Raw genomic sequence first — 114,040 nt, forward strand, 5'->3', positions numbered from 1 at the left:
CTTGACGAATCGAGCCAATTTTGAGGTGTCAACCATGTCTCCGAACACCTGTCAGCCATGTCCCCGGGCTGAACACTCTGCTCGCAATGACGGGGACAGGTCTGAGCGAAATCATCGCCATATCAGGATGAGCGATGTTGCTCCCTCAGGTCACCGGAGCCGGATTGAACAGCGTCAGATCGTTGTGGATGCCCCAGCGGTCCGACCATGGCTTGGTGCGGCCGGAGGCGACGTCGAGGATCAGCTTGAACAGCTCCCAGCCGGTCTCCTCGATGGTCATCTCGCCGGTGGCGATGCGGCCGGCGTCGAAGTCGATCAGATCCTTCCAGCGCCGCGCCAGCTCGCTGCGGGTCGCGACCTTGATGACGGGGGCGGCGGCGAGGCCATAGGGCGTGCCGCGGCCGGTGGTGAAGACCTGCAAGGTCATGCCGGAGGCAAGTTGCAGGGTGCCGCAGATGAAGTCGGAGGCCGGCGTCGCGGCGAACAGCATGCCCTTCTGCTTGGCCTTCTCGCCCGGCGCCAGCACGCCATGGATCGGACCGGAGCCCGACTTCACGATCGAGCCCAGCGACTTCTCGACGATGTTGGCGAGGCCGCCCTTCTTGTTGCCGGGCGTGGTGTTGGCGCTGCGATCGGCGCCACCGCGGGCGAGATAGGAGTCGTACCAATCCATCTCGCGGATGAGCGCGCGGCCGACCTCCTCGTTGATCGCGCGTCGGGTGAGCAGCTGGATGGCGTCGCGGACTTCCGTGACTTCGGAGAACATCACGGTGGCGCCGGCGCGCACCAGCAGGTCCGCTGCAAAGCCGACGGCGGGATTGGCGGTCACGCCGGAGAACGCGTCGCTGCCGCCGCATTGCAGGCCGATGACCAGATCCGACGCCGGGCAGGTCTCGCGCGTGCGCTTGTTGAGCTCGGCGAGCCGCCGGTCGGCCTGGGTCATGATGGCGTCGACGATGGCGCCGAAGCCGTCGAACGCCTCGTCCTGCATGCGGACGATCGAGTCTTCCGTGCCCTCCGGCAGCAGCCGCTCCGGCGCGAGCTTCTCACAGCCGAGGCCGACGACCAGGATCTCGCCGCCAAAATTCGGGTTCAGTGCGAGGTTCTGCAGGGTTCGGATCGGCACCACGGCATCTGGCGCCGTGATCGCGACGCCGCAGCCATAGGCGTGGGTGAGCGCGACGATGTCATCGACATTTGGGTACTTCGGCAGCAGCTCGCTCTTGATGCGCTTGATCGCGAATTCGAGCGTACCCTTGACGCATTGGACCGAGGTCGAGATGCCGAGCACGTTGCGGGTGCCGACCGAGCCGTCGGCGTTGCGATAGCCTTCGAAGGTGTAGCCGTCGAGCGGCGGCAGCGGCGCCGGGACGGCGGTCGAAATCTCCAGCTTGTCGAGGGCAGGAGCCTCCGGCATATCGATGCGGGCCTCGTCGACCCATTCGCCGGCTCCGATCGGCGACTTCGCAGTGCCGATGATCTCGCCGTAGCGGACGATCGGCCCACCCTCGGCGATGTCGATCAGTGCGGTCTTGTGGCCCTGCGGGACGAAGCTCCTCAGCGTCAGGCCGTCGGGAAATCTGGTGCCGGCAGGCAGGCCGAAATCGTTCACCACGATCGCGACATTGTCGCGCGCGTTGAGCTTGATGATGCGGGGCTCCTGGTTCACGACCTGCTGGTTCATGCTGGCTCCGTTGTGCTCCGTAAGGTGGGCAAAGCGAAGCGTGCCCACCGTCTTTCGTCTTGGTCGACTGTCGGTGGGCACGGCGCTGTCGCGCCTTTGCCTACCCTACAGCTCTCTCTTCACCTCTCCCGCAGGGAGAGGTCGGATTGCATCGGAGAAGCAATCCGGGTGAGGGGGGCTCGCCGCGGAGACTGTCCGTGCGGCTGCCCCTCACCCCAGCCCTCTCCCCGTAAGAACGGGGAGAGGGAGCAGACCGCCTCTGCCGCGATCTCATTCGCTCGCAATGATGAGGGCTCACACCGGGAAGGTGTAGGCCGTCTTCACCGTGGTGTAGAACTCGCGGGCGTAGGAGCCCTGCTCGCGGGCGCCGTAGCTCGAGCCCTTCCGGCCGCCGAACGGGACGTGGTAGTCGACGCCGGCGGTCGGCAGGTTGACCATCACCATGCCGGCCTCGCTGTTGCGCTTGAAGTGCGAGGCGTATTTCAGGCTGGTGGTGCAGACGCCGGCGGCGAGGCCGAACTCGGTGTCGTTGGAGATCGCCAGCGCCTCGTCGTAGTTCTTGGCGCGGATGACACAGGCGACCGGTCCGAAGATTTCCTCGCGGGCGATGCGCATGGTGTTGTTGGCTTCCGTGAACAGCGCCGGCTGCATGTAGAAGCCGGGGCTCTCGCGGTTGAGCAGCTCGCCGCCCCAGGCGAGCTTGGCGCCTTCATCCTGGCCGATCTTGAGATAGCGCTGGTCCTGCTCGAGCTGGTTGCCATCGACCACCGGGCCGATATGCGTGCCCTGCTTGACGGCGTCATCGACGACAAGGCCCTTCAGACGTTCGGTGAGCGCCTCGACGAACTTGTCGTGAATGCCTTCGGTGACGATCAGGCGCGAGGACGCCGTGCAGCGCTGGCCGGTCGAGAAATAGGCGCCGTTGGCGGCGGCTTCGACCGCGACCTTGACGTCGGCATCGTCGAGCACGACCAGCGGATTCTTGCCGCCCATTTCGAGCTGGAACTTCTTCATCGGGTTCGACAGTACGCAGGCCTGCGCGATCTTGCGCCCCGTGCCGACCGAGCCGGTGAAGGAGATGGCGGCGACGTCCGGGTGTTCGAGCAAGGTCTGGCCGACCACCGAGCCGGAGCCGACGACGAGATTGAACACGCCGGCGGGAAGGCCGGAGCGGGCGATGATCTCGGACAGCGCATGCGCGGAGCCGGGCACCAGCTCGGCCGGCTTGAAGACGACCGTGTTGCCGTAGCAGAGCGCGGGCGCGATCTTCCAGGCGGGGATCGCGATCGGGAAATTCCAGGGCGTGATCATGCCGACGACGCCGACGGCCTCGCGCGTGATCTCGACGTCGAGGCCCGGACGCACCGAGGCGCCCTTTTCGCCGCTCAGGCGCAGCGCCTCTCCGGCAAAGAACGCGAAGATCTGGCCGGCACGGGCGACCTCGCCGATGCCCTCCGGCAGGGTCTTGCCTTCCTCGCGCGCCAGCAGGCGGCCGAGCTCTTCCTTGCGCGACAGGATCTCCGCCGAGATCTTGTTCAGCGCGTCGTAGCGTTCCTGCGGCGTCGAGCGCGACCAGGCGGGGAAGGCGGCCTTGGCGGCGGCGACCGCCTTTTCGGTCTGCGCCTTGTCGGCCTTGGCGTATTCGCCGACGACGTCGTTGGTGTTCGAGGGGTTGATGTTGCGGGTCACCCCGCTGCCGTCGACCCATTCGCCGGCGATGAAATTCTTGAGGATCGCGTTCATGTTGTTCTCCAGACTTTGCGCGATTGCTCGGACAATCTAACCGATCGCCCCCGTCATCGCACGAGACAGGGACGCTTGTCGTCGAAGGTCCAGCCGGGGATCAGATACTGCATTGCGACGGCGTCGTCGCGTGCGCCGAGCCCGTGGCTCTTGTACAGCGCATGGGCCTTTTCGATGGCGCTACGGTCAACCGCGACCCCAAGCCCGGGTTGCTCGGGCACCGCGATCCGCCCGCCCTTGATCTGCAGCGGCGCCTTGGTCAGCGCCTGGCCGTCCTGCCAGATCCAGTGTGTGTCGATCGCGGTGACCTTGCCCGGTGCGGCGGCCGCGACATGGGTGAACATCGCCAGCGAAATGTCGAAATGGTTGTTGGAGTGTGAACCCCAGGTCAGGCCATTGTCGCGGCAGGTCTGGGCGACGCGCACCGAGCCCTGCATGGTCCAGAAATGGGGATCGGCCAGGGGAATGTCGACCGCGCCGAGCCGCAGCGCATGACTGAGCTGCCGCCAGTCCGTGGCGATCATGTTGGTGGCGGTCGGCAGGCCGGTGGCGCGGCGGAATTCGGCCATGATCTCGCGGCCGGAGAAGCCGGCCTCGGCGCCGCAGGGATCCTCGGCATAGGCCAGGATGCCGTGCATGTGTTTGCACAGCCGGATCGCCTCATCCAGCGACCAGGCGCCGTTCGGGTCGAGCGTCACCCGCGCCTGCGGGAAGCGATTGGCGATCGCGGTCACCGCCTCGATCTCGGCCTCGCCCTTGAGCACGCCGCCCTTCAGTTTGAAATCGACGAAGCCGTAGGCCTCGTGCGTCGCCTCGGCGAGCCGCACCACCGCTTCGGGCGTCATCGCCTCCTGATGTCGCAGCGTATACCAGCCGTCCTTCTCGCCCTCGCCGGTGGCATAGGGCAGGTCGGTCTTCCTGCGGTCGCCGATGAAGAACAGATAGCCGAGCGCCTCGACGGAAGCGCGCTGCTGGCCCTCGCCGAGCAGCGCCGCGACCGGGAGGCCGAGATGCTGGCCGAGCAGGTCGAGCAGTGCGGACTCGACTGCCGTGACCGCGTGGATCATCACGCGCAAATCAAACGTCTGCTTGCCGCGGCCGCCGGCGTCGCGGTCCGCGAAAGTCGTGCGCATCGCGGCGAGGATCGTGTTGCAGGCGCCGATGCTCTGGCCCACGATCAGGCTCTTCGCATCCTCCAGCGTCCGCCGGATCTTCTCGCCGCCGGGCACCTCGCCGACGCCGGTGTGGCCGGCATTGTCGGTCAGGATGACGAGGTTGCGGGTGAAGAACGGCCCATGCGCGCCGCTGAGGTTGAGCAGCATGCTGTCACGGCCAGCGACCGGAATGACCTCCATGCCGGTGACGACCGGCGCCCCGGAGATGTCCGCGCGGGTGGCGTCGTGACTCATGTGCTCCTCCTTTGTCGTCTCTCGTTCTTGGCGCCGCTTCCCCTCATGGTGAGGAGGCGCAGAGCGCCGTCTCCAACCATGAGGCCCCAGCCGTGGCCTCATCCTTCGAGACGCCTGCTGCGCAGGCTCCTCAAGATGAGGAGAAGCGTCGCAGCTTCGTCTTTACTCCGCCGCCTGGCTCACCGCCGTCGTCGGCAGCGCCTTCACCAGCGCGGTCAGCTCGGCCATCTCGGCTTCGGTCAGGTCGGTCAGCGGCAGGCGGACCGGGCCGGAATCGCGACCGATGATCTTCATGCCGGCCTTGATGATCGAGACCGCGTAGCCCTTCTTGCGGTTGCGTATCGCGATCAGCGGCAAAATGAAATCCTTCAATCCGGCAAGGATGGTGGCGTGGTCGCGCTTGCGCACTGCGGCATAGAAGTTCGTGGCGAATTCCGGCACGAAGTTGAACACCGCCGAGGAGTAGGTGGTCACGCCCATGTCGAGATAGGGCAGGGCGAAGGTCTCGGCCGTCGGCAGGCCGCCGATATAGGTCAGGCGGTCGCCCATCTTGCTGTACACCCGGGTCATCAGCTCGATGTCGCCGATGCCGTCCTTGTAGCCGACCAGGTTCGGGCAGCGCGCGCACAGCCGCGCCACCGTATCCGGCTGCAGGATGGCGTTGTCGCGGTTGTAGACGATGACGCCGATCTTGACCGACTTGCAGATCGCCTCGACATGGGCGGCGAGGCCGTCCTGCTCGGCATGCATCAGATAGGGCGGCAGCAGCAGGAGGCCGTCGGCGCCGGCCTTCTCGGCACCGATGGCGATCTCGCGGGCGATCGCGGTGCCATAGCCGGTGCCGGCGAGCACGGGCACGCGGCCCTTGGTCTCCTCGACCGCGACCCGCACGACTTCAGGCACCTCGGCCGCCGTCAGCGAGAAGAACTCGCCGGTGCCGCCGGCGGCGAACAGGCCGGCGACGTCGTAGCCGCACAGCCAGTCCATGTTGGCGCGATAGGTGGCCTCGTCGAACGAATAGTCGGCCTTGAACGGCGTCACGGGGAAGGAGAGCAGGCCGCTGCCGATCTTCGCAGCCATTTCCGTCGGGGTCATCTTGCTCATCGCGCGGGTCCTTCACGAATGTCCTTGGGAACGGGCGCGGCAGGCGCCGGCGCGCATTCCCCCGGGCGATGTCGTAGGACCAAGTTCGATGCCGGTCCAAGCCAATGACGGTATTGATTGATGTGGATCGGGTATCAATCCTCGACCGGCTTGACGGCGAGATTGCCGGCCAGATCGACCAGTGCCGGCAGCAGCGGATTGTCGTGATCGCGCCGCCAGACCAGGAACAGCTCGGCCGGCGTCGGATTGCGCAGCTTCAGCGGCCGCAGCCGGACATCGGCGATCTTCAGGCTGGAGGCCGCTTCGGGCACGATCGCAAGCCCGAGGCCGGCGCGCACCATCGCCAGGATGGAATGGATCTGGCTCAGATGCTGCACGTAGCGCGGCAGCACCTCGGCGCGCATGAACTGCGACACCAGGAGATCGTGGAAATAGCGCGCCTCGGTCTGCGAATACATGATGAAGTTCTGGCCGTCGAAATCACGGATCGACACGCTCTCGGCGGAGGCGAGACGATGGCGGCGCGGCAGCGCGGCGCAGAGCGGCTCGGCGACGACGCGGCGGGTGGCGAATTCGGGGCGCGCGATCGGCGGCCGCAGCAGGCCGGCGTCGATCTGGCCGGAGGCGAGCGCCTCGATCTGGTCGCCGGAGACCATCTCCTTCAGCGACAGATCGGCTTCTGGAAGCTCGCTGCGGCAGGCGGCGACCAGATCGGGCAGGAAGCTGTAGGCCGCGGCCGCGGTGAAGCCGATCTTGAGCGAGCCGCTCTTGCCGCTGGCAATGCGCTGCGCCACCTGGGCGGCGCTCTCGGCCATCTTCAGGATGCGCCGTGCCTCCGGCAGGAAGCTGCGGCCCGCCGGCGTCAGCTTCACCGAGCGGCTGGTGCGCTCGAGCAGCACCGCATCGATGATGTGCTCCAGCACCTGGATCTGCCGCGACAGCGGCGGCTGCGTCATGTTGAGCCGGATCGCGGCGCGGCCGAAATGCAGCTCCTCGGCCACGGTGACGAAGCAGCGCAGCTGGTTGAGGTCGAACATCGATGCATCCTCGGCATGGATCGGGCAGGCGATCTGGGCTTGGTAGCATCGATTTGGGGCAGTGGGAATGTCGGCGGCCGCGGCGACCGCCTCACTGATACCGAGATCGGCCTGACCGCGGTGGCCGACCGCATCAGGACCTCGCTCCATCGCGGAAAGCATCAGGGAGCCCCGCTGTCCCAGACGTCTGGAACGAGATCACCCTAACCCTTGCACCCGCCACCGAGCCGCACCTTGGGGGCGCGGCGTGTCCGTGGCGAGCGCCAGGGGCCCGCTCACTTGGCGGATGCAGCCGCGCGGGCATCCGCAATGGCCTGCTTGAAAGCCTGGGCATTGGGGACGCCGGGGATGCGGAAATGGCCGATGATGAAGGCCGGCGTGCCGCGGAAGCCGAGGCCCGTGGCCTGCTCGTGATTGCGCGCGAGCACGGCGTCGATGTCGGCGTGCTTGGCCGCGAGGTCGGCCTTGGCGCGGGCCAGATCGATTCCGGCGCCGCTGAGCGCCGCATCGACCTTGGCTTCCGACAGCTTCTCGTGCAGCGAGATCAGCGCCTCGTGCGCCTCGGCGAACTTGTCCTGATATCTCGCCGCCAGGGTGAGGCGGGCCGCGTAGATCGAGGCGCCGCCGAAGATCGGCCAATCCTTGAAGACGAGCCGGACGTGACCGTCGTCGCGAACCACCTTGGCGAGCTCCGGGCTGATCTTGCGGCAATACGGGCACTGATAGTCGAAATACTCGACGATCGTGATGTCGCCCTCGGCGTTTCCGACAGCGGGGATGGCGGGATCGTGCAGGATGCGCGCTTCGCTCAGAATGTCGGTGTCGTCGTCCTCGGCGCGGGCCTGGATCGGCAGGATCGCCGTGGCGAGCAGCAGCAGCGTCGCGATCGATGCGGCGAAGGTCTTCGTGGTCATGTCTTGTCGTTCTCCTGATGAGGGGTGGTTGAGGCGGTGTCGATCGCGTCGAGCACGATCTGTGGAGTCAGTAGTTCGGGCAGCACGATGCCGGCGGGAGCGCCCGGGCCGAACACGGCGTTGAACGGCAGGCCGTAGCGGCCGAAGGATCGCAGATAGGTCGCGATCGCATCGCTGGGGGAGGTCCAGTCGCCCCTGACGGCAACGACACCCGACGCAAGGCGACCGCGCACGGCCGTGCTGTCGAGCACGAGCTTCTCGTTCACCTTGCAGGTGACGCACCAGCTGGCGCCGACATCGACGAAGACCGTGCGACCGGCGCGCACCTGTGCCGCGATCTCGGCGGGCACCAGCGGCTGCCAGGCGATTCCGGCCGGTCGGCTTCCGCCATCCGGCTGCTTGATGGAGGTGGCGGCAATTAGCGTTAGTCCGATCATGCCGGCGAGGCCGGCTCCAGCGATCGTTCGCCGCAACGGGAAACGGAGCGCCGCCATGATCAGCGTGGGGACCAGCAGCGCAGCGGCGAGGACGGCCGCAGTCGCCGGGCCACTGATGTCGGCGAGCACCGTCAGCAGCCATAGCGCGGTCGCCGCCATCGCGGCCGCTGCGACGGCGCGCAGCTTCAGCATCCAGCGGCCGGGCCGCGGGAAGAGAGCGGCGAGGCCGGGCGCTGCGGCCAGACACAGATAGGGCGCTGCCATGCCGAGCCCGAGCGTGGTGAACACCAGCAGGATCTGCGGCGCGGCCTGCGACAGCGCAAAGGCGACGGCGGTGCCGACGAACGGCGCCGAGCACGGCGTGGCCAGCAGCGTCATGACGAAGCCGTTGATGGCATGACCTGCCATCGTCCTGCGGCTCGCGGCGTTGCCAAGGCGGCCGGCGATCCACCACGGCAGGCCGATCTCGAACAGGCCGAGCAGGTTGGCACCGAATGCGGCGAGCACGATGATCATCGCGATGAGGAAAGCTGGCTGCTGAAACTGCAGGCCCCAGCCGACTTCGGCGCCCGCGGCCTTGAGCGCGGAGAGGACGGTGGCAAGGGTCACGAATGAGGCGACGATGCCGGCCGCCGTCGCCAGGAATGCCCGGCGCGGCGAGGGCGCGCGTGCGGGATCGTGATCGACCAGCGAAACGAGCTTCAACGATAACACCGGAAACACGCATGGCATGAAGTTGAGGATGAAGCCGCCGAGCAGGGCCACGCCGAGCATGGCCCAGATCGATGCCGCCGAAGGACGCGGTGCCGCTGTGGCTGCTTTGGCCGCAGAAGCGCGAGCAGCTTGATCGGCATCCACCGGAAGCATGGCTTCGATCGATCGATCGCCATCGACCAGGGTGACCCGCAGACGTTGCACCGGACCGGCCTGATCGAGGCCTTGCACCGGTACGGTGATCCGGACGCCGCCGTCCGACATCGGGCTCACCTGGGGACGGCCGCCGGACACGGCGTCGTTCCCATCAAGGAAGACGTCGGGCGCGTGCAGTGGCGGCGTCGCATGCGCCTCGAGCTGCAGGTGCGGCTTTGGTTGCCGATCGATGCGCAACGCCGTGATGGAAAGCCCGGGCGCGCTCGCGCGCGGGACGCTCTGCCGCCATTCGTCGATCAGCGCCTGATCGTTCGGCCGGCGCGACACGGCGGGGATGTCGGCCTCGAGATGGGCCTCCTGCTGGGTGCAGATGACCGAGCAGACGAACAGCACGGTTTTCAGCGTGAGATGCGCGGGCGCCGCGCCATCCTCGAGCCGCACGCGCAACGGAAACAGCACGTGCTCGGCATAGCCGAACGTGTCGATATCCTGCTCGCTGAAGCGGCTCGGTGCCGGCCATTCGACGGTGACATCGGCGACGTTGCGCGAGCCGGTCCAGTCGAATTCGGGCGGCGCGCCGGCGTCGCCGGGCGAGCGCCAATAAGTGTGCCAGCCTGCATCCAGCCTGACATCCAGTCCGGCCCATGCCGCGGCCGGGCCGCCGTCTGCTCGCGTGACGTCGCCGACCAGCAGGCGCGTGTCGACGTTCGCCTGCGGTCGCAATTCGCCCGCGACAGCGGTCGTCGCCGCAAGATGGAGCAGGCCGAGCAGCCATGCGAGCCGGCCAAGATGACGGATGGACATGATGATCTCCCGCGCGCTGATCGTGCGTTGCGGTGGCAGTTGCGCTGCGCGACCCGGCGCAAGGCGCGCCTGGCAATGGGCACCTTAAGCCGACCTGCACGACGCACGATCGATGGTGGATATTCGTCCGCTCAAGTCACGACGTTACGCGGCCCGCGAGCCGATGACGACGGAAGGATCAGGCGTGGCGACAGGGGGGGCGGTAGGGCGAGGACGCGTCGCATTGCGTCGTCAGCGCCTCGTCATAGGGGCGCCAGGACAGCGTCCGGGACGCGGCAACCGGTTGTGCCGCCCCACTGTCGCTCGCGGGGACGGCAGTCAGACCCGCCGCGGCAAACGGACACGTGTTGATCATGCCCGGGATGACGGCCTTCCTGCATGGCTTGGGCGCGCTGGTGGTCGTTCGGGACCATTGGTGCACACCGGCGCCGGCGTCGGCCGTTGCTACCTCGAAGGTTCCGAGCAGAGGCGCCAGACTCAAGACGAGCGCGATCAGCGCCGCCATCAGGCGGCGTGTCATCGCGGGCATCTCAAGTTCAGCACGCCTCATCGTGGACCATCGTCTCCAGTCTGGACTGGTCGCGCAGACCGGCCGCTCTTGGCAACTGACATCTTCGTGACGCCGCGAACCTGCGGCCAAACCGGCATCGCGTGAGCAAAGCGAGTGGTTCTCAAAGTACGTTGATCGGCACTTTCAGGAAAGTCTTTCCCGTCGTATCCGCCGGCGGCAGATGTCCGGCGCGGATATTGACCTGCAGCGATGGAATGATCAGGCGCGGCATGCCAAGCGTCTTGTCGCGGGCCTCGCGGAGCGCGACGAACTCGCTCTCGGTCATCCCGTCTCTGGCGTGGATGTTGTGGAGCCGCTCCTCGCCGACGGTCGTTTCCCAGCGCACCGCACGGTCGTCGGGGGCATAGTCGTGACACATGAACAGCCGGGTCTCGCGCGGCAGCGTCTCAAGGATCTTCCGGATCGAGCGGTACAGCGTGCGCGCATTGCCGCCTGGAAAGTCGGCCCGCGCCGTTCCCCCGTCCGGCATGAACAAGGTGTCGCCGACGAAAGCGGCATCGCCCATCACATGTGTGGCACAGGCCGGCGTATGGCCGGGCGTGTGCATCACGAAGGCCGTCATCTGCCCCACCTGATAGGTGTCGCCATCCTTGAACAGCCGGTCGAACTGGCTGCCGTCGCGACGAAACTCCGTGCCCTCGTTGAAGACCTTGCCGAAGGTCTCCTGCACGGTCAGGATATGCTCGCCGATGCCGATCTTGCCGCCGAGCTTGTCCTGGATGTAGGGCGCAGCAGAGAGATGGTCGGCATGCGCATGCGTTTCGATCAGCCACTCCGGCCTGAGGCCGTTGATCTTCACGTAGTCGATCAGCATGTCGGCGGAGCGGGTGCTGATGCGGCCGGCCGCGTAGTCGATGTCGAGGACGGGATCGACGATCGCGCAGGACGGCGATGACGGATCCTTCACCACGTAGCTGATCGTGCTGGTGTCAGGATCGAAAAATCCGGCCACCTTCGGCTGCATGCGGAGATCGATTGGATAGGAATCGATTCGATAGGACATGGCTGCTGCTCCACGATTTGGCTCCGGGGCGGCATCGCCGCCCACGGCGCGTTTGTCGTCCTGCGCGGTCTAAGACATCGAATTGGATTTCGTTCCGCATGTATTGATGCCGAGCATCGCGTAGGGCGGGCACCAGCCGATCAGTGCGGTGCCGAGCGGGATCAGGCCCAGAAGGCCCCACAGGGTGTGCGGTCCTACGACCGTCAGACTGAGGATCGCCAGTCCGACGATGATCCTGAGCAGCCGGTCGATCTTGCCAATGTTCTGTGTCATGTCGCGCTCCCCTTTGGCTTGCGATGATGCAGACGATAGAGCGGGACACAGCGCGGGTATGTAACTAAGTCACCAAGAGACGCCGGTTCCTAGCCATGCTGGGCCAGGTGGACAAGCGCCGGTCTGTCGGTGATCTCGACGATTCCGCGAGCCATTCGCAACCAGCCGCGCCGCGCGAATTCATTGAGCTGCCGGCTGATGACCTCGCGTGCGCTGCCGAGCTCGTTGGCGAGCTCCTGATGCGTTGCAGCGATCTGCTGCCTTGTCCCCGCGAGATCCAGAAGCTTCTGCGCGAGCCGCACATCGATCCGCTCGAACGCGACTTCCTCGATGATGCGGAAGAGATTGGTGACGCGGCGGCTGAACGCGGTGAAGACGAACTGTCGGAATTCGCGCGAGTTGGCGATCAGCCGGTCGAACAGCGCGCGCGGGATCGCCACGGCACGGATCCGGGTCTCCGCGATCCCCTCGGCCTGGTATTCCTCGTAACCCATCAGGCAGGCCGTGGTCAGCGCGCAGCTTTCGCCTGCCTGGACGCGGTAGAGCACGATCTCGCGGCCGGACTCGGACGTCTGCTGCACGCGGATGGTCCCGTCCAGCAGCAGCAGAAAGGAATCCGGCGCCTGACCGGGGCCGAAAATCCGGCTGCCTTCCGGAAGCTCGACGATGAGGCTGGCCTCGCGCAACTGCGCGAAGATCTCCTCCGGCAGTTGTCGCAACGGCGGGAAAGCGAGCGTCCAGTCCTGCTTCGACGACATTACCACATCCGGCTGCGCCCCATCGGCATCGCCCAAATTTGCCACAGGACCGCGAGCGGGTCGAGCGATGGGACACGCCGGATCGGCGCTAGCGCGTCCAGCGGCCGTCACAGCGCTCAGATGGCGCCTGCAACGCGCATCAGCATGCCCGCGATGCACGAGGCGGCGAGGACGACGAGCATTCCCATGTTGAAGCGGAAGATGGCGGTCGCCGCCGCGATCGACAGGACGACGGCCGGCAGATCGATGCTCGCCGGCAGCGGCGCGTCGAATGACAGGCCGAATCCATGGATCGGAAAGGTTTCGCGAAACAGGGTGTGCAGCGCGAACCAGATCGAGAGATTGAGGATCACGCCGACGACGGCGGCCGTGATCGCCGAGAGCGCGCCGGCGAGCGCCTTGTTTCCCCGCAGCGCCTCGATGTAGGGGGCGCCGACGAAGATCCAGAGAAAGCAGGGCGCGAACGTCACCCACGTCGCCAGCAGTCCGCCCAGTGTGCCGGCGAGCATGGGAGACAGCCCGCTCGCCCCGCGGAACGCGGCCATGAAGCCCACGAACTGGACGACCATGATCAGGGGACCGGGAGTCGTCTCCGCCATGCCGAGGCCGTCGAGCATCTCGCGCGGAGCAACCCAGTGATAGTACTCCGCGGCCTGTTGCGCGACGTAGGCGAGCACGGCGTAGGCGCCGCCGAACGTCACCATCGCCATCTTGCTGAAGAAGATCGCGATCTGACCGAAGACGTCGTTCGGCCCGAGCAGGGTCAGCAGGGCGAAGACGGGGACGAGCCAGATCGCGAGCCAGACGGCCGCCACCCGCAGCGCGCGCGACGCGTTCGGACGGACGTGATCCGGCACGGCTTCGCCGAGCATGCTGTCGATCGCGCCGGCGTTCTTGCCGCCGTGCTCGAGGGCTGCGAATTCCGGCCGGCCGAGGCGGGCTGCGACGAAGCCGATGACTCCGGCGGCAACGATGATGGTCGGAAACGGCGCCCCGAAGAAGAAGATCGCCACGAAGGCTGCGGCCGCCAGTCCGATCATGATCCGATTGCGTAGCGCGCGCTTGCCGACGCGGACGACGGCCTGGATCACGATCGCCAGCACCGCCGCCTTGAGGCCGAAGAACAAGGCGTCGACAAAGCCGACATGGCCATAGGCCGCGTAGATGTAGCTGAGGCCCATGATGGCGAAAATACCCGGCAGGATGAAGAGCGTGCCCGCGACGATGCCGCCGGTGGTCCGGTGCAGCAGCCAGCCGATATACGTCGCAAGCTGCTGCGCCTCGGGTCCCGGCAGCAGCATGCAGTAGTTCAGGGCGTGCAGGAAGCGGCTCTCCGAGATCCAGTTCTTCTCTTCGACGAGGATGCGATGCATGACCGCGATCTGCCCGGCCGGGCCGCCGAAGCTCAGACAGGCCACCCGGAGCCACACGAGAAGCGCGTCATTGAACGAGATGCCATGGGCGTGTTCGGCCGCAATCGGTTTTCGCGGTGCTGCGATGTCCGTCATGACTTCACCTTGCTGTTCGGCCAGTTGTGCGCCTCCTTCGTGGCGTCGCGGCACCAGCGGTAGAAGGCGTCATAGAGCAGAAGGCCTGCGCTCAACTGCTCCAGATCGTCGTCGTACATTCGGGACAGGCCGAGCGAAGCGGCAAGCAGTCCGGCAGCTTCGGGCGACAGATCGAGCCGCGCCGTATCCGCGGCGCGCACGATCGTGGCGAGTCGCTCCAAGGCCGGCGTCCGCAGGCCAAACTCATCGACCATGATGTCGAAGGTGCAAAGTTCGCCGCGATGGCTCCAGAAGACGTTCTCGACGTCGAAGGCCGTGGCCTGGAAGCGGTCGGCGACCGCTTCCACCTCGGCCGGGGTCACGAACAGGAAGACCGCGGCGGGGTCGACGAAGCGGCGGATCAGCCATGGGCAGGCGATGCGGTCGATCTTGGGACGTGATCGCGTGACCCAGACCGTGCGACCGCGGCCGTCCCTCGCGGGAATCCTGTTCGCGGGCACAGTCGGAAGCTGCGCCTCGCTCCAGCTGACGTACCCGCCGTCGAGGACCTCGGCCGCGATGTCGCTGCACCGGAGCCAGGCTGCGGTGCCTTCGCTCAGCTTCTTGCCTTTCTGGCAGACCACGACGACGGATTGGCCGGTGAAGCTCGGCGCCCACTGCTGGACGTCGAGATGCGAACGCCTGACGGCGCCGGGGATGAGGCGCGGGTCGGCGGCGAAATCCTCGTCGATACGCACGTCGACGAGCGCCGGCGCGGCCGCCGTGCCGATCAGTCGAGACAATTTTTCGGGTGAGATCGAAGTGTATGATGATGACATGCTGCGCCCTTGGTGACCAGGACGCGATTCTTGGGCATGTCGCCTCGCGGGGAGATCGCACATCCCCGTGCGGCAGAATAAAGCGCTCGGTTGTTCGGCTGTCAACCCGTCCCGTTGCTGGAACGATCGGGGACCGTCGCGATCGCTATCGGGGCCGACCCGCCTCAGATCAGCAAGGGAAGCTGGGCTTCCACGCCGGTGTCGTGCTGCTGCAAGGATGACAGCGAAACGCCGAGGAGGCGCACCGGCTTGGCCAGGGGCATCTCGCTCTGCAGGAGAGCAATGGACAAGCGTGCCAGGTCCTCCCGGCTCGCGACCAGGTTGGCGACGGACCTGCTGCGCGTCATGATTTCGAAGTCCGCGAACTTGACCTTCAAGGTGACCGTCCGGCCTCGGTTGCCGCTGGCTTCGCAATGCTGCCAGACCTTGTCGATCAGCGGCTGCAGCTCCGCCAGCATCGGTTCGAAGTCGGTCAGGTCGGTCGAGAAGGTGTTTTCGGCGCCGACTGATTTGCGGATGCGATTGGCGCGGACCGGGCGATTGTCGATGCCGCGCGAGATCCAATAGTAGTGGTGGCCGGCCTTGCCGAAGTGCTGCTGGAGGAAGGGCAGGGTCTGATTGCGGATGTCGAGCCCGGTATGAATTCCGAGCGCGTTGAATTTCGCGGCGGTCGCCGGGCCGATGCCGTGAAACCTGCCGACCGGCAGCCCCTCCACGAAGGCTGGACCCATCTCCGGCGAAATGACGTATTGGCCATTGGGCTTGCGATGGTCCGAGGCCAGCTTGGCGAGGAACTTGTTGTAGGAGATTCCCGCGGAGGCATTGAGTCCGGTCTCGGCCTTGATCTTGGCCCGGATCTGCAAGGCGATGTCGCGTGCCAGCGGAATGCCTTGCAGATTTCCGGTGACGTCCAGATAGGCCTCGTCCAACGACAAAGGCTCGATGACCGGCGTGTACAGGGCGAAGATGGCGCGGATCTGCTGGCTGATCGCCTTGTAGATCTCGAAGCGCGGCTTGACGAAGATCAGGTCCGGACACTGGCGTTTTGCCGTCACCGACGGCATCGCCGAGCGCACGCCGTACGCCCGAGCCTCGTAGCTTGCGGCTGCCACGACACCGCGTTCGCGCGAGCCTCCGACGGCCACGGGCTTGCCGCGCAGCTCGGGATTGTCCCGCTGCTCGACCGACGCGTAGAATGCATCCATGTCGATGTGGATGATCTTGCGAATGGCCGGCGGTGCGGCATCCTGTTCCGGACCGGAGCTTGGCATGGCCAAGCTCTATCAGAGCGCGGCGATGAAGTCTGCACAGCCGAGTGCGGGCTGCCGACGACGTCCCTTACAACGACGTTGCGATGTCTGTCGCCCTCAGCCTTCCATCGGCCACGACGGAAACGCGCTCGTGAGAAGAAGGATCGCCGACCGTGATCGAGACGAAGCAGCGCCGGGACGTGTCGTCAAAGCCGCTCACGTGTTGCGACCATGGGCCTAAAGCGACTGTGATGTTCGAGCTCACTTTCCTGGGGACCTCGGCGAGCGTTCCGTCGGCGGACCGCAATCATCCAGCCCTTCTCGTTCGAGCAGGCCGGCATCGCATTCTCGTCGATTGCGGCGAGGGGACCCAACGTCAGCTGCTCCGCAGCGGGGCAGGCTTTCGCCGGCTCGATCGGATCCTGCTCACCCACGGCCATTTCGACCATGTCCTCGGCATTCCCGGACTGTTTTCTACCCTGCGGCTGCGCAGGAGCGCTGACATCATGCGCGTCCACGGCAGCCCCGACACGCTCGATGTCGTGGTCCGAATGCTCGCGGGGCTGTGGGGAGAGGACCGCGCGCCGATCCCGCTCGAGCTCGTTCCGCTCGGGCGCGGGACGGTTCTCGATGCCGGCGAGTTTACGATCAACTGCTTTCCCGTCCGGCACCGCGACACCGACAGCTTCGGCTTCGAATTCGCAGGTCAAGTTCGCCGCCATCTGCTGCCAGACCGTCTGGCGGCGCTCGCGGTCCCTGATGGGCCCGTGCGGAAGGCATTGGCGGAGGGCCGGCCGGTCACGCTGGAGGACGGACGAACCATCGATCCGGAGGATGTTCTGGGGCCTCCGCAGGGACCGAAAAAGCTCGTCATCGTCGGCGATGCTGGAACGACCGAGGGTCTGCACGAGCATGTTCGCGACGCGGACATGCTCGTGATCGAGGCCACTTTTCTCCGGCGGGATTCGGCCATGGCTCGTGACTACGGCCACCTGACGGCCGCGGAGGCTGCCGGGCTCGCGGCGTCGAGCAACGTCGGGCAGCTTGTCCTGAACCACATCTCCGGCCGCTATCCCGACGAGGAGATCCTCGGCGAGGCGCGGGAGATTTTTACCAACAGCCATGTTGCGGTCGATTTCGATCGGCTGATGGTCTAGCTGCTCGCTCGGGCGCGTCTGCTATGTCGAGCCTGAGCCGCTCTGCAAACGGCTCTGGGCGAACGCGATGTACCAGTCGAGACAACCGGGATTGGCCATGGCGTCGCGGTTGATGACCTTGTCGAGCGGCTGCCCGAGCAGGAGCTTCTTGATCGGCAGCTCCTGCTTCTTGCCGGACAAGGTGCGCGGGATCTCGGCAACCGCAAAGATCTCGTCAGGCACGAAACGCCGCGACAGGCCGGCTTCGACCGCCGTGTTGATCTTCCGCTTCATCGCCGCATCAAGCGCGACCCCGTCGCGCAGCACCACGAACAGCGGCATGTAGCTGTCGCGGCCGAGATATTCGAGATCGACGACCAGCGAATCCAGGATCTCCGGCAGCGCCTCGATGGCCGAGTACAATTCGCTCGTTCCCATGCGCAGCCCGTGGCGATTGATGGTCGCGTCGCTGCGGCCATAGATGATGCAGGAGCCATCCGGATTGACCTTGAGCCAGTCGCCATGTCGCCAGACCGGCCCGCCCGCGCGCGCCTCGAAGGCGTCGAAGTAGCTCGCGAGATAGCGCGCATTCCCCGAATCGTTCCAGAACCGCAGCGGCATCGACGGCATCGGCGCGGTGCAGACGAGCTCTCCGACTTCGCCGATGACAGGCTCGCCCTGGTCATTGAAGGCCTCGACGGCCGCGCCGAGTGCGCGGCATTGCATGGTTCCGGGCATCTGCGGCAATTCGCGGTTGCCGCAGATGAAGGCGCCGGCGAAGTCGGTGCCGCCGGAGATGTTCGACCACCACATTTGCGCCTGCGCCCGGCTGCCATTGACCCGCGACAGCTCCGCGAACCGCTGATCGAACCAGGCCTGCGTGTCGGCACTGAGCGGCGAGCCGGTGGACCCGAGACAACGCAGTCGGGACAGATCGCCCGCGTCGGCCAGGTTGATATCAGCCTTGACGCAGCTCGCGAAGAACGCCGCGCCGGCGCCGAAGAAGGTCGACTTCGAGTTCGCCACGAACCGCCACAGTGTGGTCCAGTCCGGATGATCCTTGGGCCCGGCCGGGCTGCCGTTGAAGATGCAGCACGTGGTGCCGTTGAGAAGCGCGCCGACCTGGTTGTTCCACATGATCCAGCCGGTCGAGCTGTACCAGTGATAGCGCTCGCCGAACGAATTCGGCTGAGAGGAGCAGCCGATGTCGTTGTGCAGCCCAAGCAGCGCGAGCGTGACGATGATGATGCCGCCGTGACCATGCACGATCGGTTTCGGCAATCCGGTGGTGCCGCTCGAATACACGATCCAGAGCGGATGATCGAAGGGAAGCCACTCCGGTTCGAAGGCATCGACGCCAGGGCCTGTTCGTGACAGGACATCCGAGAGATGGACGCCCCCGGCGACCGGCGCGCCGGCATCGTCGCTGTGCAGGATGACGTGACCGACCGTTGGCAACGACCGCCGCAGCTCCTCGACGACATCGCGGCGATCGTGCCGGCGGCCGGCATAGGTGACCGCATCGCAGGCGATCAGCACCTTGGGCTCGATCTGCTTGAACCGGTCGATCACGGCGGGCGCGGCCATGTCGGGCGCGCAAACGCTCCAGATCGCGCCGATGCTCGCGGCAGCGAGAAACGCGATCATGGCTTCGGGGATATTGGGCAGATAGGCGGCGACCCGGTCGCCGGGCGCCACGCCTTGCTCGCGCAGATGCAGCGCCAGGGCGGCTGCTTTCTTCCGAAGCTCCGGCCAGGTCGTCTCCGTGAGCCGGCCGTCCTCGTGACTGCTGATGATCGCAGGAAGGCCCGCCGCATCGGCGGCTTCGACGTGCCGAAACACCTGCCGGGCGTAGTTGACCGAAGCGCCGGGAAACCAGACCGCTCCGGGCATCGTGCGCTTGGCCAGGACGGTCGAAAACGTGGTCGGCGACTGCAGGTCATAATAGTCCCAGATGCTGCGCCAGAATCCGTCGAGGTCGCGGACGGACCATTGCCGCATCTCCTCGAAGCTTTCGAAGTGGAGGCCGCGATGATCCTTCAGCCATTGCCGATAGAGGGACATTTGCGGGACGTAGGGAGCTGTCATCATAGGTTCCGGCTGGTTGTTTGTGTCGCGTCGACCGATGGGAGGCGCCGAGGCGCTCATTTCGACTTCTGCTTCCGCCGCTTGTAGAGCGCGTTGAAGCCTCCGGCCATGAAGGTCACGAACCGCTCGCGGACGGCCACGAAATCGTCGGACTTGCACAGACCGCCGGACAGGCGGTCGATGCGGCCGGTCCGTGACAGGATCAGCGAATAGGCGCCGGAGGTGAACTGGAAGCTCCAGAACAGATCCTCGGGCGTGGCATCGGGCAATGCCTTCTGCAGCAGCCCGATGAGACGCAGCACCATCGGATCGAGGTACGTGTCCATCATCTCCACGCCGTAGCCCGGCGCGTTGGCGACCTGCGCGAAGATGCGGCCGAAGTGCCGCCAGTTGTCCTCTTCGTTGACGTAGACGTCGAACGCGCCGTCATAATAGGCACGCAGCGCGCCTTCAACGGTCGGGCGATCTCCGACCTTGGCCTCATAGGCATCCAGCCCGGCCGTGCGCACCGTGACAGCGTATTCCATGCGGCGTTCGAACACGGCGTCGAACAGCGCTTTCTTGCCCTCGAAGTAGTAATGGATCAGCGCAGGATGGATGCCCATCCTGTCGGCCACATCCTTGATCGTCACGCCGAAATAGCCGAGCTGCGCGAACAGCTCCTCGCTGGTGTCGAGGATGAGCTTCACCGTCGTCGCGCGCTGTTCCGCGCGCGTGCGGCGCCCCTCGGGCTTCGGCTCTGCTGGCATGCTCTCCGTGGTCCCTGATCGGCGCGCGCAGGAACGGCGCCGTTGTCATTTTGACGATGAGGGGGTGGGCGCGCCCGGTCAAGCGGGACTTCGGGCTTCCAACATTTTCATTTAGTGCTAAATGAATGAACTTGACCGGCGGCCGGCCGGACGGTAGGTCTCGGAGACCTGATGGATAGCGGTCGACGGTCGGGCGGCGGGCAGCGCGCTGCCAGTCTGGTCGCGCGCTGACATCATCAAGGACAATCGGCTGGCCATGGATCAGCCGCTCACGGGAGGACACATGATACGGATCGAGTCGACGGCGGCTGCCGTGCTGATGCTCGGCGTGGCCCTTTCAGCCCCGGCGTTCGCGCAGAAGACATACGACGTCGGCGCCACCGACACCGAGATCAAGATCGGCCAGACCAACCCGCTCAGCGGGCCGGCTTCTGCTTTCGGGTCCATCGGCAAGGCGGAAGCGGCCTATATCCGCATGATCAACGAGCAGGGCGGCGTCAACGGGCGCAAGATTACCCTCATCCAGTATGACGATGCCTACAGCCCGCCGAAGACCGTTGAGCAGGTGCGCAAGCTGGTCGAAAGCGACGAGGTGCTGACCACGTTCCAGATCATCGGCACGCCCCCGAACGCCGCCGTCCAGAAATATCTGAACAGCAAGGGCGTTCCGCAGCTTCTGGCGGGAAGTGGAGCGTCCCGCTTCACCGACCCGAAGAACTTTCCGTGGACGATCTCCGCCAATCCGAACTACCAGTCGGAAGCGCATATCTATGCGAAATACATCCTTGAGAACCATCCGAACGCGAAGATCGGCATCCTGTATCAGAACGACGACCTCGGCAAAGATTACGTCAAGGGGCTGAAGGACGGGCTCGGCGCCAAGGCCGGCATGATCGTGAAGGAGCTGTCCTACGAGCTGTCCGATCCGACGATCGATTCCCAGCTGGTGACGCTCAAGGCGTCGGGTGCCGATCTGTTCTACAACATGTCGACGCCGAAATTCGCGGCGCAGTCGATCAGGAAGGCCGCCGAGCTCGGCTGGAAGCCCGTCCACATCCTCGAGGTCAACGCGACGGCGGTCGGTCAGGTGCTCGTGCCCGCGGGGCTCGAGAATGCCAAGGACATCATCTCGGTCGCCTACGGCAAGGACCCGCTCGATCCGCAATGGGCCGATGACGAGGGCATGAAGCGGTACAAGGCGTTCATGGCGAAGTACGCGCCCGGCGAGGACGCCAACAGCGGCTTTGCGACCTATGGCTACTCGACCGCCGCCCTGCTCGTCCACATTCTCAGGCAATGCGGCGACGAGCTGACGCGCGCCAACATCATGAAGCAGGCGACCAACATCAAGGGCTTCGTTCCCGACCTCGGGCTGCCGGGAATGTCGGTGACGACAACGCCTGATGACTACCGCATCAGCAAGCAATTCCAGATGATGAAATTCGACGGTCAGCGCTGGATCATCTCGGGACCGATCCTGACCGACGACTTCAAGGCGGACTGATGCTCTCGTCGGCCATGGCCTGTCGGGCGTCACTTGCGCGCCAGGATGCCCTGCTGTCTCTCAATCACCCGCGCCGGCCGGCGCCGAAAGCTGAACTCTGTCCGTCGGAGCGCCGCTCGTGACCAGTGAAGCCGTCCGTCGCCGCCGGGGCTTCGATCCTGCGGCGCTTGCAGCGATCGGCCCGGCGCTCGCCGAATTCGTCGATCGCGGCGAGCTCGCGGGCGTCGTGTCGCTCACCTCGCGCGGCGGCGAGATCGTTCATGCCGAGACGATCGGCTGGCGCGATGTCGAAAGCAGGAGTCCGATGCGCGCGGATACGTTGTTCCGGATCGCGTCGATGACCAAGCCGATCACCTCGGTAGCGGCGCTCATGCTGGTCGAGGAAGGCAGGATCGCCTTGGCGGACCCCATCTCCCGGTGGATTCCGGAGCTGGCCGATTTACCGGTCCTGCGTGACGCCGCCGGCCCGCTCGACGACACCGTGCCCGCCCGGCGTGCGATCACCATCGAGGACCTGCTGACGCACCGCTCGGGCATCGCCTACGCGTTCTTCTCGGAAGGCCCGTTGAAGGTCGCCTATGAGACGGCGCTCGGCGATCCCGCGATGAACCGTTCGACGCCGGACGAATGGCTCGCGGCCCTCGGTACGCTGCCGCTGGCCTATCAGCCCGGTGACCGCTTCCACTACGGACACTCGACCGACGTGCTCGGCTTCCTGATCGGCCGGGTCGAAGGCAAGCCGTTCCGGCAGGTACTGCAGGAGCGCATCTTCGCGCCGCTCGGCATGGACGACAGCGATTTCTGGTTGCCGCTCGCCAAGCGAAATCGCCTGGCGAGCCTGTACGGATATGACGAGACGACGGGGCGGCTCGCGAAGGTCGAGCCGGTCATGTATGACGAGCCGCCGGCCTATACGCCGGGTGGCGGCGGGCTGATCTCGTCCGCGCCGGACTACCATCGGTTCGCGCGCATGCTGCTCGGAGGAGGCGAGCTGGGCGGCGTCAGGTTGCTGCGGCCCGCAACCGTGGAGCTGATGCGAACCAATCGGCTGACCGATGGGCAGCGCCAGATTCCCTTCGCCGGCATGCCGCTGTGGCAGACTTCCGGATTTGGGCTCGGACTGGCGATCGCCGAGGAGGCCGTCGGCAATCCCTATGCCTGTGGCGCACCGGGCTCGATGACCTGGCCCGGCATCTTCGGCACCTGGTGGCAGGCCGATCCGGTCAATGACCTGATCATGATCTATCTGATTCAGCATCACGTGCCGGTCTCGGCGGGGACGGGGGCCACGATTGCCACTGGGCGGGGCGCTGCCGGCCGCCGTGCTCTTCCCGTCTATCAGCGTGGAACCTACGCCGCGCTGTCCCACATTGTGGAACAAGCGACATGACCGGCAAGTGCCGTCATCCCCGCGAGTCGGGAGCATATGTCCACGATGTGGACGCCACATTCCGCTCGATGAAACGTCCGATCGGCGGTGAGCTGCTTGCCGGCCCATTGCCGGAGCGGCAAACACGGCTTCATCTCATGCCGAGCTTGTCATCCGGCCGTTATTCTGCTCAGTGCTTCTTCAAATTGCGCGATCATGCGCATCGATCGATCGACTGAAGTCGACAGCCAGCGAGGAAACAAAACTATGCGCAAGTTAACTTTAGCCATTGCCCTGATCGTCCCGATGCTCGGTCATGCCGCGCAGGCCGAAGACACCGTCAAGATCGGCTATATCGATCCGCTGTCCGGCGGCGGTGCCAGCGTCGGCGAGGGCGGCCTGAAGACGTTCCAGTACCTGGCCGACGAGCTCAACGCCAAGGGCGGCATTCTCGGCCATAAGGTCGAGATCGTGCCGTTCGACAATAAGACCAATCCGCAAGAGAGCCTGGTCCAGGCCCAGAAGGCGATCGACGCCGGCGTCCGCTACATCACGCAAGGCAACGGATCGTCCGTCGGGCTCGCGCTGGAGGATTTCGTCAACAAGCACAACACGCGCAACCCCGGCAAGGAAGTGCTGTACTTCAACTATGCCGCCGTCGATCCGAGCATGACCAATGAGAAATGCAGCTACTGGCATTTCCGCTGGGACGCCAGCTCGGACATCAAGATGGAGGCGCTCACCAACTACATGAAGGACATCCCGTCCATCAAGAAGGTGTATCTGATCAATCAGGACTATTCGTTCGGCCAGTCGGTCCGCAGCGACGCGCGCAAGATGCTGGCGGCGAAGCGACCCGATGTCCAGATCGTCGGCGACGAGCTGCATCCGCTGCTGAAGATCACGGACTTCTCGCCCTACATTGCCAAGATCAAGGCGTCCGGCGCCGACAGCGTCATCACCGGCAACTGGGGCCAGGACATCGCGCTGCTGCTCAAGGCCGCCGCGGATGCCGGCCTGAAGGTCAACTGGTACACTTATTACGCGGGCGGCGCCGGCGGCCCGACCGCCATCAAGCAGACGGGCCTGGATCATCAGGTCTTTCAGCTGACCGAAGGCTTCGCCAATTCGGGCCATCAGGCTGCGATGGATTACGAGAAGGCGTTCCGCGCCAAGGTCAACATGTCGCTGTGGTATCCGCGGGCGGTCAACGAGATGCGCATGTTCAAGGCGGCGGCCGAGAAGGCCAACTCCATCGACCCGGTGAAGGTCGCGGCCGCGCTCGAGGACCTCAAGCTCGAGGTGCTGGATGGCGGCACCGGCTTCATGCGCAAGGATGATCACCAGTTCTTCCAGCCGATCTACGTCTCGTCCTTCGGCAAGCTCGCGGCGAACGAGCCGTTCGACGAGGAGAACACCGGCTGGGGATGGCACCTGGTCTCCAGGGTCGATACGCCCCAGGCCATGGTGTCGACGACGTGCAAGATGGCGCGGCCGTAATCGATCGGCGCTGGCTTCCCGCACGGCCTCACCGTGCGGGAAGCGGCGTCGGCCCTGCGTCGATCTGTTAGGGAATGAGCGGCGGGGCATCGAGGCCCCGGACATTCGCGGGTGCACCGTGCTTGAACTCATCGTCATCTCCACCCTCAACGGCGTGCTGTTCGGCATGCTGCTGTTCCTGCTGTCGAGCGGGCTGACCGTCATCTTCAGCATGATGGGGGTGCTCAATTTTGCTCACGCCAGCTTCTACATGCTCGGCGCCTTCTTCGGCTTCCAGCTCACGAAATGGGTCGGCTTCTGGCCGGCCCTCCTGCTCGCGCCGCTCCTCGTCGGGGCCATCGGCATGGCGGTCGAGCGTTACGGTCTGCGCAACACGCACAAGCATGGTCACGTCGCCGAGCTGCTGCTGACCTTCGGCCTCGCATTCGCGATCGAGGAAATCGTCTCGATGATCTGGGGCAAGACGCCGCTCGACTACCGCGTCCCGGCGCTGCTGGACTTTCCCGCATTCACGATCTTCTCGACCAACTATCCGGCCTACAAGCTGTTCATGCTGGCGGTGTCGGTGACGATCTTCGTGGCGCTGCTGATCGTGCTCAAGCGCACCCGGGTCGGCCTGATCGTTCAGGCGGCATTGACCCATCCCCATATGGTCGGCCATCTCGGCCACAATGTCGGACGCGTGTTCATGGTGGTGTTCGGGGTCGGCAGCGCGCTGGCCGGTCTCGCCGGCGTCATCGCCGGTCCCGCCCTGGTGACGCAATCCGACATGGCCGCGGCGCTCGGGCCGATCCTGTTCGTGGTGATCGTGTTCGGCGGCCTGGGCTCGCTGCCGGGCGCCTTCATCGCTTCGCTGGTGATCGGCCTGGTGCAGACCTTCGCCGTGGCGCTGAACGGCTCGCTGGCAAGCGCCTTCGGCCCGCTCGATCCATCCGCCGGGCCATCGGTGCTCACCGACATCTGGAACGTGACGATCGCGCAGGTCGCGCCGATCGTTCCCTACCTGCTGCTGGTGCTCGTCCTGATCGTGCGCCCCGTGGGCCTGATGGGGACTCGCGAATCATGACCGCAGCAGTGACCTCCGCGTCTCATCTCGCGGCAGAGCCCGCCGGATCCCGTCTCCGCTTCTATGCCGTCTGGGTGATCGGCGTGGCCGTGCTGATCGTGCTGCCGCTGCTCTTCAATTCGGGCGGATCGCTGACCTCGTTCAGCCTCATCGGGATCGCGATCGTCTTCGCGCTCTCCTACAACATCCTCCTCGGTCAGACCGGATTGCTGTCGTTCGGTCACGCGGTTCACTACGGCCTGGGCGGCTTCGCGGCCTGTCACATGATGAATGCGGTGGTGGCGCATGGCTGGCCGATTCCGCTGCCCTTCATTCCGCTGTTCGGCGGGCTGGGCGGCCTCGCCTTCGCGATCATCCTCGGCTGGGTCATGACCAAGCGCGCCGGCACGGTGTTTGCGATGATCTCGCTCGGCATCGGCGAGCTCGTGGCGTCGTCGTCGCTGATCCTGCGCTCGGTGTTCGGCGGCGAAGCCGGCATCACCACGGACCGCACCGCTCTGCCGCGCATGTTCGGCTGGACCTTCGGGCCACAGCTGCAGGTCTATTACCTGATCGCGTTCTGGCTGGTGCTATCGGCAATCGCGATGTATGCGCTGACCCGGACGCCCCTGGGGCGGATCAGCAATGCGGTGCGCGACAATCCCGAACGGGTCCAGTTCATCGGCTATGATCCGCACGTCGTCCGCTATCTCGCCTATTGTTTCGCCGGATTCTTCGCCGGCGTCGCGGGCGGCCTCGCGGCGATCAGCTTCGAGATCGCGAACTCCGCCTATCTCGGTGCAATCCAGTCGGGCCTCGTGCTGTTCGCGACCTTCATCGGTGGGACGGCCTACTTCTTCGGTCCGATCCTCGGCGCGATCCTGGTGACCTATCTCCAGCTTGGGCTGACGAGCCTCACCAGCGTCTGGCAGCTCTATTTCGGCATCATCTTCATCGGCATCGTCATGTTCTCACCCGGCGGCATCGCCGGTCTGCTGATGATGCACCGGCCGCTGGTCCGTGCCGGAACGCTCGGAATGGTGATCCCGTCCTATCTCGTTGCCATCGTGCCGACCGCGGCGTTCGCTTGCGGCGTCATCCTGACCATCGAGACGGTCGCGCGTTATTCGGGTGGCGACGCCATCAACCTGTTCGGCGTGGCCTTCAATCCGCAATCCCCCGTGACATGGGGCGTCGCCGCGATTCTGGTGGTCGCCGGCTTCTTCGTCGCGCGGTCGACGTGGCAGCGGATTGCCGGAGCCTGGGACGGGGCCGCCACCGTGGCGCGTGATCGGGGGTATCTGGCATGACCGCGGCCATCGAAGTCCGTGCCGTCGAAAAGCGCTTCGGCAATGTCGGCGTCATCCGCGACCTCAATCTGAGCGTCGCCCAGGGCGAGCGTCACGCGATCATCGGCCCGAACGGCGCTGGCAAATCGACCACGTTCAACCTGATCAGCGGGCATATCAGGCCGACCTCGGGCGAGGTGCGATTGAACGGCGCGGTCATCTCGGGCCTGCGGCCGTTCGAGATCAACCGGCGCGGCCTGTCGCGCTCGTTCCAGGTGACCAACGTGTTCGCCCGCATGACGGTGTGGGAGAACGTCCGCTGCGCCGTGCTGTGGGCGACCGGGCATCGCTACGCGTTCTGGAAGAACGTCGACAGCCTGCCGGAGGTGCGCGAGCGGACCGCCCAGATCCTCGATGACATCCACCTCACGCATCGGCGTGACATCCCCGCGGGGTTATTGACCTATGCCGAGCAGCGCGAGCTGGAGATCGGGGTCACCATTGCGAGCGGTGCGACGGTCGTCATGCTCGACGAGCCGACGGCCGGGATGAGCCATGCGGAGACCGAGCGCGCCGTCTCGTTGATCCGGCGGCTCACCGAGGGGCGGACGCTGGTGATCGTCGAGCACGACATGAGCGTGGTATTCGGTCTCGCCGATCGCATCTCGGTGCTGGTCTACGGCCACATCATCGCGTCGGGCACGCCGGAGGAGATCCGTCGGGACCCGAAGGTGAGGGAAGCCTATCTCGGCGAGGAGGCCCACTGATGCTCGAAGTCAGGAACCTCCACGCCTATTACGGCAAGAGTCACATCCTCCAGGGCGTCGACCTCGCCGTCGCTGCTGGCGAAGTGGTGAGCCTGCTCGGCCGCAACGGCGTCGGCCGCTCGACCACCGTGAAGGCGATCATGGGCGAGGTCAGTCCGCAGGGGACGATCCGCTTCAAGGGCCGGGACATTGCCGGCTTGCCGAGCTACAAGATCGCGCGCCTTGGGCTTGGCTATGTGCCCGAGCATCGCGACATCTTTCCGAGCCTCACCGTGCGGCAAAATCTCGTGCTCGGCATCAAGGACACCCGGCGGCCGGGGAAGTGGCGCCTCCAGGACATGCTCGACATGTTTCCCAATCTCGCCGCGCGCGCCGATACGCCGGCGGGCGTGCTGTCGGGCGGCGAGAAGCAGATGCTGACCACCTGCCGGACCTTGATGGGTGACCCCGACCTGATCATGATCGACGAACCCACCGAAGGTCTGGCGCCGCTGATCGTACAGCAGGTCGGCGACCTGATCGCCCGGATTGCGGCGGCTGGCGTCGCGATCCTGCTCGTCGAGCAGAAGCTCTCGATCGCGATGCGGATATCGAAGCGCGTCTATGTCATGGGCCACGGCCGCGTCGTGTTCGAAGGAACGCCGGATCAGCTCAAGGCCAACACCGCGGTCCGGCAGGAGTGGCTCGAAGTGTGAGGTGCAGCGGCATCCGTCGCAGATCACCGGCCGGCTTGCGGGACCAGTCGCTGTTCGATCACAGCTTCTGGCGGCCGTAGATCAGGAGCATCAGGATGATCACCGCGCCGTAGATCAGCTGGCGGCCGGCCTCGCTGATCTGCATCACCGACAGAATGGACTGCAGCAGGGTGATCAGCACGACGCCGGCGACGGTGCCGAGATAGCTGCCGCGGCCGCCGAGAATGTGCGTGCCGCCGAGCACGACGGCGGCGATCGAGGGCAGCAGATAGGCGTCGCCCATCGACTGCGCCGCCTTCGAGGCATAGCCCGCGAGCAGCACGCCGCCGAAGGCGGACAGCGCGCCGGACAGCGCGAACGCCAGCATGGTGATGCGGCGTGTATCGATCCCTGAGAGATAGGCCGCGCGCTCGCGATTGCCGATGGCATAGATGGCGCGGCCGAACGTGGTCCGTGACAACAGCCAGATCGCTGCGCCGCCGATGATCGCCCAGACCAGCACCGCATTGGGAAGGCCGGGCACGATCGTGCCGGTGGCGAGATAGCGCATCGCCTTGGAGGCGGAATCCTGCGGCGCGAAGCCGCCGGTGTAGGCCACCATCAGGCCTTGCGCGACCGCATTGGTCGCCAGCGTGATGATCATCGAGGGAATGCGCAGATAGGCGACGCCGATGCCGTTCAGGAGACCGATGGCGGCGCCGCAGAGAATGCCGCAGGGAATCGCGATGATCGCGCCCGTCGTGCCATGCGCGGCCGCCGCGCAGGCCATCATCGCGCCCGTTGTCACGACCCACGGCACCGAGAGATCGATTTGCCCGAGCAGGATCACCAGCATCATGCCGGTGGCGATCACGCCCAGGAAGCTCGCGACCTTCAACTGCTGCAGCAGATAATCCGGCGACAGGAAGCTGCGCGAATACAGGCTGCCGACCAGCAGCAGCAGCACGATGCAGCCGAACGAGGCCGCCACCGCCGGATCGATCCGACGCAGCATGGCGATCCCGCGCTGGGCCGGTTGTGGTGCCGTTGCGTCGCTCATCCGAACCACTCCAGCCGATTACGCACACGCACCAGGCCGAACGCGCCGATCGAGACCGCGAGCATCAGCACGAGGCCCTGGAACAGCGGCTGCCACAGCGGATCGAAATCGAACACGAACAGCAGATCGCCGATGGTGCGGAACGCGAGTGCGCCGAAGATCGCCCCGATCGCGCTGCCGCGCCCGCCCATCAGCGACACGCCGCCGAGCACCACGGCCGCGATCGAGAACAGGGTGTAGGCATTGCCGCTCGCATAGGCGGCCTCGCCCGTGTAGGAGAAGAACGTCAGGAACAGGCCGCCGATCGCCGACAGCAGGCCAGCCAAGGCGTATGCGACGAACTTGGCCGCGCGGATCGGCGCGCCGGACATGTAGGCTGCGACCTCGGAGGAGCCGGTCGCGAACGCGGCGCGGCCGACGACCGAGCGGCTATAGGGCACCCAGATCAGCAGTGCCGCCGCAGCCAGTGCCACGAGGCTCGTGGGCAGCACGCCGAATAATCTTCCCGTCAAGGCATCCGCCAGCGTCTCGTTGACGGATCCGCCGGGATTGGGCCGCAGGAACAGCGCGATGCCGTAGTACATCGCCCCGGTGGCGATCGTGGTCACGATCGGCTGCAGGCGCCCGAATATCACGATCGCGCCGTTGATCATGCCGCAGACGATGCCGGTGCCGAGCACGCCGGCGACGCCGAGCGCGGTCTCGGTGGCGGTGCCGACCACGATCCAGGACGCGAGGCAGTTGGTCAATGTCAGGATCATGCCGACGGACAGATCGATGCCGGCGGTGATCACCACGATCGCCTGCGCCATGGCGACGAAGGCCAGCAGCGTCGCCTTGTTGGCCGCGGTCTGCACCATGTTGGCGCTGAAGCCGGCCGGATGATTGGTCGCATAGAGCACGAACATCGCGACGAAGATGCCGATCGCGAGCAGGGTGCCGCGCTGTTCGGCGAGCCAGTACCGCCACTCGGTCATGCCAGACTCGCTTCCGCTCGCTCGCCCTCGTCGACATTGAGCGCACTGCTGACCAGCGCGCGCTCGGTGATCTCGGCGCCCGCAAGCTCGCGCCTGATCGCGCCATCATACATCACCAGCACGCGGTCGCAGCAGCCGATCAGCTCGTCATAGTCGGTCGAATAGAGCAGGATCGCGGCGCCCTCGTCGGCAAGCCGGCGCAGCAGCCGGTAGATCTCCTGCTTGGTGCCGACGTCGATGCCGCGCGTCGGATCGTTGAGCAGGATGATGCGCGGCTTGTTCATCAGCCATTTCGCGATCACGACCTTCTGCTGATTGCCGCCGGAGAGCGCGCTGACGGCGAGATCGGGGGAGGCGGTCTTGATCTCGATCAGGCGGATCATCTCCTCGATCAGGGCCGATTGCCGCTGCCGGTCGATGATGCCGAATGTCGCGAACCGGTCGAAGGCGGCGGCCGAGAGATTGTCGCGCACCGACATCGGCAGCATCAGTCCTTCGGTCTTGCGGTCCTCCGGAATCAGCGCGAGGCCGATGCGCTCCGACTTGGCAGTGACGGGGCTGTCGATCGTCACCTTGTTGCCGTCGATCAGAATGTCGCCGCGGCAGTCGCGCAGCACGCCGAACAGCGCCAGCAGCAGCTCGCGCTGGCCCTGGCCGTCGAGCCCGCCGAGTCCGATGATCTCTCCGGCCTGCAGCGAGAACGAGATGTCCTTCAGCCGGTCGCCCCAACTGATGCTCGTGCATTGCAGCGCGGGCGGCCGCCCATCGGTCTTGCGCTGCGGCTTGTCCGGGAAAGCGTGCTTGTACTCGCGGCCGATCATCAGCTCGATCACTTCGGCATCCGTCCTGGTGCCGGCCGGGAAGGTCGAGATGCGGCGCCCGTTGCGGAACACGCTGCATTCATCGGCGAGCTCGGCGATCTCGTGCATGCGGTGGGAGATGTAGAGCAGCGCCAGCCCCTCGCTGCGCAGGCGCTTCAGTACCGTAAATACCTTGGTCACGTCGGAGGCGGTCAGCGCCGAGGTCGCCTCGTCGAGGATCAGGATCTTCGGCCGCCGCGACAGCGCTTTCGCGATCTCGACCATCTGCCGGCGCGACAGCGGCAGGTCCTTCACCAGCGCGCGCGGATGAATGTCGCCGGCGCCGGCGCAGTGTAGCGCCTCCTCGGCAAGCCGGCGCTGGGCGCGCCGGTCGATCATGCCGAACCGCGTCGGCGGATGCGAGATCATGATGTTGTCCGCGACCGATAGGTCGGGAATCAGCGACAGCTCCTGGAAGATGCAGACGACGCCGGCATCATTCGCGGCGGAGGGACCGCTGAAGGCGACCTCGCGCCCTTCGAGCGTCATCCGGCCTTCGTCCGGTGCGACCACGCCGACCATCAGCTTGATCAGCGTCGACTTGCCGGCGCCGTTCTCGCCGAGAATGGCGTGGATGCGGCCGGGGTGGACCTCCAGGTCCGCACCGTCGAGAGCGATCACGCCGCCGTAGCGTTTGGACAGTCCTACGGCGCGAAACAGCGGCTCAGCCGCGATCATGCTTGCTTCCCCAGTCGTTTGGGCAATAGGGACGGGCTGGCCGCGAGAGAAACTCGCGGACCAGCGATCACACCGGCCTATTGGTTTTCCTTCGACTGGCCCATGATCTCCTGCGCCGTGAAGTTGATGCCGCAGGTCGGGAAGGAGTTGCCGACGAAGAAGTTGTCGGACTGGGCCGGGAAGTAGTCCTGATCCTTCTTGAAGTTCGGATCTTCCACGACCGCGAGCGGCAGCTTGACCGATTGCGGCACGACCTTGCCTTCGAGGGCGGCGAGCGCGACCTTGATCGCGACCGCGACCTGCGCAGGTCCGGTGCCGGCGGACGAGCATTTCAGGCCTTCCGAGGCCTTGGCGGCGCAGAACTTGCGGAAGCCGTTCTCGGTCTCGCCGCCGAACGGCACCATCTTGTGCTTGGCGTCGAGCATGGCCTGCACGATGCCGGTGTCGCCACCCTGGCCGGAGATCGCATCGAACGGGCCGTTGGTCGCGATCGCATCGGCCGTGGCCTTCTGGGCGACGCCGTCGTCCCATTTGCCGACGACCTCGGTGACCTGCCACTTCTTGCCGGAGCCGTCGAGAACGGAGTGGAAGCCGTTGTGACGGTCGGTGTCGACCGAGGTTCCGGCGACGCCGCGCACCTCGAGCACCTTGCCGCCGCCGGGCACGTTCTTGACCAGCCACTTCGCCCAGAGCTCGCCGAGGCCCTTCTGGTCGACGTTGACGTTGATCGCGTCTTCCGTCGCGAGAATGTTATCGAAGGCGACGAGGATCACGCCGGCCTGCTTGGCGCGCTTGATCACCGGCCCGAAGGCGGTCGGGTTCTGCGCGTTGACCACGATGGCGTCATAGCCGGAGTCGATGAAGTTGTTGATCGCCGAGATCTGCGCCGGCACGTCCTCGCCGGTCGAGACGACCTTGAACTCCTTGAGCTTGGCCTTCACCTCGGGCTGCGCCGCATAGGCCTTCGCGGTCTGAATCATCTGGATGCGCCAGGTGTTGGCGATGTAGCCGTTCGCCAGTGCGATGCGGTAGGGGCCCTTCTTGGCCGGAAACTTGAAGAACTTGGTGTCCTTGGTCCACGGCACCATGCATTCAGGCTCGCTCGCCGGTCCCTTGACCATCTCCGGCTCCGCCAGCGCCTTGCTGGCAAACGCGGTGACCAGCACCAGCGATGCACACGTGGCAAGGCATCGCGCCCTCATCGACTTGGACGACATTCGTGACCTCCCCTGTTGTTGTGGCGCCAGATCAATGACGCATGTGCGAGACGCCTCTTTGTTTCCGGAGGTTGTGCGAGCAATGCTCGTCGTCTCGACCCGCCCAGCGTTACTGATCAATGACAGCGCTGTCAATTACCGTCGCGCCGCTTTTGCCAAGCGGCCGGTCGCATGTCATGAATGTGGTTCGGACAAATCCGCGTGAATCATTGCTGCAAGGATCATGTCTCAGAAGCGTCGCACCACGCTGGAGGACGTCGCGCGCATCGCCAATGTCAGCGCTGTCACCGTGTCGCGGGCGCTGCGACGGCCCGATATGGTGTCACCGGCGTTGCGCAAGCGGATCGATGCCGCGGTCGACAGGCTGGCCTATGTGCCGAACTTCGCGGCGAGCCGGCTCGCCTCGACCCGCACGCATTCGATCGGCATCGTGGTGTCGTCGCTCTCCAACGGCATCTTCGCGGACTACCTGCAGGCGATCTACGACACCCTGCTGCCGCTCGGCTTTCGCCCCGTCGTCGTCAGCAGCCGCTACTCGGCGGAGGAGGAAGAGGGCGCGATCAGGACCTTGCTGGGCCAGAACATCGAGGCGCTGATCCTGGTCGGGGTGAACCAGACGCGGGCGGCACGGCGCATTCTCGAACGCTCGCGGATTCCGGTGGTGCAGACGTTCGAGCTGACCGACGATCCGATCGATCTGAATGTCGGACTTTCGCAGCGCCAGGGCGGCCATGCCGCGACCCGCTTCCTGATCGAGCTGGGACATCGGCGGATCGCCTATCTCTCGGGACAGCGCGACGACCGGGCCCGCGCCCGGCTCGAGGGGTATCACGCAGCGCTGGCGGAAGCCGGGCTGGACGGCGCGTCGCTGGTGGCCTGGCTCCCGGCCCAGGCGACGATCTCGCTGGGGCGGAAGCTGACCGAGGAGATGCTCGCGAGCGAAGCCCCCGACGCGATCTTCTGCTGCGACGACAACATCGCGCTCGGGGCGTTGTTCGCCTGCCAGCAGGCGGGGCTGGAGGTCCCGCGCCGGATTTCGCTGATCGGCTTCAATGACCTGGAATTCGCGGCGGCCTCCAATCCGCCGCTGTCGACCGTGCTGACGCCGCGCGCCGACATGGGGCGCGTGGCGTCCGAACTGGTGCTTCAGGTGATCGCCACCGGCAGGCGGCCGAGAGCGCGGCAGATCGACCTCGGTTTCGAGATCGTCGCGCGCGGCAGCACCGGGCCGCATCTGGTTGCATCGTGAGAGCGGCGCGGTCTCAGGCCCAGCCGCCGTCGACGATGTAGTTCTGGTTGGTGCAGGCGCCGCTGTCGTCGGCGGCGAAGAACAGCACTACGCGGGCGATGTCGTCCGGCACGAGCTTGCGCTTGAGGCATTGGCGCCGCATCAGCTCGGCCTCGCCCTCGGGCGTCAGCCACATTCGCTGCTGGCGCTCGGTCATGATCCAGCCCGGAAGGATGGAATTGACCCGGATGTTGCTGGGGCCGAGATCGCGGGCGAGAGCGCGCGTCAGTCCCTGGATCGCCGACTTCGCCGTGGTGTAGCAGGGCATGTTGCCCTGGCCGAGCACCCAGCTCACCGAGCCGAGATTGACGATCGCGCCGCCTCCCGCCTGGATCATGTCCGGCGCAACCGCCTGGGCCGCGAAGAACTGATGCTTGAGGTTCACGGCGATGCGCTCGTCCCAATAGTCCGGCGTGACGTCCTCGATCGCGTGGCGGTCGTCGCGCGCCGCATTGTTCACGAGGATGGTGATCGGCCCGAGCGCCTCGCGGGCGCCGGCGACCGCAGCCCTCAGCGCGGCGATGTCGCGCAGATCAGCATGCGCGAAGTGCACCTTGGCCTCCGCAGGCAGGCTTGCCAGCACTTGCTGCGAGGCCTCCAGATCGATGTCGATGAATCCGACACGCGCACCTTGGCCGACGAAATTGCGGACGATCGCTTCCCCGATGCCGGAGCCGCCGCCGGTCACGAGAACGGCCCGATCCTTGAGGCTTGGGTAGATGGTGCCCTGCATTGGTTCCTCTCAGTTGCGCCTGGAGAGCGGCTGCGCGCGATGGCACCGGCCGCATTGCGGACGTCGTCCGTGCTGTGCACGGCCGGTGCGTCCGGCTGGACCCCTCGATGTGCGCCTGCGAGCACCCTCACGCCCGATGTCGATGCTGACGGATCCGGGCGTTCCCCCTGCGACGTCCTTGTTTGCTATCCGGCATTCTGCGCCAGGACCGGCCGGGACGCCAGCACCTGTTGCGCCGCTCGGGTGCGACCATCGGGCGCCTTCTTCGGAGCTGGACCGGCCGCCGTCGGTCGAGCGCAAAACCCTTCAGAGGATTTCGGAGATCGACTGGCCCTGCAACTCGATGCTCAGTCCCTGCATGCCGAGATCGGTGATCTCGCCGCCCATCGCCTTCAGGCTCTCCTCGCGGATCAACGACATCAGCCCGCGCCGCAGCGCCAGGAATTCCGACGACATCATCATCGCTTGCTGGCGTGGGCGCTCGAGCGGGATCTGGATTTCGGCCTTGATCGAGCCGGGGCGCGCGGTCATGCAGTAGACGCGGTCGGACAGGAAGATCGCCTCGTCGATGTCGTGGGTGACGAACAGCACCGAGATCTTCAGCCGCTGCCACATGTTGGTGAGGATCTGCTGCATGATGATGCGGGTCTGCGCGTCCAGCGCGCCGAACGGCTCGTCGAGCAGCAGCACCTTGGGGCCGGTGGCGAGCGCGCGCACGATGCCGACGCGCTGCTTCATGCCGCCGGAGAGACGCTCGGGATAATGGTTCTCGAACGCCTCGAGACCGGCGAGGCCGAGCAGAGTCCGCGCCGCGCGTGCGCGCTCGAACTTCGCCATGCCGCGCATCTTCAGCCCGAACTCGACGTTCTCGCGCACCGTCTTCCAGGGAAACAGCGAATATTGCTGAAACACCATGCCGCGTTCGGCGCTGGGTCCGGTCACGGCCTGGCCGTCGACCGTGACGATGCCGCTGGTCGGTTTGAGGAAGCCCGCGACAGCGTTGAGCAGTGTCGACTTGCCGCAACCCGACGGTCCGACGATCGAGACGAACTCGCCGGGCTCGACATGGATCTGGGTGTCGGTGACGGCCTCGACGGCGCCGTCGATGGTCTCGTAGCTCAGGGCGAAGTTGCGGACCTCGATATGGCCCTGTCTCGTATCCGCTGCGGCTTGGCTCATCGCGACCTCCAGGGCATCACCAATTGTCCGGCTGCGCGGATCACGAGGCTCGAGCCGAGCCCGAGCACGCCGATCGTGATCATCCCGAGCGCGATGTCGGCATACTGGACCAGTGAATAGGCTTCCCAGGTGAAGTAGCCGATGCCGAACTGTCCCGAGATCATCTCGGCCGCGATCAGCGACACCCATGCGACGCCCATGCCGACGGTGAGGCCAGTGAAGATGTGCGGCAGCGACGCCGGGAAATAGACCTCGCGGAAGATCGACGCCTCCCGGGCGCCAAGGCATTTGGCGGCGCGCACCAGCACGGGATCGACCAGCGTCATGCCGTGCAGGGTGTTGACCAGGATCGGAAAGAACGAGCCGAGAAAGGTGATGAAGACAATGCTCTGCTCGTTGGTCGGCCACAGCATGATCGCCATCGGGACCCAGGCGATGGCCGGAATCGGACGCAGCACCTCGGCGACCGGAAACACGATCTCGTGCACCAGCTTGAAGCGGCCCATGATCAGGCCGAGCGGCACGCCGACCAGCGCGGCCAGCGAGAACCCGATGAAGATCCGGCGGCAACTGAGCAGGATGTGCATCAGGAATTTCGGATCGTGGATCGCCTTGGTGAAGCTCGCATAGACCGCCAGCGGCGCCGGCACGTTGGTGAACTTCACGAAGAAGACGACGCGGTAGGTCGTCAGCAGGTGCCAGGCGATCAGGAACAGGATCAGCGACGCGGTGCCGATCAGCAGCGACTGCAGCCGGTCCTGGTTCAGCCGGAACCAGCGTGCCGCGCGGGCGGAGACGTGCGGCCGGCTCGGCGGGGGCGCGGTGCCAGGCGCGGCGGCCGCCGCAGCCTGGTCGGGCGACGTCATCAGGGCGGGGCTGCTCAAGTCTTGCCTCCCGCCACCGCCAGCTTCACGGCGTCATCAAGTCCCATCACCTTGCCGCCGATCTTGGCGGCATAGGCCTCGGCATCCTTCTTCAGCAGGAACGGCGCGATCTCGCCATTGGCGGCGGCGAAGAACGCCTGGTCGGCGAACAGCTTGATGCCGCGCGCGGTGTCGAAGACGTAGGCGACGTTGATCTTCTTGCCCTTGGCCTTGTAGTCGGCATAGGCGCCGAGCGTGCAGGTCGCGCTGCTGAAGGCTGTGATGCCCTCGCCGTCGATCCAGACCTCGCCGGCCTTGCGCGGCTCGGTGATCGGCCTGTTGCAGAACTTGTCCTCGCCGGAGATTTCGTAGTTCGCGGTGCTGGCGAGATCCTTGTCATAGTCCAGCTTCAGCTCGGCATAGGCCTTGCGGATGTAGCTGTCGTCCACCCACTTCTTCGGATCGAACTCCTTCATGCGGCCGAGGCTCTGCAGCACCTTGACGTCAGTCGCGGCGGCATCCACCAGCGCCGGCTTGATCGTCGGATCCGTGGTCATGTTGCCGCCGGGACCGAGGAAGATGTAGACGACCTCCTTGTTGATCCCGGTCCATTCCTGGATCTTTTCGGCCGCCGCTTTCGGATCCTGGCGCAGCCACTGGTTGGCGGCGATGACTGCCTTGACATAGGCGATGACGACCTCGGGATACTTCTCCGCAAAGTCGGTGCGGACGACGACGCCGTGGAAGGTCGGCAGGTTGGTCTGGACGCCGTCGAAGATCTTGCGCGCATAGCCGCGGAACGGCAGCAACTCGGCGAACGGAACGAAATCGGCGTGCGCGTCGATCTTCTTTTCCTGCAGGTTCGTCGAGCCGACCTCCGGCGTCTGGCTCACGAGCTGGAAGAAGTCCGCCGGATAGCCGGCGTCCTGAAGCGCCTTCAGCACCATGCCATGTGCGGCCGAGCCGAACGGAACGCTGACCAGCTTGCCCTTGAGGTCGGAGAGTTCATAGTAGGGCGAGTCCTTGTGAACGACGATGCCGTTGCCGGAGCCGGCGAGGCTGTAGGCGGCGACCGCGATCAGCCGGCTCTTGCTCTCGGGATTGTTCTCGAAGGTGAAGCCGTTCACGATCAGCGGGTAGTCGCCCATCATGCCGAACTGCAGCTTGTTCGCCATCATCCCGTTGGTGACGGGCGGGCCGGACGTGAAGTTCTGCCACTCGATTTCGAACTTGATGTTGGCGTATTTGCCGTCCTTGGGCAGATACTTCTCCAGCAGGTGAAGCTGCCGCACGATGGTGCCGGCAGTCACCGTGTTGGTCGTGGTGTCCTGGGTGCCTATGCCGATCGTGACCGTCTCTGCTGCGACGGGCTGCGCCGCAATCAGGGACAGACAGGTGACGGATAGTAAGAGCGCGTGACGGCAGCGGACCATTCTCATCCCCGTTCGGTTGGATGGCTGATGGCGCCATGATGAAGGCCGCGTCCACGAGCGCAAATCCGGAGTTCGGCAGCGGGTGGATTAGTTGCCGTCAAAATCCGGTTGCGTACTCCTTGGGCAATTTCGCTCATGACAGCCGCTTGCATGAGCAGGCCGGCTAATCCGCGGCCTGGCCGCGCATCTCGTCCAGGACGTCGGGCCGGCAGACCACGATCTGCGACCGCCTGGTACGGACGATATTCTTTTCCTGCATCCGCTTGAGGCTGATCGTCACCCACTGCCGCGTCGCGCCGACCATGTGGGCGATGTCGGCATGGGTGAAGGCCGCGGCAATGACCTTGCCGTCGGGATCGTCGACGCCATAGAGGTCGACGAGATGCAGCAGCAGATGGGCGAGCCGCTCGGTGATCGAACGGGTCCCCAGCATCTGGGCCAGGGCGGAGTAGCATTTTCCCTTGAAGCTCAACCCTTCGATCAGTCCGATCGCCAGATTGGGGATCTCCGCCACCAGCGTTCGCAGCTCCTTGCCCGGAAGCTGGATCACGCTGGCATTGCTGGCCGCGATGCCGGACCATTGATGCACGCCGGTGTCGAACACTTCGGGACCGCCGACGAAATTGCCGACATGCCAATAGGCCAGCGTGATCTCGCGCCCCTGCGGGGACGTGTAGAACACGCGGATGCGGCCGCTCTCGACCAGGAAAATGCCGTCGTGCCGGGCGCCCTGACTGAACAGCGTCTGGCCGCGGTTCAGGACCTTGCGGCGGCCCTGCTTCAGCACCAGCTCACGCTCGCGCAGGCTGAGCCTTTCGATCAGCGACGGCGGGCCGCCGATGGATTGCTGACTTTCGGTGAGCAGGAGCGACGAACTGGTCACCGCGCGTGCTGAGGTCATGGGAGAGGGCACGGCTTCCGCAGCTGATTTGGCCGCCTGCAGCAACATGTCTTGCCTCCGCATTGATCATACTGATCAGAAGCGGAGCAATGTTCGTGCCATCCGTCGCCGCGTGAGGGCCTCAAACGGCAGCGAGTTCCCAGAGGTATGATTTCGGATAGATGCCACGATTATGGCCGTCGGAAAACGCGATGTTCAGGCCGTAGCCGAGGTCACCGACCCCCACGATGCCGATCCCGGGAAATTGCGACGGGAAGCGGCCGTCGAAGCGGGCCCGCCTGCAATGCGCGCACATGCAGGACAGGCGCAGCCGTTCGGCGGACAGCACCGCGGGTGCGCCGCTCGCGTTCCGTAGCCGCAATGATGCCAGGTCGGGACTGACCTCGCCGTCAGCGATGTCGGCTGCAATCATGGCTCCTCCTGGTTGTGCCGAGGCCGGTGTCATCACGCTAGGGGAGACGGTTCGGAGCACCCAGCAACTAATTGCCTCGTTCGACGGATTGTCGAGCGCTGCTGCTTCGTTGGGCGCGCTCGGCTTTTCCTGGAACAATCTTCGCAACTAATCGACCGTCGCAGCACGTTCGAAATTGCCGGACGGCGCCGTTTCCGCGAGATCGTGCTCAGCAACCGCCACACGGCGCGTCCCGCGCCTTTAGGAGACGACGATGAGCGCTTTTCAGACCGAGACGGTGTTGTCGGTCCGGCACTGGACCGATTCGCTGTTCAGCTTCACCGCCACGCGTGATCCGGGCTTCCGCTTCCAGAACGGGCAGTTCGCGATGATCGGACTGGAGGTCGACGGCCGGCCGCTGCTGCGCGCCTACAGCATGGCGAGCGCCAATCACGAGGAGGAGCTGGAGTTCTTCAGCATCAAGGTCGCGGACGGGCCGCTGACCTCACGGCTGCAGAAGATCAAGGAGGGTGATCGCATCCTCGTCGGGCGCAAGGCGACGGGAACGCTGATCGCGGGCAACCTCATTCCCGGCAGGCGTCTGCTGCTGCTGTCGACCGGCACCGGGCTGGCGCCGTTCGCCAGCCTGGTCAAGGATCCCGACATCTACGAGACCTATGAGACCATCATTCTGGCCCATGGCTGCCGCCAGGTCTCGGAGCTCGCCTATGGCGAGCAGCTCGTCGACAGCCTGCGCGGCCATGAATTCTTCGGCCCCCTGGTCCGAGACCGGCTGCTTCATTACCCCACGGTGACCCGCGAGCCGTTCCGTAACCGTGGACGCATCACCGATCTGATCGCATCGGGGCAGATGTTCGCCGACATCGGCGGCCCCGACCTCGATGTCGAGACCGACCGCGTCATGCTCTGCGGCAGCCCGGCGATGCTGGCCGAGCTCCAGGCCATGCTGGAGGACCGCGGCTTCGTCGAGGGCAACCACAGCACGCCCGGCCATTTCGTGGTCGAGAAGGCGTTCGTCGAGCGCTGAGCGCCGGCGGAAGAATTGCGTCCCGGCGACAACTAATTGCTATCGCCGGGCGCGCCGCTGAACAACTCTGACACGGACCGGTGGTTTCCCGGCCAAGCAGGAGCTTAGAATGGCAATGGATGAGATCGTCGACGGCCTCTCGGAGGTGTCCTGCGACGTGCTGGTGATCGGCGGCGGCACCGCCGGCCCGATGGCCGCCCTGAAGGCCAAGATGAAGAATCCGAAGGCCAACGTCGTTCTGCTGGAGAAGGCGAACGTCAAGCGCTCCGGCGCGATCTCGATGGGCATGGACGGGCTGAACAACGCGGTCATCCCCGGCTACGCGACGCCGGAGCAGTACACCAAGGAAATCACGATCGCCAATGACGGCATCGTGGACCAGAAGGCGGTGTATAAATACGCCCAGAGCTGCTACGGGATCATCGAGGAGCTCGACAGCTTCGGCATCCGCTTTCTCAAAAACGAGAACGGCGACTACGCCGTCAAGAAGGTTCACCACATCGGTACCTATGTGCTGCCGATGCCGAACGGCGAGACCGTCAAGAAGGCGTTGTACCGTCAGTTGCGCCGCGCGCGCATCCTGATCTCCAACCGCTACATGGCGACGCGGCTCTTGAAGTCGAGCGATGGCCGCATCGCCGGCGCCGTCAGCGTCAACACCCGCACGGCCGAGATGCTGGTGATCAAGGCCAAGGCGGTGATCCTGTGCATGGGCGCTGCCGGCCGGCTCGGCCTGCCGACGTCGGGCTACATGTTTGGTACCTATGAGAACGCCGCCAATTCCGGCGACGGCTATGCGATGGCCTATCACGCGGGTGCCGCGCTCGCCAATCTCGAATGCTTCCAGATCAATCCGCTGATCAAGGATTATAACGGCCCGGCCTGCGCCTATGTCGCCGGGCCCTTCGGCGCCTACACCGCCAACAACGAGGACCGCCGCTTCATCGAGTGCGACTATTGGTCGGGCCAGATGATGCTGGAGTTCTACAACGAGCTGCTGTCGGGCAAGGGGCCCGTGTTCCTGCAGCTCAAGCACCTGCACGACAAGACCATCGAGGAGATCGAGCACACCCTGCACAAGGTCGAGCGACCCACGCGCGGGCTGTTCCAGGAGGGCCGCGGCGTCGACTACCGCAAGGAATCGATCGAGATGCACATCTCCGAGATCGGCTTCTGCTCAGGCCACAGCGCGTCGGGCGTGTTCGTCGACGACAATGCCCGCACGACCGTGCCCGGGCTCTATGCGGCCGGTGACATGGCCAGCGTTCCGCACAACTACATGCTGGGCGCATTCACCAACGGGTCGTTCGCCGGGCTCGACGCGATGGAGTTCGCCGACAACCATGATTTCGGCGAAATCGATGCCGCCGAGGTCGCGCTGGAGCGCGAGCGCGTGCTGGCGCCGACCAAGCGCGAGGACGGCATTCCGCCGAACCAGATCGAGTACAAGACGCGGAGGCTCGTCAACGACTATCTGCAGCCGCCGAAGGTGACGCGGAAGTACGAGCTCGGCATGCGCCGGCTCGCCGAGGTCCGCGAGGACATGCAGGAGCGCATGATCGCGCGCAACGCGCATGAACTGCTGCGCGCGCTGGAGGTGCAGTCGATCATGGATTGCGCTGATATGGCGGCCCATGCCTCGCTGTTCCGCGAGGAGAGCCGCTGGGGGCTCTATCACTGGCGCACCGATTTTCCGGACAAGGACAACGAGAACTGGTTCTGCCACACGCTGCTGAGCAAGCAGGACGGCCGCATGACCAGCGAGAAGCGGGCGGTGCAACCCTATGTCGTGCCGATCGCGGACGACGAGAAGGACCTCTACGACAAGCAGCGCATCCGCGCCAGCGCCTGACGATCAGACGGAGAACGAGACATGCCTCTTGCCACCTATCAGACGTCGGTTCCGGTCGTCGTCGACGACGCCAAATGCATCGCCGACAAGGGCTGCACGGTCTGCGTCGACGTCTGCCCGCTCGACGTGCTCAGGATCAGCGACATGACCGGCAAGGCCTTCATGGCCTATGACGAATGCTGGTACTGCATGCCCTGCGAAGCGGATTGCCCGACCGGCGCCGTCACCGTCAACATTCCCTATCTGTTGAGGTGATCATGTCGAGCCCGTTCGAAGCCTATGACGATCTCGACGACGCCGACGAGCGGCTCGGCGCCGCCGATCCGGCGGAGCGGCGGGTCGCGATCATCGCATTGGGACATTCCGGCGATCCCGCCGCGGTCGCGCATCTGGCGAAGATGGTCGCCGATCCCGACGCCGGCGTGCGCCAGCAGGTCGCCATGGCGCTCGGTGAGTTCGACGGGCCGGAGGCGGCGGAGGCGCTGGTCCAGCTGCTCGTCGATCCCGAGCGGATCGTCGCCTCGGCGGCCGCCGACAGTCTCGCCGAGTTCAAGGATCCCGCTTCGGCCGACGCCATCCTGCCGCTGGTGAAGCATGCGCATGCCTTCGTCCGCATGGGCGCGCTGCGCGCGCTGAAGGAGCTGCGGCGCAAGGACACGCTCAAGCCGGCGCTGGAGGCACTGCAGGATCCGGATGCCGCCGTCCGCGTGCAGGCGATCGGCGTCATCGGCTTCCTCAAGCTCGAGGAGTCGATTCCGGCGCTGACGGCGCTGATCGGAGATCCCGATGCGCATGTCCGCCGCGCGGCGGTCAGTGCGCTCGCCTTCTCGCACATGAAGATCGCCGCGGAGACCATCACCCGCGCGCTCAGGGATTCCGACTGGATGGTGCGGGAGATGGCGGCCGAGACGCTCGGGCTCAACGTCAATGGTGCCGTCGCCGCCGATCCGTTGATCGCCTGCCTGGCGGATGAGTTCTGGCAGGTGCGCCTGAAGGCGATCCGCAGCCTCGGACGCATGAAGGTGCTGCATGCAGTGCGGCCGATCGGCCAATGCATCACCCACGAGCAGGCCAATCTGCGCAAGGAGGCGGCGGCTGCGCTGGGCGAGATCGCGGCGCCCGACGGCGAGCCGTACCTCGCGCTGGTCGCCGACGATCTCGATCCCGACGTTCGCAAGAACGCGAGATGGGCGCTGCACCAGATCGCGGCGAGCAAGGCGAGAACCGGCGCGTAATCGCGCGCCGGCCGCGAGCGTTCCCGACCGCCTGCCGGACCAGGCGGCAAGCCAGATGACGAGTCTTGCGACGATGATGTCGCGGCCGATCGCGCGCGAGCCCCGCAGGGCCGCGCGCCGCACGTTCGCGTGCACCCCACGTCCGGTTCTGGACGGCTCCCGGATTGTCTGACAGAAACGTCGGACGCATCCATCGGGCATCATCACCGCTGCAGCGCAAACGAGGAGCGGCCGGCCAATCCGGCCATGGTCACACGCCTTCTTTGCCTCGGCTGTCGCGCAGCTCGAGGGGATGCGCCGTGCAAAGGTCTGAGATGACCCGCGGACGAGCTGCAAAGGAAGTCGGAGAGCTGCCATGAACGCCAATGTCAAACTGCCTGCCGCCAAGGGCGTCTTCATCGACAACAAGTGGCAGCCCGCGCAGTCGGGCCGCACCATCGCGATGCTGGCGCCGGCGACCGGCCAGGTGATCGCCTCGATTGCCGCCGGTGACGCAGCGGACATCGATCTTGCCGTAGCGGCGGCGCGCCGTGCGCTCGAAGGGCCGTGGGGCCGGCTCGCCGCAGTGGAGCGCGGGCGCCTGCTGTCGAAGCTTGGCCGCCTCGTCGAGGATCATGCCGAGGAGCTCGCGAAGCTCGAAGCGGCCGATACCGGCAAGCCGATGAAGCAGGCCAGGGCTGACGTCGTCGCCGTCGCGCGCTATTTCGAATATTACGGCGGCGCCGCCGACAAGGTGCATGGCGACACCATTCCTTTCCTGGACGGCTTCTTCGTCACGACCGTCTACGAGCCGCTCGGCGTCACCGGCCATATCATTCCATGGAATTATCCGGGGCAGATGTTAGGCCGCACCGTCGCGCCGGCATTGGCGATGGGCAACGCGACCGTGATCAAACCGGCCGAGGAGGCCTGCCTGGTGCCGCTGCGTCTTGCCGAGCTCGCGGCGGACGCCGGCTTCCCGGCCGGTGCGATCAATGTCGTGCCGGGTCTCGGTGAGGAGGCGGGTGCGGCGCTGTCGGCGCATGACGGCATCGACTTCATCTCCTTCACCGGCAGCCCCGAGGTCGGCACGCTGGTGCAGACCGCGGCTGCGAGGAATCACATCGGCTGCACGCTTGAGCTCGGCGGCAAGTCGCCGCAGATCGTGTTCGCCGACGCCGATCTCGATGCGGCATTGACTTCGGTGGCCGCGGCGATCGTGCAGAACGCCGGCCAGACCTGCTCGGCCGGCTCGCGCGTGCTGGTGGAGCGCTCGATCTGGGACCGCTTCCTCGCCGACCTCACCTTGCGCTTCGAGAAGATCACGGCCGGTACGCCGGAGATGGACCTCGATCTCGGCCCGGTCATCAGCGCGGTCCAGAAGACGCGGATCGAAAACATGCTGGCGCGCGCCGAAAGCGGCGGGGCCAGGCGCGTGGCGACAGGCAGGATCGCCGAAGGCGTGCCCGGCGAGGGCTTCTACGTCGCACCGGCACTGTATCAGCACGTCGCGCGCGACTCCGAGCTGGCGCGCGAGGAGGTGTTCGGTCCGGTGCTGGCGGCGATGCCGTTCGACGACGAGGCCGACGCCGTCAGGCTCGCCAACGCCACCGATTTCGGCCTGGTCGCCGGCGTCTGGTCGCGCGACGGCTCGCGCGCGATGCGCGTCGCGCGCAAGGTCAAGGTCGGCCAGATGTTCGTCAACGGCTACGGCGCCGGCGGCGGCATCGAGCTGCCGTTCGGCGGCATGAAGAAGTCGGGCCACGGCCGCGAGAAGGGCTTCGAGGCGCTGTACGAGCTCGCCGCGATGAAGACCCTGATCGTCAAGCACGGCTAGATCAGTGGAGCCGGGGCTCCGGTCAATTCCGCCGCACGGACGCGACGACGCATGCCGTGCGGCGTTGTTGTCAGTCCGCGCGGCGAAGCGCTAATGACGTCAGGTGTTAAAAGGGAGACGAGCGGATGAGCGACGAAAAGGAATTGTTCGAGAAGGGCCTGAAGGTGCGCCGCGAGGTGCTCGGCGCGGCCTATGTCGATGGCAGCCTCGCCAAGGCCGACGACTTCATGATGGCGTTCCAGCACATCACCACCGAAATGTGCTGGGGCTATGCCTGGACCCGGCCCGGGCTCGATCGCCGCACCCGCAGCATCATCAATCTCGCAATGCTGACCGCGCTCAGCAAGCCGAGCGAATTGAAGCTGCACGTCAAGGGCGCGCTCACCAACGGCGTCACGGTCGACGAGATCAAGGAGATCCTGCTGCACGCAACCGTGTATTGCGGCATTCCCGCGGGCCTCGAGGCGTTCAAGGCGGCCCATGAGGTGCTGGTCGCGGAGGGCGCCATCGCCAAGAAGGACGGCGCATGAGCGCCCCGCAAAGGGTCCTGTTCGTCGGTATCGGCAACATGGGCTGGCCGATGGCCGCGCGCCTGCTCGGCGCCGGCTTTGCGGTTGCCGTCAATGATGCCGTGCCCGGGCGCGCCGAAGATTTCGTGCGCCAGGTCGGCGGCACCTTGGCCGCGGATCTCGCTGTGGCCGCGGGGCAGGCGGATGTCGTCATCACGATGCTGCCGACCAGCAAACATGTCGCGGACGCGGTCGCGGCTTTGCGCGCCGGCCTGAAGCAGGATCACATCCTGATCGACATGAGCTCCGGCGCGCCGGCGGCCACGCAGGCGATTGCGGCCGATCTCGCCCCGCTCGGCGTGACCATGCTGGATGCGCCCGTCAGCGGCGGCGTGCCGCGCGCGGTGACCGGCGAGCTCGCGATCATGGCTGGCGGCGATGCCGCCGCGCTCGATCGCGTCGAGCCGCTGCTGCGCGCCATGGGCACGACGATCCACCGTATCGGCGGCCTCGGCTCGGGCCAGGCGATGAAGGCGCTGAATAATCTCGTCTCCGCTGGCGGCTTCCTGATCGGCATCGAGGCGCTGCTGATCGGCCAGCAGTTCGGCATCGATCCCGGCCTGATGACCGACGTGCTCAACGCCTCGACCGGCATGAACAACTCGACGCAGAAGAAGTTCAGGCAGTTCGTGCTGTCGCGACAGTTCAACAGCGGCTTCGGCCTCGACCTGATGGTGAAGGACCTGTCGATCGCGCTCGAGGTCGCGCGCACCAGCGGCGTCGCCGCGCCGTTCTCCAATCTCTGCCGCGAGCTCAGCGCCAGCGCGCAAGGCCTGCTCGGTCCGGGCCAGGACCACACGGCGCTGGCGAAGCTGAGCGAGGCATTGGCCGGGGTCGAGCTGAAGGGCTGACTACCCCTGGCGCCGCAGGAATCCGGTGATCGTCACCGTTTCCCAGATGCCGGCCGCGGCGAACGGGTCGGCGCGATTGAAGGCTTCGACCTCGGCGCGGCCGGCAGCCTCGACCAGGAACAGGCTTCCGATCATTTTCGATCCGTCGTCGGAAACCAGCGGACCGGACATCACGATGGTGACCGGAAGGCGGGCACTGTCGCCGAGATAGGCCTTGTGCGCGTCGTAGTTGGCAAGCCGAACCGGCAGCGCGTCGCGCTTGTCGAGGGCATGAATCGCAAACAGCATGAATTCTCTCCGCAAGTCGAAGCAGGACGGCGGCGTGCCGTCCCGCTTCCGGACTGATGGCTGATCCTATTTCGCGCCGAGCTTGCCGGCATCCTCGAAGCTCGGGCAGGTCCGCTGTTCCAGCGCCACGTCGAACGGCTGGTAATTGTCCTTGGTGATGACCGTCGGCTTCAGCACGATCTCGTTGATCACCGGCTGGCCGCGCAATGCGCGGACGGCCATCATGGTGCCGAGGCAGCCCTGGGCGAAGCCGTTGTAGTCGCCGCTGGCGAGCAGCTTGCCGGACTTGATCGCGTCGATCGCCTCCTTGGTGCCATTGATGCCGATCACCTGCGCCTTGCGGTTGGCGCCGTCCAGCGCCTCGATCGCGCCGACCGCCATCGCGTCGTTGGCGGCGAGCACGCCGTCGATCTGCGGGTTGGACTGCATCAGGTTCTCCATCACCTGCAGCGCCTGCAAGCGCTGATAGTTGCCGGGCTGCGACGCCAGCAGCTTGGCGCCGGGGTTCTCCTTGAGCGCGTCGTTGAAGCCGCGCACGCGGTCGACATTGGTCAGCGAGCCCTTGACGCCTTCGATGATGACGATGTTGCCCTTGCCGCCGAGCGTCTTGAGCAGGAAACGTCCGGTCTCAAGGCCCAGGCTGTAGTCGTCGGCGCCGACGAAGGCTATGAACTTGCCGCCGGCCGAGCGGTCGGTGATGTTGACGACGGGGATCTTGGCGTCGTTGATCTTCTCGACGCCGGGCACCATCGCCTTGTAGTCGACCGGCGTGAACACGATCGCGCTCGGCTTCTTCACCACGACGTCCTCGATCTGGCTGAGCTGCTCGGGGATCGAGTCCGGCTTGGTCGGGATGTAGTGCAGGACCTTGGCGTTGAGCACCTTCGCCATGTTGTCGGCGCCGACCCGTACCGTCTGGAAGAACGGATTGGTCTGGTTCTTGCTGAAGACGGCGATGGTCTCGCCGTCGGCGCGGGCCTGCGTCGCGCCCGCGGCGATCAGCAGTGACAGAGCGAGACAGCGCGTGATCCGATGTTGCATGTCGTTTCCTTCCCTCGTTTTTTGGTTGTATTGCAGGTTCATTGCGTCGGGCGCCTTGTCTTCATGTCGAGCCAGACGGCTATGATCACGATGATGCCGGTGACGAGCGGCTGCCAGTTGGCGCTGATCGCGAGCAGGTTCATGCCGTTCAGCACCAGCGTCAGGATCAGGGCGCCGATGAAGGTGCCGAACACGGTGCCGACGCCGCCGAACAGCGACGTGCCGCCGATCAGCACCGCGGCGATCGCCGGCAAGGTCAGGCTCTCGCCGATGTCGGCCTCGGCCGAGTTGAGCCGCGACAGGAAGATGATGGAGGCGAGCCCGGCCATGGTGCCGGACACCGTGTAGACCAGCAGCAGCCGGCGCGCGACCGGAATGCCGGACAGCCGCGCCGCGACCGGATTGGCGCCGATCGCGTAGATCTCCTGGCCCCAGATCGTGCGCTGCGCGAAGAACGATCCGATCGCGAGGAACACCAGCAGCAGATAGACCGGGATTGGCAGCCCGAGCAGATAGCCGCTGCCGATCTGGCGGAAGCCGGCCGGAAAGCCGTGGATGGTCTCGCCCGCCATGTACCAATAGGTGACGCCGTTCAGCACCCAGAGCATGCCGTAGGTGGCGATGAAGGAGGGGATGCGCAGCGCCGTGACCATGAAGCCGTTGAGGAAGCCGACGCTGCCGCCGGCGAGCAGCCCGGTCAGGATCCCGAGCAAGGGCGAGCCGGTCTGATGGATCACGGTGCCGGCGAGACACGCCGACAGCGCGACGTTGGCGCCGACCGACAGATCGAGGCCGGCGGTCAGCACCACCAGGGTGAGGCCGGAGGCGATGAAGAAGGTCAGGCTCGCCTGCCTCAGCACGTTGAGGATGTTGCCGAGGCTGAGGAAGGAGTCGCTCAGCACGGTCAGCGCGGCGCAGATCAACAGCGCGGCGAGCATGCGATAGAACACCTGCGCTGCGTTCTGCGACAGGAGCGAGCGCGGCGGCGGCAGCGTGTCCTTGGCGATGTCGGTCATGATCGGCTCCGCAGGCCGTCGAGGAACATGGCGACGATGACCAGCGCGCCGACGCTGGCGACCTGCACCGAGGAGGGCAGGGACACCAGATTGAGCCCGTTGCGCAGCACGCCGACGGCGACGACGCCGAGCACGGTGCCGAGCAGCCAGCCATTGCCGCGCTCGAACGACGTGCCGCCGACCGCGACCGCCGCGATGGCGTCGAACTCCATCCCGAGCCCCGCGGTCGGATGTCCCGAGTTCATCCGCGCGGTCATCAGCAGACCGGCGATGCCCGCCATCGTGCCGCCGATCGCATAGACCGCGATCAGGAGCCGTGTCGGCGACAGGCCGGCATAGCGCAGCGCCTCGCGGTTGCCGCCGAGCGCGAAGATGTAGGTGCCGAACCTGGTATGATACAGCAGGCCGTGAAACACGGCGTAGGTGGCAAGCCCCATCACGATCGGCACGGGGACGCCGAGCAGCGTCGCCGCATAGATGTCGCGGACGCCGTGGGGAATGCCGACCACGCTCTGGCCGTCGCTCACGATCAGCGACAGTCCCTGTGCCATGCCGAGCGTGGCGAGCGTCGCCACGAACGGCGGAATCCCGACGACCGCGACCAGCCAGCCATTGACGGTGCCGAACGCGGCGCCGGCCAGCACCGCGGCGCCGAGGCCGAGCAGCACCGACTTGGTCGCGAGCGAGACGATGGCGACGCAGAGCGAGGTCAAGGTCAGCACCGCGCCCATCGACAGGTCGAGCCCTTCGGTCATGATGATCAGGGTCATCGGCAGCGCGAGCATGGTCAGGATCGTCGACTGCACCAGCACGTTGGAGAGGTTTGCGGCCGACAGGAAGCCGGGCGCGATCGCGCCGAACAGCGCGATCAGCAGCACCAGCACGATCGCCACGCCCGGAATGCGCTGCAAGGTTCGGATCGGCGAGACGATGGCGGTGTCAGTCATCATGCATCCCCAGTCGCACGATATTCTCCTCGGTCAGCTCGCCCCGTGACAAATGCCCGGCGATGCGGCCTTCGCGCATCACATAGGCCCGGTCGCAGACGTGGCAGATCTCGATCTGCTCGGACGAGATCATCAGCGCGGCCGCGCCGTCGGCGACCAGCCGGTCGATCAGCGCGAAGATCTCCGACTTGGCGCCGACGTCGATGCCGCGGGTCGGCTCGTCGAAGATGAACAGCCTGGCGCCGGCCGCCAGCCACTTGCCGATCACGACCTTCTGCTGGTTGCCGCCTGAGAGCAGGCCGACCGTCTGCCGCGCCGTGGGCGTTGCGATGCGCAACTGCCGGATCAGCCCGTCGGCCGTGCGCTGCGCGCCGCGGGGATCGTACAGCCCGCTCGGAAACAGCTTCTTCAGCGCCGACACCACGAGGTTGTCGCCGACCGAGCGCAGCAGCGCCAGGCCCTCGCTCTTGCGGCTCTCGGGGATCAGCGCGATGCCGCGGCGCGCGGCGATGTCGGGCTCGCCCGCGATCGGCTTGCCGTCGAAGATGATCTCGCCTTCGCTGACCGGATCGGCGCCGAAGATCGCGCGCGCCACCTCGGTGCGGCCGGAGCCAACGAGACCGCACAGGCCGACGATCTCGCCCCGCCGCACCTCGATGTTGATGTCGGCAATCCCGCTCGGCGCGCTCAGCCCCTTGACCTCCAGCACGAGCTCGCCGGGCGTTTCCACGAAATGGCGCGGATAGCTCATGTCGATATTGCGCCCGACCATCATGCGCACGAGCTGGTCGGGGGTGACGTCGGCGGGCCTGAGATCGTCGATGCGGCGGCCGTCACGCAGCACGGTGATGCGGTCGCCGAGCGCGAACACCTCGGCCATACGGTGCGAGATGTAGACGATGGCGACGCCGTCGGCCTTCAGCCGCCTGATCAGCGCGAACAGCAGCTCCGCCTCGCGGTCGGACAGCGCCGCGGTCGGCTCGTCCATCACCAGGATCCGCGCATTCTGGCTGATCGCCTTGGCAATCTCCACCATCTGCTGCTGCGCGACGCCGAGCGTGTCGACGATGACGGAGGGATCGATGTCGAAGCCGATGCCCTCGAGCACGCGCTTGGCATCGGCCAGGATCTTGCGGCGGTCGATGGTGCCGGGGAGCCGGCCTCTGGGTTCGCGGCCGAGATAGATATTCTGCGCGATGTCGAGGAACGGCACCAGCGAGAATTCCTGGAAGATGACGGCGATGCCGAGCTTCTGCGCGTCGGCCGTCGATGATATCTCGACCTTCGCGCCCTTGGAGATGATCTCGCCGGCATCGGCGCTGTAGGCGCCGCACAGCACCTTCATCAGGCTGGATTTGCCGGCGCCGTTCTCGCCGAGCAGCATGTGGACTTCGCCCGGGTAGATCGCGAACGACACGTCGTCCAGCGCCTTGACGCCCGGAAACGACTTGCTGATGCCGCGCAGCTCCAGCAGCGGCGCGGGCGATGGAGCTGCGATGGCGGCCGCCGCGCTCATGACGGTGCTCCGCCCGCGAAGATCTTGCCCGGATTCATCAGGCCGGCGGGATCGAGCGCGGCCTTGATGGCGCGCATCACGGCGACGGCCCCGCCGAGCTCGTCCTCGAGATAGTCGATCTTGCCGAGGCCGATGCCGTGCTCGCCGGTGCAGGTGCCGTCCATCGCGATCGCGCGCGCCACCATGCGCGCCTGCAGCGCCTTGGCGCCGGCGAGCTCGCTGTCATCGCTGGGATCGACCAGGATCAGCATGTGGAAATTGCCGTCGCCGACATGGCCGACGATCGGCGCGAGGAAGCCGCTGGCGTCGGCGTCCCGGCGCGTCTCGGTCAGGCACTCGGCGAGCCGCGAGATCGGCACGCAGACATCGGTGATGACGGCGCGCGCACCGGGCCGCAGGCCCAGGCCGGCGTACAGCGTGTTGTCGCGCGCGTGCCACAGCCGGCTGCGGTCCTCGGCCGCCTTGGCCCAGGCGAAGCCGCGGCCGCCATGCTCGGTCGCGATCGCCTCCGCCGTCTGCGCCTGCTCGGCGACGGCCGCCTCGGAGCCGTGGAATTCGAGGAACAAGGTTGGCGCTTCCCGATAGCCGAGCTTGGAGTAGGCGTTGATGCCGCGCATCATGACGTCGTCGACGAGCTCGATGCGGGCGGCGGGGACCGCCGACTGGATCAGGGCGATCGCGGTGTCGACCGCGTCGTGCAGGGTCGGGAAGCTGCAGGTCGCGGCCGAGATCGCCTGGGGCAGCGGATGCAATTTCAGCGTGATCTCGGTGATCACGCCGAGCGTCCCCTCCGATCCGACGAACAGCCGCGTCAGGTCGTAGCCGGCGGCCGATTTGCGCGCACGCTTCGCGGTGCGGATCACCCGGCCGTCGGCCAGCACCACCTCCAATGCGAGGACGTTGTCCTTCATGGTGCCGTAGCGCACCGCCATGGTGCCGGAGGCGCGGGTCGAGCTCATGCCGCCGATCGAGGCGTCGGCGCCGGGATCGATCGGAAAGAACAGGCCGGTCGTGCGCAGCTCCGCATTGAGCTGCTTGCGGGTGATGCCGGGCTGCACCACGACGTCCATGTCGGCCTCATGCACGGCCAGCACCTTGTTCATGCGAGCGAAGTCGAAACAGACGCCACCCGCGGCCGCCGCGGCATTGCCTTCGAGCGAGGTGCCGGCGCCGAACGGCACGATCGGCATGCCGGCCTCGGCGCACAGCCCGACGATGGCGCTGACCTCCTGCGTCGTCTCCGGGAATACGACGATGTCGGGCGGCATCGCGGGATAATACGACTCGCTGCGGCCGTGCTGATCCAGCACGCCGCGCGCGACGCTCGCGCGTGGTCCGATCAGGCACGAAAGCCGTTCGGCCAATGCGCCGGTGCCGACCCGCAACTCCATCGTTCCTCCCGTCCGCTTCCTCGACGACGACAGGACTCTTGACGGTCCTTGTCGTCCGCTCAGCTCAAGCCCGATCGCCGCGCTCCGCAAGCGCTTTCAGGCCGAAGTCGTAGTTGAGATGGAAATATCCCTCCGCCACCATGCGGCCATCTGGCGCACGGCCCGGCGGGCAGCGCGTGAAGTCGCGGATCAGGCTGTCCTTGACGCCGAACACGACGTCGGAATCGAGATACTGGTCGCCGGCGACGAACACATGGGTCACCAGCCGCTCGAAGCCCGGCGCCGAGATCATGAAATGCACATGCGCCGGCCGCCACGGATGCCGTCCCTGCGCCGCCAGCATGTCGCCGACCGGCCCGTCATTGGGGATCGGGTAGGCGGCGGGCTTGATCGACCAGAAATGGAAGCGGCCGTCGGCATCGGTGCGGAAGCGCGCGCGCATCGCGAGATCGCCGATCTGCTCGAGCCGCTGCACGTCGTAATAGCCGTCATCGTCGGAGTGCCAGACGTCGACCACGGCGCCCGCGAGCGGCCCGCCGTCCGCGCGCGACACCGAGCCGGTCACCAGCAGCGGATCGCCCTTCATCGGTCCAGAGATGTCGTCGCCATTGGCGCGTTCCGGCGCGGCCTGGACGAAGAACGGGCCGAGCACGGTGGTCTCGGTGGCGCCTTCAGGCACGGGATGATTGATGGCGTCGACCAGCATGGAGACGCCGAGCGTGTCAGACAGCAGGATGAATTCCTGGCGCTTGTCGTCGCACATCTGCCCGGTGCGGGTGAGGAAGTCGATGCCGAACTCCCATTCCTGCTGGGTCGGACGGACCTCGCGCACGAAAGCATGGAGATGGCGCACCAGCGCCTCGCTGATCTGCTTGATGCGCGCATCGCTCGCGCCCGCCAGGCGGTCGAGCACGGCATCCGTGATCGTGGTCTCGTTGAAGTTGCGCACGAGGCGGCTCCTTTCAGACGGGCTCGCCGAGCCCGGACAGCCGTTCGACATGACGGACAGTGGCAAGGAAATCGGTCGTGGCCTCGCCCTGCGCGATCAGCGCGGCATAGGTCTCGCGGACCTGCGCCGCGAGCTGCAGCGGCACGCCGACGGCGTGACCGGCGCCGAGAATGAGATCGAGATCCTTGGCCATCTGCGCGCAGGAGAACGTCGCGGCAAAGTCGCGCGCCAGCAGCGGCGCGGTCTTGTACTTCACCATCGGCGAGGCGACCGCGCTGTCGTGCAGCACCTGCAGGATGTCCGGCCAGGCGATGCCGCCCTTGCGCGCCAGCGCCAGGCTCTCGGCCATCATCGCCGCGGTCGTCGCGATCATCAGGTTGACGGCGAGCTTGGCATAGCGCGCCTCTTCGGCCGCGCCGAGATAGGTCTGCGCGCGCGTGAAAGCCTGCAGCAGCGGCGTGATCCGCGCGAAGGCCGCTTTCGGCCCGGACACGAAGCAGGTCAGCTCGCCGGTGTGGGCGATGCTGGCATTGCCGGAGATCGGCGTGCGCAGATAAGCGACATCGCGCGCGCCGGCGGCCGCGGCGACTGCGCTCGAGGCGTCGACGCCCACGGTGCTGGTCTCGATCAGGATCGCGCCCGGTGCCATGGCCGCGATCACTCCGCCGTCGCCGAGCATCGCCGCGCGCAGCGCGGTGTCGTCGGGCAGGGACGCGATGACCACCGCATGGTCACGCGCCGCCTCCGTCGCGGATGTTGCAGCGACGATGCCGAGCGCGCGCGCCTCGCAGAGCCGCTCGGCGTTGGGATCGAACGCCGTGACGTCATAGCCGGCCTTGGCGAGCCGCGCCGCGATCGGCAGGCCGATCTTGCCGATGCCGATGAAGGCGAGGCGTTGGTCAGGAAGGGGCATCGATGCCGTCCGTCATTGGCTTGATCTGCCATGTGGTCTGGAGCCGGGCAGGGGGCGGCCGGGCAGGCCGTCGAAGATGAACGCCCCGGTCACGCGCCGGTCGCCGCAGCGATGGGATAGTCGACCTGGAAGCGGCCGATCCTGATGTCGCCGAGCTCCTCGCGCACGCGCAGGTGCTCGGGGTGCGAGGCATAGGCGTGCAGCGCGGCACTGCTGGCGAATTCGGAGAACAGGACGACGTCGCAGGCGTAGTCGACGTCGCTGACATCGAGACCAACCTCGATGTGGGTGAGGCCGTCGATCCGGCCCTTGAGGCCCTCGAACAGGGTCTTGACCTTGAGCCGGGCTGCGGCGCGGTCGGCGGCCGTCTCGGCGCGTAGCCGCCACATCACGATGTGCCTGATCGGCCCCGTCATTCGTGCGTCCTCACCTGTGCCTTGTTCTTGTCGGGCGATTTTGCCTTGCAGGAAATGGAAATAAAGCCCAAAAATTGTAACTCTGTTTTCCGCTCAGCGTAACAATTCGGCGCAACAATGGACCGTCTGCTCCAGCTCGAAGTGTTTTCCAGGACGGCGGAGCTGGGCAGCCTGTCCAAGGCCGCCGAGTCCTTGCGGATGTCCAACGCAGCGGCGAGCCGGCATCTCAGCGCGCTGGAGGAGCGGCTCGCGGTGCGCCTGATCGAGCGCAACACCCGCCGTCTCTGGCTGACCGAAGCCGGGCAGGAGCTGCTGCAGCGCTGTGGCACGCTGCTCAACGAGCTGGCCGAGGCCGAGGACGCCGTCAGCGACCGCGCGCTGTCGCCGCAGGGCATGCTGCGCGTCACCAGCTCGCTGTCGTTCGCGACGATCTATCTCGCGCCGATGCTGCCGGCGTTCCGCGCGATGTATCCGAAGCTGAACCTGCAGATCATCGCCGCCAACCGCTATCCGGATTTCATCGAGGCGGGCATCGACGTCGCGATCCGCACCCGCGAGCATGAGCCGGACTCGGGCATCGTCGCCCGCCGCATCGGGCAGATGCGGCGTGTGCTGGCGGCGGCGCCGTCCTATCTCGCCAGCCGCGGCCGCCCCGTCGTTCCCGCCGATCTCGTGCGCCACGACATGCTGATCTACAACCTTGCCAACGATCCCTATTCCCTGTCCCTGCGCAACGGAACGACGGCCCAGAGCATCCGGATCGCGCCGACGCTCGACAGCAATGACGGCCAGGTGATCAGGGGCGCGGCGCTGGCCGGGCTCGGCATCCTGATTCAGCCGCTCTACATCGTGCAGGGCGACATTCTGGCCGGCCGGCTGGTGCCGGTCCTGCTCGACTGGGAGCTGCCGCTCCTGACGATGAACATTGCCTACCAGAACCGCGTCAGGCTGCCGGCCAAGATCAGGGTGTTCGCCGATTTCCTCGTCGACCACATCCGGACCCATTCCGACCCTGGGATCTGGATCGAGCCGCCGAAGCCGGATTGAGCCGATGCCCCGCGTGCCGGGGGGGAGGGTGTGTTCCGAAAAAAATAAATAGCTTGCTATTTTTCTGAAATCATGTTCTCTTGCGTGCAACCCGCCTCGAGCAGAGGGACGTACGCGTCGTCACGATACGTTGAGGTGGGCTGCGATGGACGTGACGGCTGCGCCAGACGAGCGCGGTTGGCACGGACGGCGAAGTCGTGTGGTCCTGGCCTCTCGACGCTGAGGTCAAGTCTGCGGTGGTTGCCTGACGGCACGCGCGGGCGATGGGGGCAAGAAAGCCGATCCCCAGGGAGAGCACGAAGGACACCGTAAAGCCATCGCGCGGGGAAGGCCGGGTCTGTCCGGCTGTACCTGTGGTACCTGCCGCCTGCATTCTTTTGAGCAGGCGGGCCACGGGCCTCAGCCGAGGTCCGGCCTTCCTCGCGCCCTCTCGTTTCAGGGCGATATGATCGATGCATCACCTCGGGCACGGTGTGCCGTGGGGCGCGATGACGCGTGTCATGAGGCGGCGGAGCGGCCAACCAACCTTTCCGCTGTCGTCCCGGACAAGCGCGCAAAGCGCGCGCAGATCCGGGATCCATAACCCCAGGGAGGAGTTCGAGGCACGATGATGGACCGGCCGCCAAGAGTGGGTCCCGGGTCGGCGGCCGTCACTGCTTCCCGTCGCCGACCTTGCCTGGAACGACACCGATGATTTGGCGGCCCCTTGTGGCAACTTCCACGTCGGGCGCAGCGGCCGCATGGGGTCGATGAGGTTGCGCGCGGCATCGCCGGGTCCTCCAATCTCGTTGAGCAGTGCTCGCAAACGGCGAGGGGCGGAGGCCCGCATGAAACCCCGCCCGCGCTCCGTAAAAACTCGGGTCAAATTCTAAATATCAAGAATTATCAACGGCTTGTGACTGTCATCCGACTGTCATCGAACCTTTATAAAAGCCACACTGAGGCCCCGTAAAGCGGCCGGGGAAGCGCAATCGGGCGCAGATGGCGCTTCGCTTCCCGAGCATGGAGACCAGCTATGAATTTCGTCAAAGCTATCGTCGCTGCCGGCTTGGTCGCCGCATCGACGTCGGCGTTCGCTGCCGACATCACCGGTGCGGGCGCGACGTTCCCGTTCCCGATCTATTCCAAGTGGGCCGACGCCTACAAGAAGGAGACCGGCAACGGTCTGAACTACCAGTCGATCGGCTCCGGCGGCGGCATCAAGCAGATCCAGGCCAAGACCGTGACCTTTGGCGCCACCGACGCTCCGCTCAAGGCCGAGCAGCTCGAGAAGGACGGCCTGGTGCAGTGGCCGATGGTGATGGGCGGCATCGTGCCGGTCGTCAACCTCGAGGGCGTGAAGCCGGGCGAGATGGTGCTGGACGGCGAGACGCTCGCCAACATCTATCTCGGCAAGATCACCAAGTGGGATGACGCCGCGATCAAGAAGCTCAACCCCAGCGTCAAGCTGCCGTCGGACGCGATCGCTGTCGTCCGCCGCTCCGACGGTTCGGGTACGACCTTCAACTTCACCTATTATCTCTCCGAGGCGAGCGCCGACTGGAAGAGCAAGATCGGCTTCAACACCGCGGTCGAGTGGCCGGTCGGCGTCGGTGCCAAGGGCAACGAGGGCGTGTCCGGCAACATCGGCCAGACCAAGAACTCGATCGGCTATGTCGAGTACGCCTATGCCAAGCAGAACAAGCTGACCTACACGGCCATGGTGAACAAGGCCGGCAAAACCGTGCAGCCGACCGTCGAGGCCTTCCAGGCCGCCGCCGCGAATGCCGATTGGACCAAGGCCCCCGGCTACTACGTGATCCTCGCCAACCAGCCCGGCGACAAGTCCTGGCCGATGACGGCCGCGACCTTCATCCTGATGCACAAGGAGCCGACCGACAAGGCCGCGTCCGCCGAGGCGATCAAGTTCTTCAAGTGGTCGTTCGAGAAGGGTGGCAAGATGGCCGAGGAGCTCGACTACATCCCGATGCCCGACAGCGTCGTGAAGCTGATCGAGAAGACCTGGTCTGCCGACATCAAGAGCTGAGCTGGACGTATCGAAAATTCCCCTCTCCCGGCCGCCGGGGGAGGGGTGCTACCGGGGTTGAGGCGTGTCCAAGGAACAGGGGGCGGAATTGGCAGAGATGGCGGTTCAGACCGAAGTCGGCGACATCGCGGCTGCTGCCGGGCCCTACGACCGGGCGCGCGCGCTCAGTGCCTTCAAGCTTGGCGACGTCACCTTTTACTGGATCACCCGGCTCGCCGCGATCTCGGTTCTGTTGATCCTCGGCGGCATCATCATCTCTCTCATCATCGGCGCCTGGCCGGCGATGAAGGCCTACGGCTTCGAATTCCTGTGGACGCGGCGCTGGGCGCCGTCGGCCGATCCGCCGGTGCTCGGGGCGCTCGGCCCGATCTACGGCACCCTGGTCACGTCCTTCATCGCGATGCTGATCGCGATTCCGGTGGGTCTCGGCATTGCGATCTTCCTCACCGAGCTGTGCCCGCAATGGCTGCGCCGTCCGATCGGCATTGCGATCGAGCTGCTCGCCGGCATTCCCTCGATCATCTACGGCATGTGGGGCTTCTTCGTTCTGGGCCCGTTCCTGGCCTACACGTTCCAGCCGTTCATGATCAATCTCTGCTCCGGCATCCCGGTGCTGCAGGACATCTTCGCCGGTCCGCCGTCCTATCTCAGTCTGTTCAATGCCTCGCTGATCCTGGCGATCATGGTGCTGCCCTTCATCACCTCGATCTCGGTCGACGTGTTCAAGACCGTGCCGCCGGTGCTGAAGGAGGCGGCCTACGGGGTCGGCTGCACCACCTGGGAGGTCGTACGCAGCGTCGTCATTCCCTACACCCGTGTCGGCGTCATCGGCGGCGTCATGCTGGCGCTGGGCCGTGCGCTCGGCGAAACGATGGCGGTGACCTTCATCATCGGCAACTCGTTCCGGATCTCATCGTCGATCTTCGCGCCGGGCACCACGATCTCGGCCGCCATTGCCTCTGAATTCCAGGAGAGTGACGGCCTGCACCAGTCGAGCCTGATCCTGCTCGGCCTGCTGCTGTTCGTGCTCACCTTCTTCGTGCTGGCGAGCGCGCGCCTGATGCTCATGCGGCTCCAAGCCAAGGCGGGAAAATAAGCCATGTCCAGCGCAGATTCGCTCACCACCGATACGCCGGTCAATCCGATCTATGCGCGCCGACGCCGCAGGGACATCGTGATCCGCGGCCTCTGCGTCGCCGCCGCGCTGTTCGGCGTCACCTGGCTGGCGCTGATCCTGTTCACGCTGTTCTATAACGGGCTTGCCGGCCTCAGCCTGCAGGTGTTTTCCGCCGACACCCCGCCGCCGGGCTCGAGCGAAGGCGGCCTGCGCAATGCCATCGTCGGCTCCCTGATCATGACGGTCATCGGCGTCGGCATCGGCGCGCCGCTCGGCCTGTTCGCCGGCACCTATCTGGCCGAGTACGGCCGCAACGACCGCCTGACCTCGGTGATCCGCTTCATCAACGACATCCTGCTGTCGGCGCCCTCGATCATCATCGGCCTGTTCATCTATGGCGCTGTCGTGGTGCCGATGGGCGGCTTCTCGGCGCTCGCAGGCTCGCTGGCGCTGGCGGTCATTGTCATCCCCGTGGTGCTGCGCACCACCGAGGACATGCTGCTGCTGGTGCCCAACCCGCTGCGTGAGGCGGCCTCGGCGCTCGGCCTGCCGCGATCGCTGGTGATCCGGCGCATCGCCTATCGCGCGGCGCGCTCGGGCCTGATCACCGGCGTGCTGCTGGCCACCGCCCGCGTCGCCGGCGAGACCGCGCCCTTGCTGTTCACTGCGCTGTCGAACCAGTTCTGGAGCCTCAACCTCTCCAAGACGATGGCCAACCTGCCCGTCACCATCAACAACTTCGTCCAGAGCCCCTATGCCTATTGGAAGCAGCTGGCCTGGAGCGGAGCCCTTCTGATCACTCTGGCCGTGCTCGCCCTGAATGTCAGTGCACGCATTCTCGGCGCCGAGAGGAACGCAAAATGACCGACCTGTCCGTATCCGTCAGCCAGCCCAATCCCGCCGCGCTGAACGGCAAGGTTTTGCCGGAAGCCCCCGCCAAGGTGACCGCGCGCAACCTGAACTTCTATTACGGCGATCACCACGCGCTGAAGAACATCAACCTGTCGCTGGGGACCAACCGCGTCACCGCGTTCATCGGCCCGTCCGGCTGCGGCAAGTCGACCCTGCTGCGCATCTTCAACCGGATGTACGATCTCTACCCGGGCCAGCGCGCCGTTGGCCAGCTCATGCTGGACAACACCAACATCCTCGATCCCAAGCTCGACCTCAACCTGCTGCGGGCCCGGGTCGGCATGGTGTTCCAGAAGCCGACGCCGTTCCCGATGACGATCTACGAGAACATCGCCTTCGGCATCCGGCTGTATGAGAAGATCTCCAAGTCGGAGATGGACGACCGGGTCGAGAAGGCACTGCGCGGCGGCGCGTTGTGGAACGAGGTCAAGGACAAGCTCAACGCTTCGGGCCTGTCGCTGTCAGGCGGCCAGCAGCAGCGGCTGTGCATTGCGCGCACCGTGGCGGTCCGGCCGGAGGTGATCCTGTTCGACGAGCCGTGCTCGGCGCTCGATCCGATCTCGACCGCCAAGGTCGAGGAGCTGATCCAGGAGCTCGCCGAAAACTATACGATCGCCATCGTGACGCATAACATGCAGCAGGCGGCGCGCGTCTCCGACAAGACCGCCTTCATGTATCTCGGCGAGCTGATCGAGTTCGACGACACCAGCAAGATCTTCACCTCGCCGAGCGATCGGCGGACCCAGGATTACATCACCGGCCGGTTCGGCTGACGCCGACGACATTGACTTCAGGAGATCATCATGGCCAGTGAACATACCGCCAAGGCGTTCGACAGCGATCTGCAGGATCTCACCCGGCTGGTGTCGGAAATGGGCGGCCTCGCCGAGCGTCTGATCGTCGATTCCGTCGATGCGCTGGTGCGGCGCGACATCGCACTCGGCCAGAAGGTGGTCGCCACCGACGCCGAGGTCGACAAGCTGCAGCGCATCATCGAGGAGCGCGCCGTTCTTACCATCGCCCGGCGACAGCCGATGGCGGTCGACCTGCGCGAGATCGTCGGTGCGATGCGGGTCGCCACCGATCTGGAGCGCATCGGCGATCTCGCCAAGAACATCGGCAAGCGCGTCGCGGCGCTGGAGAGCGACTTCCATCCGCTCAAGCTGATCCGCGGGCTCGAGCACATGACCGACCTGGTGCAGTCGCAGGTCAAGACGGTGCTGGACGCCTATGCCGCGCACGACCTGCCGGCGGCGATGACGGTGTGGAAGGGCGACGAGGAGGTCGACGCCATCTGCACCTCGCTGTTCCGCGAACTCCTGACCTACATGATGGAGGATCCGCGCAACATCTCGTTCTGCATCCATCTGATGTTCTGCGCCAAGAACATCGAGCGCATCGGCGATCACGCGACCAACATCGCGGAGACCGTCTTCTATATGATCGAAGGCCAGCAGATCATGGACAAGCGCCCGAAGGGCGACATGACGAGCTTCGCGACGACGATCCCCGGCAACTGAGAGAGACGGTTCTGACATGGGCGCCCGAATTCTGGTGGTGGAGGACGAGGAGGCGCTGACGACGCTCCTGCGCTACAACCTCGAGGCCGAAGGCTACGAGGTCGAGACGGTGGCGCGCGGAGACGAGGCCGACACACGGCTGAAGGAGCGCGTTCCCGATCTCGTCGTGCTCGACTGGATGCTGCCGGGCCTGTCCGGCATCGAGCTGTGCCGCCGCCTGCGGGCGCGGTCCGAGACCCGGCAATTGCCGATCATCATGCTCACCGCGCGCGGCGAGGAGAGCGAGCGCGTGCGCGGCCTCGCGACCGGCGCCGACGACTACATCGTCAAGCCGTTCTCGGTGCCGGAGCTGCTGGCGCGCGTGAAGGGCCTGCTGCGGCGGGCGAGCCCGGAGCGGCTGGCGACCGTGCTGTCCTATGGCGACATCGAGCTCGACCGCGAGAAGCGCCGCGTGGCGCGCTCGGGACGGCCGATCGATCTCGGCCCGACCGAATACCGCCTGCTCGAGTTTTTCCTGGAGCATCCCGGCCGCGTGTTCAGCCGTGAGCAGCTGCTCGACAGCGTCTGGGGCCGCGACATCTATATCGACGAGCGCACGGTCGACGTCCATATCGGCCGCCTGCGCAAGCTGCTCAATCCGGGCCGCGAGCAGGACCCGATCCGCACCGTGCGCGGCGCCGGCTATGCGCTCGATGATCGCTTCGCCAAGAGCGAGCAGGTGTAAGGGGCGATCGGGCGTGAGGATGAAGCAGGTGTGAGGCGCGAGGGGGCCCGATTGAGGAGATCGCGGTCCGCTTTCCGCCACGCCGCCGCCGTCTTGATCGTGTCTGCTTCGTGGCCCGTCACGATGTTTCGGTCCCAGCGGACGCCCTTGATCAAGACCATCATCATATCTCTAGCCGTCCTGCTCGGCAGCGCGGCGGGCGCCGCGGCCGCCGAGCTCGAAGACGCGGTCGCCGCGGCGGGAAACGGACAGCACGCCGCGGCGATGCGCCGCCTGCTGCCGCTGGCCGCCAAGGGCGATGCGCGGGCGCAGTTCGACGTCGGCTTCATGGAGGCCTTCGGCTGGGGCCAACCGCGCAACCCCGCCGAGGCGCTGGCGTGGTATCGCAAGGCCGCCGATCAGGGCCTCGCCGTCGCCCAGCATTATCTCGGCATCGCCTATGTCAACGGCGAAGGTGTCGCGAGCAATTATGGCGAAGCCGGCCGCTGGTTCAGCCGCGCGGCAGCGCAGGGCTTTGCCCAGTCGCAATACATGCTGGGCCTGATGCTGCTCGACGGTCGCGGCGTGCAGCAGGACGTCGTGCAGGGCTACGCCTGGCTGGTGATGGCGGGTCGCAGCGGCGTGCGATCGGCCCGCCGCGACGTGCAGCGGGTCAAGCTGACGGAGCCGCAGCGCGTCCAGGCCCAGAGCGCCATTGCGGCCTGGCGGCCGAAGCCGGAATCGGCGGAGGCGGGCGTCGCCGCTCCGCGTCCGGAGCAACTGCTCGGGCTCGACCGCCACATCGGAGAGGTCGTCGATCCCACCTCGTGGCCGGCGTCGTCGATCGGCGTCGTCACCGTCGCGCAATACTCGACCGGCGGCTGGTGCACCGGCACGCTGGTCGCGGCGCGCGTCGTGCTCACCGCCGCGCATTGCGTGTTCAACGGCGTCGCGCAGGTCAGCCCCGGCAATGTCCGCTTCCTGGCCGGCATGAACAGGGGCACGCCGGCGGCATCGTCGGTCGCCGACAAGCTGATCGTGGCGCCGGACTTCGTCCCGACCCGGCACGACAGATGGTCGCTCGACCGCTCGCCCGCCGATTGGGCGCTGATCGTGCTGAAGGATGCGCTGCCGTCGAAGCCGGTCGCGGTCAAGGCGCTGACGCGCGAGGAACTGCAGGCTGCGACCACCGCCGGAACCATCTCAGAGATCGGGTACGGTCAGGAGCGGCGCTACTCGCCGACCGGCCAGCGCAATTGCAGCGCCGGCATGACCAGCGATGCCCGTCTGCTGACGGTGCATTGCCTCGCCAATTTCGGCTATTCGGGCTCGCCGATCCTGGCCGAGGTCGGCGGCACGCCGGCCGTGGTCGGCATCTTCTCGGCGTTCCACGAGGAGACCCGGCTGATGTTCGCCGCGCCCGCAAGCCAGTTCGAGGCCGTCGTGCGGCGCGAGATTGCGGCGCAGAGTGCCTCGGCGCGGTGAAGGGGGAGGGGACGAGAGAGGTCCCGCCGCTGGTCACGATCTGTGCGCGACTGGATAGCGGGTTGCCAAGCGAGCGGGCGATCCGGCAAGTGCAGCCGATTTTTTCCTGTAGCTTTCGCCTGCAGCGGGGCTTTACCGAACTGGCCTGGCTCTTGCTATAGTTCGAGTATGACGATTGTTCCAATTGATCATCCTCGTGCCCCGCGGCTGCTGTGGTGGCGGTCGCAGCCCGGCAGGACCGTTGCGCTCGTCGCCTGGCTGGTCGCGGCCAATGCGCTGGCCTGGGCCTGGGCATTCGCGCTCTACGCCGACCGGCCCGCCATCGTCGGCACCGCGATGCTGGCCTGGCTGCTCGGACTGCGCCATGCCGTCGATGCGGACCACATCGCGGCGATCGACAATGTGGTGCGGAAGCTCGTGCAGGACGGTCGCGCCCCGCGCGCCGCCGGCCTCTATTTTGCGCTCGGCCATTCCAGCGTCGTCGTCATCGCCACCATCGTGGTGAGCCTGGTGGCCGGCGCAGATCTGTTGAGTGAGGACAGCGCCATCCGTGCGATCGGCGGCACCATCGGCACCTCGGTCTCCGCAGGCTTCCTGCTGCTGATCGCCTTCGCGAATCTGGTGCTGTTCGTGAACCTCTGGCGCCGCCCATCCCACCCCCATTCCGACATGGACGCCGCCGGTAGCGCCGGGCGGGGCCTGCTCATTCGTCTGCTGCGGCCGGTGCTCCGCGTCGTCTCCCGCGCCTGGCACATGTACCCGCTCGGCTTCCTGTTCGGCCTGGGCTTCGACACCGCCAGCGAAATCGGGCTGCTCAGCCTGTCGGCGACCGAGGCGGCGCGCGGGGCGAGCCTGGCGCATGTGCTGGTATTCCCGGCGCTGTTCGCCGCGGCGATGGCCACCGTCGACACCGCCGACAGCATGCTGATGGCCGGCGCCTATCGCTGGGCGCTCACGGATCCCGCGCGCAAGCGGCGCTACAATCTGGTCATCACCGGCGCCTCGGTCGCGATCGCGCTGGTGATCGGCGGCGTCGAGGCGGTCGCGCTGCTGACGCCCCGGCTTGGCTTCACCGGCGGATGGGCCGAGGTCGTCACTGCGCTGGGCGATGATCTCGCCAACCTCGGGATCGTCGCCATCGGACTGTTCGGCCTGATCTGGGCGGGTGCCATGCTGCTTGGCCGCCGTCCGGGCGGTTCCGAGGATGCGCCGGGTGAGGAGCTTGCCAGCGTTCGCGCCGGGGCGCTAAACCCGAGGGCGAAATAGGATCGAGCGCGCGGGTACGAATGATGGCCGGCTCGGACGAAATGACCAGGATGCTGTGGCTGCAGGGCGCGAGCTGCGGCGGCTGCACGATGTCGATCCTGGAAAGCGGTGCGTCCGGCTGGTTCGATGAGCTGCGCCAGTCCGGCATTGACCTCATCTGGCATCCCTCCGTCAGCGAGCAGACCGGAGACGAGGTCGTGGAGCTACTGGAGGCGATCCGCGACGGTCGCGAGCGGCTCGATCTGCTGGTGCTCGAAGGCTCGGTGGCGCGCGGACCTGGTCAGACCGGCCGCTTCAACATGCTCGCCGGCACCAACCGCTCGATCTATCATTGGCTGCTCGATCTGGCGCCGCTGGCCGACTACGTCGTCGCCGTCGGCAGCTGCGCGGCCTATGGCGGCATTCCTGCTGCCGGCATCAACCCGACCGACGCGGTCGGATTGCAGTTCGAGGGCAGTGACATCGGCGGCGCGCTCGGCGCGGGATTCCGCTCGAAACGCGGGCTGCCGGTGATCAACGTCGCAGGCTGCGCGCCGCATCCGGGCTGGATGATGGAAAGCCTGCTGGCGCTCACCTCGGGCGATCTGACGGCAGACGGCCTCGACGCAGTCGGCCGTCCGACCTTCATCGCCAATCACCTGGCTCATCACGGCTGCTCGCGCAACGAGTTCTACGAGTTCAAGGCGAGCGCAGAGACGATGTCCGAGCGCGGCTGCCTGATGGAGCATCTCGGCTGCCGGGCGACGCAGGCGGTCGGCGATTGCAATCAGCGCTCCTGGAATGGCGGCGGCTCCTGCACCAAGGGCGGGTACGCCTGCATCGCCTGCACCTCGCCGGGCTTCGAGAGCACGCAGAACTATCTGGAGACGGCGAAGCTCGCGGGCATTCCCGTAGGCCTTCCGACCGACATGCCGAAAGCCTGGTTCGTGGCGCTCGCCGCGCTGTCGAAATCGGCCACGCCGCGCCGCGTACGGGTCAATGCGACGGCGGATCACGTCGTGGTGCCGCCGGGCCGGGCCAGTGACAAGCGCCGTCCATGACGCGGATCACGGTCGGACCGTTCAATCGTGTCGAAGGCGACCTCGAGGTCAGGCTCGATATCGAGAGCGGCCGCGTCACCAGGGCGGAAGTGACGGCGCCGCTCTATCGCGGCTTCGAGCAGATCCTGGAGGGGCGGCCGCCGCTGGACGCGCTGGTGATCGCACCGCGAATCTGCGGCATCTGCTCGGTGTCGCAATCGATCGCCGCCGCCGCCGCGTTGCGCCAGGCCATGGGCATTGCGGCAGCGCCAAACGGCATCCTCGCGGCCAACATTGCCCATGCGGCCGAGAACGCGGCGGACCATCTGACGCATTTCTACATCTTCTTCATGCCGGACTTCGCCCGCGACGCCTACGTCGCGCACGCTTGGCATTCGGCTGCGGCCGAGCGTTTCGCGGCGACGAAGGGCAGCGCTGCTCGCCAAGCGTTGCCGGCGCGCGCGCGGCTGCTCGAGATCATGGGCCTGATCGCCGGCAAATGGCCGCACAGTCTTGCCTTCCAGCCGGGCGGGACCACGCGCGCGATCGAGCTCGGCGAGCGCGTGCGCCTCAACGCGATCGCGGCGTCGTTTCGCGGTTTTCTTGAACGCGCCGTGTTTGCCGACAGGCTGGAGAATGTGCTCGCCTTGTCGACGTCGGACGAGCTCGACCGTTGGCGCGAGGGCCGCGCCGGCGACTTCGCGCATTTCCTGCGCATCGCCGACGCGCTCGATCTGGCGCATCTTGGCCCGGGCTCCGGCCTGCTGATGAGTTTCGGCGCTTATCACGAGTCTGACAGTGCGCACTTCCGCGCCGGGCTTCGCACCCGCGATGGAACGACCGAAGCGCTGCCGTCGAATCGGATCACGGAGGACGTGTCGCACGCCTGGATGCGTGCGACCTCGCTCGATCCGGCCGAGAGCCGGACCGAGCCCGACGCCGACAAGCCCGACGCCTATAGTTGGTGCAAGGCGCCGCGGCTTGCGGGAGAACCGGTCGAGGTCGGCGCTCTCGCAAGGCAGGCCATCGACGGTCAGCCGTTGATCTCCGCGCTGCTCGCGGGCGGTCGCGGCAATGTCCGCAATCGTGTCATCGCCCGGCTGATCGAGACCGCGCGCCTCGCGCTGGCGATCGAGCATTGGATCAAGGCACTGCGTCTCAACGAGCCGTTCTGCGACAACAGCGCAAGTACGGCCGACGGCAATTTCGTCGGGCTCGTGGAAGCTGCGCGCGGCAGCCTGGGCCACTGGCTCGCGGTGCGCTCCGGCCGCATCGAGCGCTATCAGATCATCGCGCCGACCAGCTGGAATTTCTCTCCGCGCGACGCGGATGGGATAGCCGGTCCGCTCGAACAGGCGCTGGTCGGCACCGAGGTCGGCGATGCCGGCGCTCGTGCGGTCGGCATCCAGCACGTCGTGCGGTCGTTCGATCCGTGCATGGTCTGCACGGCGCATTAAGCGCGCTGCACACAGTAAGGCAGCAAGCGGAAACAAGCTTGTCGGTGCAAAGCGCGTGATTTCCGATTATCGCGCGCGATCCGCTGTCGAAGCCTTAGCCGCTGCGGCCTCACTGCTTCAAGCATCTGGAATCATTATGATTCAAATCCAGGGATGATGCTGGCCCGCATCTTGCTGTCCTTCTCGCCAGAACGCGATCACACGATCGCCAACGCGATATCAGGGGGAGGACTCATGGGCGCGGCAACGGAAACTTTTTACAGCGTCATCCGGCGTCAGGGCATCACGCGGCGCAGCTTTCACAAATTCTGCAGCCTGACGGCGACGAGCCTCGGGCTCGGGCCGGTCGCGGCGAGCCGCATCGCCAATGCGCTGGAGACCAAGCCGCGCACGCCGGTCATCTGGATGCACGGGCTCGAATGCACCTGCTGCTCGGAGAGCTTCATCCGCTCGGCGCATCCGCTGGTGAAGGATGCCGTGCTGTCGATGATCTCGCTCGACTATGACGACACCATCATGGCGGCGGCCGGCCACCAGGCCGAGGCCATCCTCGAAGAGACGCGCGCGAAGTACAAGGGACAGTACATTCTCGCGGTCGAGGGCAATCCGCCGCTGAACGAAGGTGGCATGTTCTGCATCGACGGCGGCAAGCCGTTCGTCGAGAAGCTGAAGATGATGGCCGAGGACGCGATGGCGATCATCGCCTGGGGCGCTTGCGCCTCCTGGGGCTGCGTGCAGGCGGCGAAGCCGAATCCGACGCAGGCGACGCCGATCGACAAGGTCATAACCAACAAGCCGATCATCAAGGTGCCGGGCTGCCCGCCGATCGCCGAGGTCATGACCGGCGTCGTCACCTTCATCACCACCTTCGGCAAGCTGCCAGAGCTCGACCGCCAGGGCCGGCCGAAGATGTTCTACTCACAGCGCATCCACGACAAGTGCTATCGCCGGCCGCATTTCGACGCCGGCCAGTTCGTCGAGGAGTGGGACGACGAGGCGGCGCGCAAGGGCTACTGCCTCTACAAGATGGGCTGCAAGGGCCCCACCACCTACAACGCCTGCTCGACGGTGCGATGGAATGGCGGCGTATCGTTCCCGATCCAGTCGGGTCATGGCTGCATCGGCTGTTCGGAGGACGGCTTCTGGGACAAGGGCTCGTTCTACGACCGCCTCACCAACATCAAGCAGTTCGGCATCGAGCACAACGCCGACCAGGTCGGCATGGTGGCCGCGGGCACGGTAGGTGCGGCGGTCGCAGCGCATGCGGCGGTCACGGCGGTCAAGCGTCTCGCGACCAAACGCGACGACGCCAAGGAAAACGCCAAGCAAGATCATTGATCGAATTCAGGACAGGCAACGATGGGCATCCAGACTCCCAACGGCTTCAATCTCGACAATTCCGGCAAGCGCATCGTCGTCGATCCGGTCACCCGCATCGAGGGACATATGCGGGTCGAGGTCAACGTCGATTCCGACAACGTGATCCGCAATGCGGTCTCCACCGGCACGATGTGGCGCGGTATCGAGGTGATCCTCAGGAACCGCGATCCGCGCGACGCCTGGGCCTTCACCGAGCGGATCTGCGGCGTCTGCACCGGAACGCACGCGCTCACATCGGTGCGCGCGGTCGAGAACGCCCTCGGCATCACCATTCCGGAGAATGCCAACTCCATTCGTAACCTCATGCAGCTTGCGCTGCAGGTGCACGACCACGTCGTGCATTTCTATCATCTGCACGCATTGGACTGGGTCGACGTGGTCTCGGCGCTCTCGGCCGATCCAAAGGCGACGTCGACCTTGGCGCAGTCGATCTCGAGCTGGCCGCTGTCGTCGCCCGGCTATTTCAGGGACCTGCAGACCCGTCTCAAGAAGTTCGTCGAGTCCGGCCAGCTCGGTCCGTTCAAGAACGGATATTGGGGCAGCAAGGCCTACAAGCTGCCGCCTGAGGCCAATCTGATGGCCGTGGCACACTATCTGGAGGCACTCGATTTCCAGAAGGAGATCGTCAAGATCCACACCATCTTCGGCGGCAAGAATCCACATCCGAACTGGCTGGTGGGCGGCGTGCCGTGTCCGATCAACATCGACGGCACCGGCGCGGTCGGCGCCATCAACATCGAGCGGCTGAATCTCGTCTCGTCGATCATCGATCGCCTGATCGAGTTCAACGAGCTGGTCTATCTTCCCGACGTGGCCGCGATCGGCTCGTTCTACAAGGACTGGCTCTACGGCGGCGGCCTGTCCGGCAAGAGCGTGCTCGCCTATGGCGACGTGCCCGAGCATGCCAACGACTACTCGGCCAAGAGCCTGAAGCTGCCGCGCGGTGCGATCATCAACGGCAATCTGTCGGAGGTGTTTCCGGTCGATCATGCCAATCCGGACGAGATCCAGGAGTTCGTGGTTCACTCCTGGTACAAGTATCCCGACGAGACCAAGGGGCTGCATCCCTGGGACGGCATCACCGAGCCGAACTACGTGCTCGGTCCGAATGCCAAGGGCACCAAGACGGACATCAAGGAGCTCGACGAGGGCGGCAAATATTCCTGGATCAAGGCGCCGCGTTGGCGCGGCCACGCTATGGAGGTCGGGCCGCTCGCACGCTGGGTCGTCGGCTATGCGCAGAACAAGGCGGAGTTCAAGGACCCGGTCGACAAGTTCCTGAAGGATCTCGACCTGCCTCTGACGGCGCTGTTCTCGACGCTCGGCCGCACCGCGGCGCGCGCGCTGGAATCGGTCTGGGCCGGACGGCAGATGCGCTACTTCCAGGACAAGCTGATCGCCAACATCAAGGCCGGCGACAGTTCGACGGCGAATGTCGACAAATGGAAGCCGGAGAGCTGGCCGAAGGAGGCCAAGGGCGTCGGCTTCACCGAGGCGCCGCGCGGCGCGCTCGCGCACTGGATCAAGATCAAGGACACCAAGATCGACAACTACCAGTGCGTCGTGCCGACGACCTGGAACGGCTCGCCGAGGGATCCCAAGGGCAACATCGGCGCATTCGAGGCGTCGCTGATGAACACCCCGATGGCCAATCCCGAGCAGCCGCTGGAGATCCTGCGCACGATCCATTCCTTCGATCCGTGCCTGGCCTGCTCGACGCACGTCATGAGTCCGGATGGCCAGGAGCTGGCCAAGGTCAAGGTCAGGTAGCACGGGGAGCAGGGTCATGATGGATGCAGTTGCACGCCCGCCCGAGTCGGGGACGGACATCGCCGCGATCGCAGCCGACGCCGCCGGCGAGCATGCGGTCGGCCGGCCCACGGTCTATGTCTACGAAGCGCCCGTGCGCATCTGCCACTGGGTCAACGCGTTCGCGATCATCGTTCTGATGATCACCGGCTATCTGATCGGATCACCGCTGCCGACAGTGTCGGGGGAGGCGTCGGCGAATTTCGTGATGGGCTACATCCGCTTTGCCCATTTCGCGGCCGGACAGGTGCTGGCGGTGTTCTTCCTCGCCCGCATCTTCTGGGCTTTCGTCGGCAACCACCACTCCCGGCAGATCTTCTACATTCCGGTGCATCGCAAGCAATTTTGGAAGGAGGTGCTGCACGAGATCCGCTGGTACGCGTTCCTGGAGCGTGAGCCGAAGATGTATGTCGGCCACAATCCGCTGGCGCAGACGGCGATGTTCACCGGCTTCACGCTGTTCGTGACCTTCATGATCGTCACCGGCTTTGCGCTCTATTCGGAAGGCACCGGGATCGACAGCTGGCAGCACAAGCTGTTCGGCTGGGTATTCGCCATCTGGCCGAACAGCCAGGACGTCCATACCTGGCATCATCTCGGGATGTGGGCGCTGGTCACCTTCGTGATGGTGCACGTCTATGCCGCCATTCGCGAAGACATCATGTCGCGCCAGAGCATCATCTCCTCGATGATCTCGGGCGAGCGGCAGTTCCGCGACTGACAGAGGGGGGCCGGCATGGTCGATGAGCGCGGGCGCGACCGCATTCTGGTGCTCGGGATCGGCAACATTCTCTGGGCTGACGAAGGCTTCGGTGTGCGGGTGGTGGAGGAATTCCACCGCCGCTTCACCGTGCCCGACAACGTCACGATCCTCGATGGCGGCACGCAGGGACTCTACCTCGTCAACTATGTCGAGGAAGCCGACAGCCTGATCGTGTTCGACGCCATCGACTACGGCCTCGTGCCGGGCGAGCTCAAGCTGGTCCGGGACGACGAGGTGCCGCGCTTCACCGGCGCCAAGAAGATGAGCCTGCACCAGACGGGCTTCCAGGAAGTGCTGAGCGCGGCCGACCTGCTCGGCCGTTATCCGCAACGGCTTGCGCTGATCGGCTGCCAGCCGCTCGACCTCGAGGATTGGGGCGGGCCGCTGACCGCGCCTGTCCTCGCGCAGATCGGGCCGTCGATCGAGCTGGCCTGCGCCCTGCTGGCGGAATGGGGCGCACCCGCCGTGCCGCGGCGTGAACCGCTCGCCGGCGACGAACGCCTGCTTGCGAACGACATCGACCATCACAGCTACGAGCTGCGGGCGCGCCCGGCCGAGTGACCGCGCCGCGAGGAAATCCGCCATGTGTCTTGGCCTGCCGATGACAATCCTCGAGACCGATGGCGTCTCGGCACTGTGCAGCTTCGACGGCGAGGAGCGCCGCGTCTCGGTGCTGTTGCTGTCGAACCCGCCGGTGGGGGCCAAGGTGCTCGTCTATATCGACAACGCCGTTCGCCTGCTCGATGACGAAGAAGCGCGGCTGATCGGTGAGGCGCTGCGCGGCCTGCAGGCGGCCGTGAACGGCGAGAATTGCGATGACTTCTTCGCGGATCTGATCGGGCGCGAGCCGGAGCTGCCGGAGCATTTGCGGTAGCGGCGTGATGCCCTCGGGCAGCGCCGGATTGCTGATAACAGAATTTCCATAGATGAAGTAAGTTTGCAGGCTTTCTCTGGAAAGCATCTTTCCGATTTCTTGCGCAATCCTTAGTTGCAATAAAAACCGAATATGTTTCAATGTCTTGGATGCTACCGGCCCCGCGTGGGTGTCTGGCACGTCGATTGCTGATCATGGGGAATATGGCAACGATAACTGGTCAGGGAGAAACACCGATGGAAATGCAGCAGCGTGACCCCGCGCGCGCGCGAGGCGGGTTGCCGGAGGTCGATACCGGCACCGTCGATGCCTTTCTCGCCGAGGCTGATTGCGCCGGGCTTGTCGCCGTGCTGCTGTCGGCCGGGGATCCCGCGCGATTTCCGGAGGCGCTGGACGTGGCCATCGTGCTGCCGGAGCTGATCACGGCGTTTCAGGGCCGGCTGCGTGGCGCGATCATCGCGCGCGACGCGGAGGCCGAGCTCGGGGCGCGATTTGGCGTGCGCGTGCAGCCGAGCCTGATCCTGTGCCGCGGCGCGGAGACGCTTGGCCTGATCGCCAAGATCCAGGACTGGTCTGTCTATGTCGACCGCATCTCGCGGCTGATCGACCGGCCGCAGGGCGCGACGGCGGCGGTCGTCGCCAGCATCGTCCCAGTCCATCAGCCTGCGGGAGTCGAGCGATGAAGCCGGGATTCTGGATCGCGCCTGAAGGAGCCGAGGAGCCGGTCAACATCTTTCCGATCGGCGAAGAGGCGCTCGATACCTCCCACAAGGGGCTGACCGCTTCCGGAGCGCTGGCCAAGCTGGCCTCGCTCGACTCGGAGGCGCTGGCGCGGAGCTGCCCGCGCGCGGTCGAATTGCTGTCGACGATTGCATCCGCCATCGCGGCGCAGACTGCCGGCGCACCGACGCAATTATTCCGTCTCGAAGGCCTCAACGATCTCGAGCGGCGGCTGATCGACGACGTGCTGGGCGAGGGCGAGGTCGCGGGCGTCGTGGCTCTTCCCGACGGGACGCTGGCTCAAATCCAGGAATCGGTGCTCGCCGGCATCTGGCGGGTGCGGCTGGAAGCGGATGAGCGCCACGACTACATCGAGGTCGGCGCCGTGCCGGAGATCGTGTCGCGCGCCGCCGCCGATCTGACCGCGGGTGACATCGTGATCGGCCCTGTGCCCGAGGGCACGATGAACGCGCTGCCGGTGCTCGCCGAGATCCGCGAGCGCGCGCTGTCCTGGCGACCGGGCCAGCGCTCGCAGACCATCAACTTCACGCTGCTGCCGATGAGCCCGGCCGACATGAGTTTCCTGCAGCAGACGCTCGGCAACGGCCCGATCCAGTTGATGTCGCGCGGCTACGGCACCTGCCGCGTGCTCGCGACCGGCATCCGCCATGTCTGGTCGGTGCAGTTCTTCAACGCCATGGATACGATCATTCTCGACACCCTCGAAGTCGGCGGCGTGCCTGTGGTCGCGCTCGCCGCGGCTGAGGATTTCGAGGATTCGGCCGAGCGCCTGACCCAGATCATCGAGGCCTATTTCACATGAGCGGCGGCTTCGAGAATTTCGGTGTCCGCAGTGATCTCGCTGATGACGTGTTGCTGGAGTGCGGCATCTGCTGGACGCGCTACGATCCGGCCGAAGGTGACGGCGTCGCGCAGATTCCGCCGGGGACGCCGTTCGCGGCGCTGCCGGACGACTGGCATTGCCCGAACTGCGATGCGCCGAAAGCCAAGTTCATGGTGGTCGAGCCATGAGCGCTGAGGCGGCCGGGCAGGGCACGTCTGACGTCACGCCGGTCGCGTGGGGCGAGCGTCTCGCCGGCTTCTATCGCGAGATCGGCGCGCGTGCGATGCGCGATCTGCCGATCTATCACGACGCGCTCGACGTCGAGGCGATTGGATTTTCGGTTGTCGAGGGCCGCATCCTCGGCATTGTCGTCACGCCGTGGTTCATGAACGTGGTCACTCCGGCCGCCCAGGGCTCCGCGGGATCCGTCGTCAAGATCGTGCTTCCGGCCGGCTCGTTCGAGTTCACGATCGGTGATATCGCCGGGATCGGGCGGATCGCGAGCTGCTCGCTGTTCTCGCCGATGTTCGAGTTCGCGGACATGGCCGCGGCGCGTGCGGCGGCTGAGGCCGCGCTGGCCGCGCTGATGACGGCGCCGGAGGATGACCTGTCGTCCGAACGCGCTGCGAAGGCGTCGAGCACGATCGATCGCCGGGCGTTCCTGCGTGGGACCCTTTCCGAGGGCCGCGCATGACCCTCACGTTCCGCAACCGCATCGACGTCACGCTGTCGGTCGCTGATCAGCTGATCGTCGGCGTCGACATTCAGCCGCGCACGCGGCCGCCGCTGGAACGGCTGTTCGCCGGCAAGCCGGCCGAGATGCTGCTTGCGGCCCTGCCGCGGCTGTTCTCGCTGTGCGCCGGTGCACACCAGGTCGCGCTGCTCTCGGCGCTGGAGGCGGCCCGCGGCGAGCAGGCTGCGCCGTCGACGCGCCATCGTCGGATCCAGGCCGTGCTGGCGGAACGCTTCGCCGAACTCATGCGCGGTCTGCTGATTGCTTCAATGGCGGACAATCGCAGTGTCGCGCAGCCGGTGCAACGGCTGTTGCAGGCGATCGCCTCGCTGCAGACGCCTTCCGACGCTGATGCCCCGCAGCAATCTCGCGCTGCAACCTTGTCTCAAATCAAGATGGGCATGGTGGCTCTGGGCATAGGCTGGCCAGCGGAGCCGGTTCTGCCGGGAACTCCGCTTGCATCGATGATGGACGCGGCCCGGAAGGCCGCCGATGATGGAGGATGGAGCCACATGCCGGCCGAGCACGACATCCTGTCGGCCGCCGATGATGGCGCCATCGTCACGTTATTGATCGACGTGGGATCTGCCTTTGCTGAGGCTCCCGAACTTGACGGCCGCGTTCCGGAGACCGGAGTCTGGGCCCGCTATGCGGAGCGCCATCAGTTGGCATCAGCCGGCCCCGTCGAACGCCTCTCAGCCAAGATCGCTGAGATTGCCGAGCTGCTCCGCTTGATCGAGGCGGGTGAGGCGGAGGCCGCCGCGGCCGACCCGCATGCCGTCGCAAGCTACGGGCTTGGCCCGCGGCGCGGCGCCGCCGCGGTCGAATGCGCGCGCGGCCGGCTGCATCACGCGATCGAGCTGGATGCGCACGGCACGGTCTCGCGTTTCGAGTATCTGGCGCCGACGGAATGGAACTTTCACCCGCGCGGTCCTGTCGTGAGGAGCCTCACGGGAGTTGCGCTGCGCGGCACCGTCGATCGCCACGCCGTCCATACGATGGTCGGATCGTTCGATCCCTGCGTCGGCTATCACCTGGCGTTCCGGGGGATGGCCGATGCATGAAATGGCGCTGTGCGAAGGCATCGTCGAGATCGTCGAGCAGGAGGCACGCAAGGGCGCCTTCTCCACGGTGAAGACCGTATGGTTGGAGATCGGTGCGCTCAGCCATGTCGCGCCGGAGGCGCTGCGATTCTGTTTCGAGGCGGTGACCGCGAAGACCCTGTTGCAGGGGGCAGCGCTCGAGATCATCGAACAGCCGGGCACGGCATGGTGCCTGGGCTGCTCGCGCAGCATCGAGATCAGCCAACGCTATCAGCCTTGTCCGGTCTGCGGCAGTCATCAGCTGCAGGTCACGGGCGGTGAGGACATGCGGGTCAAGGAGCTGGAGGTCGAGTAATGTGCACGGTGTGTGGCTGCAGTGACGGCAAGTCCTCCATCGAGACCGGTGATCATGATCACGATCACGGCGAGCATCATCATGCTCATGGACATGATCACAGCCATGATCAGTCCGGACATCATCACCATTACGGCCATCATGATCACGAGCATGGTCACCATCACGATGATCACCATCATGATCACGGTCGCGCGCATGATCATCATCATGATCATGCTGCCGACCACGTCGACTGTTCGGCCAATCCGGCCGGACAGGAGGTTGCCGGTCTCTCCAGCGGGCGCATCATCCAGATCGAACGCGACATTCTCGGCAAGAACAACCGGCTCGCGGCAGAAAACCGCGCGCGCTTCGCCGCGCATGACGTGCTGGCATTCAATTTCGTCTCCAGCCCAGGCGCCGGCAAGACCTCGCTGCTGGTGCGCGCCGTCTCCGATCTCAAGCAGAGCCGGCCCGTCGCGGTGATCGAGGGCGACCAGCAGACCTCCAACGATGCCGAGCGCATCCGCGCCACCGGCGTGCCGGCGATCCAGATCAACACCGGCAAGGGCTGTCATCTCGACGCGGCCATGGTCGGCGAAGCCTTTGGCCGGCTGCCGTCATTGCGCGGCGGGCTGCTGTTCATCGAGAATGTCGGCAACCTCGTCTGTCCGGCCGCCTTCGATCTCGGCGAAGCTTGCAAGATCGTCGTGTTCTCGACCACCGAGGGCGAAGACAAGCCGCTCAAATATCCCGACATGTTCGCGGCATCATCGCTGATGCTGATCAACAAGATCGATCTGGCGCCGGTGCTCGATTTCGATCTTGCGCAGACGATCGAATATGCCCGCCGCGTCAATCCGAAGATCGAGGTGCTGACGATCTCCGCGAAGACAGGCGAGGGCCTTTCTGCGTTCTACGCCTGGATCAGGAAGCAGTCTGAGCGGATGCGGGCGAGCGCAGCGAACGCGGTGCGGGGATGAACACGCCCGGCCGGACATCGGCGGCGAACCATGCGCGCCTCAGGCTCCGCGTCCGCGGCGCCGTGCAGGGCGTCGGCTTTCGTCCCTATGTCCACGGCCTGGCCACGCGCCATCGGCTCGGCGGCTTCGTCGCCAATGACGCTGATGGCGTGCTGATCGAGGTCGAGGGCGACGAGGTCGCTGACTTCGTCGCGGCGCTGCCGCAGCAGGCGCCGCCGCTGGCCCGCATCGACGACATCGCCGTCGAGCCGATCGTGGCCGATTGCAGCACGGGCTTCCGGATCGCCCAGAGCACGGGCGGGCGCGTCACGACGCGGATCGTGCCCGACGCCGCCACCTGTGACGCGTGCCTGGCCGAGCTGTTCGATCGCAATAGCCGCTTCCATCTCTATCCCTTCGTCAACTGCACCCATTGCGGCCCGCGCTTCACCATCGCCGAGCGCCTGCCTTACGATCGCGCGTCCACTTCGATGAAGCGCTTTCCGATGTGCGAGGCGTGCCGGTCCGACTACGAAGATCCCGCCGGGCGCCGCTTTCATGCCGAAGCGATCTCTTGTCCGCGCTGCGGTCCGCAGCTCAGCCATGGCATCGATGATATCGCAGCCGTGCTCGCGAATGGCAGGATCGTGGCCATCAAGGGTCTCGGTGGCTATCAGCTGCTGTGCGACGCCCGGGATGAGCAGGCCGTCCAGCGGCTGCGCGCGCGCAAGCAGCGCGATGGCAAGCCGTTCGCCGTGATGCTCGCTACGGTCGACGCTGCAACCGAGATTGCCGAGATTGATGCGCCTGCGCGCGCGCTGCTGGAGCAGGTGGCGCGACCGATCGTGCTGCTGCGCTCGCGCCAACGTGTCGCGTCCTCGGTCGCACCGGGCCTTTCGAAGATCGGCGTGTTGCTGCCGCTCGCACCGCTGCATCATCTGATCTTCCATGCGCTGGAGGCGCGCCGGCCGGCCGCTGATGGACCATGGGCGGTGGTCTGCACCAGCGCCAATCCAAGTGGCGAGCCGCTGCTGACCGACAATGACGAGGCGCGCGCGGACCTCGCCGACATTGCGGATCTGATCGTCACCCACGATCGCGACATCGTCATCCGCGCCGACGATTCCGTGCTTGCTGTCGTGGCCGGCGTTCCCCGCTTCGTCAGGCGCGCGCGCGGCTATGTTCCGGAGCCGATCCGGCTCGCGCGCGCCATGCCGCCGGTGCTCGCGGTCGGCGCTCAGCTGAAGGCGACGGTGACGGTGACGCGCGGCGACGAGGCATTCGTGTCGCAGCATCTCGGCGATCTCGACACTGGGGCTGCGATCCGCTTCTTCGAGGAGACGATCGCGCATCTCACCTCCATCCTGGACGTCGAGCCGGTCGCGATCGCGCATGACCTGCACCCGGACATGGCGTCGACGCGGTTCGCGCTGGCACACGGTCTGCCGACGCTGCCGGTGCAGCATCACCATGCGCATGCGGCCTCGGTCATGGCCGAGCATGGCGTGACCAGCCCCGCCCTCGCGCTGGTGCTGGATGGCTATGGCTATGGCAGCGATGGCGGCGCCTGGGGCGGTGAGTTGCTGTCGTGCGACGGAGCGGGCTTCCAGCGCCTCGGCCATCTCGCTCCATTGAAGATGCCGGGCGGCGACCGGGCCGCACGGGAGCCGTGGCGGATGGCGGCTTCCGTGCTGCACGATATTGGTCGCGGTGACGAAATCGGGTGGCGTTTTGCGACCCAGCCGCAGGCGCGAAACATGCCGATGCTGCTGGATCGTGCCGATGCCGCGGTCACCAGCAGTGCCGGCCGGTTGTTCGATGCCGTGGCCGGCCTGCTCGGTGTCAACACGGTGCAGAGCTACGAAGGCGAGGCGGCGATGAAGCTGGAGGCGCTGGTGCGCGAACCGGCGGCGCTGGAGCGCGGCTGGACCATTGCCGATGGCGTGCTGTCGCTGCGGCCGCTGCTCGCGCATCTGATCGCGCGAGATCTCGACGCCGTCGCGGCGGCGGAGCTGCTTCACGGCACCTTGGCCGCGGCCTGCGTCGACTGGACCGTGAGAGCATCGCGCGCGACCGGCATCGGCACGATCGTGCTGAGCGGCGGCTGCTTCCTCAATGCGCATCTGGCCGAACAGATCGTGCGCGGCTGCCGTTCCGCGGGCCTCGACCCGCTGCTGCCGCGCCGGCTGCCGCCCAATGATGGCGGCCTCAGCCTCGGGCAGGCCTGGGTGGCGGGTCTGCATCTCACGCAAAACAATATGGTGTCTGGAGGGACCGTCTGATGTGCCTGGCCATTCCTGCCGAGGTGATCAAGCTCTTGCCTGACGACATGGCGATCGTCTCGATCGACGGCGTCAGCAAGGAGGTCTCGATCGCGCTGATCGAGGAGATCGCCGTCGGCGACTACGTCATTCTTCATGTCGGCCATGCGCTGGCCAGGATCGATCCGGAGGAGGCGCGCGAGACGCTCGACCTGCTCCGGCAGATGGGCGAGGTTGTGGCGGAGGTCAGACCATGAAATATGCCGACGAGTTTCGCGACAAGGAACTGGCGATCGGGCTTGCGCGCGCCATCCGCGCCAAGGCCGATCCGGCGCGCGCCTATCGCTTCATGGAGTTCTGCGGCGGCCATACCCATGCGATCGCGCGCTATGGCCTCGAGGACATGTTGCCGGACAATGTGCGCATGATCCACGGCCCGGGATGTCCGGTCTGCGTGCTGCCGGCCGGGCGCATCGACATGGCGATCGCGCTCGCCGAACGCCCCGAGGTCATCCTCTGCGTCTATGGCGACCTGATGCGCGTGCCGGGCTCGCGCGGGTCCTCGCTGCTCAAGGCGAAAGCGCGCGGCGCCGACATCCGCATGGTATACTCGACGCTGGATGCGATCGCGCTGGCCGAGCAGAATCCTGGTCGCGAGGTGGTGTTCTTCGCCATCGGCTTCGAGACGACGACGCCGCCGACCGCCGTGATGATCCGGGCCGCCGAGAAGAAGCAGCTGTCGAACTTCACCGTGTTCTGCAACCACGTGCTGACGCCGCCGGCGATGCGCGCGATCCTCGACAGCGACACGCCGATCGAGATCGATGGTTTCGTCGGGCCGGCGCATGTCTCGACCGTGATCGGCACCGAGCCCTATGCGCCGTTCGCGCGCAATGACGGCAAGCCGGTCGTGATCGCGGGCTTCGAGCCGCTCGACATGATGCAAGCGATCCTGATGCTGATCGAGCAGGTCAATGACGGCCGTCACGAGGTCGAGAACCAGTATCGCCGCGCGGTGACCGGCAGCGGCAACCAGCGCGCCATCCGCGAGGTCGCCGAGATCTTCGAGTTGCGCGATCAGTTCGAATGGCGCGGGCTCGGCAGCATTCCGGTGAGCGCATTGAAATTGCGGCCCGCCTTTGCGCATCTCGACGCCGAGCTGCGCTTCGCGATGTCCGAGCTGATCGTCGCCGACAATCCAGCCTGCGAGTGTCCGGCCATTCTGCGCGGCCTGAAGAAGCCGGTGGACTGCAAGTTGTTCGGTACCGCCTGCACGCCGGAGACGCCGATCGGCTCCTGCATGGTGTCGTCGGAAGGCGCCTGCGCGGCGCATTGGACCTATGGCCGCTTCCGCGACCATCAGCGGAGGCTCGCATCATGAGCATTCACCAGCGCCGGCTCGACATCAAGAGCGGTTGCGTCGACCTCTCGCACGGCGCCGGCGGCCGCGCGATGGCGCAACTGATTGCCGGCCTGTTCCACGAGGCGTTCGGCAACGAATGGCTGGCGCGCGGCAACGACCAGTCGGCGTTCGACGTCGCGGCCGGCCGCATGGTGATGACGACCGACGGCTATGTCGTCTCGCCGCTGTTCTTCCCCGGCGGCAATATCGGCTCGCTCGCGGTGCACGGCACGGTCAACGACATCGCCATGGCCGGCGCCAGGCCGCTGTATCTGTCGGCCAGCTTCATCATCGAGGAGGGGTTTCCGTTTTCCGACCTGAAGCGGATCGCCGATGCGATGGGCGAGGCGGCGCGCGAGGCCGGCATCGCGATCATCACCGGCGATACCAAGGTGGTCGAGCGCGGCAAGGCGGATGGCGTGTTCATTTCGACGGCCGGTGTCGGCGTGCTGCCGCAAGGCCTCGATCTCTCTGCCGACAAGGCCAGGCCCGGTGACCGCGTGCTGCTGTCCGGCAGCCTCGGCGACCACGGCGTGGCGATCATGTCGCGGCGGCAGAACCTCACCTTCGACACCGAGATCGTCTCCGACTCGGCCTCGCTGCACGGTCTCGTCGCCGACATGGTCGCAGCCGGCGGCGCCGGCATCCGGCTGATGCGCGATCCCACGCGCGGCGGGGTTGCGGCCACGATGAACGAGATCGCCCAGCAGTCGAATCTGGGCTTCCGTCTGCAGGAGGAAGCGATTCCGGTGAAGCCGGCGGTCGCGGCCGCCTGCGAGCTGCTCGGGCTCGATCCACTCCACGTCGCCAATGAGGGCAAGCTGGTCGCGATCGTCGCGCCTGAGCTGGCCGGCGCCGTTCTCGCCGCCATGAGGGCGCATCCGCTCGGCCGCGATGCGGCTGAGATCGGCGAAGCTGTGGCCGATGATCATCGCTTCGTCCAGATGGCGACGAGCTTCGGCGGCGGCCGCATCGTCGACTGGCTGTCGGGCGAGCAGCTGCCGCGGATCTGCTGAGACGCGCGATGGGCATCCAGGGAACGATACTGGTCGTGGACGACGAGGTCCGGTCACAGGAGGCGCTGCGGCGCGTCCTCAACCAGGATTTCGAGGTCTTGTGTGCGGGCAACACCAACGATGCCGAGAAGCTGCTCGAAGGCGAGATCGTGCATGCGGTGATCTGCGACCAGCGCATGCCGCAGGAATCCGGCGTCAGCTTCCTGAAGCGCGTGCGCGAGATGTGGCCCGACCCTGTCAGGATGATCATCTCGGGCTATTCGGATTCCGAGGACATCATCGCCGGCCTCAACGAGGCCGGCATCTATCAGTACATCACGAAGCCCTGGCAGCCGGACCGCCTGATCGAGATCGTCCGCGAGGCCGTGCAGCTCTACCGGCTGCAGAAGGAGACGGAGACCGCCGGCGTCGACGTGAAGGCCACGCCGGCCCATATCAAGAAGGTCGTGTCGGTCAAGCGCGGCGCCGCCAAACAGCTCTATGATTTCGACCGCATCGTGCATTCGGCCGCGAGCCCGATGCGCAACGTGATCGAGCTCGGCCGGCGCGCTGCCGACTACGACATCTCGGTCTTGATCACCGGCGAATCCGGCACCGGCAAGGAGCTGCTCGCACGTGCGATTCATTATGGCTCTGCGCGCGCCACCAAGGCCTTCGTGGTCGAGAATTGCGGCGCGCTGCCGGATGAGCTGCTCGAAAGCGAGCTGTTCGGCTGCAAGAAGGGCGCGTTCACCGGCGCCTATCAGGACCGCATCGGCCTGTTCGAGGTCGCCGACGGCGGCACCATCTTTCTCGACGAGATCGGCGAGACATCCCCCGCCTTTCAGGTCAAGCTGCTGCGCGTGCTGCAGGAGAGCGAGATCCGGCCGCTCGGCGCGCAGCGCGTGCGCCAGGTCGATGTGCGCGTGGTCGCCGCGACCAACCGGGATCTCGAGGCCGAAGTCGAGGCGGGCCGCTTCCGGCGCGACCTGTACTACCGGCTCGCCGCGTTTCCGGTGCACATGCCGTCCTTGCGCGAACGGCCGATGGACATTCCGCTGATCGCCGAGGGCGTGCTATCGGCGGTGAAGACATCGTTCAACCGGCCGCATCTGCGGTTCGCACCGGCGGCGCTGGAGGAATTCTCCCGCTATCACTGGCCCGGCAACGTTCGCGAGTTGCAGAACGAGATCCAGCGCATGGCCGTGCTGGCCGATGCCGACGAACTGCGCTGTCCGCCGTTTGCCGGCCGGCGCGGCGGCCGCCGCGCCGCGCCCGCGATCGCCAATGGCAAGCTCAATGGTTCCGGGAGCCTGAAGGACAAGGTCGAGGATCTCGAAAAGACCATCATCGTTCACTGTCTGGAGAAATATGATGGTAACATCAGTCGCGTCGCCAGCGAGCTCGGCCTGTCCCGGGTGGGGCTCCGGAACAAACTGTCGAGATACGATCTGAAGAAACATGGCAAAGGCCACTCACTCTCCTGAGTCCGGGGCTGACACGCTGCTCAAGCTGATCGCGAGCAGCAGCACGCTCGAACTCGACAGCGAGCGCGAAGGCGTGTGGATCGAAGTGATCCGCAAGATGGACGAGGTCTATTCCGACCTGCTGCGCTACGAGGTCGATCTCGAGCACAAGAACGCCGAGCTCGAGGAAGCCCAGGCGTTCGTCACCAACGTCATCGAGTCCGTCTCCGACATCCTGGTCGTCTGTGACGCCAGGGGCACGGTACAGCAGGCCAACTCCGCCTTTCTGCAGACATCGGGACGGGCTTTGGCCGACATCGCAGGTCGCAACATCGCCGAGATGATCGATCCCGATCATCGGCCCAAGCTCGCCGCGCTGCTGACGCCGCGCAGCAGCGCCGATGTGGTCGACGGTGAATTGCGCTTTGCCGCGGCCGCCGGCGTCAGCTCCGACCTGTTCGCGATCAACAGCTCGCCGCGGCATGATCACCGCGGCCGCTTCATCGGCGTGGTGCTGACGGGGCGCCCGATCGGCGAGCTGCGCCGCGCCTATGAGGCCCTGCACAAGGCGCATCAGGAGCTGCAGCGGGCGCAGCGGCAATTGGTCGAGCAGGAGAAGATGGCGAGCCTCGGCCGCCTCGTCGCCGGCGTGGCCCACGAGCTGAACAATCCGATCAGCTTCGTCTACGGCAACATCCACACCCTGATGCGCTACCGCACCTCGCTGGTCGGCTATCTCGATGCCATCCACGAGCAGCCGGTCGCGGATGATGTCGCTGCGCTTCGCAAAGATCTCAGGATCGATGCCATCCTGGAGGATTTTGGCCCGCTGATCGATGGCACGCTGGAAGGCGCGGTGCGCATCAGCGAGATCGTCAAGAACCTGCGCCGCCTGTCGTTCTCGAAGCTCGGCGAGGTCGAGCGCGTCAACATCGAGCGACTGATCAATACCGCCGTGCTGTGGGCGGGGCGCACCAAGCAGCATCGTGTCGACATCCAGATCGAGGTCGAGCCGGATCTGTGGATCTCCGGCAACGAAGGCCAGCTGCATCAGGTGATCGTCAACCTCGTGGAGAACGCGATCGACGCGATGCGATCGACCGACCTGCCGCGCCTTCTGGTCGCGGTGATGCGCCAGGGCAGCGAGATCGCCTTTCGCATCACCGACAACGGCCCCGGCATCGACAAGGATCATCTGACCCACATCTTCGAGCCGTTCTTCACGACCAAGCGCGTCGGGGAGGGGACGGGGCTCGGGCTGTGGATCAGCTACGGCATCGTTCGCGAGCACGGCGGCGAACTGCTGGCCAGCAACGAGCCGCAGGGCGGCGCCACGTTCTCTTTCACCTTGCCGGCGGCTTGACGATGCGCGCAGGGGCTGCCGCCGACGCCGACATGGGATGCTGAGCGTCCTCATCTTCCTTGAACGTCCGAGGCGATGCCGGGATTCCTGACGCGGGGTTGCTGGACGTCGCCGGCAAAGGCCAAGTCCGACGTGATCAGGACGCCGTCGCGACCGGCACGGGCTCGCGCTGCTTCGACAGCCGCGCCAGCAGCACCGTGGCGGTCCGCGTGATGTGCTGCCGGGCAAGATCCTCGGCTGTCTGCGCATCGCCTGCGATCACCGCCCGCAGGATGTCCTCGTGCTGGTCCCAGATCCGCCGCGGGGTCTCGTCGCGCATCAGCACCTCGCCCATCAGGCGCCTCAGATGCAGCCAATGCGGCAGGGTGGTGTCCTGGATGACGGAGTTGCCGGAGATCTCGTAGAGGAATTCATGAAACCTGACGTCGGCCTCGATCAGCTTCTCGACCGAATGCTCGCGCTCGGCGCGCCGGCCCTGCTCGATCAGCTTGGGGCCCTCCTCGGCCGCGCGCTCGGCGCCGCGCGTCGCCGCGAGCCGGCAGGCGAGGCCCTCGGCGACGGCGCGTATTTCATAGAGGTTGCGGATGAAGTCCGTGTCGATCGGCGCGACTTCCAGGCCGCGGCCCGGCGCGTCGCGGACGAACCCCTGATTGCGCAGCAGCAGCAGGGCCTGCTGCACCGGCTGGCGCGAGACGCCGAGGTCGCGGGCGAGATCGTCCTGGATGAGGCGGGCGGATTCCGGCAGCTCGCCGCCGACGATGTCGGAGAGAATGCGCTCGTAGACGCGTTCGGTCAGGCTCGGCTGTGTCTTCAGCGGTGGCACACGGCCTCCACGGGATCAGGTGTGATGTCCGGTCGCGCGTGTGAGACTGCCGTCCCGGAGCCCGGCGCTCGCATGGCGGACGAGGTCGGTCTGAATGGGGTCATACCGAGAGTTTCCGCGCGGCGAGCGTCCGCCGCTGCTTGGAGTTGCTGTCCTGCTGGATTTTGAGGTGATGGATGAACACACTGGCCGCGCGCGAAATGTGCTCGCGGCTCAGCCGTTCGGCCTCGGCGCTGCGGCCCTCGATCACGGCTGCAAGAATGTCCTCGTGCTCGTCCCAGACCATCCGGGACATGCTCTGCTCCTTCTGCAGCACGTCGGACATCACCCGCTTCAGGCATGGCCAATGCGGCGCCATCGTCTCGCCGATCAGCGCGTTGCCGGAGAGGTCGCCGAGGAATTGATGGAAGGCGATGTCGGTCTCGATCTTGCGGTTGACGAGCCCGCTCTTCACCGCCTCGTGGCCGGCCGCGATGTAGGCCGGGCCTTCGCGCGCGGCACGCTCGCTCGCGCGCTCGGCGGCCAGCCGCGCCGCGAGGCCTTCGAGAACGGCGCGCATCTCATAGAGATCCCGGACGAAGGCGGGGTCCAGCGGCGCCACGATCAGGCCGCGGCCCGGCGCGCTCTGCACCAGCCCGCAGCCGCGCAACAGGATCAGCGCCTGCTGAACCGGCTGGCGCGACACCCCGTAAGCCTGAGCCAGATCATCTTGGATCAGCCGCGAGCCCGGCGTGAGAACGCCACTGACGATCTCGTCAGTGATCGCCTCGACGACCTGGTCGACCAGAGAGGGAGCGGCGGGCACGATTCGCATGGGCCATCACATTTTGCCGGACATTAGCATGTCAAGTCCGAAAATCGATTTGCGATGCATTCGAATTCAGAGTACGAATTCAGAAAAGGCGCCGCACTAAGGCAAGTTAAAGAGCGGCCAAACAGGGGAGGGACTCCGTTGTCGGAAGATCCGACCAGTCGGGAGTGCGGTCAGGTCTGGTCCGTGCGCCCGGAGGGCAGCGTGCGCGCCGGTGTGATGTCGGCGGTGTCGCGCGCATTGCTGGTGGCGTCGGTTACGTCGTTCGGCGCGATGACGCCTGCGCTCGCCGCAGCCGGAGAAGGGTTGACCTTGTCCGATGCCTGGGTGCCGGCGGCGCCCGAGGTGGGGCGCGACATCCCGCTGCTGATCACGATCAAGAACGACACGACCGCGCCGGAAGCCTTGATGCGCGTGCGCTGTCCGGTCGCCAATTTCTCTGAGCGGCACACCGTCGATCGCGGCGAAGGCGCTCCGGCGATGCGCTCCATTCCCAACATTCCCATCGCTGCAGGCAGCACGCTGGTGCTGCTGCCGACCGCCTATCACGTCATGCTGCTGCAGACGCGGGAGCCGCTCGAGCCAGGCAGGCGCTTCACCTGCACGATCGTGTTCCAGAAAGCAGGATCCATCGAAACGGAGGTCGAGGTTCGCAAGTCCCCTTGAAGCGTGTTTGTCGCCTGCTGCTCTCCGCCTTCGGGCTCGGCGGAGCGGTATTCGCTCCAACTCATAATCAATAATGGGAGAAGGAAACGATGAGGATAAACGTCAGGTCAACCTTGCGGGCGGTGCTGCTGGCCAGCGCAGCCTTCGCCTGTTTCCAGCTTGCGTCGCCGGCGCAGGCCGCCGACGAGATGACCCCCGAGCGGCTGCTCAACGCCGACAAGGAGGCCGGCAACTGGCTCCACCATCATAAGAACTACTCGGGCACGCGGTTCTCGGTGCTGAAGGAGATCAACAAGGACAACGTCAAGAACCTGAAGGTCGCCTGGACCATGCATCTCGGCGGCGTCGAGGGCGGCGGCATCTGGAGCCACGGCGGTCTCGAAGGCACGCCGATCGTCGAGAACGGCATGATCTATGTCACCGACGGCTGGGGCTCGGTGTACAAGATCGATGCGCGCGGTGGCAAAGGCCAGATGGTCTGGAAGATGGATCCGAAGACGGATCACGACTGGGCCGGCGCGATCGCCTGTTGCGGCGTCGACAATCGCGGTGTCGCGCTGTGGGGCAACCTCGTCGTGTCGCACACGCTCGACGGCCGCCTGGTCGCGACCAACAAGGAAACCGGGCAGGTTGCCTGGCAGCGTCAGGTCGCCGATCCCGACAAGGGCGAGGTGATCACCGGCGCGCCGCTGATCGTGAAGAACATGGCGATCTCGGGCGTCGCCGGCGCCGAATACGGCATCCGCGGATGGATCGCGGCGACCGACCTCACCACGCAGAAGGAGGTCTGGCGCACCCACACCATTCCGGCCAAGGGCGAGCCCGGCAGCGAGACCTGGAAGGACAGCAACGACGCGGCGGCGGCCGGCGGCGGTTCGACCTGGGTCACGGGCACCTATGATCCGGCGACCGACACCATCATCTGGGGCGTCGGCAATCCCGGCCCGGACTGGGACAACGCCTATCGTCCCGGCGACAACCTCTACACCGACAGCTCGCTGGCGCTCGACGCGAACACCGGCAAGATCAAGTGGCACTATCAGCACACGCCGAACGATCCCTTCGACTATGACAGCGTCGCCGAGAACGTCCTGGTCGATGTGCCCGCGCCGAACGGCTCCACCCTGAAGCTCGCGCTCGAGGCCGACCGCAACGGCTTTGCCTATGCGATCGACCGCACCAGCGGCAAGTTCATCTGGGGTCTGCCCTTCGTCAAGAAGGTCACCTGGACCAAGGGGCTCGATGCCGAGACCGGCAAGCCGATCGAGTATGATCCGAAGAACCCGGTGCAGCGCTACAATGCGTCGGTGTCGCCGCATCGTGAGAACAAGGTCGCGGACATCTGCCCGGGCAACATGGGCGGCAAGAACTGGCCGCCGACCTCGTACAATCCGGACCTGAAGCTCTGGTACATCCCTGTCATCGAGAGCTGCAACCGGATCACCGTGGAAGAAGCGACCAAGGACAAGCTGAAGCCGCGTGAGTTCTGGACCGGCGGCGGACCGAGCCAGCCATTCAAGATCACGGGCAGCGTGACCGCGATCGACGTCACCACTGGCAAGATCGCCGGCAAGATGGAGACGCCGTTCCCGAATCTCGGCGGCATGCTGTCGACGCCTGATCTCGTCTTCACCGGCCAGCCCTCGGGCGAGGTGATGGCGCTCGATGCCAAGACCCTGCAGAAGCTGTGGGAGTTCAACACCGGCGGCGGCGTCAATGCGCCTCCCGTGACGTTCTCGGTCGACGGCAAGCAATACGTCGCGATCCTGGTTGGTCTCGGCGGCGCCTGGGACAAGTGGTTCATCGAATCCACGCCCGAGCTGAAGAAGATCCAGCCCGGCTCGATGCTCTACGTCTTCTCGCTGTGAAGTCGACAGCGGAGCGGAGGCATGTCCTCCGCTCCGCCCCTATCCCCTGTTCGACAAGAAGATCAGATGAAATTCAGTGCGATCACGTTCGCTGTGGCGTCGGCTGTCGTCCTCGGCTCCGCTTCGCTCGCGTCGGCGCAGTCCGCGGCGCCGACGGATCCGACCGAGGCCGGCAAGGCCGTGTTCAAGCGCGCGAATTGCGTCGGCTGCCACAAATGGCACGGCAATGGCGGTGGCGGTTATGGCGGCGACGCGCTGTCGCTGCGCAAGACGCAGCTCACCCGTGACCAGATCATCGAGACCGTGACCTGCGGCCGGCCCGGGACGGGCATGCCGTACTTTGCGCGCGACTCCTATGACACGGCGAAGTGCTACGACATGAGCCGCCAGGATGTCGGCGAGCGCATTCCGCCCGAGGGCGGCGTGTTCCTGCGGCCCAACGATATCCAGGCGGTCGCGGATTACGTGCTCGCGCACATCAAGGGCCGCGGCGAGCCGAACTACGACGAGTGTACCGCGTTCTTCGGGAACACGTCGCGGGTCTGCGACATCTACAAGACGAATGCCGCCAAGCCTGCAAGCGAGCCATCGAAATGAAGCGGTCAACCTGCGCTGCGATCTTCGCCACGTTCGTGCTGTCGTTTGTGATGCATGCGGCCTCGGCGCAGGCCGTACCGAACTACGATTTGCGCGACATCACCGTCGGCATGCCCGTCGGCGACCTGCCCAATGAGGGCTATGTCAATCTGACTTGCGCCAAGGATCCGAATCGCAAGCTCAATGCGTGGTCGGCGTGGCGCGACTGTCCAGCGGACGCGCAGGCGCGGCACGCGGTGCGCTTCGATTTCGATCCGGAGACCAGCCAGGACGGCACCAAGGTGGCCGGTCATCCCGTGCTGCTGACGGTCCTGGTCGACGACAAGGGCACCGTCACCGGCCTGACGATCGAGACCGATCCGAAGGCGCGGCTCTATATTCGCAAGAAGGCCTTCCTGCTCGGCAACCAGGTGAAGTCGCGCTATGGCGCCGAGGGCTGGGAGTGCAAGGAGCAGCAGCCGACCGCAGGCGAGCAGCCGGTCGGGGGCGTGTTCCTGCGCGAGGTCTGCAAGAAGACGGTGCCCGGCCGGACGCTGACGGTCGAGCGCGAGCTGTTCCGCAAGCCGGACCAGGACATCAAGAGCTTCGTCGATCAGACGCTGGTGCGGATCACGAGGGATATCAACTAGTCCGTCGCCGATCTTCATCGCGCTCCGCTGGAGGCGCGCGCCAGTCGGCGTCGTGAACCCGGCTGCCGGGAGGAAACGACGATGAGGGATATCTTGAATTTCGGGCAGATGCTGTCGGCCCATGCGCGCATGTCGCCGGAGCGCACCGGTGCCCGCGATCTCGAACGTGCGATGAGCTTTGCGCTGTGGAACGAGCGCGCGTGCCGGCTCGCCAACGCGCTGCTCGGGCTCGGCCTTGCCAAGGGCGATCGCGTTGCGATCCTTGCCTACAATTGTGTCGAATGGTGCGAGATCTATGCGGCCACGGCCAAAGCCGGGCTGGTGGCGCTGCCGATCAATTTCCGCCTCACCGCGCCCGAGATGCAGTTCATCGTGCAGAATGCCGAAGCGGCCGCCGTCATCGTGCAGGACGAACTCGTGGGCCTGGTCGAGGAGGCGCGCAAGGATCTCGGCATCGCCGACGACCGCTTCATCCACTTTGGCACCAAGCCGCGTCCGGCAGGCTATCGCGGCTACGAGGACATCATCGCCGCGGCTGCGGACCGCGAGCCGGATCAGCAGGTCGCGCTGTCCGATCCCTGGACCCTGATGTACACCTCGGGCACCACCGGCAAGCCGAAGGGCGTGCTGCGCAGCCATCGCAGCGCCGTCCTCCTGTCGATGGTCACCGAGATCGAGCTGAAGCTGAGCCGCAACGACGGCGCGCTGCTGGTGATGCCGATGTGCCATGCCAATTCGCTGAACTTCTTCGGCGCGTTCGGCTATATCGGCGGCGTCAATTCGATCTATTCGCGCAAGAGCTTCGATCCCGAGCACGCGGTGACGACGCTCGCCGATGGCGGCTCCACCTTCACCTCGCTGGTCCCCACGCACTACATCATGATGCTCGATCTGCCGCGAGGGTTGCGCGCGGAGCACGATTTCAGCGCGGTCACCAAGCTGATGATCTCCTCGGCGCCGGCGCGCCCGGAGACCAAGCGCGAAGTGATGGAGATGTTTCCGAAGTCCGGCCTCTACGAGCTCTACGGCGCGACCGAGACCGGCTGGGTCACCATGCTGCATCCGCACGAGCAGTTCACCAAGCTGGGTTCGGTCGGGCGCGAATGCGTCGGCGCCGCGCCGATCCGCATCCTCGACGAGGCAGGCCACGAGGTGCCGGACGGCGAGGCGGGTGAGCTCTATTCGAGCAACGCGCACACGTTCGACTGCTACTGGCGCCTGCCGGAGAAGACCGCGGAGGCGTTCCGCGGCGACTATTGCTCAGTCGGCGACATGGCCCGCCGCGATGCCGACGGCTATATCCATCTCGCCGACCGCAAGAGCAACATGATCATCTCCGGCGGCGAGAACATCTATCCCTCCGAGGTCGAAGCGCAGGTCGGAGCCCATCCGGCCGTCAAGGACATCGCCGTGATCGGCCTGCCCGACGACAAATGGGGCGAGCGGGTCCACGCCGTGATCGTGCCGCGCGACGGCATGACAGTGAACGAGCGCGAGCTGGTCGATTGGGCCAAGGAACGTCTGGCCGGTTTCAAGCGGCCGCGGTCCTATGCCTTCATCACCGACGCCGAGATGCCGCGCAACGCCACCGGCAAGATCCTGCATCGCGAGCTGAAGAAGAGATTTTCGTGAGTTGGTCGCTGCAATGCGCGGCGCGTCTGATATGTAGCTGCGATGCAGGCTGTCCTCAATTCCGCTCTTCCCATCTTCGCGTTGATCCTCACGGGGTTCCTGTGCGGCTGGTTCAATGTGTTCGACCGCACCGCGACCGACAATCTGAATCGTTTCGCCGTGTACCTGGCGCTGCCTGCGCTGATCTTCACCGCGATGTCCAAGATCGGCGTCGAGCAGGTCAGCCAGTTCGGCTTCATCGGCGCGTTCTGCGGTGGCATCGCCGCGACCTTCGCGACCGGCTTCGTGATCAGCCGTCTGCGCGGCCGCCGCGCCGCCAATGCCAGCATCGAGGGGCTCGATGCCGGCTACAGCAATGTCGGCTTCATGGGCATTCCGATGTGCCTGCTGGTGTTCGGCCCGGACAGCGCGCCGGCCTCGATCATCGCCACCCTGTTCACGGCCTGTGTGCTGTTCCTGTTCGCAATGGTCGTCGTCGAGATGGATCTGCAGAAGGGCGCCACCCTGGGCGCAACGATCGCCAAGGTGGCGCGTTCGCTGCTGACAAGTCCGTTGTTCATCGCGCCCGTCGCCGGACTCGCGGTCGGCCTCAGCGGCTTCGCATTGCCGGCGCCGTTCATGAGCTTCACCAGCCTGCTCGGCGGCGCGGCCTCGCCGGCCGCTCTGGTCTGCATCGGCCTGTTCCTGGCGCAGGAGCGCGTCGTCACGCACGATGCGACATCAATCGCGATCCTGGTGTCGCTGAAGCTGCTGATGCAGCCCGCGGTGACCGCGCTGCTCGCCTTCCACGTCTTTTCGATGCCGCCTCTCTGGTCGCATTCGGCCGTCATCCTCAGCGCGTTGCCGATCGGCTCGGGGCCGTTCACGATCGCCAAACTGTATGGGCTCGAGGCGGGTGTCACGTCGGGCTCGATCCTCGTCTCGCACATCTTCGCCGTCCTCACCGTCTCGCTGCTCGTGGCCTGGCTCGCGCCGGGCTGATCGCAACTTCGTTCGCTGGAGTGGTCCGATGAAGATCTCCCCCGACAGTGCCGCCGACCTGATCGCCCGCCTGCTCAAGCGCCGCGGCGTTGCCCGCGTGTTCGCGCTGTGCGGCGGCCATATCATGCCGATCTGGATGCGGCTCGATGCCGAGGGCATCCGCATCATCGACGTGCGCGACGAGCGCGCGGCCGTGCATATGGCGCAGGCGCATGCGGAGCTGACTGGTGAGCTCGGCGTCGCCCTGGTCACGGCCGGGCCCGGCATGACCAACGCGATCACCGGCATCGCCAACGCCCACGTCTCGCGCGCGCCGGTGCTGGTGATCTCGGGCGGCAACCCGCGTCCGCAGGAGAACCGCGGCGGCCTGCAGGACATGGACCACACCCAGCTCGTGCGTTCGATTACGCGCTACGCGCGCACCGTGCGCGAGCCGTCGCTGGTGCTGCAGGAGCTCGACGAGGCGATCGCGCGCGCGTTCGGCGACGGCGGCGAGCCAGGACCTGCGTTCATCGATTTCCCGGTGGACACCTTGCGCGGCATCGTGCCCAAGGCGCTGCAACTGGAGGAGCATCTCGCGCCGAAGCCGCGGGCGGCGCCGCGGCCGGATGCGGCCGAGGTCGAGAAGGCGGTCGAGCTGTTGTGGTCGGCGCGGCGCGTGCTCGTCATCTCCGGCCGCGGCGCGCGCGGCGCCGGCCCTGAGCTGATCGCGCTGCTCGACCGGCTCGGCGCCGTCTATCTCGACACCGGCGAGAGCAGGGGGCTCGTGCCCGACGATCACCCCTCGGTGGTCGGCGCGATGCGCGGCGCCGTCATGGGCGATGCCGACGTGGTGCTGACGGTCGGCCGCCGGCTCGACTTCCAGCTCGCCTACGGCTCGCCGGCCGTGTTCAAGGACGCCAAATTCGTCCGCATCAGCGACACCGCGAGCGAGCTGCGCGACAATCGCCGCGGCGCAGCCGAAATCCTCGCATCACCTGCGGAAACTCTCCGGGCAATGGTTGCGCTCGCGGGCAATCGCGAGTCGGCTGTCGACAAGCAATGGGCCGGCAAGCTCCGCTCCGCGCATCAGGAGCGCGCGGCCAAGCTGCGCCAGAGCATGGCGACAGCGCCGGCCGGCAGCGACGGGCGGCTGCATCCGAACCGCGTGCTGTCGGCCCTGCAGGAGGCGATCGGCAATGATGCCGTGGTCATCACCGACGGCGGCGACTTTCTCTCGTTCGCCCGCGTCGGCCTGAGCGCGCCGCTGATGCTCGATCCCGGCCCGTTCGGCTGCATCGGCATCGGCGTGCCCTATGGCATCGCCGCGAGCCTCGCCTTTCCCGACAAGCCCGTGGTGGTCGCGACCGGCGACGGCGCCTTCGGCTTCAACGCGATCGAGGTCGACACGGCCGTGCGCCACAACGCGCCGGTGCTGATCGTCGTCGCCAACAACGGCGCCTGGCAGATCGAGGTGCACGACCAGACCGTGACCCATGGCAAGGTGGTCGGCACCAGGCTGCAATTCGCCGATCACGCCGCGATGGCGCGCGCCTTCGGCATGCATGCCGAGCGGGTCGAAACCGCGGAGCAGCTCGGACCTGCGATCCAGCGCGCGCTCGCGAATCGCCCGGCGCTGCTCGATGTGGTGGTGACGCCGGAAGCGGTGTCGTCGGATGCCAAGACCGGGCTCGCATGGGTGCCGGATCTGCAGCCGCTGGCAGCGTGGGACGAGGCGGAGCGCAAGTGGCGCGGCGCGTGAGGACTCACACCTGCTGCAGCTGCCGCGGCGCGCTGAGCCAGAGGGCGAGCAGGGTGCAGACCGCGCCGGACAGCAGATAGCCGCCGGCCGAGAGCAGGCCGAGATTGGCGGCCAGCACCAGTGCCGCCAGCGGGGCGAAGCCGGCGCCGAACAGCCAGGCGAGGTCCGCCGTGAGCGCCGATGCCGTATAGCGATAGGTGCGCGCGAAATTGGCGGCGATCGCGCCGGAGGACTGGCCGAACGACAGGCCGAGCAGGATGAAGCCGAGCACCATGTAGATGGTCTCGCCGATCGGGCCGGCATCGAGCAGTTGCGGCGCGAAGCCCGAGAACACCGCGATCGCGATCGCCGAGCCGATCAGGAGCGACTTGCGGCCGATGCGGTCGGCCAGCATGCCGGACCCGACAATGGCGACGACGCCGAACACCGCGCCGACCGCCTCGATGACCAGGAAGCGCGCCGGCGTCTCCTTGGTGAACAGGAACACCCAGGACAGCGGAAACACCGTCACCATGTGGAACAGCGCGAAGCTCGCCAGCGGCGCGAACGCGCCGATCACGATGTTGCGGCCCTCGTGCCGGATCGTGGTCATGACGCGCGCCGGCTGCAATTCGCGCGACTGGAACAGCTCGTCATATTCAGGCGTCACCACCATGCGCAGCCGCGCGAACAGCGCCACGACGTTGATGGCGAACGCCACGAAGAACGGGTAGCGCCAGCCCCAGTCGAAGAAGTCGGCCGCGGAGAGATAGCCGACGAAGAACGCGAACAGCACGCTGGCGACGATCAGCCCGAGCGGCGCGCCGAGCTGCGGGATCATCGCATACCAGCCGCGCTGGTGCTCCGGCGCATTCATGGCAAGCAGCGACGCCAACCCGTCCCAGGCGCCGCCCCAGGCGAGGCCCTGGCCGATCCGCGCCAGCGCCAGCAGCCAGATCGCGGCCGCACCGACGGTGTGATAGCTCGGCAGGAAGGCGATCGCGACCGTCGAGGTGCCCAGCAGGAACAATGCGGTGATCAGCTTGGCGCTCTTGCCGTAGCGGCGGTCGATCGCCATGAAGATCACGCTGCCGAACGGGCGGGCGATGAAGGCGAGCGCGAACAGCGCGAACGAATACAGCGTCTGCGTCAGCTCGTCGGCGAACGGAAACACGAGGCGCGGAAACACGATCACCGAGGCGATGGCGTAGACGAAGAAGTCGAAGAACTCCGACGTGCGCCCGACGATCACGCCGATCGCGATCTCGCCCGGATGCGCCTCATGCGTGCGGGACAGATGGGTTTCGCCGTCGGCGGTCGCCGCTGCCTGTGTCATCGCGCTGCCTGCAGTCCTCTCGTACTCTATTTTCGCCACGTAATTGTCGTCCTCGGCGCCGCTCCGGTATTGGACAAATTGTCCAATACCGGCCGTGTCGTCCGATCGCTAGGTGAGGCCTCGTTCAGAGATCCGCCGTGCGACGAGGTTGAGCGTGCGTTACTGGAAATTCTTAGGCATGCTGCCGCTGGGGCTCGCGCTCGGAGGCTGCAATCTGGTCGTGCTCGCGCCCTCCGGCGACGTCGCCGCCCAGCAGCGCGATCTCGTGATCATCGCCACCGTACTGATGCTGCTGATCGTGATCCCGGTGATGGCGGCCACGGCCATCGTGGCTTGGCGCTACCGCCAGTCGAACCAGGCAGCGACCTACACGCCGGATTGGGATCACTCCACCCAGCTCGAGCTTCTGATCTGGGCGGCGCCGCTGCTGATCATCATCTGCCTGGGCGCGGTGACGTGGATGGGTACGCATCTGCTCGATCCCTATCGCACGCTCGGACGCATCTCCGCCGAGCGCGCGGTGACGCCGCAGGACAAGCCGCTCGAGGTCAACGTCGTCGCGCTCGATTGGAAGTGGCTGTTCATCTATCCCGAATACGGCATCGCCAGCCTCAACGAGCTCGCAGCTCCCGTGAACCGGCCGCTCGATTTCAGGATCACCTCGTCCTCGGTAATGAACTCGTTCTATATTCCGGCACTCGCCGGCCAGATCTATGCGATGCCGGGCATGCAGAGCCGGCTGCACGCCGTCATCAACAAGCCCGGCGTCTATCGCGGCTTCTCGGCCAACTACAGCGGCTCCGGCTTCTCCGGCATGCGCTTCGCTTTCCGTGGCCTGTCGGATGCGGACTTCGCCGGCTGGGTCGACAAGGCCAAGGCGAGTGGGCAGGAGCTCAACAAGCAGGATTATCTTGCGCTCGAGCGTCCGAGCGCCAATGAACCGGTTCGCCACTATGCCTCGGTTGACAGCGACCTGTTCCGCGCCATCCTCAACATGTGCGTCGAGCCCGGCAAGATGTGCATGAGCGAGATGATGGCGATCGACGCGCAGGGCGGCATGGGCATGGCCGGCGTGCGCAACACGCTGCCGCTCGCCTATGACAAGTTCGCCGGCCGCGGCGCCGTGTTCGGCGCCGAGCCGAGCTTCGTTGCCGGCGGCGTCTGCCTGCCGGGCGATCAGGTCACGCGGATGGCCGACGAGTCTTCGCCGACCGTGCTGGCGCCGCTGGACTGGACGCCATTGCAGGGGCGCGGGCTGGCGCGGCCCGGCCTGCTGCGGCCGTCCAAGGCATCCTTCATCACGGGGCCAACCTCAAAGTCGGATTCGTGAGGGTCCATCATGTTCGATACAGCAGAGCTCACAAAGATCATCTTCGGCCGGCTGACGCTGGAGTCGCTGCCGCTGCACGAGCCGATCATCGTCGGCACCTTCGCCATGGTCGCGCTCGGCGGTCTCGCGCTGTTTGGCGCGATCACCTATTTCCGGCTGTGGGGCTATCTCTGGAAAGAGTGGTTCACCACCGTCGACCACAAGCGCATCGGCATCATGTACATGGTGCTCGGCATCGTCATGCTGCTGCGCGGCTTCGCCGATGCGCTGATGATGCGCCTGCAGCAGGCGATCGCCTTCAATGGCTCCGAAGGCTACCTGAACTCGCACCACTATGATCAGGTGTTCACGGCCCACGGCGTGATCATGATCTTCTTCGTGGCGATGCCGCTGGTCACCGGCCTGATGAACTACGTCGTGCCGCTGCAGATCGGCGCCCGCGACGTGTCGTTCCCGTTCCTCAACAATTTCAGCTTCTGGATGACCACGTCCGGCGCCGTGCTGGTGATGTGCTCGCTGTTCGTCGGCGAGTTCGCGCGCACCGGCTGGCTGGCCTATCCGCCGCTGTCGAACCTGTCCTACAGTCCGGATGTCGGCGTCGACTATTACATCTGGGCGCTGCAGGTTGCCGGCGTGGGAACGTTGTTATCCGGCGTCAACCTGATCTGCACCATCGTCAAGATGCGCGCCCCCGGCATGACCATGATGAAGATGCCGGTCTTCACCTGGACGTCACTGTGCACCAACGTCCTGATCGTCGCCTCCTTCCCGGTGCTGACAGCGGTGCTGGCGCTGCTGTCGCTCGACCGCTACGTCGGCACCAACTTCTTTACCAATGATTTCGGCGGCGATCCGATGATGTATGTCAACCTCATCTGGATCTGGGGCCATCCGGAGGTCTACATCCTCATCCTGCCGGCGTTCGGCATCTTCTCCGAGGTGACCTCGACCTTCTCGGGCAAGCGGCTGTTCGGCTATACCTCGATGGTCTACGCCACCGTCGTCATCACCATCCTGTCCTACCTGGTCTGGCTGCACCACTTCTTCACCATGGGCTCCGGCGCCAGCGTGAACTCGTTCTTCGGCATCACCACGATGATCATCTCGATCCCGACGGGCGCGAAGATGTTCAACTGGCTGTTCACGATGTATCGCGGCCGCATTCGCTTCGAGCTGCCGATGATGTGGACGGTCGCGTTCATGCTGACCTTCGTGATCGGCGGCATGACCGGCGTGCTGCTCGCGGTGCCGCCGGCCGATTTCGTGCTGCACAACAGCCTGTTCCTGGTCGCGCATTTCCACAACGTCATCATCGGCGGCGTGCTGTTCGGCCTGTTCGCCGGCATCGCCTACTGGTTCCCGAAGGCGTTCGGCTTCAAGCTCGACCCGTTCTGGGGCAAGATGTCGTTCTGGTTCTGGACGGTGGGCTTCTACTTCGCCTTCATGCCGCTCTATGTGCTCGGCCTGATGGGCGTGACGCGTCGCCTGCGCACCTTCGACGATCCGAGCCTGCAGATCTGGTTCGTGATCGCCGGCATCGGCGCCTTCCTGATCCTGTTGGGCATCGCGAGCTTCCTGATCCAGATCGCGGTCAGCATCCTGCGCCGCGAGCAGCTCGCCGACGTCTCCGGCGATCCCTGGAATGCACGTACGCTGGAATGGGCGACGTCGTCGCCGCCGCCGGCCTACAACTTCGCCTTCACGCCTGTCGTCCACGACAACGACGCATGGTGGGACATGAAGCGCCGTGGCTACACCCGTCCGCTCGCCGGCTTCAAGGCGATCCACATGCCGAGCAACACCGGCACCGGCGTGATCCTGGCAGCGCTCAGCACCACCATGGCGTTTGGCCTGATCTGGTACATGTGGTGGATGGCGGCGGGCAGCTTCGTCGCGCTGCTCGCGGTCGCGATCGGCCACACCTTCAACTATCACCGCAGCTTCCACATCCCGGCCGATGAGGTCGTCAGCGCCGAGCGTGCGCGCACCGAGCTGCTCGCGGCAGGAGCCAAGTCATGACGGTCGCGATGGGCACGATGAAGGCGGGGGAACCGGTCTTCTACGTCGTCGACGAGCACGAGCACGCCGAAGGCAGCAGCACCATGCTCGGCTTCTGGATCTATCTGATGAGCGACTGTCTCATCTTCGCGATCCTGTTCGCCGTCTATGGCGTGCTCGGCGCCAAATATGCCGCTGGTCCGGCGCCGAAGGACCTGTTCGACCTGTCGCTGGTCGCGGTCAACACCTCGTTCCTGCTGCTGTCCTCGCTCACCTATGGCTTCGCGATGCTGTCGATGCAGCAGAACCGCGTTGGCGCGATGCAGGCCTGGCTCGTGGTGACCGGGCTGTTCGGCCTCGCCTTTCTCGGCATCGAGCTGACCGAGTTCGCGCACATGATCCATGAGGGCGCGACGCCGCAACGCAGCGCCTTTCTGTCGTCGTTCTTCACGCTCGTTGGAACCCACGGCCTGCATGTGACGTTCGGTCTGGTCTGGCTGGCCACGCTGATGGTGCAGGTCAGGACCCACGGCCTGATCGAGGCCAACCGCCGCCGGCTGGTCTGCCTCAGCATGTTCTGGCACTTCCTCGACGTGATCTGGATCGGTGTCTTCACCTTCGTCTATCTGATGGGAATGCTGCGATGAGCTCTGATGCACACGCGCACGGCTCGGCCGACGACCATGCCGGCACGCGCTCCGGCCAGCTGATTGGCTTCGGCGCCTCCGTCGTCCTCACTGCGATTCCGTTTCTGCTGGTGATGAATGGCTCGCTCGACAAGCAGGCAACCGCGCTGATCATCATGGCGTTCGCGGCCGTGCAGGTGGTCGTTCACATGATCTTCTTCCTGCACATGAACACCAAGGCCGAGGGCGGCTGGACCATGATGGCGCTGATCTTCACCATCATCATGGTGGTGATCGCGCTCTCGGGCTCGCTCTGGGTCATGCATCACCTGACCACCAACATGATGCCGGTGCACGAGATGGGCCAGACGCCGTGATGTCGGCTCCTGCCGACGGGGCAGGGGAACACGATGAGGCCGGCCGCGGGCGATCCGGCGCGCTGCGGCTCGCGATCGGCGCGGCGTGGGTTGCGTGCGTCGCGATTCTGCTGGCGCTGGGCGTCTGGCAGATCGAGCGGCGGGCCTGGAAACTCGACCTGATCGATCGTGTCGAGCACCGCGTTCATGCCGAACCTGTGCCGGCGCCGGGCCCGGCGGATTGGCCGGCGATCAATCGCAGCGATGACGAGTACAAGCGGGTGACACTGAGCGGCCGCTTTCTCAACGATCGCGAGACGCTGGTGCAGGCGCTGACGGTCGAGGGCTCCGGCTATTGGGTGGTGACGCCGCTGCAGACCGCCGGCGGCACCGTGCTCGTCAATCGTGGCTTCGTGCCCGCGGATCGCCGCGCCCGCGCAAGCCGCAGCGCCGGGAACCCGGATGGCACGGTCAGCGTGACGGGATTGCTGCGGCTCTCCGAGCCGGGCGGCGGCTTCCTGCGCCACAACGATCCCGCGGGGAATCGCTGGTATTCACGTGACGTCGGGGCGATCGCGGCGGCGCGCGGTCTGTCCGACGTCGCGCCATTCTTCGTCGATGCCGATGCGACCCCGAATCCCGGCGGGCTTCCGATCGGCGGACTCACCGTGATCTCGTTTCCGAACAACCATCTGGTTTACGCGCTCACCTGGTTTACATTGGCTCTCATGCTGGCCGGCGCCGGGCTGCAGCGGCTCCGCCGCGCGCAGCGTGACCCGAAGCGCCGGCGGCGCAGGATGTGGAATGGGATCAGCGGCGGCAGGACATGGGTGGATGCGGGGTGACTTGTTGAGGGATCGAAGCTTCCCGTTCTGGCGGCGGAGACCGGACGTGGCCTCATGAGAAGCGAGGCGCCCAACCTGCCGTTCGGAGCCGTGGCCGCGATCGCCACACCCGAGATCAACGCGCCGCTGCCGACCAGGGACGCGACCAACCGCAAGAACATGGTGCTGCTGATCCAGCTGCGCTGGATCGCCGTGGTCGGCCAGATCGTCACCATCGGCTTCGTGACCACCTGGTTCGGCATCGCGCTGCCGGTGCTGCCGATGGTGGCGATCATCTGCGCGCTGGTGGCGCTCAACGTCGCCAGCCACATCTGGCTGCGCAGGCGCGACGACGTCGGCAATCGCCATTTGCTGATCGCCCTGATGCTGGACGTGGTGGCGTTGACATCGGAGCTCTATCTCACCGGCGGTGCGTCGAATCCGTTCACGTGCCTCTATCTGTTGCAGGTCACGCTGGGGGCCGTGCTGCTCGATGCGCGCTCGTCCTGGTCGCTGGTCGCACTGACGGTGCTCAGCTTCATCTGGCTCACCATCGAGTACCGCCCGCTGCAACTGCCGCAGCATCACGTCAGCGATGCCTTCACCCTGCACATCACCGGCATGTTCGTCGGCTTCGTGCTCGACGCCGTGCTGCTCGTCGTGTTCGTCACCCGGATCAACCGGAACCTGCGCGAGCGCGACGCCAAGCTCGCCGATCTGCGCCAGCACGCCGTCGAGCAGGATCACATCATCCGCATGGGCCTGCTCGCCTCAGGTGCCGCGCATGAGCTCGGGACCCCGCTGGCGTCGATCTCGGTGATCCTGAACGATTGGCGGCGCATGACCGCGATCTCTGCCGATCCGACGCTCGCGGAGGATTTCACCGAAATGGAAGCGGCGGTGCAGCGCTGCAAGTCGATCGTGACTGACATCCTGGTCTCGGCCGGCCAGGCGCGCGGCGAAGGCTCGGCGCCCACGACGTTGAAGGCGTTCCTGACGACGCTGGTCGCCGAATGGAGCGCGGCGCGCTCGGCGCGCAATCTGACGTTCCGCAACGAGTTCGGCTCGGATCCGGCGATCGTCTCCGACGTCGCGCTGAAGCAGGCGATCGTCAACGTGCTCGACAACGCGTTCGAAGTCTCGCGCGAGTGGGTGGAGTTCGTCGCCGAACGGGACGGCGATCAGCTGCTGCTCAGCGTCAGCGATCGCGGTCCGGGTTTTGATCCGGCGATGCTGGGCCAGCTCGGACGTCCCTATCAGTCGAGCAAGGGCCGCCCGGGGCGCGGGCTGGGCCTGTTCCTGGTGGTCAACGTGATCCGCAAGCTGGGCGGCAGCGTTTCGGCCTGGAACCACCGGGGACGTGGGGCGACCGTACGGCTGTCGCTGCCGTTGTCGACGCTTGTGATTGGAGAGCGCGATGGCGAATGACATGTCTCTCCTGATCGTCGAGGACGATGACGGTTTTGCACGAACCCTGAAGCGCTCGTTCGAGCGGCGCGGCTACGAGGCCGTGATCGCGGCGTCGCTCGAGGACGTCGACCAGGCCGTCAAGGAGAAGACGTTCGGCTATGCCGTCGTCGATCTCAAGCTCGGCGGCGCCTCAGGCCTCGTCTGCGTCGAGAAGCTGCACGCGCGTGATCCGGAGATGCTGATCGTGGTGCTCACGGGCTTTGCCAGCATCGCCACTGCGGTGGAGGCGATCAAGCTCGGCGCCTGCCATTATCTCGCCAAACCGTCGAACACCGACGATATCGAGGAAGCGTTCCGCAAGGCGCAGGGCAATGCGCAAGTGGCGCTGGCCGAGCGTTCCACCTCGATCAAGACGCTGGAGTGGGAGCGTATCCACCAGACCCTGATCGAGACAGACTTCAACATCTCCGAAGCCGCAAGAAGGCTCGGCATGCATCGCCGGACTCTGGCGCGCAAGCTGGAGAAGCGCCCGGTGAAGTAGGATGGTCTGCTGTCGTTCGCAGCGATGGAAAGCAGCTAGTTCGGCAGAGCGTGGCAGGCTCCCTCTCCCCGTGAAGAACGGGGAGAGGGAGCGCACTACCGTCGTGGCGAGCACCTACTCTGCCGGTCGCTCATGCGCGCCTCAACCTACTCCCTCGCCAGCGCCGTTGCCGGATCGAGCCGCGAGGCGCCGCGGGCGGGCATGTAGCCGAAGCCGATGCCGATCGCCATCGACGTGACCGCGGCGCCGACCATGGCCATCGGCGAATAGATCAGCTGGAAGCCGACGTCGAGCGCGTTGAAGACCGTGCCGAAGCCGACCGCGAGCGCCAGGCCCAGCGCACCGCCAAGCAGGCAGACCAGCACGGCCTCGATCAGGAACTGCATCAGGATGTCGCTGCGCCGCGCGCCGACCGCCATGCGCACGCCGATCTCGCCGACGCGCTCGGACACCGACACCAGCATGATGTTCATGACGCCGATGCCGCCGACCAAGAGCGAGATCACGGCGATGGCCGCCACCAGCAGGGTCAGCACCTGCGTCGTGCTCTCGACGGTCTTGCGGATGTCGTCGGTGTTGAGCACGAAGAAGTCCTTGGCGTTGTGCCGTGCCGTCAGCAGCGCCGTCGCGGCGCGCTCGGCCGCCGCCATCGGCGTCGCCTCGTCGACGCGGACGCTGATGCTGCGCAGCACCTGGTTGCCGAGGAAGCGCGCCTGCACCGTGGTGTAGGGCAGATAGACGATCGGCGTGGAGCTGGAGCCGAACCCGGCCTGCTGCTGCTTGGTGACGCCGACGACGCGGCAGGGCACCTTGCCGATCAGGATGACGCTGCCGAGCGGACTGACGTCGGAATCCGGAAACAGCGCCTTGCGCGCATTGTCGTCGATCACGGCGTCCTGGGCGTAGGATCGCACGGTGTCGGCATCGAGATAGCTGCCTTCCGCGAGCTCGGTGTTCTTGACGCGGAAATACTGCTCGCCGACGCCCGAGATCTGGGCGCTGACCTCGACGGCGCCGAACCGCAAGGTGCTGGTGGTCGAGACCGTCGGCGAGATCGCATCCACGTAAGGCTGCTCAGCCATGACCTTGGCATCCGCGAGCACCAGCGTCCTGATCTTGCTGGAACGGGTGTCGCCGAAATCCTTGCCGGGAAAGAATTCCAGCGTGTTGGTGCCGAGCCGGTTGATGTTCTCCAGCACCCGCGCCTGCGAGCCGCGGCCGAGCGCCAGCACCATGACGACGGAGGCGACGCCGATGATGATGCCGAGCATGGTGAGGAAGGCGCGCAGCCGGTGCGCATTCATGGCGAGCAGCGCCATCCGTGCCGCCTCGCGGAAGCGGTCGAGATGACTGCGCCACCATGACGGCGCCGGCGATCCGGCGTCCTCGGCCGCGGCGGCAGCCGCCGGCCCGGGCGAAAGTGGATTGGGCTTGTCCGAGATGACGCGGCCGTCCTGCAGCTCGATGATGCGGCGCGCGCGCTGCGCGACGCCGGCATCATGCGTGACGATGATGACCGTGCGGCCGGAGGCGCTGATCTCGTCGAGGATGCGCAGCACCTCCTCGCCGCTGGCGCGGTCGAGCGCACCGGTCGGTTCGTCGGCGAGGATCACGTCGGGATCGTTGACCAGCGCGCGGGCGATCGAGACGCGCTGCTGCTGCCCGCCGGAGAGCTGTCCCGGCCTGTGATCGGTGCGGCTGCCCATGCCGAGCCGCTGCAGCAGCGCCTCGGCCTTGCGGCGCCGCGCCGACGGGCCAAGCCCCGCATAGACGGCGGGCACCTCGGCATTCTCGGTGGCAGTGAGCTCGCCGAGCAGATGATAGCGCTGGAAGATGAAGCCGAAATGCTCGCGCCGCAGCGCCGCCAGCTCATCCGGATCGAGCGAGCTCATTTCACGTCCGGCGATCCGGTAGCTGCCGGACGTCGGACGGTCCAGACAGCCGAGGATGTTCATTAGCGTCGACTTGCCGGAGCCCGACTGGCCGATGATCGCCACCATCTCGCCGCGCGCGATCCGGAGGTCGACGCCGCGCAAAGCGTGGACCGTGCCTTCGCCGGACGCGTAGCACCGTCCGACATTCTGCAGGTCGATCAGGACCTCGGTCATCATGCGCCTCCGGGCGGCGGCGGCATCACGGTTTGCTTCGGGCCCTGCTCGGGCGCCGAGATCACGACCCGCTCGCCCTCGCGCAGGCCGGACTGCACCTCGGCCCTGATCTTGTTGTTGAGGCCGATCCGCACCGCGCGTTTCTCCAGGGCGCCTGCGCCATTGAGCACGCGGACGTTGTAGCTGCCGTCCGGATTGGCATTGCCCAGGGCCGACGAGGCGATCGTCAGCACGTTGCGCGCTTCGCCGAGCAGGATGTGGACCTCGGCCGTCATGTAGGTCATCAGCCGCCCCTCAGGATTGGCGACGTCGAACACGCCGTTGTAGTAGATCGCCGACGATGTGGATGATGACGACGTGCTGCTGCTGCTCGATGTCGTGGTCGAGCTCGAGGAGAAGCTCGAATCGCTCTTGATCGATTCCGGCGCCGGCTCGATCGTGCCGAGCGTGGCCTCGTAGCGGCGGTCGGGATCGCCGAGGATGGTGAAGTAGATGTTCTGTCCCGGCCGGACCCGGACGACGTCGGCCTCCGAGATTTCGACGCGCACCGTCATGGTCTCGACCTGGCCGAGCACGACGATGGTCGGCGCCGACTGCACCGCATTGACGGTCTGGCCCTGCTGGGTGACGATCGACAGCACGGTGCCGTCGATCGGGGCCGTGATCTTGGTGTAGCCGAGATTGACGCGCGCGGTTTCGATCGCGACCTCGGCCTCGACGATCTGTGCGTCCAACTGCGCGATCTGGGCCTGGGTCTGCTTCGCGGTCGCCTCGGCGCTGTCGTAGTCGGCGCGCGACGAGGCCTTCTGCGCCAGCGTGACCTGCTGCCGCGCCAGGTTCGCCTCGGCGAGCGCCAGGGTGGCGACTTTCTCGTCGCGTTGCGCCCGGACGTTGCGCAGACTCGCCTCGTTGGTGCGCAGCGTATTCTGTTGCGTCAGCGAGTCGATTTCGGCGATCAGATCGCCGGCCTTGACCTTCTGTCCCAGCTTGACGTTGAGCGCGACCAGCCGTCCCGACGCCTGGGCGCCGACCGCCACCAGCTTGACCGGTTTCAGCGTGCCGGTGGCGAGCACGGTCTGCTCGATATCGCCGAGGGTGACCGGCGCCGTCACCAGGTTGGCGTTCGGATTGCGTGTGAACCGGGTAACGAACAGGAGGGCCAGCGCGAGCGCGACGAGCAGGCTGATGATCAGCACAGCCCGGCGGCGCGGACGCTTCGGCTTCAGCACCGGCGGGACGCCGTCTTCCGTAGCGGACGGTCGGGGCATGTGGGGCAGGGGTGCGTTCATCGCCTTGACTTCGAAAGGGCTGCGGAAATTACCTGGGCGCGCCGACCTGTGCGAGATGCGGGCCGGTGCCGCCGTCGACGATTTCGGGAACCGAGCTGTCGACTGCGCCGGTCCAGCCGCCGCCGAGCGCCTTGGCCAGCGCCACGTAGTTCTTCGCCAGAGTGGCGCGACTCGCGAGCAGGCTGTCCTCGGCCGTGAATTGCGAGCGCTCGGCATCGAGCACGTCGAGGAACGTGCTGGAGCCGGTCTGGTAGAGCGAGCGCGACAGCCGTGCGGCCTCGCCATAGCGCCGCGCCGACTCGCTCAGGCTGCGGATGCGGATGCGCTCCTGGCCGAGGCTCACGATGGCGTTCTCGACGTCCTCGAGCGCGCTGAGCACCGCGCTGCGCCAGGCGACGTGGTATTCGTCGCGCTGCGCCTCGGCGACCTCGACCGCGGCCTGCAGCTTGCCGCCGTTGAAGATCGGCACCGACAGGCTCGGGCCGATCGACCAGCCGATCGTCGAGCTCTTGCCGAGATCGCCGAGCTTCAACGCCGTGGTCGACACCGTGCCGGTCAGGCTGACATCCGGGTACAGCGCAGCCGTCGCCTGTCCGATCTTGGCGGTGAACTGCGCGAGCTGCCGCTCCGCCTTGCGCACGTCGGGGCGCATGACCAGCACGTCGGCCGGGATGCCCTTGGGCAGCGGCAGGCGCGGCGACGGGATCGGAGTCACCAGCGACAGGCGGAGGTTCAGCGCCGTCGGGTCGCGGCCGAGCAGCACGCCGAGCCGATGGACAGCCTGCTGATAGCTGCTCTCATAGGTCGGGATGGTTGCTTCCGTGCTGGCGGCCAGCGCGCTCGCCTTGGCGGTGTCGACGGCCGAGGCCGAGCCGGCATTCTGCTTGCGCTCGGTCAGCGCCGCGGTCTCGCGCTGCGAGGCCGCGGTGCGCCGGGCCAGCGCCGCACGCGCCTGATAGGCGCGGGCATCGATGTAGTTGGAGGCGACGTCGCCGATCAGCGTGAGGAGCGTTGCGCGCAGATCGTCCTCGGCGGCGTCGACGCCGTAGCCGGCGGCCTCGACGGCGCGGCGGTTGGCGCCGAACAGATCCAGCTCCCAGCTCGAATCGAAGCCGGCCTGGTACTGGCTATAGGTGGTCGGAGCGATCGCGATGCCATTCGTGGTGCTGCCGGCGCTGCGGGTCTCCGTCGCCGTGCCGGTGCCGCTCACGGTGGGGAACAGCGCGCCGACGGCCTGGCGCTGCGTCGCCCGCGCCTCGCGGATGCGCGCCTTGGCGGCGGCGACGTCGAGATTGCCGTCGACCGCTTCGCTGATCAGCTGATCGAGCAGCCCATCGTGGAGGTTGCGCCACCACTGCGCGAGCTTCAGCGTCTGCGCCGGCTGGTTGCGGTCGCTGCTCCAACGTTGTGGCACGCCGAACTCCGGCGTCACGTAGTCGGGGCCGACGGCGCAGCCGGCGAGCAGCGGCGTGGCGAGGCAGAGTGCGAGCAGGACGGGCTTCACGGCGGCTGATACGATCGCGGTTCGAAAGGAGGCCGCGCAGGCTGGTCGGCCACGCCGCAGGACTTCCCCGTTGATGTTTGTTTGATGCACAGAGCCTAGGCAGGTTAACGATTGCGCAGGGTTAAGTCGCGTGAAGAAATGTTTCCGCCTTAACAATACAGCTTACTTTCGCCACGATCGCGCGTTGCTTCGGGCTGTTCTTTTCGGCCAAAATCGACCATGTTCCGCGCATGATGTCGTCACACAATACCGTCGTGGCCGCAGACGCAAACATGCCGGCCGCCGCGCGGATCCTCTGCGTCGAGGATGATCGCGAGATCGCGGCGCTGCTCACCGAGCTCCTGCAGGAGCACGGCTTCGCGCCGCGCTTCGTGTCGTCGGCGGCCGCGATGAACGACCTCCTGCAGCGCGAGCAGGTCGACCTCATCATGCTCGACGTGATGCTGCCGGACGACGACGGCATGAGCATCTGCCGCCGCCTGCGCCAGATCTCGACGGTGCCGATCATCATGGTGACGGCGAAGGGCGAGGACATCGATCGCATCCTCGGCCTCGAGCTCGGCGCCGACGACTACGTCGTCAAGCCGTTCAATCCGCGCGAGCTGGTGGCGCGAATCCGCGCGCTGCTGCGCCGCTCGCAACTGCATCCCGCCGTGATCGCGGCGCGGCAGGCGCCGATGACGTTCGACGGCTGGCGCATCGAGCCGGCGACGCGCACGCTGTTCGATCCCGACCGCGTCAAGATCACCTTGACCAGCGCGGAGTTCGACATCCTGCTGGCGTTCTGCCGCAACGCCGGCCGCGTGCTGTCGCGCGAGCAGCTGATCGAGCTGGCGCATGGCGGGCAGGCCGGGCCGGTCGAGCGCAGCATCGACGTTCACATCAGCCGCATCCGCCAGAAGATCGAGCCCGGCGCCAGGAGCTGGACCCTGATCAAGACCGTGCGCCTCGGCGGCTACGTCTTCACGCCAAGAGTCGAGACCATTGATGACGCCTGATAGCAAGCCGTGCCCGCGCCTCGGCCTCACCACGCAGATCGTGACCCTGGCGTCGCTTTCGGTGCTGTTCGGCATGGTGCTGATGATCGCGGCCGCGCTTTTGTTTCTCGATCCGCCCGATGAGCAGGAATCGCCGGCCTACGGCATCGCGCGCGTCGCCGAGGCGGTGCACTTCGTCCGCGCCGCGAACGACCCCGTGGCCGTCGAGAGCAGCCTGTCGAGCCTGCGCAGCTCCGGCATCCAGGTCGAGCTGGTGCCGCTGAGCTCGCTGACGCTGCTCGCCAAGCCGGTCAGGGACGTGCCATGGACCTCGCGGCTGGCGCGCCGCCAGCTCAGCGTGCTGCGCGATGTCACCTTGCTCCACGGCGTCGGCTATGGAGCGGCGCCGCCGACCCAGATCATCGTCCAGGTCGACGGCGAGCGTGCGCTGGTGTTCGACGACGTGCCGCGGCTCGAATTCTGGTCGATGGTGCTGAAGCCGGCGGCGGTGTTCCTGTTCCTCATCCTGATCCTGGGCGTGCTGCTGTCGATCTACGCGGCGCGGGCGATCATCCGGCCGCTGTCGGAGATGGCGCGCGCGGCCGCCGCATTCGGCCGCTCGCCGGGTGCGCAGGAGCCGCTGAGCCGGCGTGGCCCGCGGGAGATCGCCCAGGTCGCCGAGGCGCTGAACGAGATGCAGGCGCGCATCCGCGCGCTGCTCGACGACCGCACGCGGATGCTGGCGGCGATCAGCCACGACCTGCGGACGCCGCTGACGCGGCTTCGGCTGCGCTCGGAGCGCATCGCCCAGGGCGAGATGCGCAGCGCGATGCTGCGCGACATCGACCAGGTCAGTCGTATGCTCGACGAGACGCTGGACTATCTGCGCGACGACACCAAGGCCGAGCAGCCGGCGCGGATCGAGCTGTCGAGCCTCCTGGAGACGATCTGCTGTGACTTCGCCGATGTCGGCCACGCCGTCAGCTTCGATGGACCGTCGCGGCTGGTCTGCGAGGGCCGGGCCCGGGCGCTGTCGCGCGCCGTCACCAACGTGGTCGAGAACGCCGTCAAGCACGGCAGCGAGGTCGTGGTCAGCCTGTCGACCCTGGCCGACGGCATGATCGCGATCGAGGTCGCCGACGACGGTCCCGGCATTCCGCAGGCGCTGCAGGCGCGCGCGCTGGAGCCATTCGTCAAGCTCGACCAGGCGCGCTCCGCCGGCGGCTTCGGCCTCGGCCTGTCGATCGCGCAGGAGATCATGAAGAAACATGACGGCGGCATCGCGCTGATGCCGAACGCGCCGCGCGGCCTGCGGGTGCGGCTGTCGCTGCCGCTGCGCGTCGCGATGCCCGCGGCGATCCCCGCCAAGGTGGCGTAGCGGGCGCCACGCGCAGGAAACCCCGCCGGTGCTGATCCCGGCGGGGCCTTTGCGTTCGCCGATGTCGAGGGATGGCGGTCAGCTCACGCGCTTCCAGGTCTGGCCGCCGCAGAACAGGCCGCCGAAGGCGCAGCCCTGGACCCGCAGCGTGCTCGGATTCTTCAGCACCACGGTGGAGTCGTAGTTGCCGCCGCCGTCCGGATCGTGGATGCGGCCGACCCACTTGCTGTCCTTGCGCTTCATGTTGATCAGGATCTTCTCCCGCGTCTTCTCGGCAAAGCCGCAGATGTTGGCGCCGCACGGCTCGATCACGACGTTGCCCTTGCCGCCCTCGGTGGCCCACAGGCCGAGCGGCGAGTTCGGATCGGCTGCCGGCGCCGGCGCCGGAGCCGGCTGAACTGCGGCAGGCGCCGCGGCAACCGTGACCGGCGCGGGTGCTGGCGCCGGCTGTGGAGCAGGCGCGGTCGTAGCGACCGGAGCCGGCGGCACCGGCATCTGCACCGTCGTGGATGGCGCGGCGGCGGCGGGCGCTGCGGGGGCCGGCTCGGCCGCGGCTGGCGTGGCGGCGACGGGCGCCGGTGCGTTGACGACCGGCGGAGCCGCCACGGGCGCCGCTGCGGCCGGAGCGCCGGTCGCAGGCGCGCCGCTCGCCTGCGCATCGTCATCGTCGAGCTTGGAGGATTTCAGCCCGCTGAGGTCGATGCCGGACACTTGCAGGCAGGACAGCGACTGGCAGTTGCGCGGCACGGTGACACGGATCTTGTGCCCGTCGAAATTGAACGCGATCGAGCTGCCGGCCTGCGCGGCGCTGCTCGCGATCAGAACGGCTGCTGCGGCCAGATACACGGTCTTCATGAATGAGCTCCCTCGGACGGCGTCATGAACCTGAGGGAACTCTTAGACGCGGGCGACCGCGCGATCTGTGACGAGGGTCACAGCCGGAGAGCCGAAGAGACGATGGGGCCGGGGCCGCACACGGCCCGTCAATTGATCGATCGGATCGCGGCGATCAGATCATCCCGACGATGATCGCGCCGACAAATGCAAACACGACATACGTGACCACCATGCTCAGCCGATCGGCAAGGCTCATGGGACGGCTCCCGTTTTCGCATCGCTCGCGCACCTGGCGTGCGCTGGCTCTTGACGCCTGCGCTCCGCAGAGCGCGCGCCACACATACAAGATCGGCATCGGCAAAAAAGACAGCGCGGCTGTCGCTTCCCCGTAAAACGACTGCCTTTCACGTCGCGATGGTTTGCGTGCCGTAAAGGGACGGCATTGACAGGTCCTTAAGCAAATTGCCGCAAACCTCTGCATATGACGCGCGGAGTTCGTTTGTATCTCGTCGGCTCCATCGTCCTTGTCTCGCTTGCGGGTTGCGGCCGTGGATTTTTCCAGGAGCGCGAGCCGTGGCGGGCCGAGGCCGAGATCGCCTGCCTGAAATCGGGCGCGGTGAAGGAGAGCGCGGACATCGTCCGCATCGACCCGATCACCGGCCCCGGCATGTGCGGCGCCGACTATCCGCTGAAGGTGGCGGCGCTCGGCGAATCGACCGCGAGCTACGGCTTCGCCGACGAAAGCCTGCGTCCGCCGGCCGCGATCGGCGGCCAGCCGCGCTGGCCGATCAACCCGCCGCCGCAACGCTATGCCCCGCCTGCGACCTATCAGCCGCAGGCCGCGCCGCAGCCGGCCTATCCGTCGTCGAACGCGGCCTATCCTGGTCCGGCATCGCCGTCCTACGGCGCCCCGCCCGGCGCGCCGCTGCAACTCGAGCCACCGGCCGGCGAGGACGACGTCAACCAGCCGGCCGACGCGTCCTATCCCGCCGCGCCCTATCGCGGGCAGCCTGCCGGGCGCACCGCCTATCCGCAGCAGGAAGCACCGCCGCGGCTCGGTCCGTCGCGCGATCCGGTCGGCACCGTCGGCCCGGTCGCGGTGAAGCCGACCGCGACGCTCGCCTGTCCAATCGTCTCGGCGCTGGACCGCTGGATCGCTGAATCGGTGCAGCCGGCGGCGCAGCGCTGGTTCGGCACCAAGGTCGTCGAGATCAAGCAGATCTCGGCCTATTCCTGCCGCGGCATGAACGGCAATCCGAGTGCGCACATCTCGGAGCATGCCTTCGGCAACGCGCTCGACATCTCCGCCTTCATGCTCGCCGACGGTCGCCGCATCACCGTCAAGGACGGCTGGATCGGCCTGCCGGAGGAGCAGGGCTTTCTGCGCGACGTCCAGGGCGGCGCGTGCCAGCAGTTCACCACGGTGCTGGCGCCGGGCTCCAACGTCTATCACTACGACCACATCCATGTGGACCTGATGCGCCGCGCCAGCCGCCGCCTGATCTGTCAGCCGGCCGCGCAATCCGGCGAGGCGGTGGCGGCGCGCGCGCAGCAGCGGCGCTACGGCTACGGCCAGCGCGAGCCGGACGTCACCAGCTCGATCCCGCCGCGCAAGCAAGCCAAGTCGATTGGTCAGTTGATCAACGAGGAAGACGAATTCCGGGACTATTGAGTGGCAATGGCGAATAGCGCGTCGCATCTCCCGGCCCGACCATCTCCTCACTCTTTGTCATTCGCTTCGCGCTGTGCGCGGCTGTGGATTTCTTTCGCCGTCAGCCGCGCCTGAAGGCGCTCTGTCCCGCCCCGAAACGGAAACGCCGATGTCGCGCGCTGCGCATTAGGAGTCCGTTGACCAGTTTTGCCGTCCGCCATTGGCCGACACTAGACCTGCCACAGTCGCCAGGAACAAGGCGCGCGGGGTTCTGGTTGCTGCCGGATTGGGAGAGGCGGAGATGGCATCGTATCGCATCAAGGCGATTGGGGCGGGCTTCGAGGTCGGCACCGCCGAGCAGGCTGTGCTGGTCTGCCGCTCGCTGAAGACCGCCCGCCGCGCCGTCGCCGATGCGCAGCGCCTGGAGCGGATGCCGCCGAAGCCGATCCCCTGGCGTGTGCCGCCGGAGCCGGCGACCGCCGCTGGCGGCGCGGACGATGCCGCGCGCAGCGAGGACAAGGACATCGAGATTCCCGTCGTGTCGGATGGCCCGCCTCTGTGCTGCTGACTGGATCATGATACGATTCCACGGAATCGCATCATGATCTCATCTCCTTGTTTGAGCATGATCTCCGCGCAAACGCCTTCGGCGTTTGTCGCGAGGAAAAACCGGTTTCCACTTTTCCGGATCATGCTCTAACCGGCGCGGAAGCGGCAGAACTGGAACTGCTGCGTCGCGCCCCACGGCGTGCGATGCGCCTCGGTGCAACTGTTCTCTAGCGTGAAGGCAGGACCCAGCGTTGCGGCCAGGCTGTGGGCGTCGTAGCGCACGATCGGCAGCCCGCTGCACTTCTCCGGACCATCGGGCGCGAACGTGCCGATGATGACGGCCCCGCCGGGCACCACCGCCGC

General features: G+C 66.2%; 107 protein-coding genes (1 of these 107 cut by a window edge). 64 read left to right on the plus strand and 43 right to left on the minus strand.

The window, feature by feature from the left end; translation table 11 throughout:
- Nucleotides 1-145 precede the first annotated feature (145 nt).
- From garD to dinB, 14 genes are all read right to left on the minus strand, one after another.
- Nucleotides 146-1,684, minus strand: coding sequence for a galactarate dehydratase (gene garD / locus QX010_RS20750; protein WP_316181573.1), 1,539 nt, complete (start codon nt 1,682-1,684; stop codon nt 146-148).
- A gap of 294 nt (nt 1,685-1,978) precedes the next feature.
- The gene (locus QX010_RS20755; RefSeq protein WP_316181575.1) at nt 1,979-3,427 is read right to left on the minus strand and encodes an aldehyde dehydrogenase family protein; all 1,449 of its coding nucleotides are present in this window, start codon (nt 3,425-3,427) and stop codon (nt 1,979-1,981) included.
- A gap of 53 nt (nt 3,428-3,480) precedes the next feature.
- The gene (gene gudD, locus QX010_RS20760) at nt 3,481-4,836 is read right to left on the minus strand and encodes a glucarate dehydratase (RefSeq protein ID WP_316181576.1); all 1,356 of its coding nucleotides are present in this window, start codon (nt 4,834-4,836) and stop codon (nt 3,481-3,483) included.
- 162 nt (nt 4,837-4,998) lie between these two features.
- Entirely contained in the window at nt 4,999-5,940 is a 942-nt protein-coding gene (kdgD, locus tag QX010_RS20765) for a 5-dehydro-4-deoxyglucarate dehydratase (protein ID WP_316181577.1), read from the minus strand.
- A gap of 134 nt (nt 5,941-6,074) precedes the next feature.
- Nucleotides 6,075-6,977 carry a LysR substrate-binding domain-containing protein gene (locus QX010_RS20770; RefSeq protein ID WP_316181762.1) on the minus strand — a complete coding sequence of 301 codons (903 nt, stop codon included), beginning with the start codon at nt 6,975-6,977 and terminating at the stop codon, nt 6,075-6,077.
- Nucleotides 6,978-7,252: 275 nt separating this feature from the next.
- Nucleotides 7,253-7,891: a DsbA family protein gene (locus QX010_RS20775; RefSeq protein WP_316181578.1), complete on the minus strand. Its 639-nt coding sequence runs from the start codon at nt 7,889-7,891 to the stop codon at nt 7,253-7,255.
- The gene (locus QX010_RS20780; protein WP_316181580.1) at nt 7,888-10,002 is read right to left on the minus strand and encodes a protein-disulfide reductase DsbD family protein; all 2,115 of its coding nucleotides are present in this window, start codon (nt 10,000-10,002) and stop codon (nt 7,888-7,890) included. Before QX010_RS20780 ends, QX010_RS20775 begins: the two co-directional genes overlap by 4 nt.
- Nucleotides 10,003-10,180: 178 nt before the next feature.
- On the minus strand, nt 10,181-10,531 hold the full coding sequence (locus tag QX010_RS20785) for a hypothetical protein (protein WP_316181582.1): 351 nt from the start codon (nt 10,529-10,531) through the stop codon (nt 10,181-10,183).
- A gap of 142 nt (nt 10,532-10,673) precedes the next feature.
- On the minus strand, nt 10,674-11,576 hold the full coding sequence (locus tag QX010_RS20790) for an MBL fold metallo-hydrolase (protein WP_316181583.1): 903 nt from the start codon (nt 11,574-11,576) through the stop codon (nt 10,674-10,676).
- 69 nt (nt 11,577-11,645) lie between these two features.
- Nucleotides 11,646-11,849 carry a DUF2892 domain-containing protein gene (locus QX010_RS20795; protein WP_315802014.1) on the minus strand — a complete coding sequence of 68 codons (204 nt, stop codon included), beginning with the start codon at nt 11,847-11,849 and terminating at the stop codon, nt 11,646-11,648.
- Between the two features lie 89 nt (nt 11,850-11,938).
- Nucleotides 11,939-12,607 (minus strand): Crp/Fnr family transcriptional regulator, encoded by a 669-nt coding sequence (locus tag QX010_RS20800; RefSeq protein ID WP_316181764.1) that lies wholly within the window; start codon nt 12,605-12,607, stop codon nt 11,939-11,941.
- A 116-nt stretch (nt 12,608-12,723) separates the two neighbouring features.
- Complete coding sequence (gene chrA / locus QX010_RS20805; protein ID WP_316181585.1) at nt 12,724-14,115, minus strand: chromate efflux transporter; 1,392 nt, start codon at nt 14,113-14,115, stop codon at nt 12,724-12,726.
- Nucleotides 14,112-14,933, minus strand: a complete 822-nt coding sequence (locus QX010_RS20810; protein WP_316181586.1) for a sulfurtransferase/chromate resistance protein — start codon at nt 14,931-14,933, stop codon at nt 14,112-14,114. The genes chrA and QX010_RS20810 overlap by 4 nt, the downstream gene beginning before the upstream one ends.
- 164 nt (nt 14,934-15,097) lie before the next feature.
- A complete protein-coding gene (dinB, locus tag QX010_RS20815) occupies nt 15,098-16,204 on the minus strand; it encodes a DNA polymerase IV (RefSeq protein WP_316181587.1) in 1,107 nt (368 codons plus the stop codon).
- Nucleotides 16,205-16,434: 230 nt separating this feature from the next.
- Between dinB and QX010_RS20820 the strand changes: the two genes are divergently transcribed.
- Nucleotides 16,435-17,340, plus strand: coding sequence for a ribonuclease Z (locus tag QX010_RS20820; protein WP_316181766.1), 906 nt, complete (start codon nt 16,435-16,437; stop codon nt 17,338-17,340).
- A gap of 21 nt (nt 17,341-17,361) precedes the next feature.
- Here the strand turns inward: QX010_RS20820 and QX010_RS20825 are convergent, their stop codons facing one another.
- Together QX010_RS20825 and QX010_RS20830 are read right to left on the minus strand one after the other, a co-directional pair.
- On the minus strand, nt 17,362-19,407 hold the full coding sequence (locus QX010_RS20825) for an acetoacetate--CoA ligase (protein ID WP_316181588.1): 2,046 nt from the start codon (nt 19,405-19,407) through the stop codon (nt 17,362-17,364).
- Between the two features lie 56 nt (nt 19,408-19,463).
- Nucleotides 19,464-20,156 (minus strand): TetR/AcrR family transcriptional regulator, encoded by a 693-nt coding sequence (locus tag QX010_RS20830; protein ID WP_316181589.1) that lies wholly within the window; start codon nt 20,154-20,156, stop codon nt 19,464-19,466.
- A gap of 283 nt (nt 20,157-20,439) precedes the next feature.
- Here QX010_RS20830 and QX010_RS20835 point away from each other — a divergent pair, with 283 nt between their 5' ends.
- From QX010_RS20835 to QX010_RS20870, 8 genes are all read left to right on the plus strand, one after another.
- The gene (locus tag QX010_RS20835; protein WP_316181590.1) at nt 20,440-21,660 is read left to right on the plus strand and encodes an ABC transporter substrate-binding protein; all 1,221 of its coding nucleotides are present in this window, start codon (nt 20,440-20,442) and stop codon (nt 21,658-21,660) included.
- 118 nt (nt 21,661-21,778) lie between these two features.
- Entirely contained in the window at nt 21,779-23,050 is a 1,272-nt protein-coding gene (locus QX010_RS20840; RefSeq protein ID WP_316181591.1) for a serine hydrolase domain-containing protein, read from the plus strand.
- Nucleotides 23,047-23,268 carry a hypothetical protein gene (locus tag QX010_RS20845; protein ID WP_316181593.1) on the plus strand — a complete coding sequence of 74 codons (222 nt, stop codon included), beginning with the start codon at nt 23,047-23,049 and terminating at the stop codon, nt 23,266-23,268. Before QX010_RS20840 ends, QX010_RS20845 begins: the two co-directional genes overlap by 4 nt.
- A gap of 28 nt (nt 23,269-23,296) precedes the next feature.
- Nucleotides 23,297-24,529, plus strand: a complete 1,233-nt coding sequence (locus QX010_RS20850; protein WP_315802023.1) for a branched-chain amino acid ABC transporter substrate-binding protein — start codon at nt 23,297-23,299, stop codon at nt 24,527-24,529.
- A 118-nt stretch (nt 24,530-24,647) separates the two neighbouring features.
- Nucleotides 24,648-25,595, plus strand: coding sequence for a branched-chain amino acid ABC transporter permease (locus tag QX010_RS20855; protein WP_315802024.1), 948 nt, complete (start codon nt 24,648-24,650; stop codon nt 25,593-25,595).
- The gene (locus QX010_RS20860) at nt 25,592-26,884 is read left to right on the plus strand and encodes a branched-chain amino acid ABC transporter permease (protein ID WP_315802025.1); all 1,293 of its coding nucleotides are present in this window, start codon (nt 25,592-25,594) and stop codon (nt 26,882-26,884) included. Before QX010_RS20855 ends, QX010_RS20860 begins: the two co-directional genes overlap by 4 nt.
- Nucleotides 26,881-27,630 (plus strand): ABC transporter ATP-binding protein, encoded by a 750-nt coding sequence (locus QX010_RS20865; protein ID WP_315802026.1) that lies wholly within the window; start codon nt 26,881-26,883, stop codon nt 27,628-27,630. Before QX010_RS20860 ends, QX010_RS20865 begins: the two co-directional genes overlap by 4 nt.
- A complete protein-coding gene (locus QX010_RS20870) occupies nt 27,630-28,325 on the plus strand; it encodes an ABC transporter ATP-binding protein (protein ID WP_316181596.1) in 696 nt (231 codons plus the stop codon). Before QX010_RS20865 ends, QX010_RS20870 begins: the two co-directional genes overlap by 1 nt.
- Before the next feature lie 58 nt (nt 28,326-28,383).
- Here QX010_RS20870 and QX010_RS20875 read toward each other — a convergent pair whose 3' ends face one another.
- The 4 genes from QX010_RS20875 to QX010_RS20890 form a co-directional block, all read right to left on the minus strand.
- Nucleotides 28,384-29,364, minus strand: coding sequence for an ABC transporter permease (locus QX010_RS20875; RefSeq protein WP_316181598.1), 981 nt, complete (start codon nt 29,362-29,364; stop codon nt 28,384-28,386).
- A complete protein-coding gene (locus QX010_RS20880; RefSeq protein WP_316181600.1) occupies nt 29,361-30,341 on the minus strand; it encodes an ABC transporter permease in 981 nt (326 codons plus the stop codon). The genes QX010_RS20875 and QX010_RS20880 overlap by 4 nt, the downstream gene beginning before the upstream one ends.
- Entirely contained in the window at nt 30,338-31,879 is a 1,542-nt protein-coding gene (locus QX010_RS20885) for a sugar ABC transporter ATP-binding protein (RefSeq protein WP_316181601.1), read from the minus strand. The genes QX010_RS20880 and QX010_RS20885 overlap by 4 nt, the downstream gene beginning before the upstream one ends.
- A gap of 77 nt (nt 31,880-31,956) precedes the next feature.
- Nucleotides 31,957-33,096 (minus strand): sugar ABC transporter substrate-binding protein, encoded by a 1,140-nt coding sequence (locus QX010_RS20890; RefSeq protein WP_315802030.1) that lies wholly within the window; start codon nt 33,094-33,096, stop codon nt 31,957-31,959.
- 223 nt (nt 33,097-33,319) lie between these two features.
- On the opposite strand from QX010_RS20890, the gene QX010_RS20895 reads away from it, so the two are divergent.
- Nucleotides 33,320-34,345, plus strand: a complete 1,026-nt coding sequence (locus tag QX010_RS20895) for a LacI family DNA-binding transcriptional regulator (protein ID WP_316181603.1) — start codon at nt 33,320-33,322, stop codon at nt 34,343-34,345.
- Nucleotides 34,346-34,358: 13 nt separating this feature from the next.
- On the opposite strand, the gene QX010_RS20900 is transcribed toward QX010_RS20895, so the two are convergent.
- From QX010_RS20900 to QX010_RS20925, 6 genes are all read right to left on the minus strand, one after another.
- Nucleotides 34,359-35,117 carry an SDR family oxidoreductase gene (locus QX010_RS20900; RefSeq protein WP_316181604.1) on the minus strand — a complete coding sequence of 253 codons (759 nt, stop codon included), beginning with the start codon at nt 35,115-35,117 and terminating at the stop codon, nt 34,359-34,361.
- Between the two features lie 306 nt (nt 35,118-35,423).
- Nucleotides 35,424-36,296, minus strand: coding sequence for an ABC transporter ATP-binding protein (locus QX010_RS20905; RefSeq protein WP_315802033.1), 873 nt, complete (start codon nt 36,294-36,296; stop codon nt 35,424-35,426).
- Entirely contained in the window at nt 36,293-37,180 is an 888-nt protein-coding gene (locus QX010_RS20910) for an ABC transporter permease (RefSeq protein ID WP_316181606.1), read from the minus strand. Before QX010_RS20910 ends, QX010_RS20905 begins: the two co-directional genes overlap by 4 nt.
- On the minus strand, nt 37,177-38,592 hold the full coding sequence (locus tag QX010_RS20915) for an ABC transporter substrate-binding protein (protein ID WP_315802035.1): 1,416 nt from the start codon (nt 38,590-38,592) through the stop codon (nt 37,177-37,179). The genes QX010_RS20910 and QX010_RS20915 overlap by 4 nt, the downstream gene beginning before the upstream one ends.
- Before the next feature lie 163 nt (nt 38,593-38,755).
- Nucleotides 38,756-39,541 carry a Crp/Fnr family transcriptional regulator gene (locus QX010_RS20920; protein WP_316181607.1) on the minus strand — a complete coding sequence of 262 codons (786 nt, stop codon included), beginning with the start codon at nt 39,539-39,541 and terminating at the stop codon, nt 38,756-38,758.
- Between the two features lie 73 nt (nt 39,542-39,614).
- Entirely contained in the window at nt 39,615-39,905 is a 291-nt protein-coding gene (locus tag QX010_RS20925) for a gamma-butyrobetaine hydroxylase-like domain-containing protein (protein WP_316181609.1), read from the minus strand.
- A gap of 253 nt (nt 39,906-40,158) precedes the next feature.
- Here QX010_RS20925 and QX010_RS20930 point away from each other — a divergent pair, with 253 nt between their 5' ends.
- The 7 genes from QX010_RS20930 (at nt 40,159) to QX010_RS20960 (ending at nt 47,255) form a co-directional block, all read left to right on the plus strand.
- On the plus strand, nt 40,159-40,932 hold the full coding sequence (locus QX010_RS20930; RefSeq protein ID WP_316181611.1) for a ferredoxin--NADP reductase: 774 nt from the start codon (nt 40,159-40,161) through the stop codon (nt 40,930-40,932).
- Between the two features lie 109 nt (nt 40,933-41,041).
- A complete protein-coding gene (locus QX010_RS20935; protein WP_316181613.1) occupies nt 41,042-42,784 on the plus strand; it encodes a fumarate reductase/succinate dehydrogenase flavoprotein subunit in 1,743 nt (580 codons plus the stop codon).
- A 21-nt stretch (nt 42,785-42,805) separates the two neighbouring features.
- On the plus strand, nt 42,806-43,039 hold the full coding sequence (locus tag QX010_RS20940; protein ID WP_006609939.1) for a ferredoxin family protein: 234 nt from the start codon (nt 42,806-42,808) through the stop codon (nt 43,037-43,039).
- A gap of 2 nt (nt 43,040-43,041) precedes the next feature.
- The gene (locus QX010_RS20945; protein ID WP_316181615.1) at nt 43,042-44,019 is read left to right on the plus strand and encodes a HEAT repeat domain-containing protein; all 978 of its coding nucleotides are present in this window, start codon (nt 43,042-43,044) and stop codon (nt 44,017-44,019) included.
- Between the two features lie 355 nt (nt 44,020-44,374).
- The gene (locus tag QX010_RS20950) at nt 44,375-45,835 is read left to right on the plus strand and encodes an aldehyde dehydrogenase family protein (protein WP_316181617.1); all 1,461 of its coding nucleotides are present in this window, start codon (nt 44,375-44,377) and stop codon (nt 45,833-45,835) included.
- Nucleotides 45,836-45,960: 125 nt separating this feature from the next.
- Entirely contained in the window at nt 45,961-46,365 is a 405-nt protein-coding gene (locus QX010_RS20955) for a carboxymuconolactone decarboxylase family protein (protein ID WP_315713518.1), read from the plus strand.
- The gene (locus QX010_RS20960; RefSeq protein ID WP_316181619.1) at nt 46,362-47,255 is read left to right on the plus strand and encodes an NAD(P)-dependent oxidoreductase; all 894 of its coding nucleotides are present in this window, start codon (nt 46,362-46,364) and stop codon (nt 47,253-47,255) included. The genes QX010_RS20955 and QX010_RS20960 overlap by 4 nt, the downstream gene beginning before the upstream one ends.
- On the opposite strand, the gene QX010_RS20965 is transcribed toward QX010_RS20960, so the two are convergent.
- From QX010_RS20965 to QX010_RS21005, 9 genes are all read right to left on the minus strand, one after another.
- Nucleotides 47,256-47,543 carry a YciI family protein gene (locus QX010_RS20965; protein WP_316181621.1) on the minus strand — a complete coding sequence of 96 codons (288 nt, stop codon included), beginning with the start codon at nt 47,541-47,543 and terminating at the stop codon, nt 47,256-47,258.
- A gap of 66 nt (nt 47,544-47,609) precedes the next feature.
- On the minus strand, nt 47,610-48,584 hold the full coding sequence (locus QX010_RS20970; protein WP_316181623.1) for a sugar ABC transporter substrate-binding protein: 975 nt from the start codon (nt 48,582-48,584) through the stop codon (nt 47,610-47,612).
- A 38-nt stretch (nt 48,585-48,622) separates the two neighbouring features.
- Nucleotides 48,623-49,600, minus strand: coding sequence for an ABC transporter permease (locus QX010_RS20975; protein ID WP_316181624.1), 978 nt, complete (start codon nt 49,598-49,600; stop codon nt 48,623-48,625).
- Complete coding sequence (locus QX010_RS20980; protein WP_316181626.1) at nt 49,597-50,547, minus strand: ABC transporter permease; 951 nt, start codon at nt 50,545-50,547, stop codon at nt 49,597-49,599. Before QX010_RS20980 ends, QX010_RS20975 begins: the two co-directional genes overlap by 4 nt.
- Nucleotides 50,540-52,063, minus strand: a complete 1,524-nt coding sequence (locus QX010_RS20985; RefSeq protein ID WP_316181628.1) for a sugar ABC transporter ATP-binding protein — start codon at nt 52,061-52,063, stop codon at nt 50,540-50,542. Before QX010_RS20985 ends, QX010_RS20980 begins: the two co-directional genes overlap by 8 nt.
- Nucleotides 52,060-53,454 carry an FAD-linked oxidase C-terminal domain-containing protein gene (locus QX010_RS20990; protein ID WP_316181629.1) on the minus strand — a complete coding sequence of 465 codons (1,395 nt, stop codon included), beginning with the start codon at nt 53,452-53,454 and terminating at the stop codon, nt 52,060-52,062. The genes QX010_RS20985 and QX010_RS20990 overlap by 4 nt, the downstream gene beginning before the upstream one ends.
- A 64-nt stretch (nt 53,455-53,518) precedes the next feature.
- Nucleotides 53,519-54,403, minus strand: coding sequence for an intradiol ring-cleavage dioxygenase (locus QX010_RS20995; protein WP_316181630.1), 885 nt, complete (start codon nt 54,401-54,403; stop codon nt 53,519-53,521).
- Nucleotides 54,404-54,416: 13 nt separating this feature from the next.
- Nucleotides 54,417-55,316, minus strand: coding sequence for an NAD(P)-dependent oxidoreductase (locus QX010_RS21000; RefSeq protein WP_316181632.1), 900 nt, complete (start codon nt 55,314-55,316; stop codon nt 54,417-54,419).
- Nucleotides 55,317-55,405: 89 nt separating this feature from the next.
- A complete protein-coding gene (locus QX010_RS21005; protein ID WP_316181634.1) occupies nt 55,406-55,732 on the minus strand; it encodes a Dabb family protein in 327 nt (108 codons plus the stop codon).
- A 117-nt stretch (nt 55,733-55,849) separates the two neighbouring features.
- Between QX010_RS21005 and QX010_RS21010 the strand changes: the two genes are divergently transcribed.
- The 29 genes from QX010_RS21010 (at nt 55,850) to QX010_RS21150 (ending at nt 85,236) form a co-directional block, all read left to right on the plus strand.
- The gene (locus QX010_RS21010) at nt 55,850-56,779 is read left to right on the plus strand and encodes a LysR family transcriptional regulator (RefSeq protein WP_316181635.1); all 930 of its coding nucleotides are present in this window, start codon (nt 55,850-55,852) and stop codon (nt 56,777-56,779) included.
- A gap of 1,015 nt (nt 56,780-57,794) precedes the next feature.
- Nucleotides 57,795-58,805, plus strand: coding sequence for a phosphate ABC transporter substrate-binding protein PstS (gene pstS / locus QX010_RS21015; protein WP_315802052.1), 1,011 nt, complete (start codon nt 57,795-57,797; stop codon nt 58,803-58,805).
- Nucleotides 58,806-58,902: 97 nt separating this feature from the next.
- The gene (gene pstC, locus QX010_RS21020) at nt 58,903-59,901 is read left to right on the plus strand and encodes a phosphate ABC transporter permease subunit PstC (RefSeq protein ID WP_315802053.1); all 999 of its coding nucleotides are present in this window, start codon (nt 58,903-58,905) and stop codon (nt 59,899-59,901) included.
- Nucleotides 59,902-59,904: 3 nt separating this feature from the next.
- Complete coding sequence (gene pstA, locus QX010_RS21025; RefSeq protein WP_316181637.1) at nt 59,905-60,786, plus strand: phosphate ABC transporter permease PstA; 882 nt, start codon at nt 59,905-59,907, stop codon at nt 60,784-60,786.
- Entirely contained in the window at nt 60,783-61,607 is an 825-nt protein-coding gene (gene pstB, locus QX010_RS21030) for a phosphate ABC transporter ATP-binding protein PstB (RefSeq protein ID WP_315802055.1), read from the plus strand. The genes pstA and pstB overlap by 4 nt, the downstream gene beginning before the upstream one ends.
- Nucleotides 61,608-61,637: 30 nt before the next feature.
- Nucleotides 61,638-62,354 (plus strand): phosphate signaling complex protein PhoU, encoded by a 717-nt coding sequence (phoU, locus tag QX010_RS21035; RefSeq protein ID WP_315736702.1) that lies wholly within the window; start codon nt 61,638-61,640, stop codon nt 62,352-62,354.
- Nucleotides 62,355-62,370: 16 nt separating this feature from the next.
- Nucleotides 62,371-63,078, plus strand: a complete 708-nt coding sequence (phoB, locus tag QX010_RS21040; protein WP_315754964.1) for a phosphate regulon transcriptional regulator PhoB — start codon at nt 62,371-62,373, stop codon at nt 63,076-63,078.
- A gap of 147 nt (nt 63,079-63,225) precedes the next feature.
- Nucleotides 63,226-64,542: a trypsin-like serine protease gene (locus QX010_RS21045; protein ID WP_316181639.1), complete on the plus strand. Its 1,317-nt coding sequence runs from the start codon at nt 63,226-63,228 to the stop codon at nt 64,540-64,542.
- Between the two features lie 168 nt (nt 64,543-64,710).
- The gene (locus QX010_RS21050; protein WP_316181640.1) at nt 64,711-65,808 is read left to right on the plus strand and encodes a HoxN/HupN/NixA family nickel/cobalt transporter; all 1,098 of its coding nucleotides are present in this window, start codon (nt 64,711-64,713) and stop codon (nt 65,806-65,808) included.
- A 23-nt stretch (nt 65,809-65,831) separates the two neighbouring features.
- Complete coding sequence (locus QX010_RS21055; RefSeq protein ID WP_316181641.1) at nt 65,832-66,848, plus strand: HupU protein; 1,017 nt, start codon at nt 65,832-65,834, stop codon at nt 66,846-66,848.
- Nucleotides 66,845-68,284, plus strand: a complete 1,440-nt coding sequence (locus QX010_RS21060; RefSeq protein WP_316181642.1) for a nickel-dependent hydrogenase large subunit — start codon at nt 66,845-66,847, stop codon at nt 68,282-68,284. Before QX010_RS21055 ends, QX010_RS21060 begins: the two co-directional genes overlap by 4 nt.
- A 234-nt stretch (nt 68,285-68,518) precedes the next feature.
- Nucleotides 68,519-69,622: a hydrogenase small subunit gene (locus QX010_RS21065; RefSeq protein WP_315802060.1), complete on the plus strand. Its 1,104-nt coding sequence runs from the start codon at nt 68,519-68,521 to the stop codon at nt 69,620-69,622.
- A gap of 21 nt (nt 69,623-69,643) precedes the next feature.
- Complete coding sequence (locus QX010_RS21070) at nt 69,644-71,434, plus strand: nickel-dependent hydrogenase large subunit (protein WP_315802061.1); 1,791 nt, start codon at nt 69,644-69,646, stop codon at nt 71,432-71,434.
- 16 nt (nt 71,435-71,450) lie between these two features.
- A complete protein-coding gene (gene cybH, locus QX010_RS21075) occupies nt 71,451-72,194 on the plus strand; it encodes a Ni/Fe-hydrogenase, b-type cytochrome subunit (RefSeq protein WP_315802062.1) in 744 nt (247 codons plus the stop codon).
- A gap of 15 nt (nt 72,195-72,209) precedes the next feature.
- The gene (locus QX010_RS21080) at nt 72,210-72,797 is read left to right on the plus strand and encodes a HyaD/HybD family hydrogenase maturation endopeptidase (RefSeq protein WP_315802063.1); all 588 of its coding nucleotides are present in this window, start codon (nt 72,210-72,212) and stop codon (nt 72,795-72,797) included.
- Nucleotides 72,798-72,819: 22 nt separating this feature from the next.
- Complete coding sequence (locus QX010_RS21085) at nt 72,820-73,110, plus strand: HypC/HybG/HupF family hydrogenase formation chaperone (RefSeq protein WP_315736711.1); 291 nt, start codon at nt 72,820-72,822, stop codon at nt 73,108-73,110.
- Nucleotides 73,111-73,346: 236 nt separating this feature from the next.
- Nucleotides 73,347-73,793: a hydrogenase accessory protein gene (locus QX010_RS21090; protein ID WP_316181767.1), complete on the plus strand. Its 447-nt coding sequence runs from the start codon at nt 73,347-73,349 to the stop codon at nt 73,791-73,793.
- Nucleotides 73,790-74,653 carry a hydrogenase expression/formation protein gene (locus QX010_RS21095; RefSeq protein WP_315802065.1) on the plus strand — a complete coding sequence of 288 codons (864 nt, stop codon included), beginning with the start codon at nt 73,790-73,792 and terminating at the stop codon, nt 74,651-74,653. Before QX010_RS21090 ends, QX010_RS21095 begins: the two co-directional genes overlap by 4 nt.
- Nucleotides 74,650-74,862, plus strand: a complete 213-nt coding sequence (locus QX010_RS21100; RefSeq protein WP_315736715.1) for a rubredoxin — start codon at nt 74,650-74,652, stop codon at nt 74,860-74,862. Before QX010_RS21095 ends, QX010_RS21100 begins: the two co-directional genes overlap by 4 nt.
- Entirely contained in the window at nt 74,859-75,368 is a 510-nt protein-coding gene (gene hybE / locus QX010_RS21105; RefSeq protein ID WP_315802066.1) for a [NiFe]-hydrogenase assembly chaperone HybE, read from the plus strand. Before QX010_RS21100 ends, hybE begins: the two co-directional genes overlap by 4 nt.
- Nucleotides 75,365-76,471: a nickel-dependent hydrogenase large subunit gene (locus QX010_RS21110; RefSeq protein WP_316181646.1), complete on the plus strand. Its 1,107-nt coding sequence runs from the start codon at nt 75,365-75,367 to the stop codon at nt 76,469-76,471. The genes hybE and QX010_RS21110 overlap by 4 nt, the downstream gene beginning before the upstream one ends.
- On the plus strand, nt 76,464-76,805 hold the full coding sequence (gene hypA, locus QX010_RS21115; protein WP_316181647.1) for a hydrogenase maturation nickel metallochaperone HypA: 342 nt from the start codon (nt 76,464-76,466) through the stop codon (nt 76,803-76,805). The genes QX010_RS21110 and hypA overlap by 8 nt, the downstream gene beginning before the upstream one ends.
- Complete coding sequence (hypB, locus tag QX010_RS21120) at nt 76,805-77,770, plus strand: hydrogenase nickel incorporation protein HypB (RefSeq protein WP_316181649.1); 966 nt, start codon at nt 76,805-76,807, stop codon at nt 77,768-77,770. The genes hypA and hypB overlap by 1 nt, the downstream gene beginning before the upstream one ends.
- Nucleotides 77,767-80,031: a carbamoyltransferase HypF gene (hypF, locus tag QX010_RS21125; protein WP_316181651.1), complete on the plus strand. Its 2,265-nt coding sequence runs from the start codon at nt 77,767-77,769 to the stop codon at nt 80,029-80,031. Before hypB ends, hypF begins: the two co-directional genes overlap by 4 nt.
- On the plus strand, nt 80,031-80,267 hold the full coding sequence (locus QX010_RS21130; RefSeq protein WP_315802071.1) for a HypC/HybG/HupF family hydrogenase formation chaperone: 237 nt from the start codon (nt 80,031-80,033) through the stop codon (nt 80,265-80,267). The genes hypF and QX010_RS21130 overlap by 1 nt, the downstream gene beginning before the upstream one ends.
- Nucleotides 80,264-81,391, plus strand: coding sequence for a hydrogenase formation protein HypD (gene hypD / locus QX010_RS21135; protein WP_316181652.1), 1,128 nt, complete (start codon nt 80,264-80,266; stop codon nt 81,389-81,391). Before QX010_RS21130 ends, hypD begins: the two co-directional genes overlap by 4 nt.
- A complete protein-coding gene (gene hypE, locus QX010_RS21140) occupies nt 81,388-82,428 on the plus strand; it encodes a hydrogenase expression/formation protein HypE (protein ID WP_316181653.1) in 1,041 nt (346 codons plus the stop codon). The genes hypD and hypE overlap by 4 nt, the downstream gene beginning before the upstream one ends.
- A gap of 8 nt (nt 82,429-82,436) precedes the next feature.
- Nucleotides 82,437-83,894 (plus strand): sigma-54 dependent transcriptional regulator, encoded by a 1,458-nt coding sequence (locus QX010_RS21145; RefSeq protein WP_316181654.1) that lies wholly within the window; start codon nt 82,437-82,439, stop codon nt 83,892-83,894.
- Nucleotides 83,869-85,236, plus strand: a complete 1,368-nt coding sequence (locus tag QX010_RS21150; RefSeq protein ID WP_316181655.1) for a sensor histidine kinase — start codon at nt 83,869-83,871, stop codon at nt 85,234-85,236. Before QX010_RS21145 ends, QX010_RS21150 begins: the two co-directional genes overlap by 26 nt.
- A gap of 136 nt (nt 85,237-85,372) precedes the next feature.
- Here the strand turns inward: QX010_RS21150 and QX010_RS21155 are convergent, their stop codons facing one another.
- Nucleotides 85,373-86,059 carry a GntR family transcriptional regulator gene (locus QX010_RS21155; protein WP_315802076.1) on the minus strand — a complete coding sequence of 229 codons (687 nt, stop codon included), beginning with the start codon at nt 86,057-86,059 and terminating at the stop codon, nt 85,373-85,375.
- Between the two features lie 100 nt (nt 86,060-86,159).
- Complete coding sequence (locus tag QX010_RS21160; RefSeq protein ID WP_316181657.1) at nt 86,160-86,873, minus strand: GntR family transcriptional regulator; 714 nt, start codon at nt 86,871-86,873, stop codon at nt 86,160-86,162.
- Between the two features lie 54 nt (nt 86,874-86,927).
- On the opposite strand from QX010_RS21160, the gene QX010_RS21165 reads away from it, so the two are divergent.
- From QX010_RS21165 to QX010_RS21195, 7 genes are all read left to right on the plus strand, one after another.
- The gene (locus QX010_RS21165) at nt 86,928-87,536 is read left to right on the plus strand and encodes a copper chaperone PCu(A)C (protein ID WP_316181658.1); all 609 of its coding nucleotides are present in this window, start codon (nt 86,928-86,930) and stop codon (nt 87,534-87,536) included.
- An 89-nt stretch (nt 87,537-87,625) separates the two neighbouring features.
- Entirely contained in the window at nt 87,626-89,404 is a 1,779-nt protein-coding gene (locus tag QX010_RS21170) for a PQQ-dependent dehydrogenase, methanol/ethanol family (RefSeq protein ID WP_316181659.1), read from the plus strand.
- Nucleotides 89,405-89,470: 66 nt separating this feature from the next.
- Entirely contained in the window at nt 89,471-90,001 is a 531-nt protein-coding gene (locus QX010_RS21175) for a c-type cytochrome (RefSeq protein WP_316181660.1), read from the plus strand.
- Entirely contained in the window at nt 89,998-90,630 is a 633-nt protein-coding gene (locus QX010_RS21180; RefSeq protein ID WP_316181662.1) for a hypothetical protein, read from the plus strand. Before QX010_RS21175 ends, QX010_RS21180 begins: the two co-directional genes overlap by 4 nt.
- A gap of 81 nt (nt 90,631-90,711) precedes the next feature.
- Nucleotides 90,712-92,262: an AMP-binding protein gene (locus QX010_RS21185; protein ID WP_316181664.1), complete on the plus strand. Its 1,551-nt coding sequence runs from the start codon at nt 90,712-90,714 to the stop codon at nt 92,260-92,262.
- Between the two features lie 42 nt (nt 92,263-92,304).
- Nucleotides 92,305-93,243 (plus strand): AEC family transporter, encoded by a 939-nt coding sequence (locus tag QX010_RS21190; protein ID WP_316181665.1) that lies wholly within the window; start codon nt 92,305-92,307, stop codon nt 93,241-93,243.
- 28 nt (nt 93,244-93,271) lie between these two features.
- Complete coding sequence (locus QX010_RS21195; RefSeq protein WP_316181667.1) at nt 93,272-94,984, plus strand: thiamine pyrophosphate-binding protein; 1,713 nt, start codon at nt 93,272-93,274, stop codon at nt 94,982-94,984.
- 4 nt (nt 94,985-94,988) lie between these two features.
- Here QX010_RS21195 and QX010_RS21200 read toward each other — a convergent pair whose 3' ends face one another.
- Nucleotides 94,989-96,299, minus strand: coding sequence for an MFS transporter (locus tag QX010_RS21200; protein WP_316181669.1), 1,311 nt, complete (start codon nt 96,297-96,299; stop codon nt 94,989-94,991).
- A 154-nt stretch (nt 96,300-96,453) separates the two neighbouring features.
- Here QX010_RS21200 and cyoA point away from each other — a divergent pair, with 154 nt between their 5' ends.
- The 7 genes from cyoA to QX010_RS21235 are packed head-to-tail and all read left to right on the plus strand — an operon-like array spanning nt 96,454 to nt 103,384.
- A complete protein-coding gene (gene cyoA / locus QX010_RS21205) occupies nt 96,454-97,629 on the plus strand; it encodes a ubiquinol oxidase subunit II (RefSeq protein WP_316181671.1) in 1,176 nt (391 codons plus the stop codon).
- 9 nt (nt 97,630-97,638) lie between these two features.
- Nucleotides 97,639-99,648 (plus strand): cytochrome o ubiquinol oxidase subunit I, encoded by a 2,010-nt coding sequence (gene cyoB / locus QX010_RS21210; RefSeq protein WP_316181673.1) that lies wholly within the window; start codon nt 97,639-97,641, stop codon nt 99,646-99,648.
- Entirely contained in the window at nt 99,645-100,274 is a 630-nt protein-coding gene (cyoC, locus tag QX010_RS21215) for a cytochrome o ubiquinol oxidase subunit III (RefSeq protein ID WP_316181674.1), read from the plus strand. Before cyoB ends, cyoC begins: the two co-directional genes overlap by 4 nt.
- Nucleotides 100,271-100,630: a cytochrome o ubiquinol oxidase subunit IV gene (gene cyoD / locus QX010_RS21220; RefSeq protein ID WP_315752397.1), complete on the plus strand. Its 360-nt coding sequence runs from the start codon at nt 100,271-100,273 to the stop codon at nt 100,628-100,630. The genes cyoC and cyoD overlap by 4 nt, the downstream gene beginning before the upstream one ends.
- Entirely contained in the window at nt 100,630-101,454 is an 825-nt protein-coding gene (locus QX010_RS21225) for an SURF1 family protein (protein WP_316181676.1), read from the plus strand. The genes cyoD and QX010_RS21225 overlap by 1 nt, the downstream gene beginning before the upstream one ends.
- Before the next feature lie 54 nt (nt 101,455-101,508).
- Nucleotides 101,509-102,861: an ATP-binding protein gene (locus tag QX010_RS21230; RefSeq protein WP_316181677.1), complete on the plus strand. Its 1,353-nt coding sequence runs from the start codon at nt 101,509-101,511 to the stop codon at nt 102,859-102,861.
- Entirely contained in the window at nt 102,851-103,384 is a 534-nt protein-coding gene (locus tag QX010_RS21235; RefSeq protein ID WP_316181679.1) for a response regulator transcription factor, read from the plus strand. Before QX010_RS21230 ends, QX010_RS21235 begins: the two co-directional genes overlap by 11 nt.
- 146 nt (nt 103,385-103,530) lie before the next feature.
- On the opposite strand, the gene QX010_RS21240 is transcribed toward QX010_RS21235, so the two are convergent.
- Genes QX010_RS21240 through QX010_RS21250 form a run of 3 tightly spaced genes read right to left on the minus strand, consistent with a single transcriptional unit; the run spans nt 103,531 to nt 108,285 of the window.
- On the minus strand, nt 103,531-105,492 hold the full coding sequence (locus QX010_RS21240) for a MacB family efflux pump subunit (protein WP_316181681.1): 1,962 nt from the start codon (nt 105,490-105,492) through the stop codon (nt 103,531-103,533).
- Nucleotides 105,492-106,781, minus strand: a complete 1,290-nt coding sequence (locus QX010_RS21245) for an efflux RND transporter periplasmic adaptor subunit (RefSeq protein WP_316181682.1) — start codon at nt 106,779-106,781, stop codon at nt 105,492-105,494. The genes QX010_RS21240 and QX010_RS21245 overlap by 1 nt, the downstream gene beginning before the upstream one ends.
- Before the next feature lie 28 nt (nt 106,782-106,809).
- Nucleotides 106,810-108,285, minus strand: coding sequence for an efflux transporter outer membrane subunit (locus QX010_RS21250; RefSeq protein ID WP_316181684.1), 1,476 nt, complete (start codon nt 108,283-108,285; stop codon nt 106,810-106,812).
- 230 nt (nt 108,286-108,515) lie between these two features.
- Between QX010_RS21250 and QX010_RS21255 the strand changes: the two genes are divergently transcribed.
- On the plus strand, nt 108,516-109,283 hold the full coding sequence (locus QX010_RS21255; RefSeq protein WP_315802094.1) for a response regulator: 768 nt from the start codon (nt 108,516-108,518) through the stop codon (nt 109,281-109,283).
- Nucleotides 109,273-110,640 (plus strand): ATP-binding protein, encoded by a 1,368-nt coding sequence (locus QX010_RS21260; RefSeq protein WP_316181686.1) that lies wholly within the window; start codon nt 109,273-109,275, stop codon nt 110,638-110,640. The genes QX010_RS21255 and QX010_RS21260 overlap by 11 nt, the downstream gene beginning before the upstream one ends.
- A gap of 78 nt (nt 110,641-110,718) precedes the next feature.
- Here QX010_RS21260 and QX010_RS21265 read toward each other — a convergent pair whose 3' ends face one another.
- Complete coding sequence (locus tag QX010_RS21265; protein WP_316181688.1) at nt 110,719-111,495, minus strand: DUF2147 domain-containing protein; 777 nt, start codon at nt 111,493-111,495, stop codon at nt 110,719-110,721.
- 463 nt (nt 111,496-111,958) lie between these two features.
- Between QX010_RS21265 and QX010_RS21270 the strand changes: the two genes are divergently transcribed.
- Together QX010_RS21270 and QX010_RS21275 are read left to right on the plus strand one after the other, a co-directional pair.
- A complete protein-coding gene (locus QX010_RS21270) occupies nt 111,959-113,149 on the plus strand; it encodes an extensin family protein (protein WP_316181690.1) in 1,191 nt (396 codons plus the stop codon).
- Between the two features lie 280 nt (nt 113,150-113,429).
- Nucleotides 113,430-113,696 carry a hypothetical protein gene (locus QX010_RS21275; RefSeq protein ID WP_315802098.1) on the plus strand — a complete coding sequence of 89 codons (267 nt, stop codon included), beginning with the start codon at nt 113,430-113,432 and terminating at the stop codon, nt 113,694-113,696.
- 128 nt (nt 113,697-113,824) lie between these two features.
- Here the strand turns inward: QX010_RS21275 and QX010_RS21280 are convergent, their stop codons facing one another.
- Nucleotides 113,825-114,040: the 3' portion of a class I SAM-dependent methyltransferase gene (locus tag QX010_RS21280; protein WP_316181692.1), read on the minus strand. It continues 399 nt past the right edge of the window; only the last 216 of its 615 coding nucleotides appear in the window; its start codon lies beyond the right edge, outside the window; it ends in the stop codon at nt 113,825-113,827.

It is taken from the genome of Bradyrhizobium sp. SZCCHNRI1009 (genome assembly GCF_032487575.1).
Taxonomy (GTDB): Bacteria; Pseudomonadota; Alphaproteobacteria; order Rhizobiales; family Xanthobacteraceae; genus Bradyrhizobium.

Excerpts from the sequence above, each read along its gene's own strand:
- QX010_RS20935 (WP_316181613.1), top strand. The coding sequence starts at position 41,042 with ATGGCAATGGATGAGATCGTCGACGGCCTCTCGGAGGTGTCCTGCGAC.
- pstB (WP_315802055.1), top strand. The coding sequence starts at position 60,783 with ATGACCGACCTGTCCGTATCCGTCAGCCAGCCCAATCCCGCCGCGCTG.
- QX010_RS21245 (WP_316181682.1), bottom strand. The coding sequence starts at position 106,781 with ATGAACGCACCCCTGCCCCACATGCCCCGACCGTCCGCTACGGAAGAC.
- QX010_RS21070 (WP_315802061.1), top strand. The coding sequence starts at position 69,644 with ATGGGCATCCAGACTCCCAACGGCTTCAATCTCGACAATTCCGGCAAG.
- QX010_RS21100 (WP_315736715.1), top strand. The coding sequence starts at position 74,650 with ATGAGCGGCGGCTTCGAGAATTTCGGTGTCCGCAGTGATCTCGCTGAT.
- hypB (WP_316181649.1), top strand. The coding sequence starts at position 76,805 with ATGTGCACGGTGTGTGGCTGCAGTGACGGCAAGTCCTCCATCGAGACC.
- QX010_RS21005 (WP_316181634.1), bottom strand. The coding sequence starts at position 55,732 with ATGACGGGGCCGATCAGGCACATCGTGATGTGGCGGCTACGCGCCGAG.
- QX010_RS21145 (WP_316181654.1), top strand. The coding sequence starts at position 82,437 with ATGGGCATCCAGGGAACGATACTGGTCGTGGACGACGAGGTCCGGTCA.
- QX010_RS20930 (WP_316181611.1), top strand. The coding sequence starts at position 40,159 with ATGAGCGCTTTTCAGACCGAGACGGTGTTGTCGGTCCGGCACTGGACC.
- QX010_RS20885 (WP_316181601.1), bottom strand. The coding sequence starts at position 31,879 with ATGATCGCGGCTGAGCCGCTGTTTCGCGCCGTAGGACTGTCCAAACGC.
- QX010_RS20970 (WP_316181623.1), bottom strand. The coding sequence starts at position 48,584 with ATGCAACATCGGATCACGCGCTGTCTCGCTCTGTCACTGCTGATCGCC.
- QX010_RS21160 (WP_316181657.1), bottom strand. The coding sequence starts at position 86,873 with ATGCGAATCGTGCCCGCCGCTCCCTCTCTGGTCGACCAGGTCGTCGAG.
- chrA (WP_316181585.1), bottom strand. The coding sequence starts at position 14,115 with ATGACGGACATCGCAGCACCGCGAAAACCGATTGCGGCCGAACACGCC.
- QX010_RS20780 (WP_316181580.1), bottom strand. The coding sequence starts at position 10,002 with ATGTCCATCCGTCATCTTGGCCGGCTCGCATGGCTGCTCGGCCTGCTC.
- cybH (WP_315802062.1), top strand. The coding sequence starts at position 71,451 with ATGATGGATGCAGTTGCACGCCCGCCCGAGTCGGGGACGGACATCGCC.
- QX010_RS20895 (WP_316181603.1), top strand. The coding sequence starts at position 33,320 with ATGTCTCAGAAGCGTCGCACCACGCTGGAGGACGTCGCGCGCATCGCC.
- QX010_RS20860 (WP_315802025.1), top strand. The coding sequence starts at position 25,592 with ATGACCGCAGCAGTGACCTCCGCGTCTCATCTCGCGGCAGAGCCCGCC.
- QX010_RS21275 (WP_315802098.1), top strand. The coding sequence starts at position 113,430 with ATGGCATCGTATCGCATCAAGGCGATTGGGGCGGGCTTCGAGGTCGGC.
- QX010_RS21165 (WP_316181658.1), top strand. The coding sequence starts at position 86,928 with ATGCATTCGAATTCAGAGTACGAATTCAGAAAAGGCGCCGCACTAAGG.
- hypF (WP_316181651.1), top strand. The coding sequence starts at position 77,767 with ATGAACACGCCCGGCCGGACATCGGCGGCGAACCATGCGCGCCTCAGG.
- QX010_RS21265 (WP_316181688.1), bottom strand. The coding sequence starts at position 111,495 with ATGAAGACCGTGTATCTGGCCGCAGCAGCCGTTCTGATCGCGAGCAGC.
- QX010_RS20915 (WP_315802035.1), bottom strand. The coding sequence starts at position 38,592 with ATGGTCCGCTGCCGTCACGCGCTCTTACTATCCGTCACCTGTCTGTCC.
- QX010_RS21170 (WP_316181659.1), top strand. The coding sequence starts at position 87,626 with ATGAGGATAAACGTCAGGTCAACCTTGCGGGCGGTGCTGCTGGCCAGC.
- QX010_RS21060 (WP_316181642.1), top strand. The coding sequence starts at position 66,845 with ATGACGCGGATCACGGTCGGACCGTTCAATCGTGTCGAAGGCGACCTC.
- QX010_RS20905 (WP_315802033.1), bottom strand. The coding sequence starts at position 36,296 with ATGAGCCAAGCCGCAGCGGATACGAGACAGGGCCATATCGAGGTCCGC.
- QX010_RS20960 (WP_316181619.1), top strand. The coding sequence starts at position 46,362 with ATGAGCGCCCCGCAAAGGGTCCTGTTCGTCGGTATCGGCAACATGGGC.
- QX010_RS21050 (WP_316181640.1), top strand. The coding sequence starts at position 64,711 with ATGACGATTGTTCCAATTGATCATCCTCGTGCCCCGCGGCTGCTGTGG.
- QX010_RS20980 (WP_316181626.1), bottom strand. The coding sequence starts at position 50,547 with ATGACTGACACCGCCATCGTCTCGCCGATCCGAACCTTGCAGCGCATT.
- QX010_RS20940 (WP_006609939.1), top strand. The coding sequence starts at position 42,806 with ATGCCTCTTGCCACCTATCAGACGTCGGTTCCGGTCGTCGTCGACGAC.
- QX010_RS21190 (WP_316181665.1), top strand. The coding sequence starts at position 92,305 with ATGCAGGCTGTCCTCAATTCCGCTCTTCCCATCTTCGCGTTGATCCTC.
- QX010_RS20795 (WP_315802014.1), bottom strand. The coding sequence starts at position 11,849 with ATGACACAGAACATTGGCAAGATCGACCGGCTGCTCAGGATCATCGTC.
- pstC (WP_315802053.1), top strand. The coding sequence starts at position 58,903 with ATGGCGGTTCAGACCGAAGTCGGCGACATCGCGGCTGCTGCCGGGCCC.
- QX010_RS20870 (WP_316181596.1), top strand. The coding sequence starts at position 27,630 with ATGCTCGAAGTCAGGAACCTCCACGCCTATTACGGCAAGAGTCACATC.
- QX010_RS21185 (WP_316181664.1), top strand. The coding sequence starts at position 90,712 with ATGAGGGATATCTTGAATTTCGGGCAGATGCTGTCGGCCCATGCGCGC.
- QX010_RS20830 (WP_316181589.1), bottom strand. The coding sequence starts at position 20,156 with ATGCCAGCAGAGCCGAAGCCCGAGGGGCGCCGCACGCGCGCGGAACAG.
- QX010_RS21225 (WP_316181676.1), top strand. The coding sequence starts at position 100,630 with ATGTCGGCTCCTGCCGACGGGGCAGGGGAACACGATGAGGCCGGCCGC.
- QX010_RS20775 (WP_316181578.1), bottom strand. The coding sequence starts at position 7,891 with ATGACCACGAAGACCTTCGCCGCATCGATCGCGACGCTGCTGCTGCTC.
- QX010_RS20865 (WP_315802026.1), top strand. The coding sequence starts at position 26,881 with ATGACCGCGGCCATCGAAGTCCGTGCCGTCGAAAAGCGCTTCGGCAAT.
- QX010_RS20800 (WP_316181764.1), bottom strand. The coding sequence starts at position 12,607 with ATGTCGTCGAAGCAGGACTGGACGCTCGCTTTCCCGCCGTTGCGACAA.
- QX010_RS21080 (WP_315802063.1), top strand. The coding sequence starts at position 72,210 with ATGGTCGATGAGCGCGGGCGCGACCGCATTCTGGTGCTCGGGATCGGC.
- kdgD (WP_316181577.1), bottom strand. The coding sequence starts at position 5,940 with ATGAGCAAGATGACCCCGACGGAAATGGCTGCGAAGATCGGCAGCGGC.
- phoU (WP_315736702.1), top strand. The coding sequence starts at position 61,638 with ATGGCCAGTGAACATACCGCCAAGGCGTTCGACAGCGATCTGCAGGAT.
- QX010_RS21130 (WP_315802071.1), top strand. The coding sequence starts at position 80,031 with ATGTGCCTGGCCATTCCTGCCGAGGTGATCAAGCTCTTGCCTGACGAC.
- QX010_RS20875 (WP_316181598.1), bottom strand. The coding sequence starts at position 29,364 with ATGAGCGACGCAACGGCACCACAACCGGCCCAGCGCGGGATCGCCATG.
- pstA (WP_316181637.1), top strand. The coding sequence starts at position 59,905 with ATGTCCAGCGCAGATTCGCTCACCACCGATACGCCGGTCAATCCGATC.
- QX010_RS21010 (WP_316181635.1), top strand. The coding sequence starts at position 55,850 with ATGGACCGTCTGCTCCAGCTCGAAGTGTTTTCCAGGACGGCGGAGCTG.
- QX010_RS20945 (WP_316181615.1), top strand. The coding sequence starts at position 43,042 with ATGTCGAGCCCGTTCGAAGCCTATGACGATCTCGACGACGCCGACGAG.
- QX010_RS21065 (WP_315802060.1), top strand. The coding sequence starts at position 68,519 with ATGGGCGCGGCAACGGAAACTTTTTACAGCGTCATCCGGCGTCAGGGC.
- QX010_RS21085 (WP_315736711.1), top strand. The coding sequence starts at position 72,820 with ATGTGTCTTGGCCTGCCGATGACAATCCTCGAGACCGATGGCGTCTCG.
- QX010_RS21270 (WP_316181690.1), top strand. The coding sequence starts at position 111,959 with ATGACGCGCGGAGTTCGTTTGTATCTCGTCGGCTCCATCGTCCTTGTC.
- QX010_RS20900 (WP_316181604.1), bottom strand. The coding sequence starts at position 35,117 with ATGCAGGGCACCATCTACCCAAGCCTCAAGGATCGGGCCGTTCTCGTG.
- QX010_RS20990 (WP_316181629.1), bottom strand. The coding sequence starts at position 53,454 with ATGGAGTTGCGGGTCGGCACCGGCGCATTGGCCGAACGGCTTTCGTGC.
- QX010_RS20810 (WP_316181586.1), bottom strand. The coding sequence starts at position 14,933 with ATGTCATCATCATACACTTCGATCTCACCCGAAAAATTGTCTCGACTG.
- hypE (WP_316181653.1), top strand. The coding sequence starts at position 81,388 with ATGAGCATTCACCAGCGCCGGCTCGACATCAAGAGCGGTTGCGTCGAC.
- cyoB (WP_316181673.1), top strand. The coding sequence starts at position 97,639 with ATGTTCGATACAGCAGAGCTCACAAAGATCATCTTCGGCCGGCTGACG.
- QX010_RS20965 (WP_316181621.1), bottom strand. The coding sequence starts at position 47,543 with ATGCTGTTTGCGATTCATGCCCTCGACAAGCGCGACGCGCTGCCGGTT.
- phoB (WP_315754964.1), top strand. The coding sequence starts at position 62,371 with ATGGGCGCCCGAATTCTGGTGGTGGAGGACGAGGAGGCGCTGACGACG.
- garD (WP_316181573.1), bottom strand. The coding sequence starts at position 1,684 with ATGAACCAGCAGGTCGTGAACCAGGAGCCCCGCATCATCAAGCTCAAC.
- QX010_RS20820 (WP_316181766.1), top strand. The coding sequence starts at position 16,435 with ATGTTCGAGCTCACTTTCCTGGGGACCTCGGCGAGCGTTCCGTCGGCG.
- QX010_RS20925 (WP_316181609.1), bottom strand. The coding sequence starts at position 39,905 with ATGATTGCAGCCGACATCGCTGACGGCGAGGTCAGTCCCGACCTGGCA.
- QX010_RS21150 (WP_316181655.1), top strand. The coding sequence starts at position 83,869 with ATGGCAAAGGCCACTCACTCTCCTGAGTCCGGGGCTGACACGCTGCTC.
- QX010_RS20920 (WP_316181607.1), bottom strand. The coding sequence starts at position 39,541 with ATGTTGCTGCAGGCGGCCAAATCAGCTGCGGAAGCCGTGCCCTCTCCC.
- QX010_RS21095 (WP_315802065.1), top strand. The coding sequence starts at position 73,790 with ATGAAGCCGGGATTCTGGATCGCGCCTGAAGGAGCCGAGGAGCCGGTC.
- cyoC (WP_316181674.1), top strand. The coding sequence starts at position 99,645 with ATGACGGTCGCGATGGGCACGATGAAGGCGGGGGAACCGGTCTTCTAC.
- QX010_RS21230 (WP_316181677.1), top strand. The coding sequence starts at position 101,509 with ATGAGAAGCGAGGCGCCCAACCTGCCGTTCGGAGCCGTGGCCGCGATC.
- QX010_RS20770 (WP_316181762.1), bottom strand. The coding sequence starts at position 6,977 with ATGTTCGACCTCAACCAGCTGCGCTGCTTCGTCACCGTGGCCGAGGAG.
- QX010_RS21090 (WP_316181767.1), top strand. The coding sequence starts at position 73,347 with ATGGAAATGCAGCAGCGTGACCCCGCGCGCGCGCGAGGCGGGTTGCCG.
- QX010_RS20850 (WP_315802023.1), top strand. The coding sequence starts at position 23,297 with ATGCGCAAGTTAACTTTAGCCATTGCCCTGATCGTCCCGATGCTCGGT.
- QX010_RS21255 (WP_315802094.1), top strand. The coding sequence starts at position 108,516 with ATGATGTCGTCACACAATACCGTCGTGGCCGCAGACGCAAACATGCCG.
- QX010_RS20975 (WP_316181624.1), bottom strand. The coding sequence starts at position 49,600 with ATGACCGACATCGCCAAGGACACGCTGCCGCCGCCGCGCTCGCTCCTG.
- QX010_RS20790 (WP_316181583.1), bottom strand. The coding sequence starts at position 11,576 with ATGTCCTATCGAATCGATTCCTATCCAATCGATCTCCGCATGCAGCCG.
- QX010_RS21055 (WP_316181641.1), top strand. The coding sequence starts at position 65,832 with ATGGCCGGCTCGGACGAAATGACCAGGATGCTGTGGCTGCAGGGCGCG.
- QX010_RS21110 (WP_316181646.1), top strand. The coding sequence starts at position 75,365 with ATGACCCTCACGTTCCGCAACCGCATCGACGTCACGCTGTCGGTCGCT.
- QX010_RS21000 (WP_316181632.1), bottom strand. The coding sequence starts at position 55,316 with ATGCCCCTTCCTGACCAACGCCTCGCCTTCATCGGCATCGGCAAGATC.
- cyoD (WP_315752397.1), top strand. The coding sequence starts at position 100,271 with ATGAGCTCTGATGCACACGCGCACGGCTCGGCCGACGACCATGCCGGC.
- QX010_RS21260 (WP_316181686.1), top strand. The coding sequence starts at position 109,273 with ATGACGCCTGATAGCAAGCCGTGCCCGCGCCTCGGCCTCACCACGCAG.
- QX010_RS20755 (WP_316181575.1), bottom strand. The coding sequence starts at position 3,427 with ATGAACGCGATCCTCAAGAATTTCATCGCCGGCGAATGGGTCGACGGC.
- QX010_RS21180 (WP_316181662.1), top strand. The coding sequence starts at position 89,998 with ATGAAGCGGTCAACCTGCGCTGCGATCTTCGCCACGTTCGTGCTGTCG.
- QX010_RS20955 (WP_315713518.1), top strand. The coding sequence starts at position 45,961 with ATGAGCGACGAAAAGGAATTGTTCGAGAAGGGCCTGAAGGTGCGCCGC.
- hypD (WP_316181652.1), top strand. The coding sequence starts at position 80,264 with ATGAAATATGCCGACGAGTTTCGCGACAAGGAACTGGCGATCGGGCTT.
- QX010_RS20890 (WP_315802030.1), bottom strand. The coding sequence starts at position 33,096 with ATGTCGTCCAAGTCGATGAGGGCGCGATGCCTTGCCACGTGTGCATCG.
- QX010_RS21175 (WP_316181660.1), top strand. The coding sequence starts at position 89,471 with ATGAAATTCAGTGCGATCACGTTCGCTGTGGCGTCGGCTGTCGTCCTC.
- QX010_RS20835 (WP_316181590.1), top strand. The coding sequence starts at position 20,440 with ATGATACGGATCGAGTCGACGGCGGCTGCCGTGCTGATGCTCGGCGTG.
- dinB (WP_316181587.1), bottom strand. The coding sequence starts at position 16,204 with ATGCCAAGCTCCGGTCCGGAACAGGATGCCGCACCGCCGGCCATTCGC.
- QX010_RS20845 (WP_316181593.1), top strand. The coding sequence starts at position 23,047 with ATGACCGGCAAGTGCCGTCATCCCCGCGAGTCGGGAGCATATGTCCAC.
- QX010_RS20785 (WP_316181582.1), bottom strand. The coding sequence starts at position 10,531 with ATGCCCGCGATGACACGCCGCCTGATGGCGGCGCTGATCGCGCTCGTC.
- QX010_RS20880 (WP_316181600.1), bottom strand. The coding sequence starts at position 30,341 with ATGACCGAGTGGCGGTACTGGCTCGCCGAACAGCGCGGCACCCTGCTC.
- hypA (WP_316181647.1), top strand. The coding sequence starts at position 76,464 with ATGCATGAAATGGCGCTGTGCGAAGGCATCGTCGAGATCGTCGAGCAG.
- QX010_RS21200 (WP_316181669.1), bottom strand. The coding sequence starts at position 96,299 with ATGACACAGGCAGCGGCGACCGCCGACGGCGAAACCCATCTGTCCCGC.
- QX010_RS20950 (WP_316181617.1), top strand. The coding sequence starts at position 44,375 with ATGAACGCCAATGTCAAACTGCCTGCCGCCAAGGGCGTCTTCATCGAC.
- gudD (WP_316181576.1), bottom strand. The coding sequence starts at position 4,836 with ATGAGTCACGACGCCACCCGCGCGGACATCTCCGGGGCGCCGGTCGTC.
- QX010_RS21195 (WP_316181667.1), top strand. The coding sequence starts at position 93,272 with ATGAAGATCTCCCCCGACAGTGCCGCCGACCTGATCGCCCGCCTGCTC.
- QX010_RS20825 (WP_316181588.1), bottom strand. The coding sequence starts at position 19,407 with ATGACAGCTCCCTACGTCCCGCAAATGTCCCTCTATCGGCAATGGCTG.
- hybE (WP_315802066.1), top strand. The coding sequence starts at position 74,859 with ATGAGCGCTGAGGCGGCCGGGCAGGGCACGTCTGACGTCACGCCGGTC.
- QX010_RS20985 (WP_316181628.1), bottom strand. The coding sequence starts at position 52,063 with ATGAGCGCGGCGGCCGCCATCGCAGCTCCATCGCCCGCGCCGCTGCTG.
- QX010_RS21235 (WP_316181679.1), top strand. The coding sequence starts at position 102,851 with ATGGCGAATGACATGTCTCTCCTGATCGTCGAGGACGATGACGGTTTT.
- QX010_RS21240 (WP_316181681.1), bottom strand. The coding sequence starts at position 105,492 with ATGACCGAGGTCCTGATCGACCTGCAGAATGTCGGACGGTGCTACGCG.
- pstS (WP_315802052.1), top strand. The coding sequence starts at position 57,795 with ATGAATTTCGTCAAAGCTATCGTCGCTGCCGGCTTGGTCGCCGCATCG.